This is a genomic window from Amycolatopsis sp. w19, from assembly GCF_051373225.1.
Classification (GTDB): Bacteria; Actinomycetota; Actinomycetes; order Mycobacteriales; family Pseudonocardiaceae; genus Amycolatopsis; species Amycolatopsis japonica.
This window is the reverse complement of sequence record NZ_JBPQFM010000024.1, coordinates 1-105,671: the sequence shown is the minus strand read 5'-3', so window position 1 is coordinate 105,671 and position 105,671 is coordinate 1. Positions and strand designations below refer to the sequence as shown.

Below are 105,671 nucleotides of genomic sequence, written 5' to 3'. Positions count from 1 at the left end.
AAACCGTCATCGACCTCCCACGGACGCCGCTGCCCCACCAGCACACCCCTCCCAGAAGATCAACGAGACACCACATCAAACCACACTCGAGATCATTCTGTTAGGACCCCTTAGTCCTCTGAATGCGGAAGTACATGAAGGCCCCCTTCCTTGCGCTAGACGCAAGGAAGGGGGCCTTCATGTACTCGGAACGTGGCTGAGGCCAGCGGTTTCAAGATCAGCAAAATGTCGGTCACTTGCTCTGTGGAATGTTGGTTCACCTGGTCGTGAAATGTCGGTCGAGGGTACTGTGAGATGTACACGACCTCCGGCATTTCGAGGAGCTATGGCCGAATCGGACCTGGTACGGGCCAGTTGCGCCGTCGCCGAGGAGTACTTGGCGAGCTTTCGTATCGTGATCCTCAACGGCCCGCGTCAGGCCGGTAAGACGACCATGCTCAGGCATCTGCACCGGCGTCACGGTGGTACCTCCTTCAACCTCGACGACGAGCAGCTTCTGCAAGCGGCCATCGAGGACCCCGTCGGATTCGCCGGTACCGGCCCGGAGCCCAGGCTCATCGATGAAGTGCAACGGGCAGGGGACCCGCTGATCAGAGCGATCAAGGCGGAGGTCGACGCGGAGAGCGGGCCAGGACGCTACGTCCTGGCCGGGTCCACCAGGTTCCTGGCGACTCCCAGCCTTTCGGAGTCCCTGGCGGGACGGGGCGTCGTCGTCGATGTGTGGCCGTTTTCGCAGGGGGAGTTCGAGGGACGGTTCGAGCGGTTCATCGATGTCGCTTTCGACGAACCCGGCCGTTTGCTCGGCCTCGGTCCCGCGAACGTCGATCGCGCGGACTACTTCGCGCGGATCTGTCGCGGAGGTTTTCCCGAACCCGCGCTTCTCGGCGGCGCGCGTGCGCGTAAAGCCTGGTTCCGTGCCTACGTGCAGGCCATCGCGGAGCGCGACATCCGGGAGATGTCCAGGGTCAATGAACCCAGCGCGATGACGGCCTTGCTGGCCTACCTGGCCTCCATCACAGCGCAAGAGCACAACAGCGTGAACACGTCGACCAGGACAGGCCTTCACCGCACCACGGTGAACAAGTACGTCGAGTTGCTCGAAGCGGTGTTCCTGGTCCACCGGCTCCCGGCGTGGTCGCGAAATCTGACGTCCCGGGCGGTGAAACACGCCAAGCTGCACCTCACCGACACGGGCCTCGCCGCTTCTTTGCTGGGCGTGTCACCGGAATCCCTGGCGAAGCCCGTGGCGCCGACCCGTGGCCCCCTTGTCGAGACCTTCATCGTCAATGAACTGGCCAAGCAAGCGACGTGGAGCGAAGCGGAGGTCCGGCTCCACCACTGGCGAGTGAGCGGTGGCGCGGAGGTCGACGTGGTCATGGAACGGGACGACGGGCAGGTTGTCGGCGTCGAAGCGAAGGCGCGAGACACCGTGACCGCGGCGGATTTCCGCGGCCTCGCCCAGTTGAGAGACCTTCTCGGTGATCAGTTCACGCAAGGAATCGTCTTGCACACGGGGAGCCAGGGCGCCATCAGCTTCGGTGATCGGCTGATGGCGCTCCCGCTCGATTCCTTGTGGCGGGCCGGGCACGATCCGGCTACGTGAGACTCAGGCGGAGCGTGCGCGACGCTTCTCCAGCACCGAGTTCATCGCCCGCGTCCCCGGCCCGGCGGCGGCCCACAGCACGCCGACCCCGACCAGGCAGACCGCGGCCGTCCAGTAGGCCACCGGCGGCGCCGACTCCGTGTGCGCGTCGCCGAGGATCCACGGCCGGAACTGCGACTGCACCCACAGCATCCCGTAGCCGAAAGCGGTCACCAGCAGCGCGCCCGCGCCCGCCGTCAGCATCGGATGCCCCCGCCCGATGCGGAACGCCAGGTCGACGGCGAGGCCGACGGCCAGCAGATAGAACGGCACGACCGAGACCGGGAAACCCATCCCGAGCAGCAGCGGCCACATCACCAGCCGGTACGCGAGGTACGCGGCGGCGACCGTCGTGCCCGCCCAGCGGAAACCGGTCGTGTGCCGCGCCAGCGCGAAGATCAGCGCCATCACGCCGATGCCCCACAGGGGGTACACCCAGTCGTCGATCGGCATCGTGAAGTACTCGACGGCCACCCGGTCGACCGGATGCCCGATCTGGTCGGCGGCGAAGTTCAGCAGCTCGGGCTCGGCCTCGGGCGTGCCGCGTTCCCAGGCGCGCAGGCCGAGGATGCCGTACTCCTGCTGACCGTTCGGGAAGAACGTGTTTTCGAGGAAGAAGGCCCACAGTCCGATCAGGACACCGGTGCGCAGGCGGCCGGGCTTGGCGTACTTGAGCCAGCCCATGATCACGCCGGCCTGCATGATGCCCGTTCCGATGTAGAGCATCATGTGCGACGGGCTCCACGCGGTCAGGTCGAGACCGTTGACGCGGTGGTTGATGACGTCCAGCGGTGCCGCGATGAGGAACACCACGAGCCCGATCTGCATCAGCCGCAGCGAACGCCGGTCGGCACCCATGCCGGTGTAACTGTGGATCGCCACCAGCACCATGATGATCACCGTGCCGACGGTGTTGATCAGGTGCGGCGGGGCGAGGTCGTCGCGCAGCCACATGAAATGCCACGACATGTCCCAGGACGAGCCCACCAGTTTGAAGGCGAACGCGGCCAGCCACATCGAGTAGCAGAAGTTCAGCACCCAGTCCGGCGTCGCCTGTCCCGGCGCGCCGCGGTGCCAATGGAGCTTGAAGAACAGCCTCGTCTTCGCGATCGGGCTGCGGGGGATGACACCCGGCGAAAGGTCCCCGGTCACTTCTGTCGCCTTTGTCATGCGGGACATCTTCCCTGCTCCAGATCACGGGATGGGCATTTGGGGTCGAAAATCGGGGTTCACCCGTAGGGGTGGCGGATTTGCGACCGGCGTGCGAAACAGGGCAAGGTGTGCCGCCATGATGCCGAAACGACTCGTCGCGGCGGTCCTCGTCGCCGCTCTGGTGCTGGCCGGTGGGGGCATTCTCGGGAGCCTGTTCTTCTAATCACACGCGGTCGGCACAATGGCCCGTATGACGAACCTCCTCGGCCCTCAGCCGACGCATCTCCCCGAGCACACCGCCGCGCAGGCGGCGCTGGACGCCGGGACCGATCCGGCCGCCGTCGCCGCCGAGCACCCCGACTACAGCGAGGCGTGGGCCGCCCTCGCCGAGAAGGCGCTCGACGCGGGCGAGACCGTCGCCGCGTACGCCTACGCCCGCACCGGTTACCACCGCGGCCTCGACCAGCTCCGCCGCGCGGGCTGGAAGGGACACGGGCCGGTGCCGTGGTCGCACCGTCCGAACCAGGGTTTCCTGCGTTCGCTCGCCGTCCTCGGCAAGGCCGCCGGCAAGATCGGCGAGACCGAGGAGTACGACCGCTGCAGGACCTTCCTGAGCGACTCGGACCCCGCCGCCGCGGAAGCGACCGGCCTCAAGTGACCTCGTGAGTGGTAAGGACGGTTCTAACCGTCCTTACCACTCACGAGCCCCTAGAACAGGCCGCAGTTCCCGAAGGCCGGAAGCCCCGCGAAGCGTCCCTCAAGCCAAGCGAAGGCCTCCGGGAACGCCCGGATCGCCCCGCCGACGTGCGTCGGAACCAGCGAAGTCGAGAACTGCACCTTCGCGCCCTTCGCGCACCACGAGCGCGCCATGGTCCGTCCCTGCGCGTAGGGGACGATGTCGTCGAGAGCACTGTGGACGACCAGCGTCGGCGCGCCCGGCTTACGCGCACCGATGAGCTGCTCGCCGACTCGCGTCTTGTACGGCTCTTCGCCGAGGTAAGCCGTCAGCGGCCTGCCATCCTTCGTCAGGTCCTTCGACTGCGTGAACGCGTGCGCGAAGATCGCGTCCACAGTGCACTCCTGCTTGACCTTCTCGAACGCTTCGGCGCCCTTCGCGTTCAGCAGGGACGGGATGTTCAGCTCGGGGTACGCCGCGTCCATGCTGACCATCGTGAAGCCGAGGAACCCGAACGCGTAGTGCCCGTCGATGTTCTTGCCGACTTCGGCGAGGTCGGCCGGGACGGCGCCCGCGTACGAGCCCTTCAGCTTGAGTTCGGGCGCGTACGACGGCTGCAGTTCGGCGGCCGACGCCGACGCCCCGCCGCCTTGCGAGTAGCCCGCGGTCGCGACCGGGCCGTTGTCCGGCAGATTCGCTTCGGGCAGGCGCTGCGCCGCGCGGATCGAGTCGAGGACGGCGTTGCCCTCGGCGACGCGGTTGACGTACGTGTGGACGCCGGGAGTGCCGAGGCCTTCGTAGTCGGTGACGACGACGCCGTAGCCGCGAAGCAGCAGCCCGGCGATGAAGGGACCTTCGTACTCCATGCCCGCCGAGAGGGCTTTCGACGGCGCGCACTGGTCGCCGACGCCCTGCGTCCCGGCCGCGTAGCCGATGACCGGCCGCTCGCCCGCGCCGGTCCACGCCTTCTTCGGGGTGAGGACGGTGCCGGTCACGGCGTTGGCCCGGCCGTGGGTATCGGTGCTGCGGTACATGATGCGCTGAACGTCCGCGTCGGCCTTGATGAGTTTCACGGGATCGACGTAGAAGGTGGACGGCTCGTGCCGGATGATGTCGCCGGGAGCACCCGCGGGCAGCGGCGACGGGGGATCGTAGAAGGACGGGGCGGCGCCGGCCTGCTGTGCCCCGAAGGTCAGCAGGGCCGCGATGGTGGCCGCTGAGACGGCGGCGGACACACCGCGCCGGGATCCTGGACGCATGCTTGCTCCTCGTTGAGCACAAACATTTTCGACAGACGTGTCGAAAAAGAGAGTCAGTGAGGTGGCGCACAATGTCAAGTCCGGCGCCGCGAGGGAGACCCCGCAAACTCCCGATCGGCGAGCAACGCGCGCGGGTGCTGGGTTCGGCGGCCGGCGTCTTCGCGGTGCACGGCGCGCAGGCCGCGACGATCGAGCAGATCGCGCGGCGCGCGGGGGTGTCCCGCCAGGCCGTCTACGAGCAGTTCGGCGATCGCACGACGTTGTTCGCCCAGGTCGTGGCGGACATCGAGGAACGCGCCTTCGAAGCGATCGGCGCGCCCGCCCTCGACCTCTCGCAGCCCGAGCTCCGGTCCTGGGCCCGCGCCAACTACGCCAATATGTTCGCCTTCGTCGCAGCGAATCCCGACGCGTTTCCCGTGCTGCGTGAAGCGGAGCGCATGGGCGACCCGGCCCTCACCCGGCTTCGGGAACGGCTCGCGACCGTCTACACCGAGGCGAGCCGTCAGCGCTGGGCACGCCACGGCGTCGACTCCGGCCGCGCGGACAAGGCGCTGGTCACGCTGTTCTTCGCGATGACCGAGGCGCTCGTCCAGGCGAGCTGGGACGGTGAGCCGCCCGACGCGGACGCACTCATCGACCTGCTCACCGAATTCACCGTCGGCGGCGTCGTCCGTCTCCGGACCGCGGCCGCCGACGTGATGGAAAGACTGCGTTAGGCCGCGACGGCCTCCATGGCTTCTTCGGTGACCGACGCCAGATCCGGTGACGAGACGACGCGGTTACGGCCGTTGCGTTTGGCCGCGTAGACGGAGGCATCGGCCGAGGCCATGACCTCGTCGATCGTCCGGCCGTCGAGCGGGAACGTCGCGACGCCGACCGACGCCGTCCGCTGCTCGATGACCACGGCGTTGCCCTCGTTGTCCTGGGTCTTGATGACCATTTCGCTGATCCGCTGCCGGATCCGCTCGGCGACCGCGACGGACTCCTGCTTCGAAGACGAGGTCAGGAGTACGACGAACTCCTCACCGCCGAAGCGGCCGGCGAGGTCCTGCGTCCGCGTTTCGGCCTTGACCAGCGCCGCGACACCCTTGAGGACATCGTCGCCCGCCAGGTGGCCGTACGTGTCGTTGATGCTCTTGAAGTGGTCTAGGTCGATCATCAGCGCGCCGAACTGGCCGTTCTCACGCTCGGCGCGGGAGACCTCGCGGACGGCGCCCTGCTGCCAGGTCGTGGCGTTGAGCAGCTGCGTCTTCTGGTCGGTGGTGGCGAGCTCCTCCAGCTGCTTGATCAGCACCGAACGCTGCAGCAGGTACAGCGGCAGGAAGACGAGCAGCACCAGCACCGGCTGATGCGGGAGAACGGCGAGCACGAGCGCGCCGATGCAGACCGTCGAGGCTTCGAGGATGTTGTCGTCCCAAGAGCCGAGGAGCGTCTGGACGGTCGCCTTCTTGGGCGCCGCGAAGTACAGGCCGGTGCCGGTGAAGACGGCGTTCATCAGGAAGAAGGCGAGGCTCGCGGCACAGATCGACGTCACCGACGCCGTGTCGGCGCCGACGATCTGCACGGCCGCCCAGGCGGCGAACGCGGTCAGCGTCATCGATGTGGCGTTCGCCACAGTTCGATGGGGGTTGACCGTGCGAAGGCCCGCCCAGCTGCGGTATCCGAGGTGAAGATAGATCACGGTTACGAGAAGCGCGGTCATCTGCGGCGGAAGCAGGATCGCGCCCGGCAGGACCCAGACCGAGGTCATGTTGATATGCGGGGTGACGCTCATGCTGCGCCGCTGGCGCTCGATCCGGCGGGTCGCCTCGGTGTGCGCGATGGCGAGCCCCGCGAGCAGGGAACACAGCAGGACCTGCGAAGACGTGATGGCGATGGATGCGGCGAAGACCCCCGTCAGTGCCAGCATCGTCGCGACGGACAGCCCGGTGTAGGCGATCCAGTGCTTGGGCCTCTTCCACAGCTCCCATGTCGCTACCGTGAGAGCCGAACGATGTCCAGCGCGTTCCTCCGATGTGATCATCTTTCCCCCTGACTCTTGCGTCATTCTCCGAAACCCCCTACTTACGGACAGCTTCTACCGACTTGCGGGCTGTCGACAAGCTCCCTAGGTGTGTACTTTTCTCTGAGAGGTCGAGGGAAAGGTGCCAGCGATGGCCGGTAGGGATCAGTGAACTGGGGCGCGCGCCAGACGTCCGCGCGATCGGGCCGGCGCGTGGAACAGCTCAATGTTCTGCGCGTGCGGCGTCTTTTTCCTGCCACCGTTCCGGGTCGCGGCTGAGGGTCCGGAACCAGCTCAACGCGAGCGGGACGGTCAGGATCAATCCCGCAAGGCCGAAGACGCCGACGGTCGACTGAGGGCCGACCTGGTCCGCCAGGATGCCGCCGATCAGGGGACTCACCCCCATCGTCGTGGTCAATCCGGTGTTCGACAGCCCCATCACCTGTGCCCGGCTCTCGTCCGGCACGGCCAGGGTCAGCGACGCGGTCGCCTGCATCAGCGCCACCGTGCCGAAGCCGCCGCAGAACACGAACAACACGATCGACGACAGCGGTCCCGGCTGCAGGAAGCACAGCAGCAGCGGGAGCGCGGTCAGCGCCGAAAGCGGCCCGATCAGTTTCGGTCTGACGTGTGCCGGCACCCAGCGCGAGTAGATGAAGGCCCCGATCACGCTGCCGATCGGATCGGCCGCCAGCAACAGGCCGATGACCTCGGGGCCGCCGCCCGACGAAGCGACGTAGGGCGCCGCGATGCCCTCGTACACCGGCAGCAGGCCCATCAGCCAGGTGAACAGCAGCAACGAGCGCAACCCGGCGCTGGCGAAGACGATCTTGCCGCCCGAGCCGATCGACGCGAAGAACGACTTGCGCTTCTCCCCGGACGCCGCGGCCGGCCGCGATTTCAGCCCGAACCGGACGAACAGCGCCGAGATCACGAAGGTGACCGCGTCCAGCGCGAGGGCGATATGGGGTTCTAGCGCGGTCAGCAGGAGCCCGCCGCCGGCGAAGCCCGCCAGCTGTGCCGATTGGACGGTCATGCTGCGGATCGCCATGCCGACGACGAACCGGTCGCCTTCGAGGATCTGCGGCAGCAGGGCCAGCTGGGCCGCCTTGAACGGCGGGTTCAGCAGCGAGACGCCGCCGACGAGGACGCACAGGACCCAGAACGGCAGCACCGGCACCGCGACCAGCGCGATCAGCAAGGCCCGTAAGAGGTCGACGACCACCATGACGGTCCGCCGGGGGAACCGGTCCGCGAAGCCGGTGAGGAAGATGCCGCCGAGCAGCGAAGGCGCGTAGGTCAGCGCGTAGGTGAGACCGGTCAGGGTCGCGGAGCGGGTTTCGGTGAAGACGAGGACGGACAGGGCGACCCTGGCGAGTTGATCACCGAAGATCGAAAACAGTTCGGCGAACCAGAGCGAACGGAACTCGGCTACACCGAACACCTCTCGGTAAGTGACCCGTCCGGCCGAAGCCATGTTGCCCCCAATAGGGTCCTTATTACGCGAGAAACTCGTGACCGAGAGTAACGCGGTCACGAGCTCGTCACGAAGCGTCATTCGTTCACGTAAGTGTCTCCTGACTGTTGGTGATTGGCTAGGTTCTTTCGCCGGGTTTCTGGAGTTGGAGATCTTTTTCGTGGACGAACGGCCGTTCGCGAAGATGTCCCGGTGACCGGTATCGCGGTCCAGGCCAGCGCTTTTGGGTTGTTTCGGGCTTTTCGACGGGAAAAGGCGGACAGGACGGTGTCACCCGGGGCGGGGATGCCGCGTCGCGACGGCGGTCCGCGAGTGGCCCCCGAGGCGCCTGTGGGCGAACGTGTTCCGACTCCGCTCCGCGACGACCGGGGCAATCAACGGCAGCCGGCGTCGTCCGCCGAATGGATGATGCCGACCGCCATCCGGTCGAGTGAACGGCTCAGCCGTCGACGGCGAGTACCTCGCGCGCCGAAGCCGCCTTCGCCGCGTCGCGTTTGGCGACCTCTTCGCGCACGATCGGGATGACGTGACGGCCGAAGTCGATCGTGTCGCCGAGCATGTCGTAGCCGCGGGCGGAGAGGATGTCGACACCGAGGTCGTAGTAGTCGAGCAGGGCCTGTGCGACGGTTTCGGGCGTGCCGACCAGGGCGTTGGAGTTGCCCGCGCCGCCGGTCGCGGCCGCCGTCGGGGTCCACAGCGCCCGGTCGAACCGTTCGCCCTCGGCGGCGACCGCGAGGAGCCGCTGCGAGCCGGTGTTCTCCGGATTCGTGAGCGAATGCCGCCGGGTCAGCTGCTTGCCTCCGCTCGTCCGGGCCTTGATCGCATCGACCGTCCGACGCGCCTTCTCCCAGGCGAGCTCCTCGGTCGGCGCGATGATCGGGCGGAAGGCGACCTGGATGCGCGGGACGTCGGTCCGCCCGGCGGCCCTCGCCGCGGCCTTGACGGACTCGATCTGCTCGGCCGTTTGCGCGAGGGGCTCGCCCCAGAGGCAGAAGATGTCCGCTTCGGCCCCGCCCGCCGCGTACGCCGCCGGAGACGAACCACCGAACGAGACGCCAGGGCGTGGCTGCTGCACAGGCCGGACGTCGAGAACGAAGTCGGCGAAGCGGTAGTGCTCGCCCTCGTGGTCGAAGGGCTCTTCGGACGTCCAAGCCCGCTTCACGATCTGGATGTACTCGCGCGTGCGTGAGTAGCGCTCGTCCTTCGTCAGGTAGTCGCCTTCGCGCTGCTGCTCGTGATCGCTGCCGCCGGTGATGAAGTGGACCGTGAGCTTCCCGTCCGAGAGCTGGTCCAGCGTGGCGAACGTCTTCGCCGCGAAGGTCGGGTACGAGACGTTCGGCCGGTGCGCCAGCAGGATCTGGAGCTTGTCGAGCTTCGCCGCGACGTACGCGGCCGCCTGCGCCGGGTCCGGCCCGCTGGAGCCGTACGCGAACAGCACCCGGTCCCAGCCGAATTCCTCGTGTGCCCGCGCGAGCCGCAGTGTGTAGTCCTTGTCGAAGACGCCACCCGATCGCGGATGTGTCTCCGAACCGTTGTTGGTGCCTCCGATACCCAGGAATTCGACCGGCATCGTCCGTCCCTCTCGTCCGTGTCCCCCTGTTCGACGAGTACGCGCCGGTTCCTCGCCGTGGCAACGGGTTCCGCTCCTTGAGAACCCGCACACGGCCTGGAATCCCGGCGTAGCTTCGGCTTCGTGAGTACCGCAGACCTTCCCTACGTGCTCGCGGTGGTCGGCGCCGGTCCACGTGGGGTGGGCGTGCTCGAACGGCTCGGTGCCAACGCCGCCGAGCTCCTCGGCGGGCGGCGGCTGGTGGTGCATCTCGTCGATCCCTTTCCCGCCGGGGCCGGGCGGGTCTGGCGTTACGAGCAGTCGCCGTTGCTGCGCATGAACTCCATGCCCGAGGACGTCACCGTGTTCACCGACGAGACCGTCGAGATCGACGGGCCGATCCGCCTCGGGCCCTCGCTGATCGAGTGGGCGCGGCTGGTTCGCGACGGCGCGCTCGACGCGGAAGTCGACGAAAGCCTGCGCGCCGAACTCGAGGCGCTGCAAAGCGATCATTTCCCGACTCGACGGTTGCAGAGCGCGTACCTTGCCTGGTTCCACTGCGAGGTCCGCGCCGGGCTCCCGCCCGAAATCGAAGTCGTCGAGCACCGGACCCGCGCGGTGCGGCTGGAAGACGGCGACCCGCAGTCGCTCTGGCTGGAGGACCGGGCGGAGCCCCTCGCCGTGGACGCGGTCCTGTTCACCGTCGGGCATCTCGACGCCGAACCGGACGAACGCGAAACCGCACTCGCCGATTTCGCCGCCCGGCACGACCTCGCCTACTACCCGGCCGGCTACACCGCCGACGTCGACTATTCGGCGATCGGGCCGGGGGAAACCGTGCTGGTGCGCGGATTCGGCCTCGCGTTCGTCGATCTGATGCTGCTGCTGACCGAAGGCCGCGGCGGCCGGTTCGAAGAGCAGGCGTGCGGCGGGCTGAAATACCACCCCAGCGGCGCCGAGCCGGTATTGCACATCGGTTCACGCCGTGGCGTGCCGTACCACTCGAAGATCGGCTACCGGCTGCGCGGAAAGCCCTTGCAGTTGCCCAAATTCTTCGATTCCTACGCGATCGGGAAGCTCTGCGACGTGCCCGGACCGATCGACTTCCGCCGCGACGTCTGGCCACTGATCTCGAAGGAGATCGCGTGGGCCTACTACAGCGAACTGTTCACCGCCCACCCCGAGCGGGTGCGGATGGATTTCGCGGTCTTCGCCGACGCTTTCGCGGACGCCGCGCCCGGCGAGCTCGACGCGCTGGTGGCGCGGGCGGTTCCGGCGCCGGACGACCGGCTCGACCTCGGCAGGCTCGACCGGCCGATGGCGGGGGCCGAGTTCGGCACCGCCGAGGAGTACGGCAAGGAGCTGCGCGAGTACGTCGAAGCGGACTTGAGCCGCCGGGCGGACGCCGAGTACAGCGCGGATCTGGGCGCGTTCATGGCGCTGCTTTCCGTGATGGGGCAGCTTCCGGCGCTGGTGCAGACCGGACGGCTCGACGCGGCGTCACAACTGTCCGATTTGGACGGCTGGTTCCTCGGCTTCTTCTCCTACTTCGCCAGCGGCCCGCCCCCGCGAAGGCTCGAAGAACTGCTAGCGCTCCAGGAAGCAGGTCTCGTTTCCTTCTTGGGTGCCGAAATGCGGGTGTCGGCCGACGAGGAGCGCAGGGCCTTCGTCGCTTCAGGTGCGAGCTTCCCCGGTGAGACCGAGGCTCGGACCCTGGTCGAGGCACGGCTCCCCGAGCCGAGCGTCTCCAGGGCGTCCGATGTCCTTTTGCGACAGTTGCGCGACAGCGGCGCGCTCGGCGAGGAAGCCGTCCTCGACCCGGTCACCGGCGACAGGCTGCTCGCCGGCCGTATCCACACCCGCGTCTCCGACGGCCGGATGCTCGACGGCGAGGGCCGTCCGCATCCGCGCCGGTTCGCGCTCGGGCCGCATACGTCGGCGCGGTCGGCCGGGGCGTTCACCCGGCCGCGGACCAACGCGCTCCCGTTCCGGCAGAACGACGTCGTAGCGCGGGAGATCTTGCGGTCGGTCACTTAACGGGCGGCGAACTCCTCCAGCCGCCGGACGACCTCCGACGGCGCGGGCATGGCGGCGATCTCGTGACGGGCCCTCGCCGCCACCTCGCGCACGCGGGCGTCGTCGAGGAGGGTCTTGGCCCTCTCCTCGACGGCGTCCGCGGTCACCTCGTCGCCGGTCAGCGCTCGTCCGGCGTCGGCCGTCTCCAGCATTTCGGCGTTGACGAACTGGTCCGCGCCCTGTGGCAGCACCAGTTGCGGCAGGCCGGCCGAAAGCGCGCCGAGCACGGTCCCGGTTCCACCGTGGTGCACCACCAGATCCGCGCGCGGAAGGACTTCGGACTGCGGCACGAAGCCGGTCACGTGGACGTTCGGCGGCAGGTCGCCGAACTCGCCGGGGTCGCCAGGACCGCGGGCGACCAGCACGTCCACTGGCAGCCGCGAGAGGCCGTCGATCGCCGCGCGCAGCACGCCGGTGGCGCCGAAGGCGACGGTGCCCAGCGTCAGGTAGACGAGGGGTCGGTCGCGTCCGTCGAGCCACGACGGCACCGTGCCCGGTTCGTTCCACGGCACCGGCCGGAGCCGGAAGACCGTCGGCAGCGAGCTCGCCACCGGGTCGCGGACGACATCCGGCCACACGTCGATCCCGGCGTCGCCCAGCATGAGGTCGGCAGGCGGGTTGCCGTCCCACAGCGGCGCGAACCGGTGCGCGGCGGCGGCCATCAGCTCGGCGGGCATCGACCGCCCGATCACGTGGGACACCACCGGGATCCCGGCCCGGCGGGCGGCGGCCGCCGCGCCGGCGTCGCTCATCTCGTAGACGACCAGATCCGGCCGGAGCGTGGGGAGCAGCGGGGTCAGGTCGGCGATCGTCGCCTGCGGCAGGATGTCGGCGAAGGCGGTGAAGATGGCCTCGAGCGCGTCCCCTTCGGCCTGGTCGACGGCGTCCTGGATCGAGATCCCGACCTCACGCGCGTCGAAGCCGAGCGAGCGGACCTTGTCCAGGAAAGCCGCACCGGTCCCGAAGATCACTTCGTGCCCGGCGTCGCGGGCGGCGATCGCCAAGGGCATCAACGGGTACAGGTGTCCGTAGGCCGGGCGGCACGTGAAGAGGATGCGCACCTCTCCGAAAGTACTAGCTTTCCCAGACTCGCGAGGGCAGTTCTTTCCGCACGATCGGGACGACGTCGGCGGCGAAGAGCTCCAGGACGTCCCGCGCTTCCCCGGCTTCCAGCCCGTCGACCGAAACCGCCTGCACCTCGTGCCCGAACGACGCGTGGTAGCCGCCGATCTTGTCGATCACCTGTTCCGGGCTCCCGACGAGGGCGGATCCGTTGGCGATTTTGTCCTCCAGCGTGGTGAACTCCGACTTGTTGTGCTGATACGCGGGTGTCTTCATGAGCGCTTCGAAGTACGGCCGGTATCCGTCCAGCGCCTCTTGCGAGGTCTTGGCGACGTACAGCCCGCCCGCGCCGGAGCCGACGAGCGCGTCCGCCGGATCGTGGCCGTACTCCGCCCATCGCCGACGATAGTGATCGATCAGATCGGCGTACTTCTTCTTGGGGTGGAAGCCGTTCGCGGTGAACAACGGATCGCCGAACTTCGCCGCCAGCTCGGTCGATTCGGTACTCGACGCGCTGCCGTGCCAGATCCGCGGGCGGCGGTGGAACGGCCGCGGCTGCGTCGTGACGTCGGTCAGCGGCGCGCGGAACTCGCCCTCCCACGTCACGCCCTCCTCCAGGAACAGGCGGCGCAACAGGGCGAACTTCTCCGCCTGGTACTCCCATTGCCGGTCTTCTTCGAGGCCGAACAACGGGAAGTGCCGCGGATCGTTGCCCTTCCCGATCATGAGTTCCAGCCGGCCGCCGGAAAGCTGGTCGAGCGTCGCGTAGTCCTCGGCGACGCGGACCGGGTCGAGCACGCTGATCACGGTCAAGGTGGTCAGCAGCCGGACCCGTTTCGTGCGTTCCGCGACCGCCGCGAGGATCACCGGCGGAGCCGAGGAAAGGAACGGTTCGCCGTGCCGCTCGCCGACGCCGTACGCGTCGAAGCCCAGTTCCTCCGCGAAGATCGCTTCGTCGACGACCCGGCGCAGGCGTTCGTGCTGGGTCGGGGTCGCGCCGGTCACCGGGTCGGGATGGTTGGCGACCAGGGAGAAGAGCCCGAACTTCATCGTGTCTCCAAGGGTTTCCGGCCGGGGATGGCGGCGAGCAGCTCCCGGGTGTAGTCCGCGCTCGGCCGTTCGAGGACGTCCCTCGCCGGGCCGAGCTCCACGAGTCCGCCGCCGCGCAGCACGCCGACGGTGTCCGCGATCTGCCGGACCACGGCGAGGTCGTGCGAGATGAACAGGTAGGTCAGGCCGAGTTCGTCCTGCAGGTCGGCGAGCAGCCGCAGGATCTGCGCCTGCACCGAGACATCCAGCGCGGACACGGGTTCGTCGGCGACGATCAGGTCCGGGCGCAGGGCGAGCGCCCGGGCGATGGCCGCGCGTTGCCGCTGCCCGCCGGACAATTCGGCCGGCTTCCGCTTCAACACCGAAGACGGCAAGGCGACTTGGTCGACCAGTTCCGCCGCCCGCGCCCGGCGTTCCGCCTTCGTGCCGACGCCGAACGCCCGCAGCGGCTCGGAGATGACGTCCTCGATGCTGAACTTCGGATTGAGCGACGCGTACGGATTCTGGTACACCAGCTGGAACCGGCGCCGCAGTCGTCGCAGCTCCTCACCGCGAAGCGTCGTGATGTCCTCGCCGTCGAATTCGACGGCACCGTCGGTCGGCGTCTCCAGCCGCAGGATCATCCGCGCGGTGGTCGACTTGCCCGAACCGGATTCGCCGACCAGCGCGAGCGTCCGGCCGCGGGCGATGTCGAACGAAACGTCGTCGACCGCTCGGACGGCCCCGAAGGTCTTGCCGAGGCCACGGACGGACACCAGGACGTCGGACGACGGCGGTTTCGGCTCCCTCAGCGGGGTATCGGACAGACTGGGCGCGGCGGCGAGCAGGTCCCGCGTGTACGTCTGCGAGGGTGCGGCGAGGATCTCGCCGGTCGTGCCTTCCTCGACGACACCTCCCTGTGACAGTACGACGATCCGCGACGCGCGATCCGATGCGACGCCGAGGTCGTGGGTGATCAGCAGGACGGCGGTGCCCGCTTCGGCGGCGAGTTCTTCGAGGTGGTCGAGGATCTGCCGCTGCACGGTGACGTCGAGCGCGCTGGTCGGCTCGTCGGCGATGATCAATTTCGGCCGTCCGGCGAGTGCGGCCGCGATCAGCGCGCGCTGCCGAAGCCCGCCGGACAGCTCGTGCGGATACTGCCGCGCCCGCGTTTCCGGATCGGCGATCCCGGCCTTGCGCAGTAGCTTCACCGCCTCCGTACCGGCGGTGCGTTTGTCGGCGAGACCGTGGATCAGCAGCACTTCCGCGACCTGATCACCGATCCGGTGCACGGGATTGAGCGACACGGTCGGATCCTGCGGGACCAGCGCGATCTCGCGGCCCCGCACCGAACGCCAAGCGCGGTCGGAGAGTTTCGTGAGGTCACGGCCGTCGAAGGTGATCTCGCCGCGGTCGATCCGCCCGCCGCGGGGCAGCAGGCCGATCGCCGCGTGCGCCGTCGTGCTCTTGCCGGAGCCGGACTCGCCGACCACCGCGACGATCTGTCCCTTGTGGACGGAAAGCGAGACGCCGTCCACGGCGGTCACGGATTTGTAGGAAACCGCGAGATCGCGGATGGTCAGCAGTTCGCTCACCGCACGTCTCCTTCGATCGCTCTGGACAGCCGGTTCGCGGACAGCACGACGGCCGCGACGGTGAGTCCGGGGAAGGTCGTCATCCACCAGGCGGTGGCGAGGAAGCCGCGGCCGCCTGCCACCAGCGAGCCCCACTCCGGGGTCGGCGGGGTGGCGCCGTAGCCGAGGAAGCTCAGCGCCGACACCTCCAGCACCGCCGTGCCGAAGGTGAGCGTCGCGAGCGCGAGCACCGGGCCGAGCGCGTTGGGCAGCACGTGCCGCCCGAGCACGCCGGTCCAGCGCACACCGCCCGCCCTGGCCGCCTCGACGAACACGCCACTGCGGACCCGCAGCACTTCGGCCCGCATCAGCCGGGCGAACTGCGCGAGGTTCGCGACCCCGACCGCGATCGCGACATTGGTCGTCCCGAAGCCGAGCGCGGTGACCAGCGCCAGCGACAGGAGAATCGACGGGATCGCCAGCAGGACGTCGACGCAGCGCATGATCGCCGAATCGAGCGCGCCGCCGCGGAACCCGGCGAGCAGCCCGAGCGCGGAACCGGCGACCAGCGCGACCACGACGGCGATCACGGTCGCCTGCAACGAAAGCGCGGCGCCGTGCACGACACGGGCGAAGATGTCGCGCCCGGTCTCGTCGGTACCGAAGAGATGGCCGAGCGACGGCCCCTGCATCTTCTCGGCGGGGACGCCGGCGAGCGGGTCCTGTCCGGTGAAGAGGCCGGGCGCGACCGCCGACAGCAGGGCGAAGGCCAGCACGGCGATCGCGAGGATCAGGCCCGGCTTGCGCCCGGTGCGCACGAGAACGTCAGGCATCGGCCGTCTCCCGGTGTCGGATCCGCGGGTCGAGCAGGGGACAGACGAGGTCGACGAGCAGGTTGATCACCACGAACACCAGCGCGGCGAGCACGATCACCGCCTGCACCACCGGGATGTCCTGCGCGGTGACCGCCGACGACGTCACGCGGCCGAGGCCGTCGCGGGAGAACACGGTCTCGGTGATCACCGAACCCGCGATCAGGTTTCCCGCGACCACGCCGGCGATGGTGAGCGTGGGCACCGCCGCGTTGCGCAGGAGATGTCCGAAGTGGACTCTCGACCGGCTGGCCCCTTTCGCCAGCGCGATCTCGGCATACGGCTCGGCGAGCTGCGTGCGGAGGCTTTTCGCCAGCACCTGCCCGATGATCGCGCCGGTCGGGATGGCGAGCGTGATCGCGGGCAGGATCAGCGACTCGAAGCCGTTCGAACCCAGCGCGGGCAACAGCCTGAGCTGGAAGGAGAAGAACTGCACGAGCAGCAGCCCGACCCAGAACGGCGGCAGCGAGATCCCCAGCGGTGGCAACGCGAGCAGGAGGTTGCCCAGCCACCGATGCCGCGTGAGGGTGCCGGCGAACGCGATCCCGCCGCCGAACAGGATCGCGAGCACCAGGGCGAAGCCGGTCACAGCCAGTGTCGGCGGCAGGGCGGAGACGACCATGTTCGTGGCGTCGTCCCCTGTGGCGATCGAGCGTCCGAAGTCCCCTTGGAGTGCCGCGAGCAGCCGCTTTCCGTACTGCAGCGGCAAGGGATCGTCGAGTCCGTATTCCGCCTTCGCCGCGGCGAGTTGTTCCGGCGTCACCGAAAGACCGGCCTCGCCCCCGCCGAGCTTCGCGCTGACCGCGTCGCCCGGCAGGAGGTAGAGGATCACGAAGGACACGGTGAACGCGGCCCACAGCACGAAGACCGCCTGCAGGATCCGCCGCAGCAGATACCGCGTCACGAGCCGGACACCCAGGCGTCGAACAGCTGAAGCCGGGACGACGCCTCGAAACCGACGCCGTGCGCGTTCGGCCCGTGCGCCAGCACCTGGGTCAGTTCGAACACCGGCGCCGAGTAGCCGTGCTCGATGATCGCGCGCTGCGCCTCCTCGGCCGCGGGCTTGCGTTTCTCCGGGTCCACAGTGGACGACTGCGCGTCGAGCGGCGCGTCGACCGGGTTGCCCGCGGACAGCTTGCTCCGGTTGTTGGCCTTGGTGGAGAACAGGTTGCGCAGGATGTCCGGATCGGCGCGGGTCGTGTTGTACCAGAGGTACTCGTAGTTCCCGCTCTGCGTGATCTGCACGCTCTCGGCCGTCGTGCGCTGCTCGATCTGAAGATCGAAGCCGATCTTGCGCAACTGCTGCTGCACGAGTTCGAGCACGCTCTTGTTCTGGTTGAACACCAGGGAGAAGACGACCTTCGCGGTCAGCCGCTGCCCGTTCTTGGTGCGGATCCCGTCGGGTCCGGGGAGCCAACCCGCACTCTCCAGCAGCGCCGTGGCACCTGCCGGATCGTAGGCGAGCAGCGGGGAAAGGTCGGTGTAGAACGGTGTCGCCGAGCCGAGGATGCTGGTGGCGGGCTTGTAGTTCGGGGTCAGCACGGTGTTGGTGACCTCGGGCCGGTTGATGCCCTTGACCACCGCCTGGCGGACCTTTTCGTCGGTGAGCACGCCCTTGGTGACGTTGGCGTGCAGGTTGAACACGACGCCGGGATTCGGGCGCGTGGGCTCGGTGAAACCGTTGCCGGTGAACTGAGGCTCGTCGACCGGCTGGACGTCGGTGATGGCGTCGAGCTGGGCGGACGCGAGACTTCCGGTGCGTACACCGGGTTCCGGCACGATCTTGTAGGCGATCTTGTCGAGATACGCCTCGCCCTGGTGCTTGAACAGCGACGAACCCCAGTTGTAGCCCTTGCGTTTCGCGAGGACGATCTCCTGATTCTGCTTCAGGCTTTCGAAAACGAACGGGCCGGAGCCGATCAGGCCGTCACCCTGGCAACGCTGGTCGGCGGTCTTCTTGTATGCGGCGGGTGCGAGGACGCCGAGTGACATCGTCGAGCTGGCCTGCAGGAACTGCGCGCTGGGAACGGAGAATTCGATCTTCACCGTCTTCGGGTCGACGACCGTCGTTCCCTTGTAGACGGCCAGATAGCCCGAGCCGAGCTGTGATTTCGGGCCGAGCGCCTTGATCGCGTCGAAGCTCGTCTTGACCGCAGCGGCGTCGACGGGGCTCCCGTCGGAGAAGGTCGCGCCGTCGCGCAGATGGAAGGTGAACACGGTCGAATCCGCGTTGCTCTCCCATTTTTCGGCCAGCCACGGCTTGATCTCGCCGGTGGCCGGGTCTTGATCCGTCAGCGAATCGACCAGCTGGCGGCCGACGTTGAGCGACGCGTTGGTGCCGACCTGTTGCGGGTCGACGCAGTCCGGGCTCGACGAGATCCCGAGTCGCAGCGTGCCACCGGGTTTGGGCGGCCCGGCGTCGGCGCCCGTCGCACCACCCGCGGAGGAGCAAGCAGTGACGACGATCGCGGTGAGGGCGAGTAAGGAAGTGGCGGCGGTACGGGACACCGGGTGGCCTCCAGCGGGGAACGGGGGCGCTTTCTCTTGCGCCTACCCGATTCACGCTAATCACGCCCTTGAGGCCCGCCCACATGCTGAGCCCGGCTCCCAGCCCGCGAAACGTCCCACGTTTCCGCTTGACAGTGCCGAAAGTACGTGAAGGCCCCCTTCATGTACCTAGGCGCAAGGAAGGGGGCCTTCATGTACTTGCGGGGTCTAGCAGCGGTTGAGCATGTCCGTCAGCGCGGTCTTCTCCGCCGACTTGATGCTCAGCTTGTACTTGTACTTCACCGTGGTCCACATCTTCGCGTAGGTGCACCAGTAGCCGACGGTCGGCGGCTTCCAGGCGTCCGGTGACTTGTCGCCCTTCTCCTGGTTGACGTTGTCCGTGACGGCGATCAGCTGCGGCGCGCTGAGGTCGTTCGCGAACGCCTGCCGCTGCGCGGTGGTCCACGACGACGCCCCGGTGCGCCACGCGGCGGACAGCGGGACGACGTGGTCGATGTCCACATCGGACGCAGCGGTCCAGGTGGCCCCGTCGTACGGGCTGAACCAGCTGCCGGAGACGGCGGCGCAACTGCTGTCCTGCTGAACGTTCGTGCCGTCCCGCTTCAGCACGACCTCACGCGTGTTGCAGCTGTTGCCCTGGTCGGACCAGTGCGGGAACTTGTCGCGGCTGTACCCGGTCGACGAACCGTCCGGCTTGACGGTCAGCGCGGCGAGCTGGGTCTTGGCGGTCGAGGCCGACGGGATGCCCGGGGGTGTCGCTTCGGCGACACCCACCACGCCCGCGGAGACGATCGCCGAGACGGCGAGAACGGTGAAGGAGCGACGAACAGCAAGCGCAGTTGGCATATTGCTGCCTCCGTGTCAGGTTTGGGGACCTGGTCACCATGCGGCACGGATATGACCCACGCAACACCATCGGATGACACTCTGCTGGCTATTCGTGAACGGAGGGTGTCACGAGCAGGTAGGACAGGGTGTCCGTCGCCGAAAAATCTTCGGAAAGTCCAGCTGAAGGTTCTGAGCCGAACGGCCTAATCGGTGTCCGTCGGAGCGCGCTTCCGGATTTCCGCAGCCGGGCCGTGGCGAGGCGAGCCACTCGCTCGGCCGTCTCAGCGGCCCGTCTCCGCAAATCCGAGGCCTCCGGCCGAAAAGAGACGCGCGCGCGTGCCCTCGCCTGACCGGCGGACTTCAGTTCGGCGACACCCTCTAGTCCAGCCCGCGCACCAGCCTGAGGTCCTCAGTGTGCCGGTACCAGGTCCACCGGCTCATCGCCCGCGGATGCGCGACGCCGTCGCTGCTCGGCCGCGTCGGGATGCAGCCGAGCTGGAACGCCCGCGCGTACTGCGTCGAAGGCCGCTTGAACAGCGTCCCCTTGGTCACCCGCACCATCAGCCCCGGGCCGCTCGTGTCCGGCTCGACCTCGATCGAGCGCGCGGGGCCGCGCAGGACGGTGTGCTCGTCGCAGTAGGCCACCCCGCGGATCATCCCGATCACCCCGCGTCCGACCAGCACGCCGCCGGTGTCGTCGCGGATCAGCGGTACCGGGTCGACCTCGCCGCGCAACGCGAGCGAGAGGGCGCGCAGCGGCTGCGTCGGCAGGCTCCAGATGCGGGCGACGTCGGAGTCCGGCGAGGAAGGCACGAAGCCGAGCGACACGCCCGAGAGCTGTTCTTTTCGTAACAGCCGCAGCGCGACCGCCGCGAGGTCGGCATCGGTGCCCGCGACCACGAGATGATCGTGTTCCCCCAGCAAGGGGTCGATATCCGCCTTGCCGGGACGGCTCGGGACGTGCACCATTTCGACGTCGTCGATCTCCGGGAGTGTGGGCTCGCCCTCCGGACAGACCACCACTATTCCGCGCACCCGAAGGCCCTCCGTTACGCTCATGCACCGGCATTTACCAGCGCCAAACCACAAGTCGCCGAACACCTGGAGTGTCACATGCCGGCCATCGTGCTGATCGGGGCCCAATGGGGGGACGAGGGCAAGGGCAAGGCCACCGACCTGCTCGGCGACCGCGTCCAGTGGATCGTGCGTTACCAAGGCGGTAACAACGCGGGCCACACCGTAGTCCTTCCCGACGGGCAGAACTTCGCCCTCCACCTCATCCCGTCCGGGATCCTCACGCCGGGCGTCACCAACGTCATCGGCAACGGCGTCGTCATCGACCCGGGCGTGCTGCTCGACGAACTCGCCGGGCTGGAAGAACGCGACGTCGACACCAGCAAGCTGCTGATCTCCGCCGACGCGCACTTGATCATGCCGTACCACGTGGCGATCGATAAGGTCACCGAGCGTTACCTCGGCAGCCGCAAGATCGGCACCACCGGCCGCGGCATCGGCCCCTGCTACCAGGACAAGATCGCCCGCGTCGGCGTCCGCGTGCAGGACCTGCTCGACGAGAAGATCTTCCGGCAGAAGGTCGAGTCGGCACTGGAGTTCAAGAACCAGGTGCTGGTCAAGGTCTACAACCGCAAGGCGCTGGACGCGAACCAGGTCGCCGACGAGGTGCTGGCCGCCGGCGAGAAGTTCGCGCACCGCATCGCCGACACGCGCCTGCAGCTCAACCAGGCCCTCGAACGCGGCGAGACCGTGCTGCTCGAAGGCTCGCAGGGCACCCTGCTCGACGTCGACCACGGCACCTACCCGTTCGTGACGTCGTCGAACCCGACCTCCGGCGGCGCGAGCGCGGGTTCGGGCATCGGCCCCGGCAAGATCGAGACCGTGCTGGGCATCCTCAAGGCCTACACCACGCGTGTCGGCTCCGGCCCGTTCCCGACCGAGCTGGACGACGAGTCCGGCGAGTACCTGCGCAAACAGGGCGGCGAGTTCGGCGTCACCACCGGCCGCTCGCGGCGCACCGGCTGGTTCGACGCGGTCATCGCGCGCTACGCGGTGCGGGTCAACGGCATCACCGACTACTTCCTCACCAAGCTGGACGTGCTGTCCGGCCTGGAGAAGGTGCCGGTGTGCGTCGGCTACGAGGTCGACGGGTTCCGCACGTACGACATGCCGATGACGCAGACCGACGTGCACCACGCGCTGCCGATCTACGAAGAGCTGCCGGGCTGGTTCGAGGACATCTCGAGCTGCCGCACCTTCGAGGAGCTGCCGGCGAACGCGCGGGCCTACGTCGAGCGGCTCGAAGAGCTCTCGGGCGCGCGGATCTCGGCGATCGGCGTCGGCCCGGGCCGGGAGCAGACCATCGTGCGGCACGAGTTCGTCTGACCCCCTTCGCGTGCTAGGAAAGGTCCTTTCATTGCAAATTTCGCAATGAAAGGACCTTTCCTAGCGTCTTAAGCGAGCGAGGTCTTCACCGGCGTCGGGTTCCGGAACAGGTCCAGCACCGGGCAGTGCTCGTCCACCTGCCGCTTCAGGTCCTCGTAGACCTCCGCCCCGGCGGGCCCGCTCAGCTCGACCGAAACGCGCACGTCCCCGAAGCCCGGCCGGGTCTCCGAGAACCCGAAGAACCCGTGAAGGTCGATGTCGCCGTCCACGGTCACCTGCACGCCTTCGAGCGGCACACCGAGCTTCGCCGCCCAGAACTGGTACGTGATCACCTGGCACGAGCCCAGCGCGGCGAGCGCGTACTCGACCGGGTTCGCCGCGGTGTCGGTGCCGCCGAGCGCTGCGGGCTCGTCGACGGCGAACGAGTGGTCGCGCACCCGCACGTCCACCCGGGTCGCGGTCCCGGGGTTCAGCGCGTTGGCGACGCTGAACGAGACGGCGGCGTTGCGCGGGTCGGCGTCGACGGCGGTCTTGGTTCCTTCGATGACATCGGTCAGCGACATCGGGTCTCTCCAGGATCGAGGTGTCGGACGCCGCCCAGGGTGGGCCAACACCGCGATCCGCGCGCATGATCCCAACTGGTGAACGGCGAAATATCCGCGAGGCGCCGTCGTTGCCGTCGAACATGACCATCGGAGTGGCACTCCCGTCCGGGGACACCGCGGACGCAGTCAACATCGTCGACGAACTCGTCACCCAGACCCGGCAGGCCGCCGACGCGGGGCTGACGTCGGTCTGGTTCTCGCAGCAGATGGAGCACGACGCGATCACCGTCGCCGCCCTCGCGGGCCGGGCCGTCCCGGGAATCACCGTCGGGACGAGCGTCGTCCCGATCTACCCGCGGCATCCCCTGCTGATCACCGGTCTCGCGCAGACGGCGCAGGCCGCCACCGGGGGCCGCTTCGTGCTCGGCCTGGGAACCGGTGCGAAGAACTGGCTCGAACCGGCGTACGGCATCGAGTACCCGTCGCCGATCAAACACCTTCGCGAGTACCTCACGATCCTCCGTCAGGTGCTCGACGGCGGCGAAGTCGACTTCCACGGCGAGACGGTCCGGGCGCACGCCAAGGGGTTCGCGGCCTCGCTTTCCGTCGCGGGGTCTTCGGACATCCCGGTGATCGTCGCCGCGATGGGACGGCAGGCGCTGCGCGTCACCGGCGAGCTCGCCGACGGCACGATCCCGTTCCTCGCCGGGCCGAAGGCCCTTTCCGGGCTGATCGTCCCGGAGATCACCAAGGCCGCCGCCGGTCGTCCGGCGCCGCGGATCATCGCGATGGCCCCGGTCGCCGTGACCGACGATCCCGACGCCGTGCGCGCCGCGGTCGACCGGCAGTACGCGTTCTTCCGCGACATCCCGTCCTACCGCGCGGTCTTCGACGCCCAGGGTGTGGATTCCGCCGGTGAGCTGGTGATCGCGGGGGACGAGGAGACCGTCGCGGCCGAAATCCGGCGGTACTTCGACGCCGGGGCGACCGAGGTCGTCGCGGCACAGAGCGGCATCCGGAACACCGAAGAGCGGCTTCGCACCTGGCAGGTTCTCGGAGACCTCGTGAAGCGCTGACCCTCATGTCATGAAAGGGGCGTTCAGGACATTTATCGTCCTGAACGGCCCTTTCATGTCATTCAGGGGCCCAGTGGCCTTGCTCACAGCGTTCGTATTGTGCATACTCGTGCGCATAGCGAACACAGCTGGAGGTCCCCATGTCCCCTGCCGCGGCCCGTTCGTGGGTGGTCCCACTCGCCTGGACGGCGGTACTGCTCGACGGATTCGACCTGGTCGTCCTGGGCACGGTGCTGCCCGCGCTGCTCCGTGACCACGTCTGGGGCCTGACGCCGGGCACGGCGTCGGTGATCTCGACGGTCGGACTGATCGGCATGACGATCGGCGCGCTGGCGATCGGCACGATCACCGACGTCATCGGCCGCCGGAAGGCGCTGATCATCGCGGTCACCGCGTTCTCGGCGTTCACCGCGCTCTGTGCGATCTCGCCGTCGGCGTTCGTCTTCGGTCTGCTGCGCTTCCTCGCCGGGCTGGGCCTCGGCGGCTGCCTGCCGACGGCGATCGCGCTGGTCACCGAGTACGCCCGCAAGGGGAAGGGCGGCAGCGCGACCACCACGGTGATGACCGGCTATCACGTCGGCGCGGTACTCACCGCCCTGCTCGGCATTTGGCTGATCCAGCCGCTCGGCTGGCGTGCGATGTTCATCGCGGGCGCGCTGCCCGCGCTCGTGCTGGTCCCGCTGATGATCAAGTACCTGCCGGAGTCCGAGTCCTTCGAGCGGGCGCGGGAGACGCAGGAGAAGTCGGCGACCGAGGTCGTCGGCGGGCTGTTCCGCGGCGGGCTCCTGCGCGCCACCATCGCGTTCTGGGTGACGTCCTTCATGGGGCTGCTGCTGGTCTACGGGCTCAACACCTGGCTGCCGGAGATCATGCGCCAGGCCGGGTATCCGCTGGGTGCGGCGCTCGGGCTGCTGCTCACGCTGAACCTCGGCGGTGTCGTCGGCCTGCTCGTCGCCGGCCGGGTGGCGGACAAGGTCGGGGTCCGGCCGGCGGTGATCTTCTGGTTCCTCGGAGCGGCCGTGTTCCTCGCGCTGCTGAGCGTGAAGCTGCCCGCCGTCGGCCTGTACGTGGCCGTGTTCCTCACCGGCGGGTTCGTGTTCAGCGCGCAGGTGCTCGTGTACGCGTACATCGGCAAGACGTACCCGGACGTCATGCGCGCCACCGGGATCGGCTGGGCGGCGGGTGTCGGCCGGGTCGGCGCGATCTGCGGCCCGATCCTCGGCGGCGCGCTGCTGAGCGCCGGGATCGCGTATCCGTGGGGTTTCTACGCCTTCGCCGGAGTCGGGGCGTTGGGAGCGGCCGCGGTGACCGGAGTCCGCGCCGGCCGCTCCCGGGAGAACGTCGCCGCTACCCCAGTTCCTTGAGCTCCTTTTCCACGGCGGCGAGTTCCTCCTCGGAGCCCTGCACCTTCGGACCCGTGAACCACTTGCGTGCCGAGGCGAACCACCACACCGCCGCACCCCCGAGTACGACGAGGAAGGCGATGGGCGTGTAGTTGAAACTGTCGATGGTGACCGGTGATCCCTGCGGAAGCATGAACAGCACGAAGATGAAGCAGACCCAGACGGTCGCGATGGTCCCGACGAGCTTGCCCCAGCGGCCGAGGTTCCACGGTCCTGGTTCGAAGTCGTCGCCCTTGCGCACCCGCAGGAACACCGGGATCACGTAGGCCACGTAAAGCCCGACGACGGCGATCGAAGTCACCGCCGCGTAGGCGGTCGCGCTCCACAGGTACGGCAGGGCGAGCAGGAGCGCGCCGCCCGCGGCCAGCCACACCGCGTTGGTCGGTGTCTGGGTGCGCTTGTTGATGCGGTGCCAGAACTTCGACCCCGGGATCGCGCCATCGCGGGCGAAGGCGTAGATCATCCGTGAGTTCGCGGTCACCGACGCCATCCCGCAGAACAACTGGGCACCGATGCAGATCAGCAGGAGGAACTTGCCGGTCGTCGCGCCGGTCGCGTCGATGAAGATCTGCGCGGGCGGCACCCCGGTCTCGGATTCCACGGCGCCGTCGTAGTCCTGGATGGCGAAGGTGAGGCCGATCAGCAGCACCCATCCGGCGACCAGGGAGACGAGGATCGAGTTGATGATGCCGCGCGGTCCGGCCTTCGCCGCGTTCTTGGTCTCCTCGGTCATATGCGCCGAGGCGTCGTAACCGGTCAGTGTGTACTGCGCGACGAGGAGCCCCAGTAAGAAAACGTAAACCGGGGAAGCCCAGCCGGTCTTGTTCACGAACTCGCCGAAGACGAAGGACGCGTCCTGGTGCTTGGCGGGCACGACGATCAGCACCCCGACGATGACCAGCACACCCACCAGATGCCACCACACGCTGATGCTGTTCAGCAGCGCCACGATCTTGACGCCGAAGGTGTTCAGCAGGCCGTGGATCACCAGGATGATCGCGAGCAGCAGGATCGTGTTGCCCGGCGTCGCCTCGAACCCGAACTGCAGGTCGAGGAAGGCGTTGAGGAACAGCGCCGCGCCGAAGTCGATCCCCGCGGTGACGGCGATCTGCCCGATGAGGTTGAACCAGCCGGTGAACCACGACCACGCCGCGCCGTTGCGCGGAGCGAGCTTCGCGGCCCAGTAGTAGAGGCCGCCCGCGGTCGGATAGCTGGAGCAGACCTCGGCCATGCCCAGCCCGACCAGGATGACGAACAGGCCGACCAGCGGCCAGCCCCAGATCATCGCGGCGGGCCCGCCGGTCTTCATACCGAACCCGTAGAGGGTCAGGCAGCCGGAGAGGATCGAGATGATCGTGAAGGAGACGGCGAAGTTGGAGAAGGTCGACATCGTGCGCCGGAGTTCCTGCGCGTAGCCGAGTTGGTGGAGCCGGGCACTGTCTTCGTCGGCGGGTTCTGCGGCCTGCTTGTCAGAGACATCCATCGGGCACCCACTTAAAAGGTATGCGGACAGACCATTGAGATCCGCCGAAATTAGGCCCGCCGACCTGCGCATGTCAAGGTCCCGTCAAGAAACCCGTCCTGGCACTCACCTCGCGACCGGTCGCCCAACGCCCACGCCTTGCCCCTTGTGGCCACTCAGTGTGGTTGGTGGGAGCGGGAGTGCTACCGCGAGTGAGGCCCCCAAATCACACTGGCTGCCTGAAGTACGTGAAGGCCCCCTTCCTTACGTCAGACGCAAGGAAGGGGGCCTTCACGTACTTGAAGAAGCGTCAGCGCCCCTCGAACGCCTTCACAGCCTCCAACGCCGTGTCCGGGTGGTCGGCGAAGTACCCGTCGACACCCGCCTTGAGGAAAGCCTCCTGCTCGGCGAAAGCGTTGCCGTACTCGGCGAGGTTCGCCGACGAACGCAGGTTCTGCGGGAGGAAGTTGTTCTCGTTGCGGAACGTGTACGGCCCGACCTTCAGCCCGGCCTTGTGCGCGTCGGCGACGAGCTTGGTCGGCTGCCCCAGTGCGCCGTTCACCACCGGGATGACCTGCGCCTTCTCCGGGCCCAGGTAGTCCGCGTACTTCGAGATCTCCTTCAGGCCCGCCGGCGTCACGAGGTCGGCGTACGTCCGCGGGTCACCCTTCGCGACGAAGTCGGCCGGAGCGCCGGACGCCGAGGTCAGCTGCAGCAGCGGCACCCGCACCTGGCGCGAGAGCTCGATCAAGTTCGACACCTCGAACGACTGGATGATCACCGGCGCCTTCGGGTGGTTGAGCCCGTTGCGCTTGAGCAGCTCGACCAGCTTCGGCTCGGTCGGGTTCTTGATCGACGAGAAGTAGGTCGAGTGCTTGATCTCCGGGTACGTCCCCAGCTCGCGACGCAGTTCCCGGCCCAGGCGGCGCGTCAGGTCGAGCACCTCCTGGTAGGTGGCGATCTGGTAGCGGCCGTCGTAGATCTTGTTGTTCGGCCGCAGCTGCGGGATCCGCTCGGTCGCGCGCAGGGTCTTCAGCTCGGCGAGTGTGAAGTCCTCGGTGAACCAGCCGGTGAACGACGTGCCGTCGATGACCTTCGTCGTCTTCCGGCCCGCGAATTCGGGGTGCTTCGCGACGTCGGTGGTCCCGCCGATCTCGTTCTCGTGCCGGGCGACGAGCTGGCCGTCCTTGGTGGGCACCAGGTCGACGTCGACCCAGTCGACGCCCTGGCGGTAGGCGAGCTCATACGAGGCGAGCGTGTGCTCCGGGCGGTAGCCGGGGGCGCCGCGGTGTCCGACGATCACCGGCCCATCGTGGCCCTTGGCCGACGCCGACACATCTCGGGCACCCGGCTCGGCGGCGCCGGCCAACCCGGTGACACTGAGTACGGCGAGTCCGGACAGGGCGAGCACGCCCAGGCGCTTTCGCATGGTGGATGACCTCTTTCGCTTGAACTCGGGGGTACCGCGCCACCCTTGACGCAGGAGGCGTCCGGACGGCGAAGACGGACCGGCGGAAGCCTGACCGCCGGGTGAACGCCGGATGGAACCACCCGCTCGAGGACGGCGACGTCTCTGTAGCTCACCGGCCCGGTTACCCTGTGCGTCGTGCGCGTACTGGTAATCGGGTCCGGCGCCCGTGAGCATGCACTCGTCCTCGCGGTCGCGGAAGACCCTTCCGTCACCGCACTGGCCTGTGCCCCGGGCAACGCCGGCACCTCTTCGGTGGCCGAGCAGCTCGGCGTCGACGCGGCCGACCCCGAATCGGTCTCCGCCCTCGCGAAGCAGTGGCAGGCGGACCTGGTGGTGGTCGGTCCCGAGGTCCCGCTGGTGGCGGGTGTCGCCGACGCGGTCCGGAAGGCGGGCATCGCCTGCTTCGGCCCGTCCGCGTCCGCGGCCAGGATCGAGGGCTCGAAGGCCTTCGCGAAGGACGTCATGGCGGCCGCGAAGGTGCCGACGGCGCACTGCGAGGTCGTCGACAACCCGGCTCGTCTCGATGCCGCGCTCGGCCGGTTCGGCCCCACCTGGGTGGTCAAGGACGACGGTCTCGCCGCGGGCAAGGGCGTCGTGGTCACCACGGACGTCGACGTCGCGCGCAAGCACGCCCTGATGCTGCTCGACGGCGGCCATCCGGTGCTCCTGGAGTCGTTCCTCGACGGTCCGGAGGCCTCTCTCTTCTGCTTCGTCGACGGCCGCACGGTCGTCCCGCTGCTGCCCGCGCAGGACTTCAAACGCGTCGGCGACGGCGACGCGGGCCCGAACACCGGCGGCATGGGGGCGTACGCGCCGTTGCCGTGGGCGCCGAAGGACCTGGTCGACGACGTCGTCGCCCGTATCGTCCAGCCCGTGGTCGACGAACTCGACAACCGTGGCGCCACCTTCTCCGGCCTGCTCTACGCCGGTCTCGCGCTGACGTCCGAGGGCCCGCAGGTCATCGAGTTCAACTGTCGCTTCGGCGACCCGGAGACCCAGGTCGTCCTGGCGCTGCTGCGCAGCCCGCTCGGCAAGGTCCTGCACGCGACGGCGACCGGCAAGCTCGCCGAACTGCCGCCGCTGGACTGGGATTCCGGCGCGGCGGTCACCGTCGTGCTCGCCGCCGACGGCTACCCCGGCAAGCCGAGGACCGGCGACGTCATCACCGGTGGTGAGCTCGAAGGCGTGCTCCACGCCGGCACCCGCCGCCGCGACGACGGCGCCGTGGTCTCCTCCGGCGGCCGCGTGCTGTCGGTCGTCGGCACCGGCAAGAACCTGAAGGCCGCCCGCAAGGACGCCTACGCGACGGTCGAGAAGGTCCACCTGGCCGGCTCCCACCATCGCACCGACATCGCCCTGCTCGCCGCCAAGGGAGAGATCGCCACCCCGGTCTCGTGAATTCCGGACGGAACCGCTCCGGTCCTTGGTGCGTCTAACCCGGTATTTCCGGCAAAGCTTAGGCAGCCGATACATCGGCGTTGGTAGCCTCAGACAGGACGAACGGTCACCGTGCGCAGTGTCCAAGGGGTGGGGAATGGCAGCATCGGGCAAGGTCCAGGACCTCACGTCGGCGGTCCCGACGCCACCGTCGGTGGCCGACATCAGAGTCGATCCGTCGAAGCTGCTCGAAGTGGCGAAGATCGTCGAAGAGCAGGTCGACGCGTTGCAGGACAAGCTCATGACGCGGCTCGACCAGCTGCGGATCGACACTCCGGCCAACGACACCGTGAGCGTGCACGCGACCGACGTGTGGAACTCGCTGGTGGCCGACGGCGACCAGTCGTACGCCGCGCAGGTCCGGGCGTACGTGGCCGGTCTTCGGGGGTTGGTCAGCCAGCTCCGCACGGCGGCCAAGGAGTACAAGACCAGTGATGCGGACAAGGCGGCCGCACTCGGGGACCGTGGTGTTCACCGGGCGTAGGCCCCGTGTGCTGGTGTCCGGCGGCGTGCTCACCCTCGCCTTGGCCGGATGTACCACGGACACGGGCGGCCAGCCGTTCCCGAACGAACCCGCGCTGGCTTCGGCCACGCAGGGTGCCAAGGCGTCCGCGCTGCCCGCCAGGCCCGCCGAGTTGACCCTCCAGGGTGTCGATCCGTGTGTCCTGCTCGCCGATCCGCAGCTCGACCGGCTCAAGATCAACAGCAAACCGCGCCCGGCCGCGGAACCGATCGACGGCCCGACCTGTGTCTTCGACGCGGACGCCGAACAGCCTTTCCACAGCTACTACGTCCGCACGATCACGGCGGACGTCGAAGAATGGTTCACCGGCAAGCGCCGCAAGAACAGCATGACGACGGAACCGACGCAGGCCGACGGGTTCCCCGCCATCAGGAACCACCGCGACACCGGCACGCCGGGTGATTGCGAAACGCTCGTCGGCGTCGCGAAAGGACAGACGCTGGCGGTGCGGGCCGTCACCATCACCGCGGGCGCGTTCACCATGCCGCAGCTGTGCGAGAAGTCCGCACTGGCGGCCGATTTGGCTTTGCAGACCTTGAAAGCACGCAATTAGGGAGGGCGGCGTGAACGTTTCCGACCTCGCGGGCAGGCTCCGCGATCTTCGGTTCGACGGCTACACCGACACCGGGATCGCGACCGAGATCGAGCAGTTCCGCAGCGGCGACGGCACCGGCAGCATCGGCATCGCCGTCGACGCGCTGAAATCCGTCGCGGGCGCGCTCGCCGACACCGACAAGACGCTGCGTGACGAGCTGGGCAAGCTCGGCGTGGAATGGCAGAGCGAAGCGGGCGGCGCCGCCGGTCAGGTGTTCACCGAGCAGGCGGGTTTCTCCCAGGACGCGAACACGAAGGTCTCGCATTCCGCGGAGATGATCTTCGCCCAGGGTGAGGCCTTCAACCGGACGCTGCACAAGCTCCCGGATCCGGACGTGGTCCGGAAGGGCGCCGGCGGCCTGACCGTCGGCGACGTCCTGCTGAGCCTCATCGGGTTCGAGACCGACCACGCCAAAACCGTCAGCGCCGCGAACAACGCGCGGGCGCAGGCGCAGGAGGCGTTGAACGACTACGCCAAGACGAGCGGCGAGAACCTGCTGACGACCGACACCCTGGCCGATCCGCAGGCGATGAACCTGACCCAGACCACGACGACCGCCGGCGCGGGCGGCGGGTCCGCCCCGCTCGACCTCGCGGGCACGGCCACGGATCTGACCCCGGACGGCAGCGTGCGGCCCGCGTCGGCCGCCGTGGAGTCGAAGTACGTGCCGCCGGTCGCGCAGCCGGTCAGCAACCCGAAGGCGCCGTCGTACGACGCCCCGACCCCGGCCTATGGCGTCGCCATGGGCGGCGGGACGGCCAGGAAGACCGCTTCGGCGGCACCCGGCGCGACCGCTCCCGCGTCGGCGGGCTCGACGACACCGGCCGGCACTTCGCGGCCGGCTCCCGCACCGGGTTCCGGCTGGGTGACGCCGAACCGGCCGTCCCCGCAGCCCGAACAGGGCAGGCCTTCGTACCCGGTCACCGGCTCTCCCGCCTCGCCGCCGTTCGTCCCGCCGGGCGCGCCGTCCAACCCGAACATCCCGCCGGGCCAGTCCACCGGCAGCCTGCCGCCGAACAGCACCACGTCGGCGCAGCCGGTCGCCAAGTCCTTCGGCACCGGTCCCGGTATCGACGCCGCGCTCGGCAAAGGCGCCGGTTCCAGCTCCGGCCCCGGTGTCTTCGGCAACGTCGGCGGCGGCGCCGGTGGCGACCAGGCGCTCGGCAAGGGCCGCTCGGTCGGCTCCGGACCGCAGGCGCCGCTGGCCCCCGGCAACGAATCCGGTCGCGGCTTCCCCGCCGTCCCGAAGATCACCGGCCCGGCCGCGGGTGACCTGGGCGCCGGTGCCGCCGCGCTCGGCGCCGGTGTCGCCGGTGGCGCGCTGAGCGGCGACAAGGAACGCGACCGCCGTCCCCGCCAGGAAGGCGGCGTGAAGCCGACCCGCCAGCTGCCGATCGGCGAGCTTCCCGAAGAGGAGGCCATGCGGCGCTCGGAGAAGATCGGCGCGAAGCAGCCGAAGCCCGAGTCGAAGTTCATGGAGCGCGCGGCCACCCAGGACGTCGAAGAGGACGCGGAGCACATCAGGCGTTATGGCGTCGACGACAAGGATCTGTTCACCGACGAGCGCTTGGTGTCGCCGGACGTGATCGGTGACCACGGCAACTCCGAAACGCGCTGACCCTGTGCCGAACGACAACGGCAGCCTGGTGCTGTCCGCACTCGAGTTCGAAATGCTCTGGGAAGCCGAAAGGCTGCCCCGCCGCCATGTCGCACTCGACGTGCCGAGCCCCGGAACGACCCATACGGAGCGGGCGGCACTGATCGAAGAGGCCTGGGAATCCCTGCGCGCGCGAGGGCTCGCGCGGGGACACCAGGCGTCGGGCGAACTGGTCGACATGCTGAACCTGTTCGCGCACCCCCGGCTCGCGATCGACGTCTGGGTGTGGACCGACCGCGAGATCAAGGGCCAGGCGGTCAGCGTCGGCAACCAGGCGTTGCTCGGCGTGATCGACGCCGGTCAGGTGTGGCTGATCCCGGCGCGCGAAAGCTCGCTGGCCGAAGCCGCCGTCTCGGTCGCGGGTGATCTCGGCCCCGGTGTCGGCCAGTCGATCAGCATCCCCCACGACGTCCTCGTCCAAGCCGACGCCGCGGCCCGCGGCGAGGCGAAAGCGCTGGTCACGGCCCTGGAAGATCTGGACGTGCCCCTCTGGCAGGCGCAGGAGGTGGCGGGCATGCTGCTGGGCCAGGAGGCGCGCGGCCAGTTCGGTGCCGAACGCGCGGGCCGCGACGGCCGCCCGCGGCGCGCGGACGGCGTGGTCGCCTTCTACGACACGGACGCGGGCCGCTATCTGTTCCAGGTCGCGCGGAACCGCGACGGGCGGGATTGGGCGACCATCACCCCGGCGGACAATCAACTGCTGGCGACGAGGATCCGGGAAGTCGCCGATTTCTGATTCGCCCGATTATCGGCGGGGTGGAAGTTGGCGTGGATACGCACACGGCCCCCTGCCGAGGTCTTAAAGTATGCGCGGGAACCGTCTTGATCGGCCGCGCGTCAGATCGGGCGGACACAAGTTTTTCCGTGAAGGGGATGACGAACCGTGCCTGTGTACGACCCGGATTCCATGGGGATCGCCGCCGGTCAGGTGGAGAAGCTCAAGGACGAGTTCGAGAAGACCAAAAAAGGCGTCACCGGGATGGATGACGAGAAGGAAAGCCCCTTCGGCGGAGTGGACGAGCACGGCGACGCGCAGGGCGCGGTCGGCAAGTTCAAACAGGGTGTCCACAACGAATTCGATTCGGCCGGTCAGCTGATGGAGGCCACGGCCTTCGTGCTGCGAAAGGCCGCAGGGCTGATCAAGGAGACCGAAGCGGTCCACGTGGACAACCTGAAGGTGCACGGGGACCTGTGAAGACTCGCCAGGCCTGGGGGCCGAAGACCAAGGGGGCTTGAGCAGTGGCTTTGAACGGTGTCGGCGCCGGCACGCCGGACGGCTGGGACGGACTGACCCAGAAGGCCGAGCAGATCAGCAAGGTCAACCTCGCCGCCATTCAGAACGCGTCGAGGCAGTTCAAGACGGCCGCCGACAACGCGGGTGACCACAGCGCGGCGTTGTCGACGTCGACCGAGGCGCTGAACGGCGGCGTCTGGGCCGGGCCCGCCGCGGAGGCCTTCTTCGAGTACGTCAAGTCGATCACCAAGGCCGGGAAGAACGTCGAAGAGCAGCTGGGCAAGGTCGTCGACGACCTCGATCGCGTCCACACCGATCTCGGCAACATCAAGGCCCAGGTGAAGGGCGTCTACGAAGACGCCGAAGCGGCGGTCAACAAGAGGAACACCCAGGCGGAGTCGGACAAGAACGCGGCGATCACAGCCGCCGCGCAGGCCGAGAAGGATCACAAGCCGGCGCCGAGCCCTTCGGCCGACGAGATCATCCAGAAGGCCAAGACCGACATCAACGGTATCGCCAAGGACGCGGACGGCCGGGTCAAGGGCCTGCTCGACCAGGCCAACCAGATGATCCAGAAGTCCCAAGAGCTGATGAAGAAGGACATCCAGGGCGGCTATTCCACCGTCCCGATGCCCGGCAAGGACGGCTCCGTCCCCAAGCGCACCGGCGGGCTCCACGCCGGTGGCGGCGGTGGAGGAGGCGGCGGCGGTGGCGGTGGGGGCGGCGGCCTCGGCCCGAGCGGCGGTCCGCCGTCGACGACGCCGCCCGGCAACGTCCAGCAGTGGATCCAAGAGGCCATCAAGATCCTGCAGGCCAACGGGATCCCGGTGACCGAGGCGGACATTCAGAAGATCTGGACGATCATCGAGAAGGAGTCCGGCGGTAACCCCAACGCCATCAACAACTGGGACTCCAACGCGGCGAAGGGCACGCCGTCGAAGGGGTTGATGCAGTGCATCGACCCGACCTTCAACGCGCACAAGCTTCCCGGACACGACGACATCTACAACCCGGTCGACAACATCATCGCGGGCGTGCGGTACACGTTCTCGCGGTACGGCGGTTTCGAAGGCCACCCGGGCCTGAAATCCATGGCCGGTGGCGGCGGATACCAGGGCTACTAACGAGCTCGACCGGCGCGCGTGCCGCTTTTCGGGCCCGCCAGAAGTACGTGAAGCCCCCCTTCATTGCGCTAGACGCAGTGAAGGGGGCCTTCACGTACTTGGGGAGGCCTTCACGCGCCGGAATTAGGTGCAAGTCACCCAAGTAGGCGGACGACACACGTGATCCGACGGACGACACGCGTGACTGGACGGACGACACGCTCGCAGCCGGGCTCCGTCCTTCAAGTCACGCGTGTCGTCCCTTCCGTCACGCGTGTCGTCCGTCCAGTCACGCGAGTCCCCCGGCCGGCGCACCAAGGGCCCGCCGTCAGTAGTCCTTGAGTGCCAAGGCGTTCGCCGCTTCCGTGAGCGGCCGCATGGCCGCCTTCATCAGCCGGTCCCGGAACGGCAGATGAGGCAGCACCCGCATCGACTGGATCTGTTTCCACTGACGGAACCGCGTCTGACTCTTTTGGTTCATCGCGGCCAGTGCTTGGTTCTTGAGCACGAACGGCCGCATTTCCCTTTCGTAGGACGCAAAAGCGGCGCGGTGGTCAAGAGAAGCGGCCAGCGACCCGGCGAGCACGTAGGCCCCGACGATCGCCAAACTGGTGCCCTGCCCCGAAAGCGGCGACGGTCCATAGCCCGCGTCGCCGACCAGCGCGACCCGCCCGTCGGTGAACCGGTCCATCCGGATCTGGGTCATCGAATCGAAGTACAGCTCGCTCGACGCCATTTCGCGAAGCAGCCGCGGCACTTCCCAGCCTTGACCGGCGAACCGGTCGGCGATCAGTTTTCGTTGCTGCTCCAGGTCGTGCCGGTCGAAGTCGAGCTCCGGTGACTGGAAACCGAGCATCGCCCGCGCTTCCGTGTTCTTGCGCGCGCTGTACAGCCCGGCCAGTTTCCCCGGCGTCATGTGGAAGGTCTGCCAGCGGTCCAGATCGAGGAAGTTCGGCACGGTGAACACCGCGAGATAGGTGTCCATGTAGTGCGAAAACTCTTTCTCCGCCCCGAAAACCAGCGACCGCACCGCCGAGTGCTGCCCGTCCGCGCCGATGACGAGGTCGAAGTCCCGAGCCTCTCTGCGCGCGAAGGCGACTCGGACTCCGTCGGTGCGCTGCGTGATCCCGGTGATCCAGTCCCCGTAGACGTACTCGACGCCCTCCTGAGCGACCGAAGCCAGTGTGTCGGTGAGGTCGTCCCGCAGGATCTCGACGTCCTCGCTGTCGGTGAGCCCGCCGGTCAGCGTGTGGTCGGTGACGTTCACGAGGGTCTTGCCCTCGCCGTTCACGAACGACATCCCGCGCATGTCCGTCCGCAGCTCCCGGAGGCGTTCGAGCACCCCCATCCGGTCGACGACGCCGAGCGCCGTACCGCGGATGTCGACCGCGTGCCCGCCGACCCGGGGCGCGGGCGCCCGCTCCACGACCGTCGGCGCGAAACCGTGCCGGCGCAGCCAGTACGCCAGCGTCGTGCCGGCGATACCCGCGCCCGAAATCAGGATCTTCCACATGTCCACTCCCTGTGTACGGCGTTGTGAAGCACTGCGTACAACGTATGGACGCGTCGGCTCAGCCCCAGGAAAAAGCCTCGAAAACCTTCGCTGCACTAGTGCGATGCGGGTAGTGCGCCGCCTGAAATGCGGTAACGTGCACTATGGCAAGAACCGATCCGCCCTACCTGCGGATCGCCGCCGAGATCCGTCGCCGGATCACGTCCGGCGAGCTTCGCGAGGGCGACAAGGTCCCGTCGACCCGCCTGATCATCGCCGAGTGGGGCGTGGCGATGGCGACCGCGACGAAGGTGCTCGCCACGCTCAAACGGGACGGCCTGGTCGTCGCCAAACCCGGCGCGGGCACGGTCGTCGCGAGCCGCACCCGGAAGGCCGCGCCGAAGACCGAGGCGGAGCTGTCACGCGAGCGAGTGGTGAAGGCCGCGATCCGGATCGCCGACGCCGAGGGCATTCGCGCGCTCTCGATGCGCCGCGTCGCCTCCGGGCTCGGCGTCGCGACGATGGCGCTTTATCGCCATGTCACCGCGAAGGAGGAGCTGATCCTCGAAATGGCGGACATGGCACTCGGCGAGATCCGTTTCCCGCCCGAGCCGCCATCCGGCTGGCGGGCCCAGCTGGAGCTGATGGCGCGAGCGCAATGGGCTCTGTTCCGTCGGCATCCCTGGCTCGCGCAGGCGCTCTCGATCACCCGCCCGCAGCCACTGCCGAATCTGCTGACGCACGCCGATTGGGCGACCCGCGCGCTCGACGGTCACGGCCTCCCGCCGTCGACGATCATGTACGCGCACATCACGATCTTCAACCATGTACGCGGCATCGCCCTCAACTTCGAGGCCGAAGCCGACACCGAATCCGGAACGGCGGTCACGGCCGACGCCTGGCTGGCGGAGCACGAGCCGATCCTCTGGGATCTGGTGTCCGGCGGCCGTTTCCCGAACTTCGCCGGTGTCGTCTCCCGCGCTCCGTTCGACTACGACCTCGACACGCTCTTCGAGTTCGGCCTGCAACGGCTCCTCGACGGCTACGCGGTTCTCCTCGCGAAGTCCGGTTAGCCTCACGTCATGCTCATCCCCGGTCCCGCCGCACGTTCCGACGTCCCGCCGTTCCACGTCATGGACGTCCTTTCGGCCGCACAGGCCCGGCAGCGCAGCCACGGCGACCTGGTCCCGTTGCTCGCCGGGCAGCCGTCCGCCCCGGCGCCGGGACCGGTGCTCGAAGCCGCGCAACGGGCGCTGAAGGACCACAACCTCGGCTACACCGAGCAGCTCGGCATCCCGGAGCTGCGCGAGGCCGTCGCGGAGCACTACAACCGCACGTACCCGGTCGACGTGAGCCCGCAGGACGTCATCATGACGACCGGTTCCTCCGGTGGCTTCCTGCTTTCGTTCCTCAGCGCCTTCGAGGCGGGCGACCGCGTCGCGATGGCGCGTCCCGGCTATCCGGCCTACCGCAACCTGCTGAAGGTGCTCGGTTGCGAGGTCGTCGAGTTCGCCACCGGGGCGGACACGAACTTCCAGCCGACCGCCGCGCTGCTCGACGAATTGGGGCCGGTCAAGGGACTCATCGTGGCCAGCCCGAGCAATCCGACCGGCACCGTCCTGCCACCGGGTGAACTGGCGGCGATCAGCGGCTGGTGCGCGTCACGCGGTGTGCAGGTGATCAGCGACGAGATCTACCACGGGATCTCCTACGGCGCCGGGCTCGATTGCGCGTGGCAGTACGGCAACGAAGCGCTCGTCCTCGGCTCGTTCTCCAAGTACTTCGCCATGACCGGCTGGCGGCTCGGCTGGATGCTCGCGCCGCAGCGGCTGCATCGCGCGATCGACGTCCTGACCGGCAACTTCACCATCTGCCCGCCCGCGGTCTCCCAGCACGCCGCGGTCGCCGCGTTCACCCCGGAGGCGTACGCGGAGGCCAACGGTCACGTCGAGCGCTACCGGGCCAACCGCGACGTGCTCTTCGCCGGTCTCAAGGGCATCGGCATCGACAAGCTCGCGCCGGCGGAGGGCGCCTTCTACGCCTACGCCGACGTCTCCGCGTACACGACCGACAGTCTCAGCTGGTGCCAACGGCTCCTCGCCGAAACGGGCGTCGCGATCGCTCCCGGGATCGACTTCGACCCGGTCGACGGCGGCCGGTTCGTGCGGTTCTCCTTCGCGGGTTCTCGCGAGGACATCGACGAAGGGGTCCGCAGGCTGGGCCAGTGGCTCACCGCTCAGGGGGAACCCGGAAATCACCCTGAACGTTAGGCGGAATGAAGGCGCTCGCGAGCTTCGCCTGACAACCTGGACTCACCGGGCCCGCTCGGGCACGGTGAGGCAATCGGAGGATGCCATGTTCTGGAAGATCGTCGGCGGGCTGATCCTGGCTTGGGTGGCCTTCATGGTGCTCGGATCCGTGCTCGGTTTCCTCGTGAAGGCCGTCTTTTGGATCGCCGTCATCGGCGGCGCGGTCTTTCTCGGCACGGCCGCGTACGGCGCCATCAAGGGCAAGGGCACCCCGAAGCAGCTCCGCCGTTAAGGCTTACGCGCCACCCCGCCGAGCGACGTGAAGTTCACGGGCGAAAGCGGGGTGAAGCGCGGGCCGTCCGGCCACCACAGGTGCGGGTACGTCAGCCCGGGCTCCATGAGATCGAGTCCTTCGAAGAACGACTCGATCTCGTCACGCGTGCGGTAGAGCGTGTCCAGCCCCGTGCCGTTGAAGCGCTTTTCGAGTGCCGTCGCGACGTCGGCGGCTTCGGAGCCGTCGGCGGGGTTGTGCTGGTGCAGCAGCGCGACGAACGAGCCCGGGGCCAGCGCGTCGACGTAGGCGCGGACGATCTTCCGCGCCTCGTCGAGGTCCTGGAGGTGGTGGACGATCGCGCACAGGACCAGCCCGACGGGCCGGTCGAAGTCCAGCCGGTGGGTGCGGGCGAGTTCCTCGACGACCTCGGCCGGTTCGGTCAGGTCCGCGGCCACCATATGCGCGAAGTCGTTCGCCGCGAGCAGCGCGCGGCCGTGCGCCTGCACCACCGGATCCCGGTCGACGTAGACGACCTGGGCCTCGGGGTTGTACCGCTGCGCGACCTGGTGCGTGTTGTCCATGCTCGGGAAACCGGAACCGAGGTCGAGGAACTGGTCGATGCCTTCCCGGTCGGTCAGGTAGCGCACGGTCCGCACCAGCCAGTGCCGGACCTCCTTGGCCATCGCCTGCGCGTCCGGCGAGATTTCCAGGATCTGGCGCAGCGCCACCCTGTCCGCTTCGTAGTTGTCCTGACCGCCCATCAGCGCGTCGAAGACCCTCGCGATGCTCGGCTGGTCGAAATCGACGGGCACGAACGGGCGCTGGTCCGCTGACATGGGCACCTACCGGGGTAACTCGGTTTGGACGCGTTCAGCGTAGGTCATCCGCTTCACCGCGCGTAAGCGGATGAGCGGTGAGGGTGAATTATTCCTCCGAAGAGCCGAAGCCGGATTTCGCTGTTGTCACGCCGACCCAGCGTTCGGCCTTCATCCCCACCGCCCGTGCACCGTCCACATTGGACTGACGATCGTCGAAGAACAGGCAGTCGCCCGGTTCGGCGCCGAGTTCGGCGAGCAGGATCCGATAGATCTTCGCGTCGGGCTTCATGCAGCCGAGGTCACCCGAGAAGAGCTTCACGCGGAACAGCTTCGCCCACTCCTGCTCGCGCACCCAGCGGCCGAAGGTGGACGACGCGTTCGAGAGCAGCGCGAGCGCCGCGCCTGCCTCGTGCAGCCCTTCCAGCAGTTCGAGGACGTCCGGTTCGAGGTGCGTCCAGCCCTCGACGTCGATGCGGGTCAGCTCGTCCGCGAACGCCTTGTCGACAGGGACGTTCAGCGCGCGGCCGACGTTCTGCCAGTACTCGAGGTCCGAGCCACCCGAGTCGTACTGGACCCGCTCGGCCCAATAGTGCGGCTCGAAGTCGGCGAGATCGAGGTCGAAGGCCTTGGCCAGGGTCGGCAGCGCGTCGGTGTGCTCACTGATGACGTCGCCGTAGTCGAAGACGATCCAGTTCATGTTCAGCCCCCGGTCTTGACGCGTTGAAGGGTTTCTTCGATGTCCGCCGCCGAAAGGTCCCGGTGCGCGACGAAGCGGATCCGGCCTGAGCTCGGCAGCGTCAGGATCCCGAGCCCGGCCAGCCACGCCAGCCGTCCTTCGAGGTCCGGTGCGGTGACCTGCACGATGTTGGTCTCGGGAGCGTTGACCTCCCAGCCGAGCTCGGCGAACCCGGCCGCGAGCCGGGTCGCGTTCTCGTGGGCCTCGGCGAGGTCGCCGATGCGGTCCAGCGCGACCATGCAGGCCGCCGCCAGCACGCCGCCCTGCCGGACGCCGCCGCCGAGCATCTGGCGCATCCGCCGCGCCTTCTCGACGAACTCCTCGCTGCCGGCCACCACCGAACCGACGGGCGCGCCGAGCCCCTTGGAGAAACAGGCGGACACGGTGTCGACGCCGACCGTGAGGGCCGCGGGCGGGACCTCCAGGGCGACCGACGCGTGCCAGATGCGGGCACCGTCGAGGTGCACGGTCAGCCCGGCCTCCTTCGCGATCGCCACCAGCTGGGCGTGCTCGTCGGGCGGGGTGACCGCGCCGCCCGCCGTGTTGTGCGTGTTCTCCAGGCACAACAGCGGGGTACGCAGCGCGTAGTACGGCCCGCGCGGGACGCCGATCGCGGCCGAAAGCGTCTCCGGCGTCGGCCGCCCGGGCCCGGCGTCGTGCTCCAGCGGCTCCGGCATGCCGCCCGCGAGCCAGGCCGCGGAACCGAGCTCGTCGGTGATGACGTGCGAGCCGCGCGGCGCGAGGAACCGGTCGCCACGCTGGAGATGGATACTCAGCGCGATCAGGTTCGCCATGGTCCCGGACGGGGTCCAGAGCGCGGCGGGCATGCCGAGGAGTTTCGCGGCGCGCTGTTCCAGCGCGGCGACGGTCGGATCGCCGTCGAGGACGTTGTCGCCGACCTCGGCCTTCGCCATGGCCTGGCGTATGACGTCGTCGGGACGGGTGACGGTGTCGGAGCGGAAATCGATCAGCGGGAGAGAGCGCGAGGTCACGGTACGATCACATCACATCGACGGGCCCGCCATGAATCTCCTCCCCGGCTGGTCCGCCGCGCCCGCTCATGCAACCGTGGACGCCCCCGGTTCCGTCCTACCCACCGACGAGGCAAGAGCGGAGACAAAAACCGCGTGAACCAGCGCGACGAACAAGAATTCGCGGAGTACTTCGCCGCGAAGCGGGACTCCGTGCGCAGGACCGCGTACATGCTCTGCGGCGACTGGCATCGTGCGGACGATCTCGCGCAGACGGCGTTCGTCGCGCTGCACCGGAGGTGGAAGAAGATCAGAGAACGGGCGGCGACCGACGCCTACGTGCGGAAGACGCTGGTCAGGGCGGCCATCGACGAGTCGAGGCGGCCGTGGCGGCGGGAGTGGCAGACCGAAGAGCTGCCCGAACCGCCGCAGGACGGCTTCGACCTCGGCGAACAGGTCGTCACCAGGGAAGACCTGCTGGCCGCGTTGCGCGAAGTGCCCCCGAAGCAGCGGGCCGTGCTGGTGCTCAGGTTCTTCGAGGGGCTGGACGTCGGTGCCGCGGCGAAGGCGCTGGGCTGCAGCGAAGGGAACATCAAGAGCCAGACCGCGCGCGGGCTGGCGAACCTCAGGCAGGTCATGGAGAAGGAGGAGGTGGCACGGGATGGACGAGAATGACCTGAAGGCGTTGTTCCGTGACGCCCCCGGCGACGCGCCGTCGCCGACCTTCGACACCGCCGACGTGGTCCGCGCCTCGAAACGCGCCACTGCCCGACGCCGAAACGGTATCGCGGTGGCCTGTAGTGCGGTGGTTTTGGTGCTGGCCGGAGTGGGCATGTTCGGCGTGCTCGGCGGAACCGACTTCGAACTGGGGACCGCGGCCAAATCCGATCAGGAAGCGGCGTCCGCGGGGCAACCCGGGGCGGCGTCCGCACGTCCTCAGAACGGGGAGTCCTCGAACTTCTCGAACCCGCCGCCTCAGCAGGGGGGCGGCGGAGTAGAGAAGACCGGCCCATTGGTGGCCGAAGGCACCTACGGGTGCGACCAGGTGGATCGGGAGCTCGCCACCGCCCTCGCTGGCGAGCTCCCGGTCCCCGTGGATGTCGCCAAGTCGACGCCCGGCGACATCTGTACGACGGGAGCCAGGTCCGCGGGGTTCCAGGTGCCGGGCGGCACGGTCTCCGCGGCGGTCTACCCGGCGGGTTCGTCCGTCCCGGTGATGCCCACCGGAGCCGCCGAGGCGCGGCGGACCACCCCCAAGGGGTCTCTCGTGGTCGTGGTGAGCCTCGGCGACGGTTCGGGCAGGCCCGCCCTTCCCGAGTCCGACGTCGACAGGCTGGTCGGCGTGCTCGCCGCCCGCTATTAACCGAGCTGGCTTAGAAGTTCCTCTGGTTCTCGGGGTGGATGAAGGGGGCTTTCACCGCATGTGACGTGGGTAAAGCGTCCTTCATCGCGTGATCAGACGCGACCTAACTGCGCGGGACACCAGGCATCGCCCTGCCGACGTCGATCGAGGTCGCGGGTTCGCCGACGGACTACTGACCGAGCTGGCAAAATAGCCCGCCATGACCGCCGCAGCGACCACACCGAAGGGTGAGCGACGCCGTGCCGAGCTGATCGAGGCCGCCTCGTCGCTCCTGGCCGAGGGCGGTTTCGACGCCGTGCGGCATCGTGCGGTCGCCGAGCGGGCCGGTCTTCCGCTCGCTTCGACGACGTACTACTTCGATTCGCTGGAAGAGCTGGTCACCGCCGCGGTGGAGCACCACGCGAAAGTGGAACTGGAGGACGGGCGGCAGCGTCTCGACGAGCTGGCGACCCGCAATCGCGGCGTCGAGGCCACCGTCGACCTGGTGCTGGACATGCTCCTCGGCCCGCTCCGCCCGGATCGCGAGGCCGACGCCGAAGCGGTCCTTCTGCGCTACGAACGCCTCGTCGGGACAGGGCGCCGTCCGTACCTTCGGCCCCTGATGCGGACGCTGTCCGCGCAGCTGTACGAACTGCTCCACGAGATCTTCGCGCGCTCCGGCACTCCTGTGGACGCCACCGAACTGGAGCGGCTCGTCGCCCTGGTCGACGGTGCCGTGGTCAACGCGCTCATCGAGGTCGACCCGGAGCCCCGGGCCGCCGCCGCGCGCATGCTCCAGGCGGCCCTCGCCTGAAACCCCCGCGTTTCGTCCTCTGAATGCGGTAGTTGGCGTCGCGAACCACCGCATTCAGAGGACGAAACGCGGGGCGGGTTAGTCTGGCCGCGTGACGGACAAGCCCCGCATCCCCAACGTGCTCGCCGGCCGCTACGCCTCGCCTGAGCTGGTCGAACTCTGGTCCCCGGAACGCAAGGTCGTGCTGGAGCGCGAGCTCTGGCTCGCCGTGCTCCGCGCGCAGGCCGACCTCGGCGTCGAGGTGCCGGACGGTGTCGTCGCCGACTACGAACGCGTCCTGGAGCAGGTCGACCTCGACTCGATCGCCGCACGTGAGCGCGTCACCCGGCATGACGTGAAGGCCCGCATCGAGGAGTTCAACGCGCTCGCCGGGCACGAGCACGTCCACAAGGGCATGACGTCGCGGGACCTCACCGAGAACGTCGAGCAGCTGCAGGTGCTGCGGTCGCTGGAGCTGGTGCGTAGCCGCGTCGGCGCCGTGCTGGCCCGGCTCGCCGCGATCGCGGTCGAGCACGCCGACACGGTGATGGCCGGTCGTTCGCACAACGTCGCCGCGCAGGCGACGACCCTGGGCAAGCGGTTCGCCACCGCCGCCGACGAACTGCTGGTCGCCTTCGACCGGCTCGAAAACCTCATCGGCCGCTACCCGCTGCGCGGGATCAAGGGCCCGGTCGGCACCGCGCAGGACATGCTCGACCTGCTCGGCGACGAGTCCACTTTGGACGAACTGGAGTCCCGCGTCGCGGCCCACCTCGGCTTCGAGAACGTGTTCACCAGCGTCGGCCAGGTGTACCCGCGTTCGCTCGACTTCGACGTGCTGTCCACCGTCGTCCAGATCGCGGCCGCCCCGTCGAGCCTGGCGAAGACGATCCGCCTGATGGCGGGCCACGAGCTGGTCACCGAGGGCTTCAAACCCGGCCAGGTCGGCTCGTCGGCCATGCCGCACAAGATGAACACGCGTTCCTGCGAGCGGGTCAACGGGCTCGCCGTGGTGCTGCGCGGTTACCTGTCGATGATCGGCGAGCTCGCCGGCGACCAGTGGAACGAAGGCGACGTGTCCGACTCCGTCGTCCGCCGGGTCGCGCTGCCCGACGCGTTCTTCGCGCTCGACGGGCTGCTGGAGACCTTCCTCACGGTGCTGGCCGAGTTCGGCGCCTTCCCGGCGGTCATCGGACGTGAGCTCGATCGCTATTTGCCGTTCCTCGCGACCACCAAGGTGCTCATGGCCTCGGTCCGCGCGGGGGTCGGGCGTGAAACCGCTCACGAGGCGATCAAGGAGAACGCCGTCGGCGTCGCGCTCGCGATGCGGGAGCAGGGGCTGGCCGAGAACGACCTCCTCGACCGGCTCGCCGCCGACGAGCGCATCCCGCTCGACCGCGGTGAGCTGGACAAACTCCTCGCCGACCGCATCTCGTTCACCGGTGTCGCGCCGCGTCAGGTGGCCGCGATCGCGTCGCGCGTCGAGGCCATCCTGGAGCGTTTCCCGGAGGCGGCGAACTACTCGCCGGCCCCGATCCTCTGACCTGTGAGCAGCCCCACCACGGGGCGTTCACAGAGTGAGACGAAGTTACTCGATCGGGCGAAATGCCTAATCTCGATCGCTGAACCCGGAGCGCCAGGCCGCCCATGAGGCGGCCTGGCGTGTTTGTATCGCGCCTTGCGCGCCGACACCCACGGAAGAAGCGATGAGATCCACGCTGTCGAAAATCGTCGCCGTCGTCACGGCCGGAGCGGCCACCCTCGCCCTCGCCGCCTGCGGCTCCGGTGACGCGAGCACGACCGGCCAGAAGCTGCGGGTCGGCACCCTGACCGACGCGCCGCCGTCCATCTACCTGGAGAACGGCACCTTCACCGGCTACGACAACGAACTGCTGCGCGACATCGGGAAGCGCGAGGGCTTCGAGGTCGAGTTCGTCGGCACCGAGTTCGCCGGGCTGCTCGCCGCCGTCGCCACCAACAAGTTCGACATCGGCAGCTCCACGATCTCCACCACCGAGGCCCGCAAGAAGACCGTCGCGTTCAGCAACGGCTACAGCACCGGGTTCACCTCGATCATCACCAAGAAGGGCGCGGGTCTCAAGGACGTCGGCGCCTTCAACGGCAAACGGCTCGGCGTCGTGCAGGCGTCGGTGCAGGACGATTTCGCGAGCGGCAAGGTGCCCGGCGCCAACGTCGTCCGCTTCCCCGACTACAACGCCGGTTTCGCGCAGCTGAAGGGCGGCAGCCTCGACGGCTGGGTCGTGCCGAAGGACATCGGGCAGAAGTACATCGACCAGAACCCGGACCTGCGGCTGGAGTTCGGCTACACCGTCGAGACCAAGGACACGCCGTCCGCGTTCGCCGTCCGCAAGGACAACAAGGAACTGCTGAAGAAGATCAACGACGGCCTCGCGAAGGCCGTGGCGGACGGCACCGTCGCCCGCCTGCACGCTCGGTTCTTCAAGACCGAGCCGCTGCCCAAGGAACTCGAACAGGGCGGCCCCGGCCTGCCCGTGCAGAACCCGGGGGTCTGAAAATCATGAAGAAAACGCTGCTCGCCACGCTGGCCGCGGGCCTCGTCGCCGTGCTCGCCGCCTGCGGTGGTGGCGAATCCGCCACCGAGAAGACCCTGCGCGTCGGGACGCTGAGCGACGCGCCGCCGAACATCTACGTCGAGAACGGCAACTACACCGGCTTCGACAACGAGCTGCTGAAGGCCATCGCCGCCAAGCAGAACCTGAAGCTCGAGTTCGCCTCGACCGACTTCTCCTCGCTGCTCGGCCAGGTCGCGAACAACCAGTTCGACATCGCCAGCTCGGCCATCGCGCAGACCGACGAGCGCAAGAAGAACGTCGACTTCTCCAGCCCGTACAACTTCGAGGTCATGAGCATCCAGACCAAGGACGGCTCGCCGATCACCGAGGAGAAGGGCCTGTCCGGCAAGCGGGTCGCGGTCATCCAGGCGACCGTCGGCGACAAGTGGCTCACCTCGACGGTGCCCGACGCGCAGGCCGTGCGTTTCCCCGGGTACGCCCCGGCGCTGGCCGCGCTGAAGAGCGGCGCCGTCGACGCCTACATCCTCGACCAGGCGATCGCCGAGACGAACGTCAAGGAGAGCACCGACGCGAAGCTCAAGGTCGTCAAGTCCTTCACCACCGACGTGCCCCACGGCTTCGCGGTGAAGAAGGGCAACAGCGAGCTGCTCACCAAGATCAACGAGGGCCTCAAGCAGGTCATCGCCGACGGCACCTGGGTCAAGCTGCACGAGAAGTTCCTGCCGACGGCCCCGGTCCCGGCCCAGTTCAAGGCGTGAGGATCACGATGAAGAAGTCACTCGCCGCCGCCGTCGGTGCCGTCCTCGTGGCGGTGCTGGCTGCGTGCGGCGGCGGTGAGGACGCCGGGGGGAAAACCCTTCGCGTCGGCACCCTCAGCGACTCGAAACCCAACGCCTATCAGGAAAACGGCGTGTTCACCGGGTTCGACAACGAGCTGCTGAAGGCCATCGCCGCGCACCAGAACCTGAAACTCGAGTTCGTCTCCACCGAGTTCTCGGCGCTGCTCGGCCAGGTCGCCACCGGCAAGTTCGACATCGGCAGCTCGGGGATCTCGCAGACCGACGAACGCCGCAAGACCGTCGACTTCTCGGCGCCGTACAACTACCAGTCGCTCGGCATCGAGACCCGCGAGGGCGTCGCGATCACCGACGAGAACTCCTTGGCGGGCAAGCGGATCGGCGTCGTCCAGGGCACCGTCTCGGACAGCTGGCTGACGGCCAACGCGCCCACCGCGCAGGCGGTGAAGTTCCCGCAGGACGCCGCCGCGCTCGCCGCGCTGAAGTCGGGCGCGATCGACGGCGCGATCTTCGACCAGGCGACCGCCGAGGACTACGCGGCGAAGAACCCGGACGCGAAACTCAAGGTGGTCAAGGCGATCACCACGACGATCCCGCACGGTTTCGCGGTCAAGAAGGGCAACACCGAATTGGCGGGCAAGATCAACGCCGGGCTCAAGGCGGTCATCGCCGACGGGACCTGGGAAAGGGTGCACCAGCGGTTCGAACCGAACGCGCCGGTGCCCGCGGAGTTCAAGGCCGGGCAGAAGTAAGTGGACGATTTCCTCAACACCTTCCTGAACTGGGAGTACATCTGGGAGGTCTTCCCCGACCTCCTCGGGACCGGCCTGCTGAACACGCTGATCCTTTCGGTGTTCTCGGCACTGATCGGCACCGTGCTCGGCATGCTGCTGGCCACGATGGGCCTGTCCAGCAAGGCGTGGCTGCGCTGGCCCGCCCGGGTGTACACCGACATCTTCCGCGGCCTGCCCGCGATCCTGACCATCCTGGTGATCGGGCAGGGCGGCGGGATCCTCATCCCGTCGCTGTCGCGGAATCCTTACCCGCTGGGCATTCTGGCGCTGAGCCTGATCGCGGCCGCGTACATCGGCGAGATCTTCCGCGCCGGTATCCAGAGTGTCGAAAAAGGACAGATGGAGGCCAGCCGCGCGCTGGGGATGAGCTACACCAAGGCGATGACGCTCGTCGTCATCCCGCAGGGTGTGCGGCGCGTGCTGCCCGCGCTGGTGAACCAGTTCATCGCGCTGGTCAAGGACTCAAGCCTGGTGTACTTCCTCGGCTTCCTCGCCGAGCAGCGCGACCTGTTCCGCATCGGGCAGGACCTCGCGGCGAACACCGGGAACCTGTCGCCGCTGGTCGCCGCCGGTGCGGTCTACCTGGTGATCACCGTGCCGCTGACGCATCTGGTCAACTACATCGACAAGAAGCTGCGCACCGGCAAGAAGATCCGGGTCGACGACGAGGGCGGCGAAACGGAACTCCTGAACGCCGGAAAGGTGCCGATGTCATGACCGCCGCCGTCCGTTCTTCCAGCGTCGAACTCCGCGACATCCATGTCTCCTTCGGCACCCTCGAAGTGCTGAAGGGCGTGAACCTCAAGGTCGAGAAGGGCCGCACGACCTGCATCATCGGGCCGTCGGGATCCGGCAAGTCGACGTTGCTGCGCTGTGTGAACCGGCTCCAGGAGCCCGACTCGGGCGACCTGCTGCTGGGCGGCGAGAGCGTCATCTCGTCCGACCCGGACGCGCTGCGGCAGCGCGTCGGGATGGTGTTCCAGCACTTCAACCTGTTCGGGCACCGCAGCGTGCTGGACAACATCACCCTGCCGTTGCGCAGTGTGCGCAAACTCGGCAAGGAGGAGGCGGCGGAGATCGCGCACGCCCGCCTCGCCGAGGTCGGCCTCGCCGACAAGGCGCCGTACCGGCCGAGCGCGCTCTCGGGCGGGCAGCAGCAGCGGGTCGCGATCGCGCGGGCGCTCGCCATGGAGCCCGAGGTCATGCTGTTCGACGAGGCGACCAGCGCGCTGGACCCGGAGCTGGTCAAGGGCGTCCTCACGCTGATGGCCGGGCTGGCCGAGCGCGGGCTGACGCTGCTCGTGGTCACCCACGAAATGGGTTTCGCGCGCGGCGTCGCCGACGAGGTCGCGTTCATGGACGACGGGAAGATCGTCGAACAGGGCGCTCCGGAGGCGATCTTCGACGCTCCGCGGAGCGAGCGGCTGCAGCGTTTCCTGTCGCAGGTGCTGTAGAGCGCTTCCGCAGTACATGAAGGCCCCCTTCCTTGCGCTAGACGCAGTGAAGGGGGCCTTCATGTACTTGGGGAAGGAGGCCTTCACGGACCGGCGGCCAACGGCCACCCACATTCAGTAGGCACCTATGGCAGCCTTGGCCCTGACCGTCCTTACCACTCACGAGGCCCGAGTCGTTAACCTGCGGCTATGGCGAGAGTGGCGAAGCTGGTCTATTACCCGGTCAAAGGCTGCGCGGGCACGTCGGTCGCGACGGCCGACGTCACCCCCGCGGGGCTGAGGTTCGACCGGGCCTGGATGGTCGTCTCCCCGGAGGGCGAGTTCCGCAGCCAGCGCAAGCATCCGGTGATGGCGTCGATCCGGGCCGAGGTGCTCGACGACGGCGCCTGCCTGCGTCTCGCCGCTCCCGGCGTCGAGGATCTGCTGGTCGAGACGGTCACGGACGGGCCGAGGCAGCCCGCCGCGACGTTCACCTGGCAGGGCAAGGGCGTCCACCAGGGCGAGGAGGCCGCCGAGTGGTTCTCCGACGTCCTCGGCCTGCCGTCGGTGTTCGTCGGGCTCGCGCCGGAGCACGAACGCGTCACCAACGGCGAGATCCCCGGCACCGCGGCCTTCGCCAACGCGCACGCGATCCTGCTGACCTCGGAGTCCTCTTTGGACGGTCTGAACGAGCGTATCGCGTCGCGCGGCGCCGAAGCCGTGCCGATGGACCGCTTCCGGCCCAACATCGTCGTCGCGGGCTGGCCAGAGCCGCATCGAGAGGACGACGTCCGTTCGCTCACCGCCGGTGGCCTCGAACTGGGGTACGCCAAGGTCTGCATCCGCTGCACGGTGCCGATGGTCGACCAGGAGACCGGGAAGAAGGCCGGTCCCGAGCCGATCCGGTCGCTCGCCGACTACCGCCGCGAACCCGAGGGCGGCGTCTCGTTCGGGATCAAGATGGCGGTGACCGGACCCGGTCAGGTGGCCGTCGGCGACGAGGTGATCGTGCACTCCTGGGCGGGTCCGAGCCCGAGTACCGCCGAGGCGGAGCCGCCGTTCACGGCGACCGCGAGCCGTCCCGCGGAATCGGTGTAGAGCACGTTCCGGCCCGGCGGCACCGTGCCGAAGGTGTCGCCGACCAGCGCTTTCACCAGGACGTGTTCGCTGCTGACGGAGACCGTGCCCGCCAGCCCGGCCAGTTCGAGGTCGGCGGGGCTCGCGGCCAGCTGGACGTTGCCGAAGTGGTCGACCGTGAGCACCTCGGCCACCAGCTTGCCGGGGAACACCGCGACGAACGGGTCGGGCAGCCGCACGAGGTCGTCGACGCGCGGCCCGAACTCCTCGGGCGGGACGCCGAGCGCGAGATGCGCGGCGGCGGGGGCGAAGACGTCACGCCCGTGGAACGTCGACGACGTCACCGGAAGGCGGTATTCCGGCGCCGCGAGTTCGTACGCGGCTATCACCCCGCTGAGTGTTTCGGCGGCGGGAATGAGGAGCCCGTTGTCCGGGCCGACGAGCATTCCGCGGTCGGTGACCACCACGACGCCGCGCCGGGCGGTGCCGACGCCGGGGTCCACGACGGCGAGATGGACGGACTCCGGCAGATACGGCGCGGTCTGGGCGAGCACCTCGGCGCCGGTCCTGACCTGCTGCGGAGGGATCTCGTGGCTCACGTCGATCACCCGTACGGACGGCGCGATCCGCGCGATCACGCCGTGGCACGCGGCCACGAAACCGTCGCTCAGTCCGTAGTCGGTCGTGAACGAAACGCAGTGGATCGGCATGATCAGCCATCATCCTTGATCGCTAGGGTGCAGCCGTGACGACGCTCGAATACCCGAAGATCGCCGCCGGCAAGGTCCGTGAGCTCTACGCCGTCGATGACGAGCATCTGCTGCTCGTCACCTCCGACCGGATCTCCGCCTACGACGTCGTCTTCGACACGCCCATCCCGGACAAGGGGCGGGTGCTCACCGCGATGAGCGTGTTCTGGTTCTCCCTGCTCTCCGATGTCCTCCCCAACCATCTGGTCTCCTACGAAGACGACCGCATCCCCGCCGAGGTCCGCGGCCGCGCGCTGCTGGTGCGGCGGCTGGCGATGCTGCCGTTCGAAGCCGTCGCCCGCGGCTATCTCACCGGTACCGGTCTCGCCGATTATCGCGCGCGCGGCACGGTTTGCGGCGTCGAACTTCCGCCCGGTCTGACCGAATCGTCCCGCCTGCCCGAGCCGATCTTCACGCCCGCGACCAAGGCCGACCGCGGCTCGCACGACGAGAACATCGCCTTCTCCGACGTTGTCGGGCAGCTCGGCCGCGAGCGGGCCGAGGAGGTCCGCGAGGCGACGCTGGCGGTGTACCGCCGCGGCGCGGAGTTCGCCGCCGAACGCGGCATTCTCCTCGCGGACACGAAGCTCGAATTCGGCGTCGACCGGGAGGGGAATCTCGTGCTCGCCGACGAGGTCCTGACCCCCGATTCCTCGCGCTACTGGCCGGCGGGCGGCTACGTGCCGGACAGTCCGCAGCCGTCGTTCGACAAGCAGCCGCTGCGGGACTGGCTCACCAGTCCGGCGTCCGGCTGGCATCGCCGGGACAGACCCGGGTCGCCACCCTTGCCCGAGGACATCGTCGCCGCCACGCGCGCGAGGTACATCGAGTCGTACGAACGCATCACCGGCCGGTCGCTGCAGGATTGGCCCGCCTGACCTGCGGCGTTCACCCCGTGGTCAGTCCGGCGCAAGTCGCGGCTGGCTCACTGGTGGGGTGGACGCACGTTTGCTGGTTTCCCTGTCCGGCGTGACCACCCGGACGTTGCACCGCTGCGCCGATCTCGCGGCCGAACTCGACCGGCGCAGGGTCCCGTTGTCCGTGCTCTACGCCGCTCGCACCGGCGAGGGCCCCGTGACCGAGTGGGTCCGGACGCGCCGCACCCGCGGCGATTCCGTCCTCCTGCACGGGTACGACCACCAGATCCCGCCCACTCATCGCGCCGTCTACCTGGGCAAACGTGCCGAGTTCGCGGCTTTGCCCGCGCACGAGGCGAGGCTGCGCCTGATCGCGGCGAAGGCGGCGCTCGACGCCAACGGCATGGCCGTCGACGGCTTCGCGCCGCCGCGCTGGATCGCGTCGGAAGGCACCCTGCAGGCCCTGCGCGAGCACGGGTTCACGTTGTGCGCGGATCTGGCGTCGGTGCGGGACCTGGTGTCCGGCGACGTCCAGCGCGCCAGGGTGCAGGAGTTCGGCGGTCCGTCGCACCGCACGGAGACCGTCCGGTGTTTCGCGCTGGTGCTGGCCGCCGCCAGGGCCGCGCGCCGCGGCGGGCTGGTGCGGCTCGGCATCGATGCCGCGGACCTCGCCCGGCCGGGACTGCGGCAGGCGTTCCTCGACGCCGTCGACGTCTCGCTGGAGAACCGCGCTTTCGGAACCACGTACGGCTCGCTCTCGCGAACGCGGGTTAAATTGTCGGGATGACCGACGAGGCAGGCGCACCGGCGACGCTGATGCGGCTCTGGCGCCGGTCGGAACGCTCGACGCGCGGCAGGCCGTCCGTGCTCGACATCGACGGTGTCGTGGCGGCGGCGGTGGACCTCGCCGACCGCGAAGGCGTCGCGAACGTGACGCTGGCGAACGTGGCGAAGGATCTGGGCGTCACGAAGATGTCGTTGTACCGCCACATCGGTTCGAAGGCGGAGCTGCTGGAGCTGATGGCCGACGTCGCCATCGGCGATCCGCCGGAGGTGGAGCCCACCGGTGACTGGCGGGCCGAGCTGACCACGTTGGCGGAGGCCAACCGCGACGTGCTGATGAGCCATCCGTGGCTGGTCGAGCTGCCGCTTTCCGGCCCGCCCGCCGGTCCGCACGCGGTCGCCTGGATGGACGCGTTCCTGCGAACGCTGCGCGAAACCGGTCTCGACTGGGGGACCAAGGGCGGGATCCTGGTCCTGATCGGCGGCTATGTCCGCCTCGCCTGCGCGCAGGCCCTGCAGCTCGCCGAGGGCCGGAAGGACAGCGGACTGACCCAGGCACAGGCGGAACAGGCCTACGGCAAGGGCCTCGCCGAGCTGATCGACCCTGAGCGTTTCCCCGACGCCGTGGGCTTCCTGAGCTCGGGCCTCGGCGGCTCCGAACAGAACTCCGACTTCGACTTCGGTCTCGACGTCGTCCTCGACGGCATCGCCGCTCTCGTCGAAGCGAGCTGACAAAACCCCTCCTCCGCCTTTAGTATCCGCCGGACATTAATTAGTGTACGTTGGATACTAAAGGGGGATCCATGACATCGACACCGACGGGCGAGCGTGTGCTCGCACCGGATCTGGCCAGGGGTTTCGCGCTCCTGCTGGTCGCGCTGGCGCATACCGCGAGCATCTTCCTCGGCAACACGCCGGGCGTCGATCAAACGCCGGAAGGCCTGGAACGGCCGTACTTCGTGGTGCTGTTCGTGCTCGTCCACGCGTGCGCGCTGCCGCTGTTCGGCATGATGCTCGGCTACGGGATGGTGCAGTTCGCCGATCGCCAGGAGGCGCTGGGGCAGTCATGGCCGCGCACGCGTGGCATCCTGCTTCGCCGTCACGCGTGGCTGCTCGTCTTCGGCGCCGTCGACGGGGTGCTGTTCTTCTCCGGCGACGTGCTCGGCGCGTACGGCGTGGTCGGCGTGGTGTTCGCCCTGCTGCTTTTGCGGCGCGGCAAGGGTTTCTATCGGATTCCGGTGCTGTACCTGGGTTTCGGCGTCTGCTATCTGGCAGTGCTGATGTACCTGGTGCTCACCGGGAATTCCGGGAGCGCGCCGGTTCCGTCCATCGAGGACGCGTCGTCACTGGCGCCGACGTACGGCGACGCCGTGCGGGAACGGCTCATCGAATGGCCGATGACCACCGCGGTCCTGCTGTCGTCGATCCTGTTCGTCTGGGTGGGCGCCTGGGCCGCGAAGAAACGCGTGCTGGAGGAGCCGAATCGGAAACTGCTCCTTTCCGGTCTGCTCGGGGGTTTCGGTGTCGCGATCGCGGGCGCGCTGCCGATGGGACTCTTCGCCGGTGACTACGTCGGCTTCGACGAGGAGACCGCCGGGCTCGTCAAGCTGATGTACGAGGGAGCGGGCCTGTTCGGCGCGATCGGTTACATCAGCCTGTTCGGGCTCATCGGCATGGTGGTCGGCAAGAAACGCCGCGGCGTCGTGGTCGCCGCGATCTCGGCGCTCGGCCAGCGCACGCTGAGCGCCTACCTGTTCCAGTCGGTGGCGTGGCTGATCCTGGCGCCGCCGTTCATGCTGGGGCTGAGCGGCAGCACGTTCGTCGCGGCCGCGTGCGGGCTCGGCGTGTGGCTGCTGACGGTCGTCGTCGCGTACGTGATGCACCGGCGGGCGTACCGGGGACCGGCGGAGATATTGGTGCGGAAACTCGCGTACCGGAGCTAAAAGCGTGTGTCGCGAAAGCCACTTTCGCAACCTTCAACGTTGCGAAAGTGGCTTTCGCAACGCCATCGGGGGCGGCGCGGCGCGCTGGATCATCGGCCAGTCCGATCACGCCACGTTTGCCCTGCTCTCAAGGGAAGCATGTGTCGCGAAAGCCACTTTCGGGACGTCAGATGTCCTGAAAGTGGCTTTCGCGACACGGCTAGCCGACCACCCGGCGACCGGACGGCAAGAGCCGTTGCGAAAGCCACTTTCGCAACCTTCAACGTTGCGAAAGTGGCTTTCGCAACGCCATCGGCGTCGGTGCGGCGTACCGGACCTAGAGCTTCACCGGCTCCCCGACGTCGAGCACCTTCACTTCGGTGCCTTCAGGAGCGAGATTCGCGAACAGGCCGTAGTGCATCTGCGGCCGCGCGAGGACGGCTTCGTGGATCGGGACGGCGAGGCGCGGCGACACCGCACGCAGGTAGTCGACCGCCTCGCCGGCCTTGAGCCACGGGGCGCCGGTGGGCAGGCCGAGGACGTCGATCCTCTGTTCCGGAACGAAGAACGAGTCGCCCGGGTGATAGAAGGCGCCGTGATCGACCACGTAGCCGACGTTCGGGATCACCGGGATCTCGTCGTGGATCACCGCGTGCTCGCCGCCGACGACGTCAATGCCGCTGGACCCGACCTCGAAGGCGTCGCCGGGGTTCGCGATCTGGAATTCGGTGCCGATCTTCCCCACCGCTTCGGCGGAACCCGGGTCGACGACCAGCTTCACGCCGGGGTTGGCCTCCAGTAGCGCGGGCAGCCTGTCCATGTCGAGGTGGTCGAAATGCTGGTGGGTGATCAGGATGGCGTCCAGTTCGCGCTCGCCTTCGAAACCCGTCGAGAAGGTGCCGGGGTCGATCAGGATCCGCGCGTCCTCGGTCTCCAGAAGCGTGCAAGCGTGTCCAAAGTGGACAATACGCATCGGTGTTCTCCTTCGCGGTAGGTCGATTCCAGCCTATGCCCGGATCAGGGCGTCGCCAAGTTCGGTGCGCCGGTAACGGACTTCGCGGCCGCGCCGCCGGGTGTCGAGCAGGCCGGCGGCGTGCATCGCGGTCAGATGCTGCGAGACCGTCGGCGCCGAGAAGCCCAGCCGTCGGGCCAGTTCGGTGGTGCTCGCGGGTTCGTTGAGCGTCGTGAGCAGGGCGGCCTTCGTCCGGCCGAGCACTCCCGCGAGCGCGCCGGGCGGGCGTTCGGGGTCCGACCAGAGTTCGGCAACGCCGCGGGCCGGATACAGCAGCGAAGGCTGCCACGGCTCCATCGTGATCACCCCGACCGAAGGCCACGCGAAGACGCCGGGAATCAGCAGGAGCCCGCGGCGGTCGAGGTGGACGCGGCCGCGTTCCTTCATCTCGATCACCAGGACGTCGTCGACCAGTCGGACCCGTGGGTGGATGTCCTCCAGTACCAGCGCGATTCCGCCCGCGGCCAGGCGACGTGAGCGTTCCTCGATGTCGGCGACGAGGAACCGGCGCATCCGGGGCCAGTGCGGTTCGACCAGTTCGGTCCAGGCGATCTCCATCTGGTCCGCCAGCAGATCCCTTGCCACGGCCGGGTCTTCGGGGAGACCACTCAGGTCGACGTCTACTTTGGACAGTTCGTGGGCGACCTGATCCGGCGGCGTGCGGCGGATTTCGGCGAGCTGGGCGGACGCGGTGGTCTCCGGTCCGCTCGGCGGCGGGCTGAGGAAGTCGGTGATGTAGTGCCGCGCGCTCATCACTTTGGCGAAGCCCTCGATGGGCAGGTCCGGCAGTTTCGCGGCCGCCTCGCGCAGCCACGGCAGGTGGCTCGGATGCCCTCGCCGTCCGAGCAGGGTCTGCAACGCGCCCATGGTCTCGTCGAGCGGGGAGATGCCGAAGCGGACGCGGTTGGCGCTCTCGGCGGTCAGGACCAGCTCGATCATCGGATTAGGCTATGTCCTAATCAATGGTTCTCGCCAGGCCGCGTTCGGCAAGGTTCTCCGGCATGACGTTGCTGCGTAATTCCAGGTATTGGCGCTGGTCGGCGGGGGTGCAGCTGAACCGGCTGCCCGCCACGATGGCGCCGTTGGCCTTCACCGTGCTGACCACCGCGACGACCGGTTCGTACCGGCTCGGCGGGGTCATGATGGCCGTTTTCGTCGCCGCCGAGATGGTCGGCGCCGTGCCGACCGGACGGCTGCTCGACCGGGTCGGTCCCGCCCGCGGTCTCGTCGTGCTGTTGCCCCTGGTCGCCGCCGGGCTGTTCCTGCTGGCCGCGGTCGCTTCCGCCGGAGCCCCGGACTGGGCGCTGCTCGCGCTGGCGATCCCGCCGGGGCTGGTCGCGGGCGGGTTGAACGGCGGCTTCCGGACGCTGCTCGCCGCGACGGTGACCGAGGACGAACTGCCGAGGGCGGTTTCGGTGGACGCGATGATCCTCGAAGGCGTCATCGTCGGCGGACCGCTGCTGGTGGCGCTCCTGGCGACGTCCGGACCGGCCGTCCCGGTCCTCGCGATGGCCGTCGTCGCCCTGCTCGCGGCGCTGCTCGTGCCGCGACGGACCGTGCAGCGAGATCCACAAAGGACGGTCGAACGGCAGTCGATCCCGGTCGCCGCCTGTGTGCCCTGGCTGGCGGGGTTGTTCACCGTCGGGCTCCTGCTGTCGACCATCGAGGTCGGGCTGCTGCCCCTCGTCCAGCGTCTCGGCGCCCCCGATTCGGCGACGGCGATCGTCATCGTCGTGCTGTGCGCCGCGAGCATCACCGGGAGCGCGCTGTACGCGGCGCGCGGGAAGGTCGGTGATCCGCGGCTGTTCCTGGCCGGTTTCGTACTCGGCGGCATCGTCGTTTCGGCGGGTTTCGGATGGGCCGGGCTGCTCGGCGGGGTCGCGCTGATCGGGCTCTGCACCGGCCCGCTGATGGCCGTCTCGTCGGTCAACCTGCAGAAGCTGCTGCCGGAACGCCGCCGGTCGGAGGGGTTCTCGCTGGCCTTCACCGTGCAGGCGTCCGGCTTCGGGCTGGGCTCGCTGGCGATCGGCGTCCTGCCGGTCTGGCTGTGCCCTCTTCTCGGTGTCCTTGCGGCTCTCGTCTCCTGTGCGATGCTGGTGGCACGCCCCAGGCGAGCTATTGGCACGCCGTCAGTAACGTCGTAGCCTGGGCTTTGAGCCGAGACACGGGAGAAGTCGATGACCGCAGTCCAGCCGAAGCCGACCGCGCACAGCGTGGGGGAGACCTTCGATTCCCTCAGCCCGGCGACCGACGAGGTCGTCGGCACCTACCCGGTGCACAGCAAGGAGGACGTCCGCGCCGCGATCGCCCGCGCGAGGGACGCCGCCGAATGGTGGGCCGGGCTCGGCTACGACGGCCGCGCCGAACGTCTGCGCCGCTGGAAGGGCGTCATCACCCGCAGGCTGCCGCAGCTGTGCCAGGTCGTGCGAGACGAGACCGGGAAGCCGATCGCCGACGCGCAGCTGGAGAGCGTCCTCGCCATCGAGCACATCGCGTGGGCGGGCAAGCACGCGCGCAAGATCCTCGGCAAGCAGCGCCGCGCGGCCGGGCTGATGATGTCGAACCAGGCGGCGACGGTGGAGTACCAGCCGCTCGGCGTCGTGGGCGTGATCGGCCCGTGGAACTACCCCGTGTTCACCCCGCTCGGCTCCATCGCCTACGCGCTCGCCGCCGGCAACACCGTCGTCTTCAAGCCGAGCGAGTACACGCCGGGCGTCGGGAAATGGCTGGTCGACGCGTTCAACGAGGTCGTCCCGGAGTGGCCGGTGCTGCAGCTGATCACCGGTTTCGGTGAGACGGGTGCTTCGCTCGTCACGGGCGGCGTCGACAAGATCGCCTTCACCGGTTCGACCGGGACGGGCAAGAAGATCATGGCCGCGGCCGCCGAGACGCTGACGCCGGTGATCATCGAGGCAGGCGGCAAGGACGCGGTCCTGGTCGACGCGGACGCCGACCTCGAGGCCGCCGCGGACGCGACCGTCTGGGGCGCGTTCTCCAACTCGGGCCAGACCTGCATCGGCGTCGAGCGGGTGTACGTCCACGAGCGCGTGCACGACGAGTTCGTCGCGAAGGTCGTCGAGAAGTCGAAGGACGTGCGGGCCGGTTCGGACGCGGCCGCGCAGTACGGCCCGGTGACGATGCCTTCGCAGCTTTCGGTGATCAAGCGCCACATCGCGGACGCCATCGAACGCGGCGGCAAGGCGCTGGTCGGCGGTGTCGACGCGGTCGGCGACCGCTATGTGCAGCCGACGGTGCTCGTCGACGTGCCCGAGGACTCCGCGGCGGTGCAGGAGGAGACGTTCGGCCCGACCGTCACCATCGCCAAGGTCCGCGACATGGACGAGGCCGTCGAGAAGGCCAACGACACGAAGTACGGCCTCGGCTCGACGGTGTTCTCGAAGTCGCGCGGCCTCGAACTGGCCGGACGGCTGCGCACCGGCATGACGTCGATCAACGCGCCGCTTTCCTTCGCCGGTATCGCTTCGCTGCCCTTCGGCGGCGTCGGCGATTCGGGCTTCGGCCGGATCCACGGCCCGGAAGGCCTGCGCGAGTTCGCCCGCCCGAAGGCCGTCGCGCGGCAGCGTTTCACCGCGCCGATCGTGCTGACCTCGTTCTCCCGTAAGGAAAAGACCGACGCGCTGGTCGCGAAGCTGATCACGGTGCTGCACGGAAAGCGCTGAAGTCGGGCGTTGGGTCTCGTGAGTGGCAAGGACGGTTAGAACCGTCCTTGCCACTCACGAGCGCTACTTGCCCCGGATGAGATCCGCGGCCTTCTCCGCCACCATGATCGTCGGCGCGTTCGTGTTCCCGCGCGGCACCACGGGCATCACCGAAGCGTCGACCACCCGCAGCCCCTCCACCCCGCGCACCTTCAGCGTCGGATCGACGACGGCGTTCTCGCCCGTCCCCATCGAGCAGGTCCCCACCGGGTGGTACAGCGTCTGCGTCTTCTCGCGCACGTAGTCGGCCAGCTCGTCGTCGGTCAGGTCGTGCCGCTCCGGCAGGAACGGCTTGTCCAGATACCGCGCCAGCGGACCGGATTTCCCGATCTCCACCAGGGCGCGCATCCCGGCGAGCATCTTCTCCATGTCGACGGACTCCGCGTAGTACGCCGGGTCGATTTCGGGTTTCCACAAGGGATTCCCCGACTTCAACCGCAGACGTCCCCGGCTCGCGACGTCCACTAGGGTCGCCGCCGACGTGAAGCCCGGCACCGTCGGCTCGCGCATCCCGTTGTCGTAGAACAACGTCGGCGCGACGTGGATCTGCATGTCCGGCGGCGAAACCCCGTCCGCCGCGGGGAAGAACGCGCCCGCCTCACCGATGTTCGAAGCCAGCGGGCCGCGTTTGGTGAGCTGGTAGCGCACCAGGCCGGCGGGCGTCGCCGCGTCCACCAGGTCGGTGGTGCCGCGTGTGGACCAGATGATCCCGCAGGCCGGGTGGTCGTGCAGGTTGTCGCCGACGCCCGGAAGCGCGGCCACGACGTCGATCCCGTGCTCCCGCAGGTGTTCCGCCGGGCCGACGCCGGAGAGCATCAGCAGTTGCGGCGAGTTCACCGCGCCGCCGCTCAGCAGGACCTCGGTCGACGCGCGCACGGTCGTCTCGGTGCCTTGGTCCAAATAGGACACTCCGACGGCGCGGGTGCCTTCGAAGACGACGCGGGTGGCTTGCGCGTTGGTCCGCACGGTGAGATTCGGGCGCGACAACGCCGGCCGCAGGTACGCGTCGGCCGTCGACCAGCGGCGGCCCTTCTTGCAGGTCACCTGGTAGACGCCGGCGCCTTCCTGCGACTCGCCGTTGAAGTCGTCGGTGCGCTTGAGGCCCCAGGCGACGGCGGAATCGACCCAGGCGAGGGACAGTTCGTGGGTGAAGCGGCGGTCCTCGACGTTCAGCGGCCCGTCGGTGCCGTGCAGCGGCCCGCCGAGCCGCTGGTTCCCCTCCGCCCGTTTGAAGTACGGCAGGACGTCGTCGAAGCCCCAGCCCTCGGCGCCGTGTCCGTCACGCCAGCCGTCGTAGTCCGCGCGGTTGCCGCGGATGTAGATCATCGCGTTGATCGACGAGCAGCCGCCGAGCGTCTTCCCGCGTGGCCAGTACAGCGACTGACCGGTGTGCTTCTGCTCGACCGTCTCGTAGTTCCAGTCCCATTTGGTCTTGAACAGACCGGGGAACGCGGCGGGGATGTGGATCTCGTCGGCGTCGTCCTCGCCACCCGCTTCGAGCAGGAGCACCCGCGCCGACGGATCCTCGCTCAGCCGGTTCGCCAGTACGCATCCCGCGCTGCCCGCGCCGACGATCACGTAGTCGAAGGAGTCCTGATCGGCCACGGTGCCTCCTGCTGCTCGCCCGGTGTTGACGCCCCGCCAATGAGCTCATCTTGGCCCAGCGCCGCGCTCCGAGCATCCCCCAGACGAAGGATCGGTGCGAGCTCAGTCGGAGTCGGGTGAAAAAGAGGTCACGCAGGGGCCGCCCTCGGCGTCGTCCTCGGTCGCGATGCGGCCGGGGTTCCGGACGCCGTCGACCTCGCCCGTGAGGTGCAGGATCGTCTGCTTCGCCGTGGTCAGCACGTCGGCGTTGTCGACGGTGTACCTCGCCTCGCCGTGGATGATCTGCTGCACGCCTTCGCGGGTCGTGTCCGCCACCTTCTCGCACAGCACGGACAACGCCGCCGGGATGTCGCGAGCGTTGATCGCGTCGACGAACTTGTTCCCCGCCTCCTCCCCGGTCTTGACGTCCGGACGGGGCGACGGCTTCGTGTCGAGGCTCGGCAGCGGCTCGGGCTCGCCGCCGGTCTTGGCGTCGCGCACGCACCAGCCGCCCTCGGCGGGGATCATCGCGATGCCGACGGTCTGACCCCCGAGGGTGAACGCGGCCGAGTACTCCTGCGCCGCACGCTGGTGCGCGGGCGTGCTCAGCCGCGCGCCTTCGGAGACCGCCATCATCTGCTCGAAGGTGTACGACCGCTTCGAGCGGATCGGGCACCAGAGCTGGCTGACGCGACCCTCGCCGACACCGTTCACGAACGACTGGCCCAGCTGCTCCGGCGTCGCGCGCGAGGTGGTGTCGGGCTTGGTCTTGAAGAACCCCGGCGTCACGAAGCCGGTGAACGCGACACCGCCCGCGATCAGGACGAAGACCAGCACCAGCGTGATCCAGAGCCCGGTCTTCGACTTCTTCGGCGCGTACTGCGGTTGCCCGTAGGTCATGCGGCAACCGTAGTGAAGTAGGCTCGGGCGGTACCCACGACCTGCGTGAATAAGGAGCAGCCTGCCGTGGCCCGAGTCGTCGTCGACGTCATGCCCAAGCCCGAAATCCTCGACCCGCAGGGCCAAGCCGCGCTCGGCGCGGCCGGTCGTCTCGGCTTCACCGGGATCACCGGGATCCGTCAGGGCAAGCACTTCGAGATCGAGGTCGACGACTCCGTCGACGACGCGACGCTCGAAAAGATCGCCGAGGGTTTCCTCGCGAACCCCGTCATCGAGCAGTGGACCATCAAGCGGGTGGAGGCGTGAGCGCCCGTATCGGGGTCATCACCTTCCCCGGCACGCTCGACGACGGTGACGCGGCCCGCGCGGTCCGCTACGCCGACGCCGAGGCCGTGCCGCTGTGGCACGCGGACGAAGACCTCAAGGGCGTCGACGCAGTCGTCGTCCCCGGTGGCTTCTCCTATGGCGACTACCTGCGCGCCGGCGTCATCGCCCGGTTCGCGCCGGTGATGTCGTCGGTGATCGAGGCCGCCCACAAGGGCATGCCGGTGCTGGGCATCTGCAACGGCTTCCAGATCCTGTGCGAGGCCGGGCTGCTGCCGGGCGCGATGATCCGCAACGCGGGCCTGCACTTCATCTGCCGTGACCAGTGGCTGCGCGTCGAGCACAACGAGACCGCGTGGACCACCCGGTACGACAAGGGTGCCGAGATCCTCATCCCGATGAAGAACATCGACGGCTGCTACGTCGCCGAGCAGGCCACCCTCGACGAGCTGGAGGGTGAGGGCCGCGTGGTGTTCCGCTACGTCGGCGGCAACCCGAACGGCTCGCGCAACGACATCGCCGGGATCCGCAGCGAGAACGGCCGCGTCGTGGGGCTCATGCCGCACCCGGAGCACGCCATCGACGCCCTCACCGGACCTTCCGACGACGGGCTCGGCATGTTCTACAGCGCCGTGGACGCCCTCGTCTCCGCCTGACCCCCCTCGCATTTCGTCCTCTAAATGCGTTCGCATTTAGAGGACGAAATGCGTCAGGAGGCGGCGGCGACCAGGGCCGCGTAGGGCCCACCGGCGGCCAGCAGCTCCGCGTGCGAGCCCAGCTCGGTCACCCGGCCGCCCTCGATCACGGCGACCCGGTCGGCCGCGGCCGCCGTATGCAGCCGGTGCGCGATCGCGATCACCGTGCGCCCTTCGAGCACCGCGCTCAGCGACCGCTCCAGCTCCCGCGCAGAACCCGTGTCCAGGAGCGACGTCGCCTCGTCCAGCACCAGCGTGTGCGGGTCGGCCAGCACGACCCGCGCCAGCGCCAGCTGCTGCGCGATCGCCGCCGGAACGGCGACCGCCCCGGCCCCGACCTTCGTGTCCAGCCCGTCCGGCAGGCTCGCGACCCACTCCGAAGCCCCGACCGAGGCCAGCGCGGCCAGCAGCCGTTCGTCGGTCCAGTCCCCGGCCGGGAGCGTGAGGTTGTCCCGCAGCGTGCCCGCGAACACGTGCTGCTCCTGCGTCAGCAGCAGCACCTCACCGCGCAGGACATCGTCCGGCAGCGTCGACACCTCGGCACCGCCGATCCGCACCGAGCCCGACGTCGGCGCCGACATCCCGGCCAGCAGCCGTCCCAGCGTCGACTTGCCGGCACCCGACGGTCCGACGATCGCCAGCCGCTCACCGGCGGGCACCCGCAGGTCGATCCCGTGCAGCACCTCGCGGTCCGCGTTGTAGCCGAAGCGCACGTCGCGCACTTCGATGTCCTGGCCGCGCGGAGCCTCCGAAGCCTCACTTGAAGACCCAGCAGGCCGAACGCCCAGCAGCCGCCGCAGCGAGACCCCCGCGACCTGCATGTCCGCGAGCCAGAACAGCGCCTCGTTCAGTGGACCCGTCATGACCTGCGAATACAGCAGCATCGCGGTGATCGTGCCGAGCCCTTCCCAGCCGTTCGAGTAGGCGAGCAGACCCAGTCCGAGCATCACCGGCACCGGCAGCACGTAACTGATCTCCAGCGACGGGATCCACCGCATCTGCAGTGCCCGGACCTTGCGCTCGCCCAGCATCGCCGCGTCGAGACCGTCGTGTCCGGTCCGGATCCGGCGGCCGGTCAGGTTCAGCGCCTCGGCCGTCCGCGCGCCCTCCGCGGTCTCGTGCGTGGTGGACTGCAGCTCGGACCACTTGTCCAGCATCCGCCGCATCACGTCCGGGATCCGCCGCTGGTACCAGATGTTCACCGGCACCAGCAGCGGCAGCGCGACCAGCAGGCCCAGCGCCAGGAACGGGGACGTGATCACCATCGCCACCACGGTGAACACCACCGTGACCGCGGCGATCAGGATCTCCGGCGCGCCGAAGCGCACCGCGTGGTCGATGCGGCTGACGTCGGTGGTCGCCCGGCTGAGCAGGTCACCGGTGCCCGCGGCCTCGACCGTCCCGAGCGGCAGGTCCAGCGCGTTCCCGACGAACTCCTCGCGGTTCGTCGCCAGGATCCGCTCGCCGAACACCCGCGCGCGAAGCCGCGCCAGGCCCTTGAACCACGCTTGCGCGCCCAGCACGACCACGAACGCGATCGCCAGCCAGGTGATCGTGGCGGTCGTCGTGCCGCCGACGACCTCGTCCACCAGCGCGCCCAGCAGTTGTGGCCCGGCCAGCCCGATCGCGGTCGCGACGCAGAACAGGCCGAGCATCACGGAGAACTCGCGCTTGTTGGCGCGCGCGGTCTCCCTGATCCATCGTCGAACGTCTTTCTTGTCTGCCAGCGGCAGCTTCTTCATGCCGGTACTTTCGTACTCACGACCACATCGGCCACATGTGTCCACAAAGGACTTTGACTGAACACGACGGTGGTCTTGCCGCGCCGCAGCTTCGCGACGCGTTCGGTTATGCGGGCTTCGGTATGCGCGTCGACGGCCGAGGTCGGCTCGTCGAGCAGCAGGACGTCGGCGTCGGTCGCCAGCGCGCGGGCCAGGTTCAGCCGCTGCCGCTGACCGCCGGAAACCTCACGTCCGCGTTCGCCGATCACCTCGTCGACGCCGTTGGGCAGCGCGTCCACGATGTCCTCGGCGTCCGCCGCGTACAGCGCTTCGGTGATCTCGACGTCGCCAGGCTCGGCGGGGCTGACCTGCTCGCGCAGCACACCGGAGAACCAGATGTCCTGGTTGTGCGCGAACACGACCCGCCGCCGCAGCTCGTCGAGCGCGACCCGGTCCACCGGAACCCCGCCGACGAGGGCAGGTTCACTCGGATCGGTGAACCGCGCCATCCGTGACGCCACCGCTTCGGCGTCGGCCCCGACGTCGATGACGGTCAGCTTCCCGGCCTCGACCTTGATCCCGGACGTCTCGTCGTACAGGTCCAGCGGGCCTTCCGGCAGCGGCACCGGATGCTCCGGCTCGGCGAGCGTGCGTTCGGTGGACAGCAGTTTGCACACCTTCCGCGCCGAAACCAGCGCGGCGCTCAGCACGCCCGCGAACTCGGTCGCCGTCGTCACCGGGATCACCAGGAACACCGAGACGCCGTAGAACGTGATCAGCTCGCCGACGCCGATGGTGCCGTTGATCGCCAGCTGCGCGCCCAGCCAGGTGATGACCACCGTGACCAGACCCGGCAGCGCGACCTCCGCCGCCGCGAGCCACGCCTCGCTGCGCCCGACCTGGACGCCGGCCGCGCGGACCTTCTGGCTGGAGCGGCGGAAACGATCGAGGAACTGCTTCTCGCCGCCGACCCCGCGAAGGATCCGCAGGCCGGAGACGATGTCCGCGGCCAGCGCGTTGACCTCGGTCTTCTCCTCGCGCTGCTTCGTCTGACGCTTCTCCAGCGGCTTCAACAGCGGCCCGATGCCCACCACCGCCAGCGGGACACCGATCAGCGCGACCATGCCGAGCAGCGGAGACGTCGTCAGCAGCGCCGTCGCGCACACGATGAACGCGATCAGCGAACCGAACGCCCGCCCGAGTACTTCGAAGGAGTCACCGATCGGGTTGATGTCGCTGGTGGTGATCGCGACCACGTCACCCGTGGTGGTCGTGTCCCTCAGGTTCGCGCCCAGCTTCGCCGCGTGTTCGGTGGCGAGCCGCTGCGTCACCCCGGCGCCGTGGATCCAGCAGCCGTAGGACGCGAAATGCTGCACCGTGCCCGCGAGCGTCTGCGCGATCCCGAGCCCGGCGGCCGCGAGGCCCCACAGCCAGACGGAATCGCCGTCTCCGCGGCCGATCGCGTCGATACCCCGGCCGATCGCGACCGGCAACAGGGCGATCGGCAACGACCACAGCGCACCGCTGATCGCCGAGACGGCGAGCAGTCCCGGGCGCGCGAGCATCATCCTGACCAGGTACCGCCAGGCGGTCGGCTTGGCGGGTAGCCGCAGTCGCGGAAGGGGATATGTGGCGGAAAGCACGATTATCGACGGTAAGCGGATCACCGCCGCGGGCGCGACCGATTTATCCGTGGGCGACCGAGGGGTGAACAATCCCCTCGCCTATTCTCAAGGCCGTGGCGAACCCTGATGCGGACACCGTGACCAGCACCGTTGACACCACTCAACACGCCGAGGCGACCCCCGAGCAGACCCAGCCGTACGTCGAACTCGGCCTCGCCGACGACGAGTACGCCCGGATCCGGGAGATCCTCGGCCGCCGTCCGACCGACGCCGAACTGGCGATGTACTCGGTGATGTGGAGCGAGCACTGCTCGTACAAGTCCTCGAAGAAGCACCTGCGCTACTTCGGTGAGACGGCCACTCCCGAGATGAAGGAAAAGATGCTCGCCGGTATCGGCGAGAACGCGGGCGTCGTCGACATCGGCGAGGGCTGGGCGGTCACCTTCAAGGTCGAGAGCCACAACCACCCGTCCTACGTCGAGCCGTACCAGGGCGCCGCGACCGGCGTCGGTGGCATCGTGCGCGACATCATGGCGATGGGCGCGCGCCCGCTCGCGGTGGCGGACGCGCTGCGCTTCGGCCCGGCGGACGCCCCCGACACCCGCCGCGTGCTGCCCGGCGTGGTCGCCGGCGTCGGCGGCTACGGCAACTGCCTCGGCCTGCCGAACATCGGCGGCGAGCTGGTGTTCGACCAGAGCTACTCCGGGAACCCGCTGGTCAACGCCCTGTGCGTCGGCGCGATGCGCGTCGAGGACCTGCACCTGGCCTTCGCCTCGGGCAAGGGCAACAAGATCATCCTGTTCGGCGCGCGCACCGGCCTCGACGGCATCGGCGGCGTGTCCGTCCTCGCCAGCGACACCTTCTCGGGTGACGAAAGCTCGGGCGGCCGCAAGAAGCTGCCCAGCGTCCAGGTCGGCGACCCCTTCACCGAGAAGGTGCTCATCGAGTGCTGCCTCGAACTGTTCGCCCAGAAGCTCGTCGTCGGCATCCAGGACCTCGGCGGTGCCGGGCTCTCCTGCGCGACGTCGGAACTCGCGGCGGCCGGTGACGGCGGTATGCACATCTACCTCGACCGGGTTCCGTTGCGCGCCACCGGGATGACCCCGGCGGAGGTGCTCTCCAGCGAGTCGCAGGAGCGGATGTGCGCGGTCGTCTCGCCGGAGAACGTCGAGGCGTTCATGAAGGTCTGCGAGAAGTGGGACGTCATCGCCACCGACATCGGCGAGGTCACCGACGGCGAGCACCTGGTCATCACCTGGAACGACGAGATCGTCGTCGACGTCCCGGCGCACACCGTGGCGCACCAGGGCCCGGTGTACGACCGCCCGATCCAGCGGCCGTCCACACAGGACGCCCTGCAGGCCGACACCTCGGCCAAGCTGCCGCGTCCGTCCACTTCGGACGAACTGCGCGCCGACATCCTCAAGCTCATCTCGTCGCCGAACCAGGCGTCGAAGGAATGGGTGACCTCCCAGTACGACCGTTACGTGCGCGGCAACACCGTTTCCGCGCAGCCGTCGGACTCGGGTGTCATCCGCATCGACGAGTCGACCGGCCGCGGTGTGGCCGTTTCGACGGACTGCAACAGCAAGTTCGTCTACCTCGACCCGTACGAGGGTGCGAAGCTCGCGCTGGCCGAGGCGTACCGCAACGTCGCCACCAGTGGCGCGAAGCCGGTCGCGGTCTCGGACTGCCTGAACTTCGGCGCGCCGACCGACCCGGGTGTGATGTGGCAGTTCGAGCAGGCCGTGCACGGTCTGGCCGACGGCTGCGTCGAACTCGGCATCCCGGTCACCGGCGGCAACGTCAGCTTCTTCAACCAGACCGGTGACGTCGCCATCCTGCCGACGCCGGTGGTCGGCGTGCTCGGCGTGATCGACGACGTCACCCGCCGCATCCCCACCGGGATCGGCGCGGAGGCCGGGGAAACCCTGCTGCTGCTGGGGGAAACCCACGACGAGCTGGACGGCTCCGCCTGGGCGCGCGAACTGCACGGCCACCTCGGCGGCCGCCCGCCGCGCGTGGACCTGGCGCGCGAGAAGCTGCTCGCCGACGTCCTCATCGCCGGTTCCCGTGACGGCATGATCTCCGCCGCGCACGACATCTCCGACGGCGGCCTGATCCAGACGCTCGTCGAGACCGTCCTCATCGGACAGTGCGGTGCCCGCGTCTTCCTCGACACGGAGCAGGACCCGTTCGTGCAGCTGTTCTCCGAGTCCGCGGGCCGGGTGCTGGTCGCCGTGCCGCGTACCGAGGAACTGCGGTTCACCGAGATGCTGACCGCGCGCGGCCTGCCGTGGCGCAAGACCGGCGTGGTGGACCCGGAATCGGGCTCGCTCGAACTCCAGGGCATCACGGAGTTCACGTTGGAGGAGCTTCGGGAGCCTTGGGAGCGCACGCTCCCGGCCCTCTTCGACTGATACGTCGCGCACCTTGCCGAGTACATGAAGGCCCCCTTCCTTGCGCTAGACGCAAGGAAGGGGGCCTTCATGTACTCAGTGCGGGCCCAAGACCACTCACGAGCCGGGAAGCGTCGAACCGGCCGCGAACTTCGCGCCCTCAAGCGACGGCGGCTCCGCGAAGGTGGCCACGCCGAAGTCGACGGGTTTCTCCACGACGAGATAGTCCAGCGACACCTTGCGTTCGAAGCTCGCCCTCGTGAGGTCGAGCGTCCCGTGGATGGTCACGTCCTTGAGCGAGAACTTCCCGGAAACCTGGGCATCGGTGAGATCCACGTAGCTCGCCACCTCGCAGCGATCCGCGCCGAACCAGCCGATCCGCCTGCCGAGCAGTTCGAGCTTGTCGAGCCGCGCGTCGCTGAGGTTGAGCCCCAGCGTCGGCCCGGTGGTGCCGGCGTGCGGAAGGATGTCGCGGATCAGCCGCTCGGCCGCGCGCCGGACCAGCCGTTCGCGTTCCGCGGCCGCTTCGTCTTCCTTGCCCCAGTCGATGTCGCTCGGGAACTTCGGGTGGTCGAACGGCCGCCGCAGGTAGGCGCACAACACGTCGAGCACCGTCTGCCGGTACTCCGGCCGGGTCCTGGCCAGCCCCGCGAGCGAATGCATCGCGCCGACGCGGACCTGATCGGCCTCGTTGCCCAGCAGTTCGATCGACTTGGCGAACCGCTCGTCGGAGATCCGGCTGCGCTCGATCTCGTGCCTGTCCTCTTCGGTCCGCCTTCGCCGGTCGTTGAGCCACAGCCCGTAGAGCGCGGCGATCGCCCCGCCCGCCAGCGCGCCGGTCTTGAGCGCGTCGCCGCGGCTGGTCGCGCGATCCGTGAGCAGCCAGGCGGTGACCCCCACGAGCACCACGACCGACGACAGCAACGTCCACAACAACGGGGACTTGAGCAGGCGTCTCATACGTCCTTCATCGTGAGCCGGGCACGGCCGTCCGGCAGCGTTTCGACGGACCAGTCCGCCGGGAGTTCGTGATCCCTCGCCGGGTCCACCGAAGTGTTGTACAGCGACACGGAACCCGGTGCCTTGCGGAACTTCAGGTCCCCGAACCCTTCGAACCGCGCCCGGCGCAGATCCAGTGCCCCTTCGAATGCGGCGTCGGCGAAGACGGCGTCCTTCGCGAAGACACTGTCCTTAAAGGACGTTTCGCCCGCGAACACCGTCCCGCGGAACTCGGCGTCCTCGCTGAACTGCACCCCGCTGAACCAGGCCCGCTGCTCGAACTTGGCTGCGTTGCACCGGAAGTAGCCGATCCGCTTACCCGCCTCCGTCCCGGCGCCGGTCAGGTAGACCGGCCCGAGGAACACGCAACCGGACAGGTTGGTGCTGCTGTACAGACCGGCATAGCGGAGCAGCAGCTTGCCGACCTTCCGCTCGGACAGGTCGAAGTACTCCAGAACCGCCCCGGTCAGGTCGAGGTCGTAACCGGGGGCGTCCTCGGCGTCCGCGGCCGGGAGCAGTTCCCCGATGAGGCGCTGGGCGGTCTGCCGCACCTGGAGTTCCTGCTCCTGCTCCGGTTCGCCGCGTTCGGGAAGCTTGTTCCCCGGACGTTTCGCTTCTTCTTCGTACCGCGGATGCTTGAACGGCCGCCGCAGGTACGAGCACAGGATGTCCAGCACGGTCTGCCGGTAGAGCTCGCGACCGCGGGCCAGCCCCGCCAGCGCGTGCAGGGCCCCCACTCGTACCTGGTCGGCGTCGTGCCCGAGCAGCTCGACGGCCTTCGCGAACCGTTCGTCCGAGATCCGGTCCCGGTCCTGGTCGGCCCGCCGCAGCTCCAGCTCCTGCCGCTGCCGTTCGACCTCCTGCCGTCGTTCCTCCACCCGGCGTCGCCGGTCGTTGAGCCACAACGCGTACAACGCGACGATGGCGGCGCCGGCGACACCGCCGGTCTTCAACGCCTCACTGCGGCTGGTCGCCGGATCCGTCAGCAACCAGCCGCCGACCGCGAGCAACAGGACGAACGAGAGGACGAACGTCCACAGCAACGGGGAGCGGAGGAACCGCTTCATCGGGCCTTGGAGACCAGAAGCGAGGAGACGCACCAGGAACCGGACTGGCTCTGCGCGAACATCGTTCCCTTGGCGTCCTCACCTTCGACCGTGCCGGTGATCTCGGCCATGACGAGGTTGGTCGTTCCCTGCGTCCGCTTGACCTCCGCCGTGGAGCCCGGCGGGAGGAAGACGTCGAGCACGGAGCCCATGCTCGACCGACGGTTCTCACAGGCCAGGGCGATCGCCCCTTGCCGGTCGCCCGACGAGATCTTGGCGAGGAAGTCCTGGATGACCTTGACGCCCGCAGGATCGCCGGAGCTGCTGCCACCGCTTTCGGTGCTTCGCGGGGTCCTGGTCGTGCTCGACTTCGGGCTGCTCTTCGGCGCGGAGGTCGGCGCGGGCTCGGACGACGAGGGCGGCGCGGCCACCGGCTCGTCCTTGCTCAGCAGGAAGCCCGGCGCGACGAACCCGGTGACACCGAACGCCACCAGCACGACCACGCCGATCACGATCCCGATGATCAGTCCGGTCTTGCTCTTCTGCGGCGGCGCGGGCGGGCCACCGAAGCCCTGCTGGTAACCCTGCTGATTCGGGTCCCAGCCCTGCTGGGGCTGCTGCTGGTACTGCTGGGTCTGGTCCCAACCCTGCTGCGGCTGCTGCTGGTACTGCTGGGTCTGGTCCCAGCCCTGCTGCTGGCCGTACTGCTGAGGCTGACCGTACTGCTGGTTCGGGTCCCAGCCACCCTGCTGCGGCTGCTGTCCCTGCGGGTCCTGGCCATAGGGCTGGCCTGGCTGGGGTGGGTAGGTCATCGGTCTCGCCTTCCGTACTGGGGCCTGAGGCTTCAGATCAGACGACCGGCGGTCAGCGCTGGTTCCGGATCCGCCCGTGCCAGGGATTTCCAAGGGGAAAATACCCCGCGCGCGAAAACGGCTCCCGGCCGAGGCCGGGAGCCGTTCTTCACGGAATGCGCAGCTCAGCCGTTGGCCAGTGCCTGCAAGCGGTCGTAAGCCCCGTTGAAGGTGTTCTGGTCGAGCGGGCTGGAGGTGTACTGCCACACGGTGTAGAAACCCCAGCCGTAGGGCAGCGTGCCCACGGTGGACGCGTAGCGCGCGATCCACAGCGGGACCGTGCCACCGAAGTTCTGCGACGTGCCGACGCAGGTGCTCCACCAGCTCGTCGAGGTGTAGATGACGGGCCAGCGGCCGGTGCGCGCCTTGTACCGGTCGTGGAACGCCCGGATCCACGAGCCCATGGCGGACTGGCTCAGGCCGTAGCAGGTCGCGCCGTACGGGTTGTACTCCATGTCCAGCGCGCCCGGCAGCGTCTTGCCGTCCTTCGACCAGCCGCCGCCGTTGTTGATGAAGAAGTCGGCCTGCGCCGCGCCGCTCGAGACGTTCGGCAGGGCGAAGTGGTACGCGCCGCGGATGAAGCCCTTGTTGTAGGAACCGTTGTACTGCTGGGCGAAGTAGGGGTTCTTGTAGCTGGTGCCTTCGGTGGCCTTGGTCCACACGAAGCGCTTGCCCTGGTTCCACCAGTAGTTCCAGTCGACGTTGCCCTGGTAACTGGCCACGTCCATCCCCGCGACCGTCGCGAGCACGCCGACCTCGGGCTGCGGCTGGGCGGCCTTGGCCTTCGATTCGGGGGTGGAGGTGTCGCCTTCCACGCGCCGGATCTGCGATCCGATCGTGTGGTCGTTCTGCTGGAGATCCTGTTCGATCGACATGATCTCGGGGGACGGGGCGGCCGACGCCTGGACCGTGCTGCTGAGCAGGAGCAGCGCGGAGCCGACGGCGATGGCGATTCTTCGGGAAGTGCGCATCACGACAATCCCTTCACGGATAACCCTCGCTGAGGACGGCGACCTTGCAGGTGGTAGCCGTCCGGGCACGATTGTTGACGACGGGTGCCGGGTTTGTCACTAACTTCCGTGAAATTGGTACTACGCGTGGGTGATTTTCATTTCCAAGTAGGGCGAGTTATGTGATCTTGTAACGCCCACTCGGGTGGGTGTTCAGCCGAGCGACAGCGCGCGCACGCGGTCGATCGTGCCGTTGAACCAGTTCTGGTCGCCGGGGAGACTGCCCTTGTTCGAGAACTGCCAGATGGTCTGGTGCTTCCAGCTCGCGGGCAGCTCGCCGATCTCCGTGTTGTAGCGCGCGATCCACAGCGGGTTCTGCCAGAAGACGTTGCTGTTGCCCGTGCAGCGTTTCCACCAGCTCGTCGACGTGTAGATCGCCGGATGCCGCCCGGTCCGCCACAGATAGGTCTCGGCGAACGACGCCATCCACGCGACCATCTGCGCCGGCGTCTTGCCGTAACAGGTTTCGCCGTACGGGTTGTATTCGACGTCGAGCGCGCCGGGCAGTGTCTTGCCGTCGCCGGACCAGCCGCCGCCGTGGTCGACGAAGTAGTGCGCCTGCGCCGCGCCGTCCGAGATGTCGGGGCGTGCGAAGTGGTAGGCGCCGCGGATCAGGCCGACGCCGTAGGAACCGTTGTACTGCTGGGGAAACCGGGGATTGACGAAGCCGGTGCCCTCGGTGGCCTTCACATAGACGAACTTCGCGCCGGTCCTCGCGGCGCCGGGCCAGTCGACGTCGCCCTGATGGCCGCTGACGTCGTGGCCGAGCGTCTGCGCCTCACCGCCGTACAGCGGCCCCACCGACACGTTGACGCCTTCGTGCAGCGCGATCTGGGAACCGGCGTAATGCTCCTCGGCCCCGTCGTACCTGGGCCCGCTTTCCCGTGCGACGGCGGGGGTCTGCGCGAGCAGCAGAACCCCCGCCGCGAGGACGGCCCCCCAGCCTTTCGAACACACTCTGCGACTCATCACGTCGCCACGATCCCCCGGGAAAAGGGAATCAGCGACTCGAACATCACCCGAAAGAGTTGCTTTCCGGCCGAAAAAATTGGGCCGAGTGGGTTAATCGGGCCCTAACGACGCTCGTCTGAAAGGGCTTTGTCGAGGTGCTCCGAGGGGACGATCGCGGTGAGCCGGTCGTGGGGGTTGATCGTCACGGGGTGCCCGGCGAGCAGCGGGACCATGTCCCGGCCCAGCACCGCGCGGGCGTGCGGCCATTCGCGCGGGACCAGCGATTTGGCCGTGTACGCGGGCACGAGCACCTTGCCGTCGGTGTTGTGGAAGCCGATAACGGTGCGCTGCACCGGCGAAAGGGCGTAGACGAACAGCGTCGAGTCGAGGATGACGCGCGGCAGGTCGGCGGCCGGGCGGTGGTTCGTGCGCACCAGCTGGAGGAGCTGCTCGAGCTCGTTGCGCGGCTCCGGGAAGCCGAGCGCCTTGGGCGAGGGACGGTAGCGATCGTTGGGGTGGAAGTCCTCGACGATCTCGCCGCCGCCGTTCACCGGGTACGCGCCGACGACCGCCCAGGACGGCACCGGGCCGTCGGGATCGAAGGCCTCGTCGATGACGTAAAGCCAGCTGTTCGGGTTGGCCTTGGCGTTGGCGCGCATCTCTTCGGTGATCTTCGGCTTCTTCTTGCCCGCCGGGCTCGACGCCAACCGATCCGCCTCGTCCCGCTGCGCCATCGCCATCCCCACGTTCCGGGTGCCTGAAGGTTTGTTCGCGCTCACTCTACTGTTCTCCCATGGCCTCTTCGCGTACGGTCGACCCCGCTGAGTTACGAGCCGCGATCGCGGCGATTTCCCCCTGGTTGAGCGGATCCGGTCCGGAACCGGCCCGTCCCGAGCTGGCCTCGGCGGTGCGGCTGAGCCTGCGGACGCTGGCCGGGGACGCCCCGGGGAAGAGTGTCGAAGTGCGGGTGCCGCCGTTCGCGGCTGTGCAGTGTGTCGAAGGATTGCGCCATACCCGCGGGACCCCGCCGAACGTCGTCGAAACGGATCCGCGTACTTGGCTGGAACTGGCGACCGGGCTGCTCGGCTGGGCCGAGGCCGTCGAATCGGGGCGGGTCACCGCCTCCGGGAGCAGAGCCGATCTGGCCCGCTGGCTGCCCTTGGTCCGCCTCTAGAACCCGCCCTGGGCGTGCAATGAAAGGTCCTTTCCTCGCAAATTTTGCCAGGAAAGGACCTTTCATTGCAGCCGGAAGGCGGTCTTAAGCCTTACGGCCGATGCCGCCCGAGATCGTCCGCTGGGCCGCGTTCAGCTCCTTGATCCGCGGGCCGTCCGGCCACCAGTCGACGCACAGCTTGACGCCGGGCTCGACCATCTCGAGGTCGTGGAACAGCTCCTCGATCTCGGCCTTGGTACGGAACGTGCCCGAGCCCATCGGGCTGTGGATGAAGAAGTCCTCCATCTTGCGGGCGGTCTCGGACAGCTCGTCCTCCGGGTCGGAGAAGTGCGAGATCGCCACGTACGAACCCGACGGCAACGCGTCGATGTACTTCTTCATGATCTGGGCCGGCGCTTCCTTCGGCCCGTTGTAGTGGTGCAGCGTCCCGAGCTGCAGCAACGCGATCGGCTGCGAGAAGTCGATGTGCCGCCGGATGTCCGGGTTGTCGATGATCCGCTCCGGCTCGAAGATGTCGTCCGAGACGAAGTGCGTGTTCTCGTTCTCCTCGAGCAGCGCCCGCCCGTGGGCGAGCACGACCGGGTCGTTGTCGACGTAGACGACCTTGATCTCCGGGTTGATCCGCTGCACGACCTGGTGCGTGTTCTCCGCCGTCGGCAGGCCGGATCCGAGGTCCAGGAACTGCGTGATGCCCGTCTGGCTGGCGAGGAACCGGCAGGCGCGGATCAGGAAGCCGCGGTTCTCGGTCGCCAGGTCCTGCGCCTCCGGGGCGGCCTGCTGGACCTTGCGCAGCACCTCCCGGTCGATCTCGTAGTTGTCCTTGCCGAGCAGGAAGGCGTCGTACACCCGGGCGATGCTGGCCCGGGTCGGGTCGACACCCACAGGCACTCGTTCCGTCCGGGTCGGGGCGTCGGGCATCTTGAACCTCACAAAACTGTGTCGGAAGTCTCGGGCTCTACGTAGAGTAGAACCACGTACGCGACGGGTAAACCGAGCCGTCCCTGTCGTGTCGAGGCCCAAACGTGTACTTTCAGTAATCGGCTTGTTCTCCTGTGAGTGTCGTCGTGCGAAAGGTCCCCGGTCGATGAACGCGGTCACCCCGCCTGGCGGTGAGCAGTCCCTGGGTCCCACCGCGCGACGGATGATCCTGGGCTCTCAGCTCCGCCGGATGCGTGAGGACGCGGGCATCACGCGCCAGGAGGCCGGCTACAGCATCCGCGGCTCTGAGTCGAAGATCAGCCGTCTCGAGCTCGGCCGCGTCGGGTTCAAGGAACGCGACGTCGCCGACCTGCTGACCATGTACGGGATGACCGACCCCGGTGAACGGCAGCAGTTCCTCGACATGGTCAAGGAGTCGAACGAGCCGGGTTGGTGGCGCCGCTACGGCGACCTGATGCCGAGCTGGTTCAACGACCTCGTCGGGCTCGAAGAGGCCGCCGCCCGCATCCAGGTGTGGGAGCCGCTGTACGTCACGGGTCTGCTGCAGACCGAGGACTACGCGCGGGCGATCATGAGCCACGGCCGCAAGGACATGGTCAACGAGCAGATCGACCGCCGGGTCGCGCTGCGGATGCGGCGCCAGAAGATGCTGTCGCGGCCGGACGCGCCGCGGTTGTGGCTGGTGCTCGACGAGTCGGTGCTCCACCGGCCGATCGGCGACCGCGAGGTGCTGAAGGCGCAGATCGACCACCTGCTGGAGATGATCCAGCAGCCGAACATCTCGGTGCAGGTCCTCCCGTTCGACCGGAGCGGCTACTCCGCGGACAGCGCGTTCTCGCTGCTCAGGTTCGCGGAAGAGGAATTGCCGAACATCGCGTACACCGAGTACCTGACCGGCGCGCACTACATCGACAAGCGCGACGAGATCGAGCGGTACAGCCGCGCGCTGGACATGCTCGCCGTCGACGCGGAGACGCCGGACCGCAGCCGCCAGATGCTGATGAAGCGCCGCGCCGAAATCTGAGTCGATCACCGTTGTGGGGCTGACCGCCGTTCCGGGGACGGCCGGGGTTTTCTTGCGGTCACCCGAAATTCCGGCAACAAGTCGTAGCTGTTCACCCGTTGGAGACAGTGCGTGTCACCCTTTGGTGGGGCGGCTGAGGACTTAAGTCATCACTACACGCGAATTCTGCAAAAACTTCTGCACGTGCATTTACCGCTGCAGTCACACGTGCTAACTTTGGGATCACAGGCAAATGCACATGCAGATGCATCGCCCGAAGTCTTCTGTCGGGGAAGGTGGGGACCATGGCTGAACAGTTCGACAACGGCATCCCGGCCGATCGTCTTACCGGCGCGCAATGGCGCAAAGCGAGCTACAGCAACGCGATCGGCAACTGCGTGGAGGTGGCACCGCTCGCGTCCGGCGAGATCGCGATGCGCAACTCGCGCTTCCCGACCGGTCCCGCACTGGTCTACACCCAGGCCGAGATGGCCGCGTTCCTCGCGGGTGCCAAGGACGGCGAATTCGATGACGTTCTCGGGTGACACCATCACCGCGGAAATCACCGACATCGAAAGCGGCCTGCAGGAACTGATCCACCGCGGGTACCAGTTCGTGCACCCGTGCGACGCGAACGGCGAGGTCATGGCCGTGGTCGGCGTGCGAGTCCACGACAACGTGGTCGACGTGGTCCGGCTCAACGCCGAGGACGACGTCGTCGCGACCCGCATGCCGGGCACCGAGGAGGACATCCTCGAACCCGAGGTCTGGTTGTGGCGGTTCACCGGAGACGCGGCGACGGTGCTGACGGCACTGCTCGCGCTCCCGGACGAGCGCACACCCGGCTCGCTCCACCTCCCGGAGACCGCGGCCAAGGGCTGCTGGGTCCCCGGCCGCGGCGGCACGTCCAAGTGGCTGGCTGCCGGCTAGTCAGCTCCTAAGCACAGTCGACCGCCTCTGTCGAGGGGGAGCGGTCGGCTGGTCGGGGGTCGTGAGTGACGGGTCTTGACACCCGCTCGTCACTCACGGTCACAATGAGCCCGCCCCGGTCGAAGGCCCCGCTATCGCGGTGGCAGGGCGCCCTTGTCGGCCACGCGACTCGAACGGTCGGTCCGCGCCCTGCCGACGTCGATCGCGGACGCGGGTTCACTCAGAGTCACAGTGTCACCCCAGCTCGAAGCGTGTCCAGCGCCACCTCGTGCGGCGCGTTGATCTCCTGCGCACCGTTTACACTGGTGGCGGCCTGCCCTCTTTCTCCCTGGGAGCACCTCGGTGGTTTCCGACCCGTCCCTCGCCGGACAGCCCGTGACCGACCAGCCCGATCCGGAACCCCGCGAGGAATGCGGCGTCTTCGGTGTCTGGGCGCCCGGAGAAGAGGTCGCGAAGCTGACCTACTACGGGCTCTACGCACTTCAGCACCGCGGCCAGGAAGCGGCCGGCATCTCGGTCTCCGACGGTTCGCAGATCGTCGTCTTCAAGGACCTCGGCCTGGTCAGCCAGGTGTTCGACGAGCAGGTCCTGCAGTCGCTGCAAGGACATATCGCCGTCGGCCACTGCCGCTACTCGACCACCGGCGCGACCATCTGGGAGAACGCGCAGCCGATCTTCCGTACCACCGCGACCGGCAGCGGATTGTCCTTCGCGCACAACGGGAACCTCGTCAACACCGCGGAACTGCGGGATCGCACGGTCGAAGCCGGGCTCAAGCCGCACGCGGGCCTGACCGGTTCGTCCAGCGACTCCGACCTGGTGTGCGGGCTGCTCGCGGCCAACGCCGCCGACAAGGGCATCGAAGCCGCCGCGCTGGAACTGCTGCCCACCCTCAAGGGCGCGTTCTGCCTGGTCTTCGCCGACGAGTCCACTCTCTACGCCGCGCGCGACCCGCACGGCGTGCACCCGCTGGTGCTCGGCAGGCTCGAACGCGGCTGGGTGGTCGCGAGCGAGACGGCCGCGCTCGACATCTGCGGCGCGTCGTTCGTCCGCGAGGTCGAGCCCGGTGAGCTCATCGCGATCGACGCCGAGGGCCTGCGCTCCTCGCGGTTCGCGAACCCCGAACCCAAGGGCTGTGTCTTCGAGTACGTGTACCTCGCGCGCCCCGACACCTCGATCGCCGGCCGCAGCGTGCACGCCACCCGCGTCGAGATCGGCCGCAAACTCGCCGCCGAGCACCCGGCCGACGCCGACCTGGTCATGCCGGTGCCCGAATCCGGCACCCCGGCCGCCATCGGCTACGCGCAGGGCTCCGGCATCCCCTACGGCACCGGCCTGGTGAAGAACGCCTACGTCGGCCGCACCTTCATCCAGCCGTCGCAGACCATCCGGCAGCTGGGCATCCGGCTGAAGCTGAACCCGCTGCGCGACGTCATCCGCGGCAAACGGCTCGTGGTGGTCGACGACTCCATCGTCCGCGGCAACACCCAGCGCGCGCTGGTCCGCATGCTGCGGGAGGCGGGCGCGCTCGAGGTGCACGTCCGGATCGCGTCGCCGCCCGTGCGCTGGCCGTGTTTCTACGGCATCGACTTCGCCTCGCGCGCCGAACTGGTGGCCAACGGCGTCGACCTCGACGGCATCCGCCGCTCCATCGGCGCCGACACCTTGGGCTACATCTCCCTGGACGGGCTGGTCGCGGCGTCGGAGCAGCCGAAGTCGCGGTTGTGCACCGCGTGCTTCTCCGGCGAGTACCCGATCGCACTGCCCGAAGACGCGCTGATCGGGAAGCACCTGCTGGAGAGCCTGGACTCGGTGAATGGCGCGGCGAAGCCCGTCAGCCCTGCCGGGTACGGTGCTGAGGACGCCATCCGGCGTCCCTAGACCTCTCTTCCAGAGTTGGAGTCCGCTTCCGTGAGCGAGTCCACGAGCGCCACGTACGCCGCCGCCGGCGTCAGCATCGACGCCGGTGACAAAGCCGTCGAGCTGCTCAAACCGCACGCCGAGAGGGCCACGAGGCCCGAGGTGATGGGCGGCGTCGGCGGTTTCGCCGGGCTGTTCTCCCTGAAGCTGGACAAGTGGAAAGAGCCGGTGCTGGCCTCGTCGACCGACGGGGTCGGCACCAAGATCGCCGTCGCCCAGGCGCTCGACAAGCACGACACGGTCGGCATCGACCTGGTCGCGATGGTCGTCGACGACCTGGTCGTCACCGGCGCCGAGCCACTGTTCATGCAGGACTACATCGCCGTCGGCAAGGTCGTGCCGGAGAAGATCGCGGCGCTGGTCGGCGGGATCGCCGAGGGCTGTGTCCAGGCGGGCTGCGCGCTGCTCGGCGGCGAGACCGCGGAGCACCCCGGCCTGATGGGCGAGCACGACTACGACCTCTCGGGCACCGGCATCGGTGTCGTCGAGGCGTCGAACGTGCTGGGCCCGGAGCGGGTCCGCCCCGGCGACGTCGTCCTCGCGCTCGGCTCGTCCGGCCTGCACTCCAACGGCTACTCGCTGGCCAGGCACGTGCTGCTGGACATCGCGCGCATGCCGCTCGACGGGCACGTCGAGGAGTTCGGCCGTTCGCTGGGAGAGGAGATGCTGGAGCCGACCAGGATCTACGCGAAGGACTGCCTCGCGCTGGCGGCCGAGGCCGACGTCCGCACGTTCGCGCACGTCACCGGCGGTGGCCTGGAGCAGAACCTCGCCCGTGTCATGCCGCGCGGCCTGGTCGCGCGGCTCGAACGCGGCACCTGGACCCCGGCGCCGGTGTTCGCGCTGATCGGCCACCGCGGCAAGGTCGAACGCGCCGAACTGGAGAAGACGTTCAACATGGGCGTCGGCATGGTCGCGATCGTCGGCGCCGACGACGTCGACCGCGCGCTCGCGATGCTGACCGCGCGGCACGTGCCGGCGTGGATCCTCGGCGACGTGCAGCCCGCGGAAGACCCGGACGGCCCGCGCGCCGTGCTGTCGGGCGACCACCCGCGCTTCTGATTTAACGGCTTGGCCTCGGGTGACACACTGGGTCCGTGGCTGATGACGTGGTGATCGGTACCCGGTTCGTGATCCCGGGTGCCGAATTGAGCGAACGGTTCTCCCGGTCTTCGGGCCCGGGTGGGCAGGGCGTGAACACCACGGACTCGCGGGTCGAACTGTCCTTCGACGTGGCCGGTTCGGCGTCCGTCCCGGAGCCCCTCCGGGCGCGGATGCTGGACCGGCTTTCGTCGCGCCTGGTCGACGGCGTCGTCACGATCGCCGCGTCCGAACACCGCTCCCAGCTGATGAACCGGGAAGCCGCGCGGGCGCGGCTGGTGATGCTCCTGACGGACGCGTCGGCGCCCCCGGCCGCCAAGCGGCGTCCCACCAAACCCTCACGGGGTTCGAAGGAACGCCGCCTGGCGTCGAAGAAGCGCCGCGGCGAAGTCAAGAAGTCACGCCGCGGCGGTTACTCAGACGACTGACAGGTGCACGCACTCGGCAGCGGTCTTGAACCCGGCCCGGCCGTAGACGCGTTCCGCCTGCCCGGCGCCCGGCGTCAGGAACACCGACCGGCCGCCGCGCGCGTGTGCTTCACGCGTCAGGTACTCCGTCATCGCCGCGGCGATCCCGCGGCTCCGGTACTCCTCGAGCACCCCGATCCCGGCGATCTCCGTCGCGCCGTCGAGGATCGCGGTCGCGACCCCGCCGCCGACGACCTCGCCGTTCTCGTCGACCGCCATCACCGAGATGGTGTCGCCGCTCAGCTGATCCGGCGACGGGTCGAGGTGTTCATCGGGATCGGTCTCCCCGAACGCCAGGTTCTGCGCCCGGATCATCTGCCGGAGTTCGCCCTCGGTCTTCGGCGTGACCAGGCTGATCCCGGCCGGTTTCGGCTGTTCGACGACCTGCCCCGGCGTGCAGATCATCAGCGGAACCCGCCGCTCCAGCGTGTAACCGCACCGGACGAGCACGGCTTCGGCAGCCGGAACGGCCTCGGTGAGGAACTCCAGACGCGGCGTGAGGCCGCGCTTGCGGAACGCCTCGATGAGCGCGGCGACGTCGTCCTCGGTGGGGACGGCGCCGTCGTCGGGGATCGCGTAGTTGAGGAAAGGGCTGCTGGATTCGAGGTAGTACGTGGCCAGGAACGGCTCGATCCGCTCGGTCTCGCGGAATTTCGCCGCGGTGAGGCGGATGTAGGACTGCAGAGCACGAATCGTCTCGGAAAGCACTGGTGGAAAGCCTTTCGGGCAGAAGGAGGAGACGCACGGGAGGATCCGCGTGCGTGGCAGGGCTGGCGGGTGCGCCGGCTAGCTCGTGCCGACGCCACCGAAGGCGTCAGGCATGAGGCATCCCTCTTTCTTGCTGCGTAGGGCTTTCGCGATCACTTTCGCACGACGGTCAACCCCTTTACCTCCGCTGCGGATGCGCGATGCCCGAATACCGCTCGTCCCACACCGATCTCGGGACCCGGAGCCGGACCGGCGCCTCGCACACCCGCCGGACCTGCGCCGGGATCGCCACGGGCGGCCGGACGTCCAGGCGGTGCCACAGCCGTTTGCTCACCGCGGCGCCCGCGACGGCGCCCAGGGTGTTCAGCAGGATGTCGTCCGCCGAGGTCACCCGGCCCGCCTGGATCAGGTATTGAGTGCCCTCCACCAGCACCGAGACGGCCAGCGCGCCCAGCGCGATCCGGCCCAGTGAGCGCAGACGGTGGAACCGCAGGGGGAGCAGGGCGCCGAGCGGGCTCAGCATGAGAACGTTGCCCAGCGCCTGCCAGAGATTGGCGCTGTCGTTCAGGGCGAGGCGGAGGTCGGTGCCGGGTTCGAGGTTCAGCCTGCTGCCGTGTGCGCTGGTCACCGGCATCGTGACCAGGCACAACACCAGGAAACCGGCCAGCACGAGCGTCATGTCGACGGCGGCCGTCGCCGACGCGGAGAAGAGGTCGGCCTGTCTTCGCCGCCGCCGATGCGCCGCGAGCAGCGGCCACCCGAGCAGTGCGTACGGAACCGCGGTGATCGTCAACGGGATCATCACACCGAAAGCGCGGAGCAGCTCACCCATGGCCTTCCTTTCCGGAGCGCCCAAGATCACCTTCGCATCACAAGATCGACTCGGCATGGCGGAGCGGACGCACTAAGAGGTGATCTTTTCCGGTGGCGGAAAAGGTTTTCCCATGCTCGGCACCGTCCACAAAGGAACCTGTGGACAAACCTGTGGACGGCCGCGAAGTAACCGGAAGAAGGTGTTATCCCGCAAGGAAAAGCCTTGTGGGTGACCTGTGTACTACTTGCCGTGTCCGGCGAGCTCCCGCGCGCGTTCGAGCAGCTTTTGGAGGTGCAGCCCGCGACGTACGTCACACGGGTGCGAGGTCGTCCCGCTCGCGGCCATCGCGGCGAAATCGTCCAGGAGCGCGGTGTACGACTCGCCCGCCGAGCCCGGCTTCCGGCCGAGCGTGCGGTAACCGTGCTCGCCGTAGACGGCGACTTCGACGACCGTCGGCTGGATCGGCAACCGCAGCGACAGGGTCGCCGTGCTCGTCGCGCCACCCTCGTGGGCTAACAGCACTTGCCACAGATCGTCATCGGTCCGGTTCGCCGCGAGCACGTCGGTGATCTCGCCGAGCGCCGCGTCCAGCAGATCGAAGGCGTGCGGGCCGATGTCCGCGAGCGCGCCGGAGTCGTGCCGCCACGCCGAGGACTGGTACTGACCGCCGAGCAACGCGCCCGAAAGCCATCGAGCCCCGCCGCCCCGCCAGCCGCCGGCTTCCTTGATGCCGTCGAGCCACTCGCGGGTCATCGGTGAGAAACGCAGGATCAGGACCACGAGGGCCGCGACACCGGCGGCCTCGACCGCGTCCGCGAGCCGCCGCGCGCCATCGAGATCCGCGGCGATCGGCTTCTCCAGGATCAAATGCTTGCCCGCTTCGGCCGCCCGGACCGCCAGCTCCGCCTGAACGGCGGGCGGCACGGCGAACGCGACCGCGTCCACCTGGTCGAGCAGCTCGTCGAAGCTGTCGACGGCCTGGGCGCCGTGGGCCTCGGCCAGCTCCTTCGCGGCCTCGGGACGTCTGGCCCAGACCGCGCGCAACGTCATACCGGGGTGATCGGCGAGACCTGGCGCGTGCACCGTCTTCGCCCACGGACCGGCACCGACCAGACCCGCGCGCAGCTGTCCCTGTCCCACACCCCCGAGTCTAGGTGTGCCCTCACGCAAGCTGAACGCACCATCGAGTTGCGTTTATTGCGTTTGTTGCGAATAATTCGTTTGAGAGCCGATACTGGGACCACGTCGAACACAGGAGCAGTGATGACTGCGCTGACCATTGACCAGATCGTCCCAGGGCGTCACGACATCGACGTGGCACTCGAGGCACTCCCGCACGTCGAGGCTTACCTGGCCCGGCGGCATGAAAGGGACACCGTGCGCGTCGTCGTCGATGAGCACGAGGAGTCCGTGGTCGTCCCCCGAGGGGTCGTCGACCTGATGGCTCGCGTGCTCGCCCTGGTGGCGGCGGGTGAGAGCGTCGCGATCGTCCCGTCCCATGCCGAGCTGACCACGCAGCAGGCGGCAGACCTGCTCAACGTTTCCCGGCCGTTCCTGATCGGGCTGCTCGAAGCGGGACGGATCGAGTACCGCACGGTCGGTAAGCACCGGCGAGTGAAAGCCGGTTCCCTTCACGACTACTTGCGTGAAGACGACCACCGGCGCCGCGAGGCCGCGGACGAGCTTTCCGCCCTGAATCAGGAGATGGGGCTGACTTAGCAAGTGGCCTTCGTGGTCCTGTTCGACGCCAACGTGCTGTACCCCAACGTTCTGCGTGATCTGCTGCTCCGGATCGCGCAGAGCGGTTTCATCCAGGCCAAGTGGACGGACGAGATCCTCGACGAGGTCTTCCGGAACCTCCGGATGAACCGGCCCGATCTCGACCCCGGCAAGCTGGACCGGACGCGGCACCTGATGAACGCCTCGGTCCGGGATTGCCTCATCACCGGCTACGAACCACTCGTCGCCACGCTCGACCTGCCCGACCCGGACGACCGCCATGTACTCGCGGCGGCCATCAAGGCGCAGGCCCGGGTCATCGTGACCGAGAACCTGCGGGATTTTCCCGGGCGAGTCCTCGGTCAATGGAACGTCGAGGCGCAGAGCTCGGACGATTTCGTCCTCGACCGGATCGAGCTCTGCGAGAGAGTGGTCGTGGAAGCGGTACGGCGAATCGCGGACTCGCGCCGTGCTCCGCCTACCAGCGTCTCCGAGGTGCTCGACGCTTTGGAACGCTGCGGCCTCCGCAAATCGGTCGCGGCGCTCCGTCGCTGAACGGCTTGGGTCAGGAGTAGCTGTAGAAGCCGCGGCCGGTCTTCTTGCCGAGCAGGCCGGCGTCGACCATGCGCAGCAGCAGCGGCGGCGAGGAGTACAGCGGCTCCTTGAACTCGGCGTACATCGAGTCCGCGATGGCCTTGATGGTGTCCAGGCCGATCAGGTCCGACAGCCGCAGCGGGCCCATCGGGTGCGCGGTGCCGAGCTCCATGCCGCGGTCGATGTCCTCCGCGGACGCGAAGCCCGACTCGATCATCCGGATCGCGGAAAGCAGGTACGGCACGAGCAGCGAGTTCACGATGAACCCGGCGCGGTCCTGCGACCGGATCACCGTCTTGCTCAACGCCGTCGTCGCGTGCTCCTCGGCACGGCGGGCGGTGTCGTCGCTGGTCAGCAGCGAGGGCACCAGCTCGACGAGCGGCAGCACCGGGACCGGGTTGAAGAAGTGGATGCCGATCACCTGCTGCGGGCGGCCGGTGGCCATCCCGAGCTTCATGATCGGGATCGAGGAGGTGTTGGACGCGAACACGGCGTCCTCACGCTCGACGATCTTGTCCAGCGACCGGAACACCTCGACCTTGGCCTGCTCCTGTTCCAGGATGGCCTCGATGACGAGGTCGCGGTCGGCGAACTCGCCGATCTCGGTGGTGAAGCGGAGTCGTCCGAGCGCGGCGTCGGCGTCTTCCTGCGAGAGCTTCCCGTTCTTGACGCCGCGTTGCAGCGACTTCTCGATCCGCGCCCGCCCGGAGTCCAGCGCCGGCTGGTTCACCTCGGTGACGATCACGTCCAGTCCGGCCCGTGCGTGCACCTCGGCGATGCCCGAGCCCATGAGCCCGGCCCCGACGACACCTACTCGCGCTACGTCAGACATGGCACCTCCTCATATTTTGGGCAGCACGCGACACGCGAGGGTGGTCACCGGGGCAAGCCCGGATCCACCCTCGCGTGTCACGCGTTGCTCAGCGGCGGTATTCGTCGTACCCGTCGTACGGGTCTTCGTCGTACCGCTTGTCGTCCTCGTGCCTGTCTTCCGAGGAACTACTGGACAGCTCGCGCTGCAAAGCATCGAAGTCGGTTTCGTGCGAGCTGTACTTGAGCTCGCGCGCCACCTTCGTCTGCTTGGCCTTAGCCCGGCCGCGCCCCATGGCTCGACCCCCTCGCACAGGGGCGGGGCGGCCGGGGGAATCGGCGGCCCCGCATCGTCTCGACAATTCTTTCCTGCTGACACCGTACCGTGTCCGGGGGGTTGGATGCGACGTGGCACGGTGTGCCGGTGGCGACAGTGTTCTCCGAACGCCGGTTACCGGCCGGTCGGTGGCGATAGTCGCAGGTCGGCGTGCCACGATGCTCGTGTGCCCCGTCCGTTCGCGGCTTATCTCCGCGTCTATGAGCCCCTGCTCGCGCTGGGGGATCCACCGGACGAACGCCTGCTCGAGGCCGTCGAAGCGGCCCGGCTCGATCGTTCGTCCGCGGGCGAGCGCGAGCAGGCATTGTGGCTCAAGTCACAGCATGTCGGGCGGCTGCTGCCCGCCGAACTCGCGGACGGCAGGGCCGCCCCCAGTCTCGTCACCGACGTCCTCGTGCTGGACCCCGAAGACGTGCCGGAGGGTGAGCACGGCGACGCCGGCCCGGGACCGCTGATCTGCCCGATGGAGATCCGCGCGCGCTCGGCCGCGGCGTTGGTGACCTTCCTCGGCGACGCGCATCCGGCGTTGAAGAACGCGGTGCTCGACGCGGGCGGTGCGTCGCTGGACATGATCCGCTCGCGGGCGAAGTCCGCGATCGGCGACTTGTCCGCCTCGGCCTCGCACACGCTCTCGACGACGTGGACCGTTCCGCTCCCGTGGTTCGTCCTGTTCGACCCCGGGATGCGCCGGGTCAAACTCGGCAAGGGACGCGACGATCCGGAGCGCGAGGTGTCGTGGCGGGTCTCCATCGCCGACGCGCGGTATCGCGCCCGCGAGGTCGGGGACCTGTTGGAAGCGACCTTCGGTGACTCGGGACCCGGCCGGGTGCTGCTCGAGACGCGACGCTGGCTCGACAGCTTCCACCCCGGCTCCGCGGTCGAACTCGACTACGGCGGTCTCGTGCAGCTCTTCGCAGACTCGATCCTGCAGTCCGACACGACCGCCGAAGAAGTGCACGACATCCTCGACGCGCTCCGCACCGGCAACGTCGACGAGCTGGCGGAGCTGTTCGCCGACCTGCGTGACTTCTGGGGCGACCTGGCCGCGCGGGAACGCGCGAACTAGCCGAAGAGACCGGCGGTGACTTTCAGCTCGCCGACCGGTTTCCCGCCGCCGAGCACCGCGTCGCGCGCGAGGTCCGCTGCTTCGCCGCCCGGGTCGATGCCGAGGTGGCGCAGGGTCGCGAGCAGCAGCGGGAGCCGGGCGCGGGCCGCGCCGTCATCGATCTTCAGTGCCAGCGCCGTGCCGTCCGGGAGCGCGAACGCATGCACTCCCTCGGCGCCGCCCTTCGAAAGCAGGTCCTCGATGGTCCGCATCAGCACGGTGTCCTCGCGGCCGGTGCCCGCGACCTGCCACGGATACGCGCGGACCGCGTCCGCGACGCGGCGTTCCGGCCCGCCCATGGCGGTGACCAGCCTGCCGAAGGAACGCGCGAGGCCGGTGAGGGAGAACGCGAACAGCGGTGCGCCGCAGCCGTCGACGCCGACCGTCTCGATCGTTTCGCTGGTGAGATCGGCGACCGTGGCCTGGATGATCTTCTGCAGCGGGTGGATCTCGGCCGCGTAGTCGTCGGTCGGCCAGCCGACTTGCGCGCAGGTCGTGAGCATCGCGGCGTGCTTGCCGGAGCAGTTCATCGCGGCTCGGCGTTTCCCGGCGGAGGCGACGGCCAGCATGCTCGGCTCATGCAGTGGGAAGGCGGGCGGGCAGGCCAGCGCGTCCTCGGTGAGCCCCGCGCGGGTGAGCATCGCCAGGGCGCCTTCGACGTGGCCGGGTTCGCCGTTGTGCGAGCCGCAGCCCAGCGCGAGTTCTTCGTCGCCGATGGTGAGGCCGGCGCGGAGCATCCCGACGGCCTGCAGGGGTTTGTTGGACGAACGCGGGTAGACCGGCCGCTCGACGTCGCCCGCGGAGAAACGCACCGAGCCGTCCGGGGCGGTGATCACGAGCGCGCCGCGGTGCACGCTCTCCACGAAACCGGATCGGACGACCTCGACCAGGACCGGATTCGTCACCCGGACCCGCCGCGTTCGGTGTCGAGCAGGTCGTCGACCGACGCCGTGCCCTTGCGGTAGCGGGTCGCGATCTCGGCGTTGATCGTGTCCATCACGCTCTGCACCTCGCGGCGGTACGAAGAGACGGAGACTTCTTCGTCGGCGTACCGGTTGAGGGCGTTGACCAGCTTCTCGTCCGAGAGGGTGCTGACGTCGGAAAGGTCCGTGTCGCCGATGAGGGCCTCCGCGAACCGCCGGTGCTCGCCCGCGCGAGACGGCTCCAGCCGCTGATGTCTCCCCGAGCCCGTGGCCGGGCCGATCGCGTTGTCCGCCAGGATCGCGGCCAGCCGCTCGACGACGCTGCTCTCACCGCCGGAACTCCGGCGCTCCTGCTCGGCCCGCACGATGTCGATGCGCGCGTGGAGCAGGCGCCGCAGGTACGACAGGTCGGTCTCCTCCTGCGCGGCCTCGTCACGGCGCTCGCGCAGCACGGAAAGCGTCAGCTCGCCGAGGTCGCTGAGATACCCAGGGCCGAGCACGCGGTCGATACGACGGCGACCACCGGGCCGGACTTCGATCACGCGCGTAGCTTATCGCGCTCCAGCGGAAATGTTCCGCAGGGAGCGATACCACAAGGATCCCCGCCCCTTCCGAGACCCTCCGCCGGGCGGCTGCTCTTTCGGTCCCTTCCAGAGCCCGCCCCCCACCCGTCCCGGGGGCGGCCCCTGGTCCAGTCTACCGGGGGTGGGCGGGGAAAAGTGCTGGTCGGCGGAGTTGTCCACAGGTGGGCGGAGTTGTGGACAACCTGTGGATGAAGTACGTGAAGGACCCCTTCACTGCGTCTAGCGCAGTGAAGGGGTCCTTCACGTACTTCGGTCGTGAGTGAAGGCCGAGTTTCCAGCGCTCAGCCGAGGGATGGGGCCCTTCACGCGCGGCCGCCGGCGGAAGCCGAGGACTCAGTGTCCCCAATGTGGCATTGGGGACACTGAGCGTCTCCGATGCCACATTGGGCGCACCGGCTCAGCCCCGCAGCCGCTGAGCCGCTTCCCGGCCGGGAGCCGGAGCCTCCCCCGGAACCGAGTCCGGGTCGATGGTCGCCTGCACGACGCGGTCCTCGGCGCCCACCAGCAGCTCCGCACCCGGCTGCGTCGAGCGTTTGACCAGCGCCAGCGCGATCGGGCCCAGTTCGTGGTGCTGTACCACGCTGCCGACGCGCCCCACCGTCCGCTCGCCCAGCACCACCGGATCGCCGGTCTCCGGCGTGATCTCCGGCGAACCGTCCAGATGCAGCAGCGCCATGTACCGCGGCGGCCGCCCGACGTTGTGGACCTTCGCGACAGTCTCCTGCCCGCGGTAGCAGCCCTTCGCCACGTGCGCGGCGGAGTCGACCCAGTTCACCTCGTGCGGGATCGTGCGCTCGTCGGTGTCGACGCCGAGGCGCGGCCGCAGCGATTCGACCCGCAGCGCGTCGAAGGTCCAGCTGCCCGCCGGTCGCGCGCCCGCGTCTGTCAGGCGCCGCCACCAGCCCGCCAGATCGGCGCGGGGCACGGCGAGGTCGACGCTGTGCCGTCCCGGCCACGGCATCCGCCGCGCGAAACCGCCGGGGATCGCCACGACCGAGTACGGGTCCGAGCCCACGGAGACACCCACGGCGTCCAGCACGCGGTCCGCGTCGGGGCCGAGGACGGTCAGCAGCGCCAGCTCGTCCGAGACATCGCGGATGTCCACTTTGGACCAGAACTTCATCGCTTCTAGGTAGTCGCGCAATGTCTGCTTGCCGCCGGACGGCAACGCGCTGGTGGCCACCGCGCCCCGGTCGCTGTCCAGCCACACCGTGCCGTCCGCGTGCGCGACGACCATGTGCGTGTCGACGCGGCCCTGGCTGTCCAGCACGAGCGCCTCGGTACCGGTGCCCTCGGCGAGCCCGGTGACATGCTGCGAGATCACCAAATGCAGCCAGGACAACCGTTCTTCGCCGGTCACGGCCAGGATCTCGCGGTGCGAACGGTCGATCACGACCGCGCCGCGCGCCGCGGTCCGTTGCTCGGCGAAGGGGTCACCCCAGTGCCACGGGACACCTTCCTCCGGATGCCCGTCGGGTGCCGCGATCGGTCCGGGAAGGTCGAGCAAGGGGGAGCGGTAGGGCATGAAACCCATGCTAGTGAGTACCGTGTCCCCATGCGCGTGCTTGCCTTCCTCGACGGGACCCTGGCCGACCCCGAAGCCGCCCACCTGCGGGTGGACGATCTGGGACTGCTTCGCGGCGACGGCGTGTTCGAGACGATCCTCGTCGTCGACGGACGGCCCCGCGAGCTCCGCCCGCACCTCGAGCGGCTGGCCCGTTCCGCGGCCATGCTCGACCTGCCGGAACCGGACCTCGCGGTCTGGGAGCGCGCCGCGCAGACGGTCATCGACAACTGGTCCGGCCCCGCCGAGATCGCGCTGAAACTGGTGTACACCAGGGGAATCGACGGTGATCCGGAGGCGAAGCCGTTCGGGTTCGCGCTCGGTGTGGAGATCGACGAGAAGGTCCAGCGGGCCCGCGTCGAAGGCGTCGCGGCGATCACCCTCGAGCGCGGTATCGAGGCCGACCTCGCCGAGCGCGCGCCGTGGCTGCTGCTGGGCGCGAAGTCGATTTCGTACGGCGTCAACATGGCGGCGTTGCGGGAGGCCGGCCGCCGTGGCGCGAGCGATGTGATTTTCACCGCCGCCGACGGTTCGGTCTTCGAAGGACCGACTTCCACGGTCGTCCTCGCGAAGGACAAGACGCTCTACACGCCGCCGGCGACCATCGGCATCCTGCCGGGGACGACGCAGGCGGCGCTGTTCCGCGGCGCCGAGCGCGCGGGCTGGTCGGTCAAGGTCGAGCCGCTCAAGGTCTCGGACCTCACCGAGGGCGAAGGGCTCTTCCTCGCCTCGTCGGTCCGCAAGCTGACCCGGGTGCACACGCTCGACGGCGTCGCGCTCACCGACTCCAGTGCGATCCACGCCGAGCTGGCCGCCGCGTACGAGAGCGAGTACGCGATCAGCTGAGCGTCGCGCGCAGCTTGACGATGGTGCGAAGGATCTCGTCCCGGTGCTTGGCCGTCGTGATCCAGGCGGGCAGCCGGGCCACCAAGGTCATGCCGGGACGATTCCCGGGCCCGCGTTCGCGCAGCTTCGCCGAGACGAATCGTTCGAGCAGGTCGAGGTGACTTTCGTGGAACGCCCAGAGGGTGTTCCCACCGCAACAGTCGGCGCGCAGCCACAGCGGTTCGCGGAAGAACGGGTCGACCGGGCGGTTCCACCCGAGGTAGTCGGGCTCGGGGCGAAAGCGCACCAGAGCGCAGCCGACGCAGGTCAGCCGTTCGTGAGTGACCGAGGCGCGGCCCGAGCAGCGTGGACAGACGATCAGGATCGGCTCGGCGGCAAGGTTCCCGAGTCGAACTTGGGGATCGCGGAACCGCGGCCCGTCCATCAGCCGAGCGGGCTGATGATCAGCAGGTGCGGCAGGATCTCTTCCTCACGGTAGGCCGCGATCTTGTGGTGCCCGTCGAGGATCACCGCCGCGTCGGTGGTCTCCAGCACGACCGCGACCGGCCGGTGCCCGCTCTTGATCGCGGTCCGGTAGTAGCCGACCCGGGACACGTCGGCCGGCGGCCAGTCGGCGCTCGGGGTCAGGTAGCGGTCCTCGGCGAGCCGCTCGGGTCCGGTGACCTGGTACTCGCCGTCGGCGAAGAGGTCGAGAAGCGGGCGGAGCGTGTCGCCGAGCGGACGCCGCATCTGGCCGGTGGCCAGTGCGATCCGCAGCGACTGCGGCAGTTCCGGTTGGGTTGGTACCGAATTCGTGTCGATGACACCTGTGCCACCGTCGACCTTTACCTGTTCCACACCCTCGTGGACGAGTGAAAGCGGAGAAGGGTTCCGGGTCTGGCCTGCGCGAGGGCCGGGAGTGACGCCTGTCTCACCACGGCCGCCACCGGATAACCGCCGGTAGTCGGATGATCCGCCAAGAACACCACCGGCAAGCCGTTCGGCGGAACCTGCACGGCGCCGGTCAGCAGGCCCTCGCTCGGCAGTTCCCGCTCCGCGTATTCGGGCCCGCGAGTCAACGCGGGGCCGTCGAGCCGGAGCCCGACGCGGTTGGATTCCGCCGTCACCGTCCAGGTCTTCGCGAGCCCCGCCGCCGGATCCTCGAACCAGTGCGCCCGCGGGCCCGGGTCCACCCGCACGACCAGCTCCGCCGGTGCCGTCGTGGGCGGCACGACGTCGGCGCCGCCGGACACGGACGACGGGCCGAGCGGCAGGACGTCGCCCTTTCGCAGAGGCGCGGGGCCGATCTCCGAAAGGACGTCCCGCGACCGGCTGCCGAGTTCCGCGTCGACCACAATGCCGCCGGAAACCGCCAGATAGCACCGTAATCCAGTGGCAGGCGCGCCGATCGCCACGACCTGTCCCGCCGCCAGCCACACCGGCGCGTGCGAGCCGACTGGACGCCCGTCCACCTCGACGGCGACGGGAGGACCGGTCACCGCGACCGTGCAGGACGTCGTCGCGCGCAGCCGCGGCCCGCCGAGCAGGCACTCCACCCCGGCCGCGTCCTCGGCGTTGCCGACGAGCCGGTTGGCCAGTTTCAGCGCCGGGACGTCCAGCGCGCCCGACGGGGGCACGCCGAGATGCGCGTAACCGGGCCTGCCGAGATCTTGGATCAGCGCGAGCGGACCGGTCTCGAGCACTTCGAGGGCCCTCATCCGGCACTCCGGAACCGCACGCGGTCGCCGGGCGCCAGCAGCGCGGGCCGGTCGGCGCGGGGATCGAACAGGACGGTCCGGGTGTGCCCGATCAGCCGCCAGCCGCCGGGCGAGACGCGCGGGTACACGCCGGTGAACTCGCCCGCGATACCGACCGAACCCGGTGGCACGCGAGTGCGCGGAGCGGGCAGCCGCGGCTGCCGGAGCGGCTCGGGAAGTCCGGTCAGGTAACCGAATCCGGGCGCGAAGCCGGTGAACGCCACGGTGTAGACGGCGCCGGTGTGCAACCGGACGACGTCCTCTGTGGACACTCCGGCGTCCCGTGCGACGAGTTCGAGATCCTCGCCGTCGTAGGTCACGTCGAGGGTGATCTCGCGGGATTCGCCTTCCGGCGGATGGTCGAGGTCGGCGTCCGCCAGCAGTTCACGGACGGCCGCGAGCGCGCCCGAGCCGGGGGTTTCCACCACGAGCAGGCTGCGGGCGCCGGGAACGAGTTCGGTGATGCCGTCCGGGCGCGCGGAGGAGACCATCGCGTGCGCCGCCATCGACTCGGCCAGGGAGGCGCAGTCGAGCAGGGCGGCGTGCTCGCCGTAGGCACGCCACCGCATCGGAAGTACGTCAGCCCACCACGCGACGCAGCAGCGCCGACGTGTGCGGCTGCAGTTCCTGGCCCATCATGGCGCGCTCTTCGACGAAGCCGAGTTCGCCGTTGACGATGCCGTAGAGCCGCTGAGACGCCGTGACGTCCTTGGCCGTCGAGGTGCGGACGACTGCGTCGGTGCCCAGCTCCCAGGCCGGGACCGAGGCCTTGCCGCGCGGCTTGCCGTAGAAGAGCTCCACGATGCCGGTGTTGTGCGTCAGCAGCAGCTCGATCGTGTCGTCGGCCTGCGGGCGCCAGAACCCGGATTCGCGCGCGGCGGGACGGATGACCTTGCCGTCCTCGTCGAGCAGCCAGGCGCGTGCCTCGTGCGTGAGGAACGGGCGGCCGTCGTGCGCGATGGTCAGCTGCATGCCGAACCGGTACGGGCCCTCGATGGTCGGGTAGTCGACCTCGCCCTCGCCGCGCCACACGCCGACGAGCGGCAGGAGCGCCAGGCAGGCGTCGTTGAGGTTCGGACCTTCGCGCAGGTTCGCGGTGTCGCCCGGGATGGGCATGTCAGGGAAGGTGCCGTACGGAGGCAGGTTCCGGTCACGCGTGCTCTCCGCGCGCTTTTCCGCGGCCTGGATGGCCTCGTCGCCACTAGCCGTCATGGGTCAGCGCTGGTCCGCGTAAAGCCGGTAGACGACGTACACGGCGAACCAGGTGATCGCGACGCCGGCGAGCACCAGCAGGGTCGTAAACAGGATCTCCACGACACGCACCTTAGTCGCTACCTGCCCCGGCAGGCCTGCCGAGGTCGCGTGGCAGTGCCCACAGGCGCTGAAGGACGCTTTCACCGCATCTGACGCGACGAAGGGGCCCTTCACCGCATGAGATGCGGTGAAGGGCCCCTTCAGCCCGTCTCAGGCGACCGAGATCGCCAGCTGGTGCACGCCCGGTCCCTGGGCGGTCACCGAGGCCTCGCCGTTGCCGGAGCGGTGCAGCGCACGCACCGTCCAGTCACCGGGGGCCGCGTAGAAGCGGAAGTCGCCGTCGGCCGACGAAACCACTTCGCCGGTGAAGTCGCCGCCGCCGTCGAGCAACCGCACGAAGGCGCCGCCGACGGGCCCTTCCGAGCCGGTCACCTTGCCGGCCAGGACGACCTGGCCGCGGGTGTCGTAGTCGGCGGGCGTGGCCTCCTGGACCGGTGCGCCGCAGCTGTCGTCTGCCATCACTTAGCTCCCAACTCGACCGGCACGCCGACGAGCGAGCCGTATTCCGTCCACGAACCGTCGTAGTTCTTCACCTGGTCGTAGCCGAGGAGCTCGTGCAGCGCGAACCACGCGATGGACGAACGCTCACCGATCCGGCAGTACGCGATCGTGGACTTCGACTCGTCGAGGCCCTCGTCGGAGTACAGCTCCTTGATCTCTTCCTCGGTCTTGAAGGTGCCGTCCTCGTTGGCGACCTTCGCCCACGGGACGTTCAGCGCGCCGGGGATGTGGCCCGGGACCTGCGACTGCTCCTGCGGCAGGTGCGCCGGGGCGAGCAGCTTGCCGGAGAACTCGTCGGGGGACCGCACGTCGACGAAGTTGCTTCCGCCGATGGCCTGGACGACCTCGTCGCGGAACGCGCGGATCGACAGGTCCTGCTCCTTGGCCTGGTACGTGGTGGCCTCGCGCTTGACGTCGTCCGAGTTCAGCTCGCGGCCGTCGAGTTCCCACTTCTTGCGGCCGCCGTCGAGCAGCTGCACGTTCTCGTGGCCGTAGAGCTTGAAGTACCAGTACGCGTACGCGGCGAACCAGTTGTTGTTGCCGCCGTAGAGGATCACGCGGTCGTCGTTCGAGATGCCCTTCTCGGACAACAGCTTCTCGAAGCCCTCCTTGTTGACGAAGTCGCGGCGGACGCCGTCCTGCAGGTCCTTGCGCCAGTCGAACTTCACCGCACCGCGGATGTGTCCGTTGTCGTACGCGGTCGTGTCCTCGTCGACCTCGATGAACACGACACCCGGGGTGTCCAGGTTCTCCTCGGCCCACTGGGTGGTGACCAGGACGTCTTCACGGCTCATGGAGCTGACTCTCTTTCTGGGTTAGGACGCGCGAGGGCTGGGGCTGAAACGCTTGATGAGCAGGTACATCTCGCAACCGAGACAGAAGTTGAACGCCGCATTGAGGAAGGCCGCGAACAGCGCGAACGCCGTGGCGACGAAGCCGAGCGCGGTCAGGCCCGCGGCGAAACCGACCGTGCCGACGACGGCGAACACGAACCCGACGGCCTGCGCGAACCGCAGCGGGGCGGCGTCCTCGCGTTCGGTCGTCGGGCCGAGCCGCGGCGCGACGAGGTAGCGATAGAGCAGGGAGTACGGCGCCGGCTTCAAACCGATGAAGGCACCGATCGCGAACACCACCGCCTGCGCCGCGAGCAGTGGCCACCACTGGGTGATGAGCACGACCGCGAGCACGATCGTCGTCAGGATGGCGGCGAAACGCGGACCACGGGGGTCGACGGCCGGTCCTGCGGACATGGTTCCTCCTGCGAACGAGAGGTAAGGAGATGCGTGCCGGACGGGCACGCGCAGGCGAGGTTCAGCGAACGCCGGGACACAGGCTGCTGCGAACGCGGCACAGATCCACTGCGCGGCGCTGGGTCAGCAAGGTTCGGGGCAGCCTGTTCACGGGCACGAGGGTACGCAGAGCTCCCTCAGGTTGGGAACCGTGTTCACACCTTGGGACGCTTCCCAAAATTCGGGATCAGGCGTTCGCCAGATGGGGCCTCAGGGCTTCGAGAAGCTCCTGACCTCGGGGAACGCCGCCGACGCGGAAGACCTCCCGGCCGTCCGGGGTCAAGGCCAACGTCGTGGGGGTGCGCAGCACCGAGAGCGCCTGGGCGACTTCGGGGGTTTCGGTGACGTCCAGATCGACGTGCGTGAGGCCGTCGGTCTTGTCCGCGAGCGCCGAGAGGATCGCGCGGGTGTGGCGGCACGGCGCGCAGAACGTCGTGGAGATCTGGACCAGGGTGACGCCTTCGGGCGCGAGGGCACCCGAGACACGACCGGGCAGGGTGGGCGCGCCGGGCTTGGCCGCGCGGATCCGGCCGTTGCGCGCTCGCAGCAGCGCGCCCGCGACCCCGCCGAGCACCAAGACACCCAGCAGCACCCACACTCCGGTCATCCGCAAGTCACCCCTGAGGCTTCGCTCCGCTGAAGGCGACGTTCTTGCCTTCGCCCTTGATGGTCACCGAGCCGCTGTTCACGCGCACCGAGGTCGGCGTCACCGAGAACGGCATCGCGCCGGTGTCGATGGTCGCGTTGAAGTTCGGCAGCAGCGCGTCCTGCACCGCCTGGGGAACGACGGTGGTCTCCTTGTCATTCCCGAACTGCAGCCGCTTCGGCTCGAGACGGATCTTCTGCCCGTCCAGTTCGATCATCGCGAAGCAGAAGATCTCCACCTTCTGCCCGGCGATCTGGACGTTGCCCGAAACCCGGATCCCGGCGCTGGCGGTGTCCACCGGCTCGCCGTTCTCGTTGGTCGCCGTCGGCTTCGTCTCGCCCTGGCCGCTGTCGCCGTTGCGGACGTAGTCCTCGGTGACCGGTTCGATCTTGAGGTTCTCGATCTTGTCCAGCGGCGCCTGCCGCGCGATGTCCGCGGCCTTGATCGTCACCTCACCCTTGAGCGTGCCGATGACGATCGACTTCGTGTTGCCGGACGTCAGGTCCGAAAGCGGCGCCGTGACGTCGCTCATGTCCGCGTTGAAGTCCACGTCACGCAGTTTCGGCGGAACGGCGACGCCCTGGGCGTTGATGGTGATGTGACTGTAGTCACCGGAAAGGGCCTGGGTCAGGAACGGGAAACCGTGCACCGTGACCGCCGGATCGTTGGCCAGGTCCAGCTGCTGGCGGGCCTTCTGGGAGATCGTGTGCTCGGCGAACGCCGCCGCCCCGAAATCGGCGCCGACCAGCAGCACCACGAGGACCGCGAGGGCGATGAGCCAGCCCCGGCCACGGCGCTTTCCTCGCTTGGCGGACCGCCCGGGAGAGGGTCGGTCGTCCTGCGCCACGGGCCTGCTCACCATTACGTCGAATCTCCTTCGTCAACCTCTTTGGCCAGGTGTGATCGATCCAGCACGGGGTAGGTCCCCGGCCGTTCACCCGCTATTCTCACTAAGCACCGGCGGTCGCCACGTTCGAGGCGGCCACGATCCGAAGGCGGTGCGGCGATGAGCCTGGACCTTCTGGTACTGACCGCGGAAGCAGATGCCACCACGGTGTTGCCCGCCCTGGATCTGCTGCCCCACACCGTACGCGTCCGTGCTCCGGAAGTGACCGCGCTGCTCGACGCGGGCCACCGCGACGTCATCGTCCTCGACGCCCGCACCGATCTCGCCTCCGCGAAGAGCCTCTGCCGCCTGCTCAAGGGCGCCGGTGAGGACGAGACCTCCACACCGGTCATCGCCGTCGTCGGCGAAGGCGGACTGGTCGCGGTCAGCGCGGAATGGCGCACCGACGACATCCTCCTCCCGACGGCCGGTCCCGCCGAGGTCGACGCCCGGCTGCGGCTGGTCACCACCCGCGACGGCAGTGCCGCGCAGGTCGACGCCGAACTCCGCGTCGGCGACCTCGTCATCGACGAAGCGACCTACACCGCGAAGCTGCGCAAGCGCACTCTCGAGCTCACGTACAAGGAGTTCGAACTCCTCAAGTACCTGGCGCAGCACGCCGGCCGGGTGTTCACCCGCGCCCAGCTGCTGCAGGAGGTATGGGGTTACGACTTCTTCGGTGGCACGCGCACGGTCGACGTCCACGTCCGGCGTCTGCGCGCGAAGCTGGGGCCGGAGCACGAGCAGATGATCGGCACCGTGCGCAACGTCGGCTACAAGTTCGAGCGTCCCTCGAAGGGAGCGGCCAAGCAGGCCGTCGCCCCGGACTCGAGCGTCTACGAGCCGAGCGAGTTTTCCGCGCACTGAGTCCCCTTTCCTGTCTGACAAGACGTCCAGGCGGAAGGCGGGTTCGGTGGGTAGGGTCGATTTCATGCTCGATCTGGCTTGGACCGGTGAACCGGACACGGAAGAGATCCACGACTTCCTCCTCGCCGTGCGCGAGGCCGACGGCCGCCCGGAGGACTCCGGGTTCGACGGTGGGCGGCACCTCCTCGGCCGCGTCGACGGCGCGTTGGTCGCGTACGCGCATCTGGACACCGAGGGTGACTCGCACGGCAACCAGGTCGCCGAACTGTTCGTCCACCCCGCGCATCGCCGCTCCGGCCACGGCAGGGCGCTCACCAGGGCGCTCGTCGAAGAGACCGCGGGCAAGCCGTTGCGGGTCTGGGCGCACGGGGATCACCCCGCCGCCGTCCACCTCGCCGGGACCGAAGGTTTCGAACGCGCTCGCGAACTGCTGATCCTCCACGCGGACGTCGAGAGCGCCGACTGGCCGGAACCCGTGACGCGCGAAGGGGTCACGCTGCGCACGTTCGTCCCCGGCCAGGACGAGGAAGCGATGGTGCGGGTCAACGCCCGGGCCTTCGACTGGCACCCCGAGCAGGGCGCGCTGACCGCCGACGAGGTCCGCTCGACCGAGAAGGACGCCTGGTTCGACCCGGAAGGCTTCTTCCTCGCGGAGGAGAACGGCGAGGTCATCGGCTTCCACTGGACGAAGGTCCACGAGGCGGTCCCCGGCCGGTTCGGCGGCGAGCCCGCCGGCGAGGTCTACGTCGTCGGCATCGACCCGGACGCGCAGGGCGGCGGCCTCGGGAAGGCCCTCACGCTCGCAGGGCTGCGGTATCTCCGGGATCGCGGCCTGGGGCAAGTGATCCTTTACGTCGAAGGGGACAACGCGCCCGCACTCGCCGTGTATTCGAAGCTCGGCTTCACCCGATACGAGGTCGACGTTCAATACGCACGGTAACAACGTTCACACGGGCGGCACTTGACCGGTCACGGAGAGCAGACGCGCAGGTCACAGGCGGGACACGGGCCACTTTCGGAGTAGTCGCGCTGCTCACATCGGCCGCCTTGTTCACTTGTCGTTCACCCTTAGACGGCCACCTGTCCACTGTCGGTGCTTAATGTCCGGGTCCGGAGGGAACGCTCCCGTTCCACCGATCCGGCGAAAGTCTCCCAGTGGAGGAAATGCAGTGAAGATCATGCGGCCCGCGGGCGCGATCGGCATCGTGGCCACCGCCGCCCTCGTGCTCGGCGCTTGTGGATCCGACCCGGCGGCGACCAAGCCCGGCAGCACGGGTGCCGCCGCTGCTCCGAGTGGCGCGGCCAACGTCGAATGCGGCGGCAAGAACCCGCTTTCGGCCGAGGGTTCGTCCGCCCAGAAGACCGCGGTCGACATCTTCGTGCAGGCTTACGCCGCCAAGTGCTCCGGCCAGAAGGTGAACTACAACCCCAGCGGTTCGGGCGCCGGCATCAAGCAGTTCAACGCGAACCAGGTCGACTTCGCCGGTTCGGACTCGCCCCTCAAGGACGAAGAGGCCGAGAAGGCCAAGGCCCGGTGCGCCTCGGACGCGTGGAACCTCCCGCTCGTCATCGGCCCGGTCGCCGTTGCGTACAAGGTTTCCGGGGTCGACAAGCTGACCCTGACCCCCGAGGTCACCGCCAAGATCTTCAACGGCGGCATCACCAAGTGGAACGACCCGGCCATCAAGGCGGTCAAGGGCAACGAGAACGTCAACCTGCCGGACAAGGCCATCCAGGTCATCTCCCGCACCGACGAGTCGGGCACCACCGACAACTTCCAGAAGTACCTGAAGGCGGCCTCGAAGGGCGCCTGGACCCAGGGTGACGGCAAGAAGTTCAACGGTGGCGTCGGTAACGGTGCCGAGAAGTCCAACGGTGTGGCCAGCGCGGTCAAGGCCACCGACGGCGCCATCACCTACGTCGAGTCCTCCTTCGCGAAGGACGGCCTGAACGCCGCCCTGATCGACAGCGGCTCCGGCGGTGTCGAGCTCACCGCCGCGAACGTCGCCAAGTCCCTCGACTCGGCGAAGTTCAAGAAGGAAGGCAGCAACGACCTCGCGCTGGACCTGAACTCGATCTACTCCAGCAACGTCGCGGGCGCCTACCCGCTGCTGCTCGCCACCTACGAGATCGTCTGCTCGAAGTACGCGGACGCCGAGGTCGGCAAGGCCGTCAAGGCGTTCCTGAACGTCGCCGCCACCGACGGTCAGAAGCCGCTTTCGGACAAGGGCTACGTGCCGATCCCGCAGAGCCTGCAGGACAAGGTCCTGACCGCCGTCAAGGCCATCGCCTGACCTGTCGACGACCTCTAGGTTGATCAGTGAACAGGCTGGACTGAAGTAGTCGATGAGCGATTCGTCTTCGCCCAGAACGCCCACCGGCGACCCCGGTGGGCGTTCTGGCGTCCGCGAGACCTTCACGGAGGACCCGATTTCGGAGCAATCTGCCGCGTCACCGCCCGAGCAGTCCTCGGTGCGCCTCGCGAGCCCCAATTCCAGGACGGTGCGACCCGGTGACCGCATCTTCCAGATCCTGACCACCGGAGCCGGCGTCTTCGTCGTCTCGCTGATCGGCCTCATCGGGCTGTTCCTGCTGGTGCAGGCCATCCCGGCGTTGCAGGCCGACAACGTGAACTTCCTGACCAGCCAGGTCTGGCAGACCACCCCGGACGACATGCGCTTCGGGATCATGGGCCTGCTGCTGGTGACGGTGTACTCGTCCCTGCTGGCGTTGATCATCGCGATGCCGATCTCGCTCGGGATCGCCCTCTTCCTCACCCAGTACGCGCCGAAGCGGCTGGCACGGCCCTTCGCCTACGTGATCGACCTGCTCTCCGCGGTCCCTTCGATCATCTACGGCCTGTGGGGCCTGATGGTCTTCGCGCCGGCGATCGAGCCCTTCTCGCAGTGGGTCAACGACACCTTCTCGTGGATCCCGCTCTTCGCGGCCGGCAACGTCTCGCCGGACCTGCGGGGCACCATCTTCACCGCGGGCATCGTGCTGGCCGTGATGATCCTGCCGATCATCACCTCGCTGTCCCGTGAGGTGTTCGAGCGGACCCCGACCCCGCATATCGAGGGCGCGCTGGCGCTGGGCGCCACCCGCTGGGAGGTCATCCGCACCACGGTGCTCCCGTTCGGCAAGGCGGGCTACATCGGCGCTTCGATGCTCGGCCTCGGCCGTGCGCTCGGCGAGACGATCGCGCTCGCGATCATCCTGACCGGCGCGGTCGGCCGCGAGTTCACCTGGAGCCTCTTCGACGGCGGCGCCACGTTCGCCTCGAAGATCGCGGCGGACTACGCGGAACTCAACAACGAGATCTCGGCGGGCGCGTACATCGCGGCGGGTCTCGTGCTGTTCCTGCTGACGCTCGTCGTCAACTTCATCGCGCGATCCGTCATCGCCAAGAAGGGGGACTGAGCATGTCCACCACGCTCGAGAAGACCCCCGCCACCACCCCCGCCTTCCAGCAGGTCAGCCTGGCGAGGAAGGTCAAGAACGGCTTCGCCACGACGTTGATCTGGCTGTCGTTCCTGATCGCCGTCGTGCCGCTGGTGTGGCTGCTCGCCACCGTGGTCATCAACGGTGTCAAGCGGATCCCCTACAGCAACTGGTGGACCGAGGACTTCGGCTCCGTGCTGTCGGACGAGGTCGGCGGCGGCGTGCTGCACGCGGTCATCGGCTCGGTGCTGCAGGGCCTGGTCTGCGCGATCATCGCGGTCCCGATCGGCATGCTGGTCGCGATCTACCTGGTCGAATACGGCCGCGGCAAACTCGCGAAGGTCACGACCTTCATGGTGGACATCCTCTCCGGTGTCCCCTCGATCGTCGCGGCGCTGTTCATCTACGCGCTGTGGATCACGACGTTCGGCCTCCCGCGCAGCGGTTTCGCCGTGTCGCTCGCGCTGGTGCTGCTGATGATCCCGGTGGTCGTGCGCTCCTCGGAGGAGATGCTGCGGATCGTCCCGGACGACCTGCGCGAAGCCTCCTACGCGCTGGGCGTGCCGAAGTGGAAGACGATCATGAAGATCGTCCTGCCGACCGCGCTGTCCGGCATCATCGGCGGCATCATGATGGCGCTCGCCAGGGTCATGGGCGAGACCGCGCCGCTGCTGGTCCTCGTGGGGTACTCCGCCTACGTGAACTGGGACATCTTCGGTGGCGAACAGGCCGCACTGCCGCTTCTGATGAACAACGAACGGGTCAGCAACCCGTTCGACGAAGGTACCGTCGCGTTCGACAGGATCTGGGGAGCGGCGCTCACCCTGGTACTGATCATCGCGATCGTGAACCTCCTCGCCATGCTCTTTGCCCGTCTTGTCGCCCCGAAGAAGAAGTGAGCTGTTTGAGATGGCCAAACGAATCGACGTCAAAGACGTGGACATCTACTACGGCAAATTCCACGCCGTGGACGGCGTCACCCTCTCGGTGCCGCCGCGGAACGTCACCGCGTTCATCGGCCCGTCGGGCTGCGGCAAGTCGACGGTGCTGCGCACGCTGAACCGCATGCACGAGGTCATCCCCGGCGCCCGCGTCGAGGGCGAGGTGCTGCTCGACGGCGAGGACATCTACGGCGCCGGTGTCGACCCGGTGCAGGTCCGCCGCACGATCGGCATGGTGTTCCAGCGCCCCAACCCGTTCCCGACGATGTCCATCCGCGACAACGTCGTGGCCGGCCTGCGCCTCGGCGGCACCAAGGGCAAGAAGGAGCTCGACGACGTCGCCGAGCGCGCCCTGCGCGGCGCGAACCTGTGGAACGAGGTCAAGGACCGGCTGAACAAGCCGGGCGGCGGCCTCTCCGGTGGTCAGCAGCAGCGGCTCTGCATCGCGCGGGCGATCGCCGTGCGGCCCGACGTGCTGCTGATGGACGAGCCGTGCTCCGCGCTCGACCCGATCTCGACGCTGGCCATCGAGGACCTGATCGGTGAGCTCAAGAAGGAGTACACGATCGTCATCGTGACGCACAACATGCAGCAGGCGGCGCGGGTCTCGGACCAGACCGCGTTCTTCAACCTGGCGGGCGTCGGCCAGCCGGGACGCCTGGTGGAGCTGAACGACACGGAGAAGATCTTCTCCAACCCGGACGAGAAGGCGACCGAGGACTACATCTCGGGCCGCTTCGGCTGATCTTTGTCGCGCGTGAAGGCCCCCTTTCCTCGGCTCAGCCGAGGAAGGGGGCCTTCACGCGCTTGGGGGTCGAGTGGACGTTGCGAAAGCCACTTTCGCAACGTTGAAGGTTGCGAAAGTGGCTTTCGCAACACCTTCCCCGCGGCGCGATGGCGGGCGGCTGGACGTCACGCGTGACTGGACGGACGACACGCGTGACGGAGTGGACGACACACGTGTCCAGAGGGACGGCTCGCCGCGTAGCTCGGCCGCAGCCGTGTCGTCCGTCCAGTCACGTGTGTCGTCCACCGGCTCACACGTGTCGTCCGTTCCGTCACGCGAAACGACCGATGTCGGTCCGGCGCCAGCATGACGAAGGGGCCCTTCACCGCGTGAGATGCGGTGAAGGGCCCCTTCGCGGGGAAGTCCCCTTACAGCTCGTCGGGTCCGTAACCCGGCATCTTGCCGGTCACCACGAAGATCATCCGGCGCGCGACCGAGACGGCGTGGTCGGCGAAGCGCTCGTAGAAGCGGCCTAGCAGGGTGACGTCGACGGCCGCGGCGACGCCGTGGTCCCAGTTCCGGTCCATGATGACCGTGAACAGGTGCTTGTGGATCTCGTCGACCTCGTCGTCGTCCGACTCGATCGTGCGGGCGGCCTCGACGTCCTTGGACTTGATGACCTGCTCGACCTGACGGGCCAGGCTCACGCCGACCTCGCCCATCTTGGCGAAGTCCGCCTTCACCTCTTCGGGCAGTACGGGGTCCGGGTGACGGCGGCGCGCGGCCTTGGCCACGTGCAGCGCCAGATCGCCCATCCGCTCCAGGCTTTCCGCCGCGTGGATCGCGGCGAGCACGGTCCGGAGGTCGGTCGCGACGGGTGCCTGCAGGGCCAGCAGCGCGTACGCCTGCTCCTCGCATTCGGCGCGCGCGTCGTCGACCTTCGCGTCGTCGCTGATGACCTGCTCGGCGAGCCCGAGATCGACCTCGAGCAACGCCCGGGTCGCCCGCTCCATCGCGTCGGCGACCTGGAGGGACATGCTCGCTAGGTTCTCGGCGAGCTGTTCGAGTTCGACATGGTAAGCCTCACGCATGGCCCAACCCTACGGGGAACAGGGGCCAAAAGCCGCATCCCAGAGTGAACCTGACATGAACCCGGACTAACGAATGATCCTCAGCCTGAGCTGCTGCTCTTCTTCGCGCCGCCCGACTTGGCGGAGCTGGTCGGGGGCGACGCCGTGTCGCTCGCGGGAGGCGCCGGGGCCTTCTCTTCCAGCGGCGTGTTGTTGATCAACGCGTCGAAGACGGCCTTCGCCTTGCTCTGCAGCAACACCTCGTTGCCGCGTTTGTTCGCCTCTTCGGTGGTGGGCACGGTGAGGAACTTGACCTTGTCCGAGCCCATCCCGCGCATCGACTTCGCCAGCGTCATCATCTGCTTGATGCCGAGGTTCTCGCCGAAGGTGGCCTTGGCGAACGCGTCGATGAAGCCGCTGAGCTTGCCGGTGTCCAGGATGACGTCCTTCGACATCACCGTCTTCAGCAGCGCGCCGAGGAAGGCCTGCTGCCGTTTGATCCGGCCGTAGTCCGACGTCGGGTCGCCCTTGACGTGCCGCGCCCGGACGTAGTTCAGCGCCTGATCGCCCGAGATCCGCACCTCGCCCGCCTGCGGGATGATCATGCCGAGCGTGGTGTCGTCGACCGGCTTCTCGTTGTACACGGTGACGCCCTGCACGGCGTCGACCATGGATTTGAAGCCGTTGAAGTCGATCCCGACGAAGTGGTTCATCTTCATGCCGGTGATCTGCTGGATGACCTTCGTGACGCACTGCGGGCCGCCGACCGCGTAGGCGGTGTTCAGCTTCGCGATCTTCTGCGCCGGCGAGGTCTGGTCCGAGTACGACGACGTCGCCGGGTCCCAGCGCTTGCATTCGGGGCGGCTGATCTCGAGGTCGCGCGGGAAGGACACCATGACGACGCGCTGCCGGTCTGCCGGGACGTGCGCGATCATCACCGTGTCCGAGCGGGCACCCGGGGTGCCCTCGGCGTCGCCGACGCCGTCTTCGGCGGCCGCGCCGTCACGGGTGTCGGAGCCGACCATCAGGAAGTTCTCGTCGCCGGTCTGGCCCGCGGCGTCCTGGATGTCGGCCGAGTCCTCGTCGAGCGAAGCGACGTTGTTGAACTTCGCGTCGAACCAGGTCTGCGCGCCCCACGCCGAACCGATGGAGAGGAACACGAGCGCGGCGACCACGGCGGCGGCGATCCGGCCTGCCTTGGCCGTCTGCCTGGTCTTGCGTTCCTTCTTCTCCTGCAGCCGGGTCTGCGGCGCGGACTCCTCGGAGGCTGCGGCAGGCTCGGCGTCGGTGGTCGTGACCACCCGCTGCAACGCCGTGCGGGTCTGCTCCAGCAGCGCGGCGGGGCGCAGGGCGAGCCGCTCGCGGCGCTCACGCTTCTTGGCCTCTTCGGCCTCGAGTTCGTCGTGCGCGGCGGAGAACCGGGCGAGCGTGTGGTCGATCTTGCGCTTGGTGATCGTCGCGTCGTCGATCGCCTCGAGCTCGTCGGTCATCGTGAGCCGGTCCATCTCGGACCGCGGCGGGACACCCGGCGACGGCGGGACGGGCGCCTGCTGCACCGGCCGTGGCACCGGACGGCGAGGACGACGCGGGGGCGGCGGTACCGCGGGCTGCTGCTGCGCGCCCGG

At 68.5% G+C, this 105,671-nt stretch carries 107 protein-coding genes; 53 read left to right on the top strand and 54 right to left on the bottom strand.

Annotated features, from left to right (window positions below):
- Positions 1–325 precede the first annotated feature (325 nt).
- A complete protein-coding gene (locus ACSMFO_RS34170; protein ID WP_073845803.1) occupies positions 326–1,603 on the top strand; it encodes an ATP-binding protein in 1,278 nt (425 codons plus the stop codon).
- Between the two features lie 3 nt (positions 1,604–1,606).
- Here ACSMFO_RS34170 and ACSMFO_RS34165 read toward each other — a convergent pair whose 3' ends face one another.
- Positions 1,607–2,812, bottom strand: a complete 1,206-nt coding sequence (locus tag ACSMFO_RS34165) for a hypothetical protein (RefSeq protein WP_436461848.1) — start codon at positions 2,810–2,812, stop codon at positions 1,607–1,609.
- Positions 2,813–3,044: 232 nt separating this feature from the next.
- On the opposite strand from ACSMFO_RS34165, the gene ACSMFO_RS34160 reads away from it, so the two are divergent.
- Complete coding sequence (locus ACSMFO_RS34160) at positions 3,045–3,452, top strand: DUF3151 domain-containing protein (RefSeq protein WP_038521526.1); 408 nt, start codon at positions 3,045–3,047, stop codon at positions 3,450–3,452.
- Between the two features lie 50 nt (positions 3,453–3,502).
- Here ACSMFO_RS34160 and ACSMFO_RS34155 read toward each other — a convergent pair whose 3' ends face one another.
- Positions 3,503–4,729: a lipase family protein gene (locus tag ACSMFO_RS34155; protein ID WP_037334588.1), complete on the bottom strand. Its 1,227-nt coding sequence runs from the start codon at positions 4,727–4,729 to the stop codon at positions 3,503–3,505.
- A 134-nt stretch (positions 4,730–4,863) separates the two neighbouring features.
- Between ACSMFO_RS34155 and ACSMFO_RS34150 the strand changes: the two genes are divergently transcribed.
- Positions 4,864–5,445, top strand: a complete 582-nt coding sequence (locus ACSMFO_RS34150) for a TetR/AcrR family transcriptional regulator (protein ID WP_081975716.1) — start codon at positions 4,864–4,866, stop codon at positions 5,443–5,445.
- Here ACSMFO_RS34150 and ACSMFO_RS34145 read toward each other — a convergent pair.
- The 3 genes from ACSMFO_RS34145 to ACSMFO_RS34135 all read right to left on the bottom strand — a co-directional run bounded on the left by ACSMFO_RS34145 (position 5,442) and on the right by ACSMFO_RS34135 (position 9,778).
- A complete protein-coding gene (locus tag ACSMFO_RS34145) occupies positions 5,442–6,752 on the bottom strand; it encodes a GGDEF domain-containing protein (RefSeq protein ID WP_436461847.1) in 1,311 nt (436 codons plus the stop codon). The two genes, ACSMFO_RS34150 and ACSMFO_RS34145, sit on opposite strands and share 4 nt — an antisense overlap.
- A 202-nt stretch (positions 6,753–6,954) precedes the next feature.
- Positions 6,955–8,208 (bottom strand): MFS transporter, encoded by a 1,254-nt coding sequence (locus ACSMFO_RS34140; protein ID WP_436461846.1) that lies wholly within the window; start codon positions 8,206–8,208, stop codon positions 6,955–6,957.
- A 439-nt stretch (positions 8,209–8,647) separates the two neighbouring features.
- On the bottom strand, positions 8,648–9,778 hold the full coding sequence (locus tag ACSMFO_RS34135; RefSeq protein ID WP_436461845.1) for an LLM class flavin-dependent oxidoreductase: 1,131 nt from the start codon (positions 9,776–9,778) through the stop codon (positions 8,648–8,650).
- A gap of 123 nt (positions 9,779–9,901) precedes the next feature.
- Between ACSMFO_RS34135 and ACSMFO_RS34130 the strand changes: the two genes are divergently transcribed.
- On the top strand, positions 9,902–11,794 hold the full coding sequence (locus tag ACSMFO_RS34130; protein WP_436461844.1) for an FAD/NAD(P)-binding protein: 1,893 nt from the start codon (positions 9,902–9,904) through the stop codon (positions 11,792–11,794).
- Here ACSMFO_RS34130 and ACSMFO_RS34125 read toward each other — a convergent pair.
- The 8 genes from ACSMFO_RS34125 to ACSMFO_RS34090 all read right to left on the bottom strand — a co-directional run bounded on the left by ACSMFO_RS34125 (position 11,791) and on the right by ACSMFO_RS34090 (position 20,765).
- Positions 11,791–12,894, bottom strand: a complete 1,104-nt coding sequence (locus ACSMFO_RS34125) for a glycosyltransferase (protein WP_436461843.1) — start codon at positions 12,892–12,894, stop codon at positions 11,791–11,793. The genes ACSMFO_RS34130 and ACSMFO_RS34125 overlap by 4 nt on opposite strands.
- Before the next feature lie 13 nt (positions 12,895–12,907).
- Positions 12,908–13,945 carry an LLM class flavin-dependent oxidoreductase gene (locus tag ACSMFO_RS34120; RefSeq protein ID WP_436461842.1) on the bottom strand — a complete coding sequence of 346 codons (1,038 nt, stop codon included), beginning with the start codon at positions 13,943–13,945 and terminating at the stop codon, positions 12,908–12,910.
- Complete coding sequence (locus ACSMFO_RS34115) at positions 13,942–15,519, bottom strand: dipeptide ABC transporter ATP-binding protein (protein ID WP_436461841.1); 1,578 nt, start codon at positions 15,517–15,519, stop codon at positions 13,942–13,944. Before ACSMFO_RS34115 ends, ACSMFO_RS34120 begins: the two co-directional genes overlap by 4 nt.
- Positions 15,516–16,331, bottom strand: coding sequence for an ABC transporter permease (locus ACSMFO_RS34110; protein WP_073845797.1), 816 nt, complete (start codon positions 16,329–16,331; stop codon positions 15,516–15,518). Before ACSMFO_RS34110 ends, ACSMFO_RS34115 begins: the two co-directional genes overlap by 4 nt.
- Positions 16,324–17,274: an ABC transporter permease gene (locus tag ACSMFO_RS34105; protein ID WP_436461840.1), complete on the bottom strand. Its 951-nt coding sequence runs from the start codon at positions 17,272–17,274 to the stop codon at positions 16,324–16,326. Before ACSMFO_RS34105 ends, ACSMFO_RS34110 begins: the two co-directional genes overlap by 8 nt.
- Entirely contained in the window at positions 17,271–18,878 is a 1,608-nt protein-coding gene (locus ACSMFO_RS34100) for an ABC transporter substrate-binding protein (RefSeq protein WP_436461839.1), read from the bottom strand. The genes ACSMFO_RS34105 and ACSMFO_RS34100 overlap by 4 nt, the downstream gene beginning before the upstream one ends.
- Before the next feature lie 207 nt (positions 18,879–19,085).
- Positions 19,086–19,724, bottom strand: coding sequence for a GmrSD restriction endonuclease domain-containing protein (locus ACSMFO_RS34095; protein ID WP_038521503.1), 639 nt, complete (start codon positions 19,722–19,724; stop codon positions 19,086–19,088).
- Between the two features lie 360 nt (positions 19,725–20,084).
- Complete coding sequence (locus ACSMFO_RS34090) at positions 20,085–20,765, bottom strand: hypothetical protein (protein WP_228694811.1); 681 nt, start codon at positions 20,763–20,765, stop codon at positions 20,085–20,087.
- Between the two features lie 54 nt (positions 20,766–20,819).
- Between ACSMFO_RS34090 and ACSMFO_RS34085 the strand changes: the two genes are divergently transcribed.
- A complete protein-coding gene (locus ACSMFO_RS34085) occupies positions 20,820–22,106 on the top strand; it encodes an adenylosuccinate synthase (protein WP_436461838.1) in 1,287 nt (428 codons plus the stop codon).
- A gap of 68 nt (positions 22,107–22,174) precedes the next feature.
- Here ACSMFO_RS34085 and ACSMFO_RS34080 read toward each other — a convergent pair whose 3' ends face one another.
- Entirely contained in the window at positions 22,175–22,669 is a 495-nt protein-coding gene (locus ACSMFO_RS34080; RefSeq protein ID WP_038521494.1) for an OsmC family protein, read from the bottom strand.
- 122 nt (positions 22,670–22,791) lie between these two features.
- On the opposite strand from ACSMFO_RS34080, the gene ACSMFO_RS34075 reads away from it, so the two are divergent.
- Positions 22,792–23,727 carry an LLM class F420-dependent oxidoreductase gene (locus tag ACSMFO_RS34075; protein WP_436461837.1) on the top strand — a complete coding sequence of 312 codons (936 nt, stop codon included), beginning with the start codon at positions 22,792–22,794 and terminating at the stop codon, positions 23,725–23,727.
- A 140-nt stretch (positions 23,728–23,867) separates the two neighbouring features.
- Positions 23,868–25,091, top strand: a complete 1,224-nt coding sequence (locus ACSMFO_RS34070) for an MFS transporter (RefSeq protein WP_350574815.1) — start codon at positions 23,868–23,870, stop codon at positions 25,089–25,091.
- Here ACSMFO_RS34070 and ACSMFO_RS34065 read toward each other — a convergent pair.
- Both ACSMFO_RS34065 and ACSMFO_RS34060 read right to left on the bottom strand, forming a co-directional pair.
- Positions 25,075–26,613 carry an amino acid permease gene (locus tag ACSMFO_RS34065; protein WP_038521486.1) on the bottom strand — a complete coding sequence of 513 codons (1,539 nt, stop codon included), beginning with the start codon at positions 26,611–26,613 and terminating at the stop codon, positions 25,075–25,077. The two genes, ACSMFO_RS34070 and ACSMFO_RS34065, sit on opposite strands and share 17 nt — an antisense overlap.
- Before the next feature lie 289 nt (positions 26,614–26,902).
- Positions 26,903–28,021, bottom strand: coding sequence for a glycerophosphodiester phosphodiesterase (locus ACSMFO_RS34060; RefSeq protein ID WP_395861487.1), 1,119 nt, complete (start codon positions 28,019–28,021; stop codon positions 26,903–26,905).
- A 177-nt stretch (positions 28,022–28,198) separates the two neighbouring features.
- On the opposite strand from ACSMFO_RS34060, the gene purD reads away from it, so the two are divergent.
- The 7 genes from purD (at position 28,199) to ACSMFO_RS34025 (ending at position 34,633) form a co-directional block, all read left to right on the top strand.
- Positions 28,199–29,461 carry a phosphoribosylamine--glycine ligase gene (purD, locus tag ACSMFO_RS34055; RefSeq protein ID WP_436461836.1) on the top strand — a complete coding sequence of 421 codons (1,263 nt, stop codon included), beginning with the start codon at positions 28,199–28,201 and terminating at the stop codon, positions 29,459–29,461.
- A gap of 136 nt (positions 29,462–29,597) precedes the next feature.
- Entirely contained in the window at positions 29,598–29,984 is a 387-nt protein-coding gene (locus ACSMFO_RS34050; protein ID WP_037334617.1) for a PE domain-containing protein, read from the top strand.
- Positions 29,935–30,576, top strand: coding sequence for a DUF3558 domain-containing protein (locus ACSMFO_RS34045; RefSeq protein ID WP_436461835.1), 642 nt, complete (start codon positions 29,935–29,937; stop codon positions 30,574–30,576). The genes ACSMFO_RS34050 and ACSMFO_RS34045 overlap by 50 nt, the downstream gene beginning before the upstream one ends.
- Before the next feature lie 10 nt (positions 30,577–30,586).
- Positions 30,587–32,236 (top strand): hypothetical protein, encoded by a 1,650-nt coding sequence (locus ACSMFO_RS34040; RefSeq protein ID WP_436461834.1) that lies wholly within the window; start codon positions 30,587–30,589, stop codon positions 32,234–32,236.
- A gap of 4 nt (positions 32,237–32,240) precedes the next feature.
- Positions 32,241–33,011 (top strand): ESX secretion-associated protein EspG, encoded by a 771-nt coding sequence (locus ACSMFO_RS34035; protein ID WP_038521472.1) that lies wholly within the window; start codon positions 32,241–32,243, stop codon positions 33,009–33,011.
- Positions 33,012–33,158: 147 nt separating this feature from the next.
- Positions 33,159–33,470 carry a hypothetical protein gene (locus ACSMFO_RS34030; RefSeq protein WP_038521469.1) on the top strand — a complete coding sequence of 104 codons (312 nt, stop codon included), beginning with the start codon at positions 33,159–33,161 and terminating at the stop codon, positions 33,468–33,470.
- 44 nt (positions 33,471–33,514) lie between these two features.
- Positions 33,515–34,633 carry a transglycosylase SLT domain-containing protein gene (locus ACSMFO_RS34025; RefSeq protein ID WP_038521467.1) on the top strand — a complete coding sequence of 373 codons (1,119 nt, stop codon included), beginning with the start codon at positions 33,515–33,517 and terminating at the stop codon, positions 34,631–34,633.
- A gap of 307 nt (positions 34,634–34,940) precedes the next feature.
- On the opposite strand, the gene ACSMFO_RS34020 is transcribed toward ACSMFO_RS34025, so the two are convergent.
- Positions 34,941–36,125: an FAD-dependent monooxygenase gene (locus ACSMFO_RS34020; RefSeq protein WP_436461833.1), complete on the bottom strand. Its 1,185-nt coding sequence runs from the start codon at positions 36,123–36,125 to the stop codon at positions 34,941–34,943.
- Positions 36,126–36,268: 143 nt separating this feature from the next.
- Here ACSMFO_RS34020 and ACSMFO_RS34015 point away from each other — a divergent pair, with 143 nt between their 5' ends.
- From ACSMFO_RS34015 to ACSMFO_RS34005, 3 genes are all read left to right on the top strand, one after another.
- Positions 36,269–37,177, top strand: coding sequence for a TetR/AcrR family transcriptional regulator C-terminal domain-containing protein (locus ACSMFO_RS34015; RefSeq protein WP_436461832.1), 909 nt, complete (start codon positions 36,269–36,271; stop codon positions 37,175–37,177).
- A gap of 9 nt (positions 37,178–37,186) precedes the next feature.
- Entirely contained in the window at positions 37,187–38,374 is a 1,188-nt protein-coding gene (locus tag ACSMFO_RS34010; RefSeq protein ID WP_436461831.1) for a pyridoxal phosphate-dependent aminotransferase, read from the top strand.
- 85 nt (positions 38,375–38,459) lie between these two features.
- Complete coding sequence (locus tag ACSMFO_RS34005) at positions 38,460–38,645, top strand: hypothetical protein (RefSeq protein ID WP_007032516.1); 186 nt, start codon at positions 38,460–38,462, stop codon at positions 38,643–38,645.
- Here ACSMFO_RS34005 and ACSMFO_RS34000 read toward each other — a convergent pair.
- From ACSMFO_RS34000 to ACSMFO_RS33990, 3 genes are all read right to left on the bottom strand, one after another.
- Entirely contained in the window at positions 38,642–39,463 is an 822-nt protein-coding gene (locus tag ACSMFO_RS34000) for an SAM-dependent methyltransferase (RefSeq protein WP_436461830.1), read from the bottom strand. The two genes, ACSMFO_RS34005 and ACSMFO_RS34000, sit on opposite strands and share 4 nt — an antisense overlap.
- Before the next feature lie 88 nt (positions 39,464–39,551).
- Complete coding sequence (locus tag ACSMFO_RS33995; protein ID WP_038521452.1) at positions 39,552–40,142, bottom strand: HAD family hydrolase; 591 nt, start codon at positions 40,140–40,142, stop codon at positions 39,552–39,554.
- Positions 40,143–40,144: 2 nt separating this feature from the next.
- On the bottom strand, positions 40,145–41,173 hold the full coding sequence (locus ACSMFO_RS33990) for a threonine aldolase family protein (protein WP_436461829.1): 1,029 nt from the start codon (positions 41,171–41,173) through the stop codon (positions 40,145–40,147).
- A gap of 135 nt (positions 41,174–41,308) precedes the next feature.
- Here ACSMFO_RS33990 and ACSMFO_RS33985 point away from each other — a divergent pair, with 135 nt between their 5' ends.
- The 10 genes from ACSMFO_RS33985 (at position 41,309) to ACSMFO_RS33940 (ending at position 49,964) form a co-directional block, all read left to right on the top strand.
- Entirely contained in the window at positions 41,309–41,827 is a 519-nt protein-coding gene (locus tag ACSMFO_RS33985) for a SigE family RNA polymerase sigma factor (protein ID WP_038521447.1), read from the top strand.
- Complete coding sequence (locus ACSMFO_RS33980) at positions 41,814–42,515, top strand: hypothetical protein (RefSeq protein WP_037334649.1); 702 nt, start codon at positions 41,814–41,816, stop codon at positions 42,513–42,515. Before ACSMFO_RS33985 ends, ACSMFO_RS33980 begins: the two co-directional genes overlap by 14 nt.
- 199 nt (positions 42,516–42,714) lie before the next feature.
- On the top strand, positions 42,715–43,308 hold the full coding sequence (locus ACSMFO_RS33975) for a TetR/AcrR family transcriptional regulator (protein WP_037334651.1): 594 nt from the start codon (positions 42,715–42,717) through the stop codon (positions 43,306–43,308).
- Positions 43,309–43,399: 91 nt separating this feature from the next.
- The gene (gene purB, locus ACSMFO_RS33970; protein ID WP_436461828.1) at positions 43,400–44,830 is read left to right on the top strand and encodes an adenylosuccinate lyase; all 1,431 of its coding nucleotides are present in this window, start codon (positions 43,400–43,402) and stop codon (positions 44,828–44,830) included.
- Between the two features lie 163 nt (positions 44,831–44,993).
- Positions 44,994–45,821, top strand: coding sequence for a substrate-binding periplasmic protein (locus ACSMFO_RS33965; RefSeq protein ID WP_436461827.1), 828 nt, complete (start codon positions 44,994–44,996; stop codon positions 45,819–45,821).
- A gap of 5 nt (positions 45,822–45,826) precedes the next feature.
- Complete coding sequence (locus tag ACSMFO_RS33960; RefSeq protein WP_038521444.1) at positions 45,827–46,600, top strand: ABC transporter substrate-binding protein; 774 nt, start codon at positions 45,827–45,829, stop codon at positions 46,598–46,600.
- Positions 46,601–46,608: 8 nt separating this feature from the next.
- The gene (locus tag ACSMFO_RS33955) at positions 46,609–47,391 is read left to right on the top strand and encodes an ABC transporter substrate-binding protein (protein WP_436461826.1); all 783 of its coding nucleotides are present in this window, start codon (positions 46,609–46,611) and stop codon (positions 47,389–47,391) included.
- On the top strand, positions 47,392–48,150 hold the full coding sequence (locus ACSMFO_RS33950; RefSeq protein ID WP_037334661.1) for an amino acid ABC transporter permease: 759 nt from the start codon (positions 47,392–47,394) through the stop codon (positions 48,148–48,150). It begins immediately after the preceding gene.
- Positions 48,147–48,887: an amino acid ABC transporter ATP-binding protein gene (locus ACSMFO_RS33945; RefSeq protein ID WP_037334665.1), complete on the top strand. Its 741-nt coding sequence runs from the start codon at positions 48,147–48,149 to the stop codon at positions 48,885–48,887. The genes ACSMFO_RS33950 and ACSMFO_RS33945 overlap by 4 nt, the downstream gene beginning before the upstream one ends.
- Positions 48,888–49,076: 189 nt before the next feature.
- The gene (locus ACSMFO_RS33940) at positions 49,077–49,964 is read left to right on the top strand and encodes an MOSC domain-containing protein (RefSeq protein ID WP_436461825.1); all 888 of its coding nucleotides are present in this window, start codon (positions 49,077–49,079) and stop codon (positions 49,962–49,964) included.
- On the opposite strand, the gene ACSMFO_RS33935 is transcribed toward ACSMFO_RS33940, so the two are convergent.
- The gene (locus tag ACSMFO_RS33935; protein ID WP_073845781.1) at positions 49,847–50,653 is read right to left on the bottom strand and encodes an SAM hydrolase/SAM-dependent halogenase family protein; all 807 of its coding nucleotides are present in this window, start codon (positions 50,651–50,653) and stop codon (positions 49,847–49,849) included. The two genes, ACSMFO_RS33940 and ACSMFO_RS33935, sit on opposite strands and share 118 nt — an antisense overlap.
- 35 nt (positions 50,654–50,688) lie before the next feature.
- Between ACSMFO_RS33935 and ACSMFO_RS33930 the strand changes: the two genes are divergently transcribed.
- The 4 genes from ACSMFO_RS33930 to ACSMFO_RS33915 all read left to right on the top strand — a co-directional run bounded on the left by ACSMFO_RS33930 (position 50,689) and on the right by ACSMFO_RS33915 (position 54,275).
- On the top strand, positions 50,689–51,570 hold the full coding sequence (locus tag ACSMFO_RS33930) for a phosphoribosylaminoimidazolesuccinocarboxamide synthase (RefSeq protein ID WP_436461824.1): 882 nt from the start codon (positions 50,689–50,691) through the stop codon (positions 51,568–51,570).
- 58 nt (positions 51,571–51,628) lie between these two features.
- Entirely contained in the window at positions 51,629–52,336 is a 708-nt protein-coding gene (locus ACSMFO_RS33925) for a DUF2334 domain-containing protein (protein ID WP_228694807.1), read from the top strand.
- Positions 52,333–53,064: a TetR/AcrR family transcriptional regulator gene (locus tag ACSMFO_RS33920; protein WP_436461823.1), complete on the top strand. Its 732-nt coding sequence runs from the start codon at positions 52,333–52,335 to the stop codon at positions 53,062–53,064. The genes ACSMFO_RS33925 and ACSMFO_RS33920 overlap by 4 nt, the downstream gene beginning before the upstream one ends.
- A gap of 71 nt (positions 53,065–53,135) precedes the next feature.
- A complete protein-coding gene (locus tag ACSMFO_RS33915; protein WP_436461822.1) occupies positions 53,136–54,275 on the top strand; it encodes a DUF418 domain-containing protein in 1,140 nt (379 codons plus the stop codon).
- Between the two features lie 316 nt (positions 54,276–54,591).
- On the opposite strand, the gene ACSMFO_RS33910 is transcribed toward ACSMFO_RS33915, so the two are convergent.
- Both ACSMFO_RS33910 and ACSMFO_RS33905 read right to left on the bottom strand, forming a co-directional pair.
- Positions 54,592–55,227: an MBL fold metallo-hydrolase gene (locus ACSMFO_RS33910; RefSeq protein ID WP_436461821.1), complete on the bottom strand. Its 636-nt coding sequence runs from the start codon at positions 55,225–55,227 to the stop codon at positions 54,592–54,594.
- A 33-nt stretch (positions 55,228–55,260) separates the two neighbouring features.
- Complete coding sequence (locus ACSMFO_RS33905; RefSeq protein ID WP_436461820.1) at positions 55,261–56,205, bottom strand: DUF5937 family protein; 945 nt, start codon at positions 56,203–56,205, stop codon at positions 55,261–55,263.
- 62 nt (positions 56,206–56,267) lie between these two features.
- On the opposite strand from ACSMFO_RS33905, the gene ACSMFO_RS33900 reads away from it, so the two are divergent.
- Both ACSMFO_RS33900 and ACSMFO_RS33895 read left to right on the top strand, forming a co-directional pair.
- Positions 56,268–57,410, top strand: coding sequence for an MFS transporter (locus ACSMFO_RS33900; RefSeq protein WP_436461819.1), 1,143 nt, complete (start codon positions 56,268–56,270; stop codon positions 57,408–57,410).
- Positions 57,411–57,443: 33 nt separating this feature from the next.
- Positions 57,444–58,946, top strand: a complete 1,503-nt coding sequence (locus ACSMFO_RS33895) for an aldehyde dehydrogenase family protein (protein WP_038521413.1) — start codon at positions 57,444–57,446, stop codon at positions 58,944–58,946.
- Positions 58,947–59,009: 63 nt separating this feature from the next.
- On the opposite strand, the gene ACSMFO_RS33890 is transcribed toward ACSMFO_RS33895, so the two are convergent.
- Both ACSMFO_RS33890 and ACSMFO_RS33885 read right to left on the bottom strand, forming a co-directional pair.
- Positions 59,010–60,590, bottom strand: a complete 1,581-nt coding sequence (locus tag ACSMFO_RS33890; protein WP_436461818.1) for a GMC family oxidoreductase — start codon at positions 60,588–60,590, stop codon at positions 59,010–59,012.
- A 102-nt stretch (positions 60,591–60,692) separates the two neighbouring features.
- Complete coding sequence (locus ACSMFO_RS33885) at positions 60,693–61,469, bottom strand: hypothetical protein (RefSeq protein ID WP_436461817.1); 777 nt, start codon at positions 61,467–61,469, stop codon at positions 60,693–60,695.
- A gap of 66 nt (positions 61,470–61,535) precedes the next feature.
- Here ACSMFO_RS33885 and purS point away from each other — a divergent pair, with 66 nt between their 5' ends.
- Together purS and purQ are read left to right on the top strand one after the other, a co-directional pair.
- The gene (gene purS, locus ACSMFO_RS33880; RefSeq protein ID WP_360087050.1) at positions 61,536–61,775 is read left to right on the top strand and encodes a phosphoribosylformylglycinamidine synthase subunit PurS; all 240 of its coding nucleotides are present in this window, start codon (positions 61,536–61,538) and stop codon (positions 61,773–61,775) included.
- Entirely contained in the window at positions 61,772–62,449 is a 678-nt protein-coding gene (gene purQ / locus ACSMFO_RS33875; protein ID WP_037334697.1) for a phosphoribosylformylglycinamidine synthase subunit PurQ, read from the top strand. The genes purS and purQ overlap by 4 nt, the downstream gene beginning before the upstream one ends.
- Before the next feature lie 53 nt (positions 62,450–62,502).
- On the opposite strand, the gene ACSMFO_RS33870 is transcribed toward purQ, so the two are convergent.
- Both ACSMFO_RS33870 and ACSMFO_RS33865 read right to left on the bottom strand, forming a co-directional pair.
- The gene (locus ACSMFO_RS33870) at positions 62,503–64,230 is read right to left on the bottom strand and encodes an ABC transporter ATP-binding protein (protein WP_436461816.1); all 1,728 of its coding nucleotides are present in this window, start codon (positions 64,228–64,230) and stop codon (positions 62,503–62,505) included.
- On the bottom strand, positions 64,227–65,852 hold the full coding sequence (locus ACSMFO_RS33865) for an ABC transporter ATP-binding protein (protein WP_436461815.1): 1,626 nt from the start codon (positions 65,850–65,852) through the stop codon (positions 64,227–64,229). Before ACSMFO_RS33865 ends, ACSMFO_RS33870 begins: the two co-directional genes overlap by 4 nt.
- 119 nt (positions 65,853–65,971) lie before the next feature.
- Here ACSMFO_RS33865 and purL point away from each other — a divergent pair, with 119 nt between their 5' ends.
- Positions 65,972–68,254 carry a phosphoribosylformylglycinamidine synthase subunit PurL gene (gene purL, locus ACSMFO_RS33860; protein ID WP_436461850.1) on the top strand — a complete coding sequence of 761 codons (2,283 nt, stop codon included), beginning with the start codon at positions 65,972–65,974 and terminating at the stop codon, positions 68,252–68,254.
- Between the two features lie 96 nt (positions 68,255–68,350).
- On the opposite strand, the gene ACSMFO_RS33855 is transcribed toward purL, so the two are convergent.
- The 6 genes from ACSMFO_RS33855 to ACSMFO_RS33830 form a co-directional block, all read right to left on the bottom strand.
- A complete protein-coding gene (locus ACSMFO_RS33855; RefSeq protein WP_436461814.1) occupies positions 68,351–69,193 on the bottom strand; it encodes a hypothetical protein in 843 nt (280 codons plus the stop codon).
- Positions 69,190–70,299, bottom strand: coding sequence for a pentapeptide repeat-containing protein (locus ACSMFO_RS33850; RefSeq protein ID WP_436461813.1), 1,110 nt, complete (start codon positions 70,297–70,299; stop codon positions 69,190–69,192). Before ACSMFO_RS33850 ends, ACSMFO_RS33855 begins: the two co-directional genes overlap by 4 nt.
- Positions 70,296–71,090, bottom strand: coding sequence for a Twin-arginine translocation protein TatA (locus ACSMFO_RS33845; RefSeq protein WP_360127651.1), 795 nt, complete (start codon positions 71,088–71,090; stop codon positions 70,296–70,298). The genes ACSMFO_RS33850 and ACSMFO_RS33845 overlap by 4 nt, the downstream gene beginning before the upstream one ends.
- A 164-nt stretch (positions 71,091–71,254) precedes the next feature.
- Entirely contained in the window at positions 71,255–72,100 is an 846-nt protein-coding gene (locus tag ACSMFO_RS33840) for a lysozyme (protein WP_038521386.1), read from the bottom strand.
- A gap of 192 nt (positions 72,101–72,292) precedes the next feature.
- A complete protein-coding gene (locus ACSMFO_RS33835) occupies positions 72,293–73,108 on the bottom strand; it encodes a lysozyme (RefSeq protein WP_037334716.1) in 816 nt (271 codons plus the stop codon).
- A 104-nt stretch (positions 73,109–73,212) separates the two neighbouring features.
- Positions 73,213–73,830 (bottom strand): type VII secretion system-associated protein, encoded by a 618-nt coding sequence (locus ACSMFO_RS33830; RefSeq protein WP_037334719.1) that lies wholly within the window; start codon positions 73,828–73,830, stop codon positions 73,213–73,215.
- Positions 73,831–73,883: 53 nt separating this feature from the next.
- Between ACSMFO_RS33830 and ACSMFO_RS33825 the strand changes: the two genes are divergently transcribed.
- The gene (locus tag ACSMFO_RS33825; protein ID WP_350579373.1) at positions 73,884–74,264 is read left to right on the top strand and encodes a sterol carrier family protein; all 381 of its coding nucleotides are present in this window, start codon (positions 73,884–73,886) and stop codon (positions 74,262–74,264) included.
- 84 nt (positions 74,265–74,348) lie between these two features.
- Here the strand turns inward: ACSMFO_RS33825 and ACSMFO_RS33820 are convergent, their stop codons facing one another.
- Entirely contained in the window at positions 74,349–75,146 is a 798-nt protein-coding gene (locus tag ACSMFO_RS33820; RefSeq protein WP_038521380.1) for an SAM-dependent methyltransferase, read from the bottom strand.
- 202 nt (positions 75,147–75,348) lie between these two features.
- Between ACSMFO_RS33820 and ACSMFO_RS33815 the strand changes: the two genes are divergently transcribed.
- The 6 genes from ACSMFO_RS33815 (at position 75,349) to arfB (ending at position 80,585) form a co-directional block, all read left to right on the top strand.
- Positions 75,349–76,227 carry a helix-turn-helix domain-containing protein gene (locus ACSMFO_RS33815; protein WP_038521377.1) on the top strand — a complete coding sequence of 293 codons (879 nt, stop codon included), beginning with the start codon at positions 75,349–75,351 and terminating at the stop codon, positions 76,225–76,227.
- Positions 76,228–76,511: 284 nt separating this feature from the next.
- Positions 76,512–76,751 (top strand): DUF397 domain-containing protein, encoded by a 240-nt coding sequence (locus ACSMFO_RS33810; RefSeq protein ID WP_038521375.1) that lies wholly within the window; start codon positions 76,512–76,514, stop codon positions 76,749–76,751.
- Entirely contained in the window at positions 76,735–77,136 is a 402-nt protein-coding gene (locus ACSMFO_RS33805; RefSeq protein ID WP_038521372.1) for a hypothetical protein, read from the top strand. The genes ACSMFO_RS33810 and ACSMFO_RS33805 overlap by 17 nt, the downstream gene beginning before the upstream one ends.
- A gap of 342 nt (positions 77,137–77,478) precedes the next feature.
- Positions 77,479–79,017 (top strand): amidophosphoribosyltransferase, encoded by a 1,539-nt coding sequence (gene purF / locus ACSMFO_RS33800; RefSeq protein WP_007032554.1) that lies wholly within the window; start codon positions 77,479–77,481, stop codon positions 79,015–79,017.
- Positions 79,018–79,047: 30 nt separating this feature from the next.
- The gene (gene purM / locus ACSMFO_RS33795; RefSeq protein ID WP_038524798.1) at positions 79,048–80,118 is read left to right on the top strand and encodes a phosphoribosylformylglycinamidine cyclo-ligase; all 1,071 of its coding nucleotides are present in this window, start codon (positions 79,048–79,050) and stop codon (positions 80,116–80,118) included.
- Between the two features lie 35 nt (positions 80,119–80,153).
- Positions 80,154–80,585 (top strand): alternative ribosome rescue aminoacyl-tRNA hydrolase ArfB, encoded by a 432-nt coding sequence (gene arfB, locus ACSMFO_RS33790; RefSeq protein ID WP_436461812.1) that lies wholly within the window; start codon positions 80,154–80,156, stop codon positions 80,583–80,585.
- On the opposite strand, the gene ACSMFO_RS33785 is transcribed toward arfB, so the two are convergent.
- The 3 genes from ACSMFO_RS33785 to ACSMFO_RS33775 form a co-directional block, all read right to left on the bottom strand.
- On the bottom strand, positions 80,574–81,332 hold the full coding sequence (locus ACSMFO_RS33785; RefSeq protein WP_436461811.1) for a GNAT family N-acetyltransferase: 759 nt from the start codon (positions 81,330–81,332) through the stop codon (positions 80,574–80,576). The two genes, arfB and ACSMFO_RS33785, sit on opposite strands and share 12 nt — an antisense overlap.
- A gap of 178 nt (positions 81,333–81,510) precedes the next feature.
- Entirely contained in the window at positions 81,511–82,164 is a 654-nt protein-coding gene (locus ACSMFO_RS33780) for a VanZ family protein (protein ID WP_436461810.1), read from the bottom strand.
- Positions 82,165–82,386: 222 nt separating this feature from the next.
- Entirely contained in the window at positions 82,387–83,286 is a 900-nt protein-coding gene (locus tag ACSMFO_RS33775) for a Gfo/Idh/MocA family protein (RefSeq protein ID WP_083649867.1), read from the bottom strand.
- A gap of 123 nt (positions 83,287–83,409) precedes the next feature.
- Here ACSMFO_RS33775 and ACSMFO_RS33770 point away from each other — a divergent pair, with 123 nt between their 5' ends.
- Together ACSMFO_RS33770 and ACSMFO_RS33765 are read left to right on the top strand one after the other, a co-directional pair.
- Positions 83,410–83,865 carry a helix-turn-helix domain-containing protein gene (locus tag ACSMFO_RS33770; RefSeq protein WP_350579386.1) on the top strand — a complete coding sequence of 152 codons (456 nt, stop codon included), beginning with the start codon at positions 83,410–83,412 and terminating at the stop codon, positions 83,863–83,865.
- Positions 83,866–83,868: 3 nt separating this feature from the next.
- Positions 83,869–84,420 (top strand): PIN domain-containing protein, encoded by a 552-nt coding sequence (locus ACSMFO_RS33765; protein WP_436461809.1) that lies wholly within the window; start codon positions 83,869–83,871, stop codon positions 84,418–84,420.
- A gap of 10 nt (positions 84,421–84,430) precedes the next feature.
- On the opposite strand, the gene ACSMFO_RS33760 is transcribed toward ACSMFO_RS33765, so the two are convergent.
- Together ACSMFO_RS33760 and ACSMFO_RS33755 are read right to left on the bottom strand one after the other, a co-directional pair.
- Entirely contained in the window at positions 84,431–85,291 is an 861-nt protein-coding gene (locus tag ACSMFO_RS33760; RefSeq protein WP_016338023.1) for a 3-hydroxybutyryl-CoA dehydrogenase, read from the bottom strand.
- Positions 85,292–85,379: 88 nt separating this feature from the next.
- Positions 85,380–85,565 carry a DUF3073 domain-containing protein gene (locus ACSMFO_RS33755; protein WP_016338022.1) on the bottom strand — a complete coding sequence of 62 codons (186 nt, stop codon included), beginning with the start codon at positions 85,563–85,565 and terminating at the stop codon, positions 85,380–85,382.
- A 207-nt stretch (positions 85,566–85,772) separates the two neighbouring features.
- Here ACSMFO_RS33755 and ACSMFO_RS33750 point away from each other — a divergent pair, with 207 nt between their 5' ends.
- Positions 85,773–86,672, top strand: a complete 900-nt coding sequence (locus ACSMFO_RS33750; RefSeq protein ID WP_038521360.1) for a hypothetical protein — start codon at positions 85,773–85,775, stop codon at positions 86,670–86,672.
- On the opposite strand, the gene ACSMFO_RS33745 is transcribed toward ACSMFO_RS33750, so the two are convergent.
- From ACSMFO_RS33745 to ygfZ, 3 genes are all read right to left on the bottom strand, one after another.
- Entirely contained in the window at positions 86,669–87,616 is a 948-nt protein-coding gene (locus ACSMFO_RS33745) for an asparaginase (RefSeq protein WP_436461808.1), read from the bottom strand. The genes ACSMFO_RS33750 and ACSMFO_RS33745 overlap by 4 nt on opposite strands.
- Positions 87,613–88,176 (bottom strand): RsiG family protein, encoded by a 564-nt coding sequence (locus ACSMFO_RS33740; RefSeq protein WP_436461807.1) that lies wholly within the window; start codon positions 88,174–88,176, stop codon positions 87,613–87,615. The genes ACSMFO_RS33745 and ACSMFO_RS33740 overlap by 4 nt, the downstream gene beginning before the upstream one ends.
- 439 nt (positions 88,177–88,615) lie before the next feature.
- Positions 88,616–89,743 carry a CAF17-like 4Fe-4S cluster assembly/insertion protein YgfZ gene (gene ygfZ / locus ACSMFO_RS33735; protein WP_038524793.1) on the bottom strand — a complete coding sequence of 376 codons (1,128 nt, stop codon included), beginning with the start codon at positions 89,741–89,743 and terminating at the stop codon, positions 88,616–88,618.
- Between the two features lie 30 nt (positions 89,744–89,773).
- Between ygfZ and ACSMFO_RS33730 the strand changes: the two genes are divergently transcribed.
- The gene (locus ACSMFO_RS33730; RefSeq protein WP_038521352.1) at positions 89,774–90,628 is read left to right on the top strand and encodes an aminodeoxychorismate lyase; all 855 of its coding nucleotides are present in this window, start codon (positions 89,774–89,776) and stop codon (positions 90,626–90,628) included.
- On the opposite strand, the gene ACSMFO_RS33725 is transcribed toward ACSMFO_RS33730, so the two are convergent.
- The 10 genes from ACSMFO_RS33725 to ACSMFO_RS33680 all read right to left on the bottom strand — a co-directional run bounded on the left by ACSMFO_RS33725 (position 90,621) and on the right by ACSMFO_RS33680 (position 96,976).
- Entirely contained in the window at positions 90,621–91,052 is a 432-nt protein-coding gene (locus ACSMFO_RS33725; protein ID WP_436461806.1) for a TFIIB-type zinc ribbon-containing protein, read from the bottom strand. The genes ACSMFO_RS33730 and ACSMFO_RS33725 overlap by 8 nt on opposite strands.
- On the bottom strand, positions 91,052–91,465 hold the full coding sequence (locus ACSMFO_RS33720; protein WP_037334753.1) for a hypothetical protein: 414 nt from the start codon (positions 91,463–91,465) through the stop codon (positions 91,052–91,054). Before ACSMFO_RS33720 ends, ACSMFO_RS33725 begins: the two co-directional genes overlap by 1 nt.
- Positions 91,453–92,325, bottom strand: coding sequence for a biotin-dependent carboxyltransferase family protein (locus tag ACSMFO_RS33715; protein ID WP_436461805.1), 873 nt, complete (start codon positions 92,323–92,325; stop codon positions 91,453–91,455). The genes ACSMFO_RS33720 and ACSMFO_RS33715 overlap by 13 nt, the downstream gene beginning before the upstream one ends.
- Positions 92,322–92,933 (bottom strand): 5-oxoprolinase subunit PxpB, encoded by a 612-nt coding sequence (gene pxpB / locus ACSMFO_RS33710; RefSeq protein ID WP_436461804.1) that lies wholly within the window; start codon positions 92,931–92,933, stop codon positions 92,322–92,324. Before pxpB ends, ACSMFO_RS33715 begins: the two co-directional genes overlap by 4 nt.
- Before the next feature lie 10 nt (positions 92,934–92,943).
- Positions 92,944–93,576: an FABP family protein gene (locus ACSMFO_RS33705; protein WP_436461803.1), complete on the bottom strand. Its 633-nt coding sequence runs from the start codon at positions 93,574–93,576 to the stop codon at positions 92,944–92,946.
- Between the two features lie 252 nt (positions 93,577–93,828).
- Positions 93,829–94,137 carry a DUF1416 domain-containing protein gene (locus ACSMFO_RS33700; protein ID WP_038521338.1) on the bottom strand — a complete coding sequence of 103 codons (309 nt, stop codon included), beginning with the start codon at positions 94,135–94,137 and terminating at the stop codon, positions 93,829–93,831.
- Positions 94,137–94,973 (bottom strand): sulfurtransferase, encoded by an 837-nt coding sequence (locus ACSMFO_RS33695; protein ID WP_360087113.1) that lies wholly within the window; start codon positions 94,971–94,973, stop codon positions 94,137–94,139. Before ACSMFO_RS33695 ends, ACSMFO_RS33700 begins: the two co-directional genes overlap by 1 nt.
- Positions 94,974–94,994: 21 nt before the next feature.
- Positions 94,995–95,429: a DUF4395 domain-containing protein gene (locus ACSMFO_RS33690; RefSeq protein WP_038521332.1), complete on the bottom strand. Its 435-nt coding sequence runs from the start codon at positions 95,427–95,429 to the stop codon at positions 94,995–94,997.
- A 226-nt stretch (positions 95,430–95,655) separates the two neighbouring features.
- Entirely contained in the window at positions 95,656–96,075 is a 420-nt protein-coding gene (locus ACSMFO_RS33685) for a TlpA family protein disulfide reductase (RefSeq protein ID WP_436461802.1), read from the bottom strand.
- A 7-nt stretch (positions 96,076–96,082) separates the two neighbouring features.
- Positions 96,083–96,976 (bottom strand): LmeA family phospholipid-binding protein, encoded by an 894-nt coding sequence (locus ACSMFO_RS33680; RefSeq protein WP_083649866.1) that lies wholly within the window; start codon positions 96,974–96,976, stop codon positions 96,083–96,085.
- 144 nt (positions 96,977–97,120) lie between these two features.
- Between ACSMFO_RS33680 and ACSMFO_RS33675 the strand changes: the two genes are divergently transcribed.
- The 6 genes from ACSMFO_RS33675 (at position 97,121) to pstB (ending at position 102,994) form a co-directional block, all read left to right on the top strand.
- Positions 97,121–97,867, top strand: a complete 747-nt coding sequence (locus ACSMFO_RS33675; RefSeq protein WP_360127697.1) for a response regulator transcription factor — start codon at positions 97,121–97,123, stop codon at positions 97,865–97,867.
- A gap of 64 nt (positions 97,868–97,931) precedes the next feature.
- Entirely contained in the window at positions 97,932–98,807 is an 876-nt protein-coding gene (gene mshD / locus ACSMFO_RS33670; RefSeq protein WP_436461801.1) for a mycothiol synthase, read from the top strand.
- A 229-nt stretch (positions 98,808–99,036) separates the two neighbouring features.
- Positions 99,037–100,161, top strand: a complete 1,125-nt coding sequence (gene pstS / locus ACSMFO_RS33665; protein ID WP_125733092.1) for a phosphate ABC transporter substrate-binding protein PstS — start codon at positions 99,037–99,039, stop codon at positions 100,159–100,161.
- A gap of 208 nt (positions 100,162–100,369) precedes the next feature.
- Complete coding sequence (gene pstC / locus ACSMFO_RS33660) at positions 100,370–101,287, top strand: phosphate ABC transporter permease subunit PstC (RefSeq protein WP_436461849.1); 918 nt, start codon at positions 100,370–100,372, stop codon at positions 101,285–101,287.
- 2 nt (positions 101,288–101,289) lie between these two features.
- Positions 101,290–102,207, top strand: a complete 918-nt coding sequence (gene pstA / locus ACSMFO_RS33655) for a phosphate ABC transporter permease PstA (protein WP_037334778.1) — start codon at positions 101,290–101,292, stop codon at positions 102,205–102,207.
- A 10-nt stretch (positions 102,208–102,217) separates the two neighbouring features.
- A complete protein-coding gene (gene pstB, locus ACSMFO_RS33650) occupies positions 102,218–102,994 on the top strand; it encodes a phosphate ABC transporter ATP-binding protein PstB (RefSeq protein WP_016338000.1) in 777 nt (258 codons plus the stop codon).
- Positions 102,995–103,404: 410 nt separating this feature from the next.
- On the opposite strand, the gene phoU is transcribed toward pstB, so the two are convergent.
- Both phoU and ACSMFO_RS33640 read right to left on the bottom strand, forming a co-directional pair.
- Positions 103,405–104,067 (bottom strand): phosphate signaling complex protein PhoU, encoded by a 663-nt coding sequence (phoU, locus tag ACSMFO_RS33645; protein WP_016337999.1) that lies wholly within the window; start codon positions 104,065–104,067, stop codon positions 103,405–103,407.
- Positions 104,068–104,147: 80 nt separating this feature from the next.
- Positions 104,148–105,671: LCP family protein (locus tag ACSMFO_RS33640; RefSeq protein ID WP_436461800.1), on the bottom strand; the 1,524-nt coding region annotated here is incomplete at its 5' end.

What these genes read in the sequence shown, in the direction of transcription:
- ACSMFO_RS34170 (WP_073845803.1), top strand. Translation starts at nt 326, where the DNA reads ATGGCCGAATCGGACCTGGTACGGGCCAGTTGCGCCGTCGCCGAGGAG.
- ACSMFO_RS34165 (WP_436461848.1), bottom strand. Translation starts at nt 2,812, where the DNA reads ATGACAAAGGCGACAGAAGTGACCGGGGACCTTTCGCCGGGTGTCATC.
- ACSMFO_RS34160 (WP_038521526.1), top strand. Translation starts at nt 3,045, where the DNA reads ATGACGAACCTCCTCGGCCCTCAGCCGACGCATCTCCCCGAGCACACC.
- ACSMFO_RS34155 (WP_037334588.1), bottom strand. Translation starts at nt 4,729, where the DNA reads ATGCGTCCAGGATCCCGGCGCGGTGTGTCCGCCGCCGTCTCAGCGGCC.
- ACSMFO_RS34145 (WP_436461847.1), bottom strand. Translation starts at nt 6,752, where the DNA reads ATGATCACATCGGAGGAACGCGCTGGACATCGTTCGGCTCTCACGGTA.
- ACSMFO_RS34140 (WP_436461846.1), bottom strand. Translation starts at nt 8,208, where the DNA reads ATGGCTTCGGCCGGACGGGTCACTTACCGAGAGGTGTTCGGTGTAGCC.
- ACSMFO_RS34135 (WP_436461845.1), bottom strand. Translation starts at nt 9,778, where the DNA reads ATGCCGGTCGAATTCCTGGGTATCGGAGGCACCAACAACGGTTCGGAG.
- ACSMFO_RS34120 (WP_436461842.1), bottom strand. Translation starts at nt 13,945, where the DNA reads ATGAAGTTCGGGCTCTTCTCCCTGGTCGCCAACCATCCCGACCCGGTG.
- ACSMFO_RS34110 (WP_073845797.1), bottom strand. Translation starts at nt 16,331, where the DNA reads ATGCCTGACGTTCTCGTGCGCACCGGGCGCAAGCCGGGCCTGATCCTC.
- ACSMFO_RS34095 (WP_038521503.1), bottom strand. Translation starts at nt 19,724, where the DNA reads ATGCCAACTGCGCTTGCTGTTCGTCGCTCCTTCACCGTTCTCGCCGTC.
- ACSMFO_RS34090 (WP_228694811.1), bottom strand. Translation starts at nt 20,765, where the DNA reads ATGAGCGTAACGGAGGGCCTTCGGGTGCGCGGAATAGTGGTGGTCTGT.
- ACSMFO_RS34085 (WP_436461838.1), top strand. Translation starts at nt 20,820, where the DNA reads ATGCCGGCCATCGTGCTGATCGGGGCCCAATGGGGGGACGAGGGCAAG.
- ACSMFO_RS34080 (WP_038521494.1), bottom strand. Translation starts at nt 22,669, where the DNA reads ATGTCGCTGACCGATGTCATCGAAGGAACCAAGACCGCCGTCGACGCC.
- ACSMFO_RS34075 (WP_436461837.1), top strand. Translation starts at nt 22,792, where the DNA reads ATGACCATCGGAGTGGCACTCCCGTCCGGGGACACCGCGGACGCAGTC.
- ACSMFO_RS34070 (WP_350574815.1), top strand. Translation starts at nt 23,868, where the DNA reads ATGTCCCCTGCCGCGGCCCGTTCGTGGGTGGTCCCACTCGCCTGGACG.
- ACSMFO_RS34065 (WP_038521486.1), bottom strand. Translation starts at nt 26,613, where the DNA reads ATGGATGTCTCTGACAAGCAGGCCGCAGAACCCGCCGACGAAGACAGT.
- ACSMFO_RS34060 (WP_395861487.1), bottom strand. Translation starts at nt 28,021, where the DNA reads ATGCGAAAGCGCCTGGGCGTGCTCGCCCTGTCCGGACTCGCCGTACTC.
- ACSMFO_RS34050 (WP_037334617.1), top strand. Translation starts at nt 29,598, where the DNA reads ATGGCAGCATCGGGCAAGGTCCAGGACCTCACGTCGGCGGTCCCGACG.
- ACSMFO_RS34045 (WP_436461835.1), top strand. Translation starts at nt 29,935, where the DNA reads ATGCGGACAAGGCGGCCGCACTCGGGGACCGTGGTGTTCACCGGGCGT.
- ACSMFO_RS34020 (WP_436461833.1), bottom strand. Translation starts at nt 36,125, where the DNA reads ATGTGGAAGATCCTGATTTCGGGCGCGGGTATCGCCGGCACGACGCTG.
- ACSMFO_RS34015 (WP_436461832.1), top strand. Translation starts at nt 36,269, where the DNA reads ATGGCAAGAACCGATCCGCCCTACCTGCGGATCGCCGCCGAGATCCGT.
- ACSMFO_RS34010 (WP_436461831.1), top strand. Translation starts at nt 37,187, where the DNA reads ATGCTCATCCCCGGTCCCGCCGCACGTTCCGACGTCCCGCCGTTCCAC.
- ACSMFO_RS34005 (WP_007032516.1), top strand. Translation starts at nt 38,460, where the DNA reads ATGTTCTGGAAGATCGTCGGCGGGCTGATCCTGGCTTGGGTGGCCTTC.
- ACSMFO_RS34000 (WP_436461830.1), bottom strand. Translation starts at nt 39,463, where the DNA reads ATGTCAGCGGACCAGCGCCCGTTCGTGCCCGTCGATTTCGACCAGCCG.
- ACSMFO_RS33995 (WP_038521452.1), bottom strand. Translation starts at nt 40,142, where the DNA reads ATGAACTGGATCGTCTTCGACTACGGCGACGTCATCAGTGAGCACACC.
- ACSMFO_RS33980 (WP_037334649.1), top strand. Translation starts at nt 41,814, where the DNA reads ATGGACGAGAATGACCTGAAGGCGTTGTTCCGTGACGCCCCCGGCGAC.
- ACSMFO_RS33975 (WP_037334651.1), top strand. Translation starts at nt 42,715, where the DNA reads ATGACCGCCGCAGCGACCACACCGAAGGGTGAGCGACGCCGTGCCGAG.
- ACSMFO_RS33965 (WP_436461827.1), top strand. Translation starts at nt 44,994, where the DNA reads ATGAGATCCACGCTGTCGAAAATCGTCGCCGTCGTCACGGCCGGAGCG.
- ACSMFO_RS33960 (WP_038521444.1), top strand. Translation starts at nt 45,827, where the DNA reads ATGAAGAAAACGCTGCTCGCCACGCTGGCCGCGGGCCTCGTCGCCGTG.
- ACSMFO_RS33955 (WP_436461826.1), top strand. Translation starts at nt 46,609, where the DNA reads ATGAAGAAGTCACTCGCCGCCGCCGTCGGTGCCGTCCTCGTGGCGGTG.
- ACSMFO_RS33945 (WP_037334665.1), top strand. Translation starts at nt 48,147, where the DNA reads ATGACCGCCGCCGTCCGTTCTTCCAGCGTCGAACTCCGCGACATCCAT.
- ACSMFO_RS33940 (WP_436461825.1), top strand. Translation starts at nt 49,077, where the DNA reads ATGGCGAGAGTGGCGAAGCTGGTCTATTACCCGGTCAAAGGCTGCGCG.
- ACSMFO_RS33935 (WP_073845781.1), bottom strand. Translation starts at nt 50,653, where the DNA reads ATGCCGATCCACTGCGTTTCGTTCACGACCGACTACGGACTGAGCGAC.
- ACSMFO_RS33920 (WP_436461823.1), top strand. Translation starts at nt 52,333, where the DNA reads ATGACCGACGAGGCAGGCGCACCGGCGACGCTGATGCGGCTCTGGCGC.
- ACSMFO_RS33915 (WP_436461822.1), top strand. Translation starts at nt 53,136, where the DNA reads ATGACATCGACACCGACGGGCGAGCGTGTGCTCGCACCGGATCTGGCC.
- ACSMFO_RS33910 (WP_436461821.1), bottom strand. Translation starts at nt 55,227, where the DNA reads ATGCGTATTGTCCACTTTGGACACGCTTGCACGCTTCTGGAGACCGAG.
- ACSMFO_RS33905 (WP_436461820.1), bottom strand. Translation starts at nt 56,205, where the DNA reads ATGATCGAGCTGGTCCTGACCGCCGAGAGCGCCAACCGCGTCCGCTTC.
- ACSMFO_RS33900 (WP_436461819.1), top strand. Translation starts at nt 56,268, where the DNA reads ATGACGTTGCTGCGTAATTCCAGGTATTGGCGCTGGTCGGCGGGGGTG.
- ACSMFO_RS33895 (WP_038521413.1), top strand. Translation starts at nt 57,444, where the DNA reads ATGACCGCAGTCCAGCCGAAGCCGACCGCGCACAGCGTGGGGGAGACC.
- ACSMFO_RS33885 (WP_436461817.1), bottom strand. Translation starts at nt 61,469, where the DNA reads ATGACCTACGGGCAACCGCAGTACGCGCCGAAGAAGTCGAAGACCGGG.
- ACSMFO_RS33870 (WP_436461816.1), bottom strand. Translation starts at nt 64,230, where the DNA reads ATGAAGAAGCTGCCGCTGGCAGACAAGAAAGACGTTCGACGATGGATC.
- ACSMFO_RS33855 (WP_436461814.1), bottom strand. Translation starts at nt 69,193, where the DNA reads ATGAGACGCCTGCTCAAGTCCCCGTTGTTGTGGACGTTGCTGTCGTCG.
- ACSMFO_RS33850 (WP_436461813.1), bottom strand. Translation starts at nt 70,299, where the DNA reads ATGAAGCGGTTCCTCCGCTCCCCGTTGCTGTGGACGTTCGTCCTCTCG.
- ACSMFO_RS33845 (WP_360127651.1), bottom strand. Translation starts at nt 71,090, where the DNA reads ATGACCTACCCACCCCAGCCAGGCCAGCCCTATGGCCAGGACCCGCAG.
- ACSMFO_RS33840 (WP_038521386.1), bottom strand. Translation starts at nt 72,100, where the DNA reads ATGCGCACTTCCCGAAGAATCGCCATCGCCGTCGGCTCCGCGCTGCTC.
- ACSMFO_RS33835 (WP_037334716.1), bottom strand. Translation starts at nt 73,108, where the DNA reads ATGAGTCGCAGAGTGTGTTCGAAAGGCTGGGGGGCCGTCCTCGCGGCG.
- ACSMFO_RS33830 (WP_037334719.1), bottom strand. Translation starts at nt 73,830, where the DNA reads ATGGCGATGGCGCAGCGGGACGAGGCGGATCGGTTGGCGTCGAGCCCG.
- ACSMFO_RS33825 (WP_350579373.1), top strand. Translation starts at nt 73,884, where the DNA reads ATGGCCTCTTCGCGTACGGTCGACCCCGCTGAGTTACGAGCCGCGATC.
- ACSMFO_RS33815 (WP_038521377.1), top strand. Translation starts at nt 75,349, where the DNA reads ATGAACGCGGTCACCCCGCCTGGCGGTGAGCAGTCCCTGGGTCCCACC.
- ACSMFO_RS33810 (WP_038521375.1), top strand. Translation starts at nt 76,512, where the DNA reads ATGGCTGAACAGTTCGACAACGGCATCCCGGCCGATCGTCTTACCGGC.
- ACSMFO_RS33805 (WP_038521372.1), top strand. Translation starts at nt 76,735, where the DNA reads ATGACGTTCTCGGGTGACACCATCACCGCGGAAATCACCGACATCGAA.
- ACSMFO_RS33780 (WP_436461810.1), bottom strand. Translation starts at nt 82,164, where the DNA reads ATGGGTGAGCTGCTCCGCGCTTTCGGTGTGATGATCCCGTTGACGATC.
- ACSMFO_RS33770 (WP_350579386.1), top strand. Translation starts at nt 83,410, where the DNA reads ATGACTGCGCTGACCATTGACCAGATCGTCCCAGGGCGTCACGACATC.
- ACSMFO_RS33760 (WP_016338023.1), bottom strand. Translation starts at nt 85,291, where the DNA reads ATGTCTGACGTAGCGCGAGTAGGTGTCGTCGGGGCCGGGCTCATGGGC.
- ACSMFO_RS33755 (WP_016338022.1), bottom strand. Translation starts at nt 85,565, where the DNA reads ATGGGGCGCGGCCGGGCTAAGGCCAAGCAGACGAAGGTGGCGCGCGAG.
- ygfZ (WP_038524793.1), bottom strand. Translation starts at nt 89,743, where the DNA reads ATGCCCTACCGCTCCCCCTTGCTCGACCTTCCCGGACCGATCGCGGCA.
- ACSMFO_RS33730 (WP_038521352.1), top strand. Translation starts at nt 89,774, where the DNA reads ATGCGCGTGCTTGCCTTCCTCGACGGGACCCTGGCCGACCCCGAAGCC.
- ACSMFO_RS33725 (WP_436461806.1), bottom strand. Translation starts at nt 91,052, where the DNA reads ATGGACGGGCCGCGGTTCCGCGATCCCCAAGTTCGACTCGGGAACCTT.
- ACSMFO_RS33715 (WP_436461805.1), bottom strand. Translation starts at nt 92,325, where the DNA reads ATGAGGGCCCTCGAAGTGCTCGAGACCGGTCCGCTCGCGCTGATCCAA.
- pxpB (WP_436461804.1), bottom strand. Translation starts at nt 92,933, where the DNA reads ATGCGGTGGCGTGCCTACGGCGAGCACGCCGCCCTGCTCGACTGCGCC.
- ACSMFO_RS33705 (WP_436461803.1), bottom strand. Translation starts at nt 93,576, where the DNA reads ATGACGGCTAGTGGCGACGAGGCCATCCAGGCCGCGGAAAAGCGCGCG.
- ACSMFO_RS33700 (WP_038521338.1), bottom strand. Translation starts at nt 94,137, where the DNA reads ATGGCAGACGACAGCTGCGGCGCACCGGTCCAGGAGGCCACGCCCGCC.
- ACSMFO_RS33695 (WP_360087113.1), bottom strand. Translation starts at nt 94,973, where the DNA reads ATGAGCCGTGAAGACGTCCTGGTCACCACCCAGTGGGCCGAGGAGAAC.
- ACSMFO_RS33690 (WP_038521332.1), bottom strand. Translation starts at nt 95,429, where the DNA reads ATGTCCGCAGGACCGGCCGTCGACCCCCGTGGTCCGCGTTTCGCCGCC.
- ACSMFO_RS33685 (WP_436461802.1), bottom strand. Translation starts at nt 96,075, where the DNA reads ATGACCGGAGTGTGGGTGCTGCTGGGTGTCTTGGTGCTCGGCGGGGTC.
- ACSMFO_RS33680 (WP_083649866.1), bottom strand. Translation starts at nt 96,976, where the DNA reads ATGGTGAGCAGGCCCGTGGCGCAGGACGACCGACCCTCTCCCGGGCGG.
- ACSMFO_RS33675 (WP_360127697.1), top strand. Translation starts at nt 97,121, where the DNA reads ATGAGCCTGGACCTTCTGGTACTGACCGCGGAAGCAGATGCCACCACG.
- mshD (WP_436461801.1), top strand. Translation starts at nt 97,932, where the DNA reads ATGCTCGATCTGGCTTGGACCGGTGAACCGGACACGGAAGAGATCCAC.
- pstA (WP_037334778.1), top strand. Translation starts at nt 101,290, where the DNA reads ATGTCCACCACGCTCGAGAAGACCCCCGCCACCACCCCCGCCTTCCAG.
- pstB (WP_016338000.1), top strand. Translation starts at nt 102,218, where the DNA reads ATGGCCAAACGAATCGACGTCAAAGACGTGGACATCTACTACGGCAAA.
- phoU (WP_016337999.1), bottom strand. Translation starts at nt 104,067, where the DNA reads ATGCGTGAGGCTTACCATGTCGAACTCGAACAGCTCGCCGAGAACCTA.